This is a genomic window from Mycoplasmatota bacterium (assembly GCA_018394295.1).
Lineage (GTDB): Bacteria > Bacillota_I > Bacilli_A > Haloplasmatales > Haloplasmataceae > JAENYC01.
The window spans coordinates 2,018,497-2,133,839 of sequence record CP074573.1; the positions used below are offsets into that span (position 1 = coordinate 2,018,497).

Consider the following 115,343-nt stretch of genomic DNA (forward strand, 5'->3'; position numbering starts at 1 on the left):
CATTTACCTCTAATATTTTTTCCATGTTATCACCTTCCTATCGTCCTCTTAATCTTGGATCAAACGAATCTCTTAAGCCATTAGCTAATAAATTAATTGCTAACAAGATTAATGATAAAATGATGGTTGGAATCCATAGCATGTATGGTAACATAACACGTTGTGAAATTCCTCTTGTGATTAAATTCCCTAATGAAGGTTGATTTACAGGAAGTCCTAAACCAATAAATGATAAGGTTGCTTCATAGAAAATTGCAGCTGGTATATCAAATGCAGCTAATATTACTAATTGACTAATTACATTAGGTAAAATATGCTTAAAGATTAAACGTCGATTACTCGCTCCCACTGTTTTAGAGGCTAATACAAAATCGTGATCACGATATCTCAAAAACTGCGCTCGAATCATCATGGCGACATTTATCCAACCTGTTAATACCATCGCAATAACCATCGTCCAAAATCCTCGTCCTAAAATAGATGCAAGTAAAATTAATAATACAATACTTGGAATACTTCCATAGATTTCTGCAAAACGCATCATCACATTATCAATTTTAGTTCCACCATAAAAACCAGCAATAGCCCCATACAATGTACCAACAACAATGTCAAAGATTGCGACTAATATCCCAATTGATATTGAATTTCTAACCCCATACCAAACCCGAATCCACTGGTCACGGGCACCATCATCTGTTCCAAATGGAAAATATAAGAACTTTACATTATTTTGTGCATACATGTCATGAGAAATTTTACACATTTCAATTCCCTGCTTATCTATTTCACATGACTTAATTGTATAAGTTCCTTCTTTATATTTCCATGAAGTTGCAGGATTGGTTAAATTTCTTCTCGCAATCGTTACATCTATCTTTCCATTAAACCAACCAATCCATTCAAGTCCCTTAATTCGAGGAGGTAAACTTGTCAAGTAACGTTTTTCTACCATCACACTTGGATTATTGGGATATGGTATTTGTGGTTCAATAATAGTTGAAGTTTTTGAAACTAGGGTGATTCCCCAAGAGAGAATATATAACAATACTAGAGTTGCTAAACAAAATGAGGCAATTTTATTATGAATTAATCGTCGTAAAGAGTCTTTCCAATAACCTAAACTTTTTCCAATGATCTTTTCTGACTCAATCGATTTATTTTTTACAATTTTAAATTTTTTACGATCTAATTTTGGTTGACTTCCAGAAATTGAATTTTCCATTATTATTCACCCCAATTTAATCTTGTTCTAAATTTTAATATAAATTTCTTAATCGATTTTATAATAAATCCTTCTCTATTATTTTTAGCTAAACGGATACGTGGGTCAATAAATCCATATAAGATATCGACAAATAAAATGACAACCACATACATTAAACTATAGAAAAAGTTGATTCCTAAGGTAGCATAGGTTTCTTTACTTTGAGTGAAATTAACTAAATTCATCGCTAAACCAGGAATTGAAAAGAATTGTTCAATGACTAACGTTCCGGTTATTAATCCTATTGACATTGGTCCTAAAATAGTGATTACAGGAATTAAGGCATTTCTAATAGCATGTTTAACAATTACACTTGTTTTTGACAATCCTTTAGCTCTAGCTAATAAAATATAATCCGTACTAAATACTTCTACTAATTCCGTTCTCATATAACGCATTATTGAGGCGATTGGACCAACTGATAAAGCAAGTACTGGCATGATTAATGCTTTGTATTGGTCTGCTAGGGTATAACCTAACTTAGGATCAGCTCGAGTAAAAGTTAACGGCAAAATATGATAATTAATCGCAAATATTTGTTGCAGAAATGCTGCAAAAACAAAAGATGGAATGGATATCCCCAAAACCCCTATTGCCGTCAGGAGATTATCTGTGATTGAATTTCTTTTGATTGCTGATAAAGCACCTAGTATTATACCTATCGATGTACCAATAACTAGTGCTGTTGCTCCAATTTGAGCAGTTAATGGTAATCGAACTTTTATGTAATCTTGATAAATATCTTTATACGTATTCGTCGCAATTGTTCCACCAAAATCCAATTTAGTGACTTTATACATATATCGACCATATTGAACTAATACAGGATCATTTAATCCATACTTTTCTTCTAATCGTTCACGTTGAGCAGGTGATAATTTAGGGTTAGTAAAGGGTGAACCTGGCATTAAATACAAAAAGAAGAAATTGATTGTTAATATAAGGATTAATGAAATAAATATTAATACAACACGATGCCAAATATATTTAATCATATGATTCCTCCTTCATAGTAGAATTTGATATTTATAAAAAAGGGTATCTACAAGACAAACATCTCATAGTTACCCTTATAGTTTAATAAGTTCTATTTAATTATCAATATTAATGATTCGCTACATTAAATTCTAAATACCAAGCGGTTGTTGATCCTCCAATTTTAGCATCTGGACGACTTGCATAACTTGCTTGAGTTGCAGAATCTCTTAGTACAGCTCGATCAATTTGACCTTGTAGATAGAGTTGCACTTCAGTTTCAGGATTAATATTTGGTTTAACTAACCACACAACTTGATTCAAATCTACTTGTTCTACATCCCAATAATGTGTATTTTTTGTAATGATATGTTTGTCATCATTTTTCCATGTTGAAAAGTAAAATGGGCCATTATATAATACAGTTTCTGGATGTTGTGAAGTAGCATATTTAGTCATACCTTGTTCATCAGTTCCTTGAGCATTATAAAATTGCTCATTAACTGGATAGAACGATGGGAATGACATTAACCCTAAGAAATACGTTGAATCATGAGATAAAGTCACATTTAATGTATTATCATCTACCGCTTCAATCCCCATATTATCTAAAGCAGTTTGAATGGTTTCAGTACTATCATTAGGACTTAACTTCATAATTTCACTAGAACCTACCAGACCAATGGTATCAAGCATATATTGATATGGACTAGCCTCACGTGGATCTGCTAACATCCGCCATCCAAATACAAAATCTTGTGCTTTAACATATTGTGGTTGTCCATCTACAGTATAAACATCACCAGTTGAAGTTACCCAAGGCATTCTTCTTAAGTGAAATGTATAAGTTACTGTTCCATCTTCATTTGTAGTTTTATCCCAATTTTCAGCTGCTCCTTCAACAATAGGTGTTGCTCCTTTCGGATTATGAGAAACAGTTAATCCTTCATTAATAGATCCTAATGTAAAAAATGAGACTTGGTCTTGTGCTGTCCAAGATTTTAAATCGGGAATATTTGAAGTTCCTAATAAATTTAATGTTTTATTAAATGTACCATCATCATTTATTTTGTTTGAAACAACCCATTTATAGAAATAGTCAGGACCAACTTTTTGTCCCCATAGATTATCAATTTTTGTATTAGTTAAACTAACTGCCTTTGATTGAAATATTGGCATTACAACAACATCATCATTCACAAGTATTTTTTCTGCTTCTAATAAAGCATTAAATCTTTCTTCTCCGGTAATAACTGCAGTTTTAGCGTCGTTCACTAATTTGTCATAAGTAGGATTATTATATTTAATATTATTTAGTCCTGAATCAGATAGATATAAATCTAAAAATGTTATCGGATCTGAATAATCTGGACCCCAACCTGAGAATATGATATCAAAATCACCAGTTTGTTGTATTTGTAATTTTTCACCAAAAGTAACCACATTTAAATCAATAATAGCACCTGGTAGATTTTTTTCTACTTCAGCTTTTATATGTTCATATAATGGTGTCCATGCTTCAGAACTATGAACAAGCAATCTAAAGGTTACTGTTTTATCCCCTATATCATGTCTTTCTTTCGCAGTTTCCCATAATTCTTTTGCTTTTACCACATCATAATGATTAAAACCAGCTGGTGCCTTCGATCCATCAGGCATGGTATAAACATTACTTTCTAATTCTGGATATTTTTGTGCTGATGCATCTCTAAAATCTACTCCATTATATGAGTAAAAATCAAATGGAACAAAATAGTCAGCTGGAAATGAACCATTTGCTAATAATACATCCGTATAATATCCTTTGTTAATCGCTATCGATAAAGCTTTACGTACATCTACTTCTTGGATCATGACATCATTTAAGCCACTATCTACCGGTCTTTTTCGACATCCAGCGAAAAAACCTACAATAGATAATACAGTAAATAGACCAATTATTTTTTTCATTAATTTAGGTTCCTCCCTTATATTTTTTAGCTTCATCAAGATATTTTAATACTAGTAAAGAGAAATCATTACCTACAATTTATCCTGAGAAATTATAAAATTAATTCAAAATATTAGATAAATTGATATAATGGATTAAAATATATTTATACTATTAATAACTCGAAAATATAAAAAGGAAATTAAGGTGATAAAATGAGTAAAAGAAATTTATTCATATTTCTTTCATTATTTATATTGTTCATTTCATTAGTTTTTACTCTAAAAATTGAAATAACTTTGCAGAAATTTGTCGATAGTTATTTTATTATTTCAGGCTTAACAAGTAGTCTATTACTGTTTAAGTTATTATTAGATTTAGGTGTGTTTGATACATTTAGATATAGTTGGCATAAAACAAAAAAGCAAGTATTTTTTTTCGTACCTAAAGTTTGGTTTAAAGATGATGTAAATGTTGGTCCAATTCATACTTTTGATGATTTTTTAAATTATAAAGAAAAGAAAAAATGGAGAAATTTACCTATCCTATTATTTACTTCACATGTTCATTTATTTATTGCGATGATTTTTTCACTCATAATATACTATTCTCAATAAAAAAAGATAAATTTCATCTATATACTAAATTTTTCCAACTAACATTTTTTTTATATTAAATTTTGTTTTATTATAGAATTAATAAGATTAACAAGAGCAAGTTATTTCTTGCTCTTCAGTATTATTTCAATACTTTTAATATTACTTCATAAGCAATCTCTGTTATTAATGAAAACGTAAATACAGTGAGATTACTTCTTCTCACTCTTTTTGGTTTATGTTAAAATGCTTCTTTAAATACATCTCTAGGGTGGGCAAAGGTGAAAATTGATATAAAGATAAAATCCGCTACTAGTAATTTCTAATAACGGATTTTGAACTATCTTATTTAATTATTATCTGATATTTTATATAACGTTTGACCCTCTTTATTTTTTAATATTGGTAAGCACCCATTTTCTAGTACGCTAAAATCCCAGATATTTTCATCATAATTAAGTGTATTGATATACCAATTCTTATCTAGTAACTCTTTTTCAGTTATAATACTACTAGTTGGAATATCATAATTTTCAATAGTTTTGCCACTATATATAAACCCTTTACTTAAGTCATAATTTCCATAGCTATAAATATTTCCTAAAGTAAAATCAAAGGGACTATATCTATCAGATGGCAAAAATTCATTTTGATTAACATATACATCACCTAATACAAAACTGTTTCTTATTATACCTCTACCAACTATTCCTCCAACCAAATTATTGCCAATAATAGTAGAATTACTATATGCATTTGAAATAAAACATCTTAAACAAACGTTATATCCTACTATTCCTCCAACATAATTATTACCGTTAACTGTCCCCACAGCATACAACTTCGTAATGTTTCCACGATTCTCTCCTGAAATCCCTCCTATATAATCCTGCCCTTCTACTAGTCCAGCAAAAGATGATAGTTCGATTATACCGCTATTTTCTCCAACTAATCCACCAACAGTATCATTACCTTTAACATTTCCTTCTACTTCAATATTAAATAGTCTACCATAATTAACTTTAGTTACTGTACCAACTCTATCTGTATTAGAATTTATATCTACATTAATAAATCTTAAATTACTTATTTGACCAGTTTTACCAACACAATAAAATAACTCTTGGTGTAAATTATTGATTGAATAACCTTTTCCATCTAGAGAACCAATAAATTTATTGTTTATATCACATTTATTATTTGTTTTATAACTATAGTTAGTTAAATCTATATCATTTGTTAAATAATACTTACCATCTAAATTATTATGTATTTTATAAAAATCTCTAGGTGAACTAATTGATTTAGTTGTATGCTGCTCAAAATATACTGTGGCTAAGGGAAAAACTGTAGTAAAACAATATAAGGCTAATATTAATCGCCATTTTTTAGAATTTTTTTTAACTAATATTGACTTATTATATAGTCTTTTTACTGGATCATAAACTGTATCATAAATATTATTTAATTTAGATACATACTTATTATTCATGCTATTTAATACAATAAAAATGACAATAATAATTATAAATTCAATTATTAAACTTAACATAATAGAAATTACAAAAAAATTATTATCATAATATAAAGTAAACAAATATGCTAATGTGATTTGCATAATAAAAATTAAAACAAATATTTTACCCTTACCTTTCATATCTCAATCCCCTTTTTTATAATTTATATGTTTTCTTACATATTTTACCATATTTTGACATTTTATTGCTATAAATTTTCAAAAATTTACTATATAAGAAGAAAAAATGATAACTAGTCAATATAAACTTTACATACACAAAATTGTAATTAAGAATTCCACGCTTCTTTCAGTTCACACCTCACGATGGATACTTTTCGCTTCCTTAGTGGTTGGTTGATGAGAACCCCCACAGTGGACTTTCTCACCTAGTTTTAAAAGAGCAAGTTATATCTTGCTCTTCAGTATTTTTACTAACGTGTTTTATTCTTTTTTTTATTACCTGTGTTTAGATCATATTTTTGTTTAGAATTTCATATATAAAATGAATTGCTTGCGAATCAAACTCAGATGCTCTTAACAATTTTGCCCTATATTCATTACGAACCTCTTCATGTGATAAATCTTTTTCTTCAAATATTTTTAGTGCATTATATAATTCTTCATGTACTTTTCCATACATATTTTTAACTTGAATTAAGACCTTATATTTTTCACTTAATTCACAAAAATATTCATATGCTAATTTCCTCATACTTTCATATGTCTTTATGTAGTATTCATTTCCCCAAGAATCAAATGAAGTATTCTCTAAAGCGTTAGCCCATTGTAAATAAGCTTGTTTTCCATTTTGATAATTGGGTTGTTCACAAAACTCAAGTTGGTTATAATGATTCAAAATTGTTTGAAGAACATTTCGCAAGGATTCTTTTTTGGTTAAATTATTCTCTTTAATAATTGTTGTAACTGATAGAATTGGTATTTCTCTTTTACCTAATTTACCATATTCTAGAGTTACTTCACTACCATCAATTGATAAACCAAATAATAATTCTAATTCATCATCATATCCAGTTATTAATTCCCATTCTGGAATTGCTACATCCCAGACAATAGCAGATTGATTATTATCTATGGCATTTTTTATTTGTTCTAACGCTTCATCTCTTCTTTGTTTTTCTAATTGTTCTTCATGCCATAAGCGTTGTGTGTACTTAATTTCATACCCACAATTTATAGCACCTTTAGGTAATAATTCCCAATCAAACACACTCATTGCACTAGGGCATAGGTTTTTTTCGGTAATAATTCTAAATGCAAATCCACTTCTTCCCGCAACTTCTGCTAAACTAGTTTTATATCCTGAGTGATTTAAACATGTATACAATGCTCTAACAAAAGAATGAGCGTTTGTCTTGTCTTTCCATGAAAGATCAATCTTTTTTTTCATTATTATTCCTCCATTTTTATTGGTATATAAATCTTTTCACTATATGATCTACTGGATTCATTATAACTTTCAAAAGCATAAATACTAGATTGTATAAAATCAGAATCAGGTAGCCACTTCACATAAATATAATTCCATGTTTGATGAATCATCTCTACAAAATTATACTTATCAGTTTTTGGTGATTTGAAAACAGCATACATAGATTTCGGAAACGTCAAGGTGAATAAATCCAATTTTCTTATATCCTTGTATTCAGATTCAACACCAATATAATAATATACTTCTTCATCACTGATTACTTTACAATAACCAATATCTACTCTGTTTTTATTTATTAATCTTGTTAGATTATCATACATTTTTTTACTATGATATTTATTCCAAAATTTAGGTATATCATAATGTCTATCCCTCATATTAGTTTTAAATCTGTACGCTATAATCGTAATTTCATCCATTTTTTTAATAATAGGTTGTTTAAATTCAATTTTCGTTGTAATAAATATTGGATTAAGAAGATGTAAACTACTTTTAGTTTGGCGATATAATCCAGGAGTTACATTGTGTTCAGAATGAAAAACTCTTATGAAATTCTCTATTGAATTGAATCCTGAATTAAATGCTATTTCTTCTAAAGACATATCTGTTTCAAGTAGTAATTTACTAGCTTCAGTTAATCTTCTTTTTCTAATATAATCCATTGGAGTATATCCTGTAACTGCTTTGAAAATCCTTAAAAAGTGATACTCACTGTACCCACATGATTTAGCACATAATTCATTTGTTAGTTTTTCAAATAAGTGTTTTTCTATATAAAACAAGGCCTTTTCTATATGTTCTTTGTAATCCATTTCCATCACCAACTTTACTATAACATACTATCACTCATTTGTAATTGATTATTATTGCTACAAATAACAGCAAAAAATAGCTTTGATTATTTAATAGTTACTTGCTTTTTTAACATTATATATAGTCAATTTTTAAGGGAAGTCATCTTAGACTTCCCTTTTCATTTGATTATGCTCATAATATCACTACTGACAATTTGATATATTTAATGGTATTGGCTGTTTTCCATCTATATCTGTATAACCATAGTCTAGTGCTATTTGTGCTGCAATCTGCTTAGTCCCACTCTTTTCCATTACATTCAAATCAGTTGCTAAGGCAGCTACTGCAAGTCCAATAAATTCTGTTGACTCAGAATTAGATAAATCAAAAAATTCTGCTGACTTCATTACTGACTCTGTTCTTACAAGTCCTGGATAAATAGTAATTACACTAATACCATTTTCTTTAAGTTCATGTGCCATTGTCTCAGTCATTTTATTGGTTGCAGCCTTTGCCATACCATAGGCAACTCCCATATCATTTCTTTCTGCTGACCAGTACGATAGGTTAATGATAAGTCCACTACCTTGACTTATCATTTCAGGTATTGTATAGCATGTAGTCACATAATGTGCCCTCACGCCTGATTTAAACATTTTATCAAAACGACTAAGTGGTGCACTCCAGAATCCTTTTTCATTCCAAAATTCAGTTCCATTATTATAATATTCATAACCGCCCCAAACATTATTAACTAATACATCTATTTTTCCTTGTTCAGAAATAATTCTATCTATAACCATTTTAGTCTGTGTATCATACTCATGATCACATTTAATACCATATCCTGTACCACCTACCTGTTTAATTTCATTCTCTGTAGCTTGTATAGAACCACTAAGTTTTACTGCGCCTTGGAATTCTTTTTCTGTTCTTCCAGTAAAGTATACAATTGCTCCAGCCTTTGCAAGTGAAATAGCAATTCCTTTTCCGATTCCTCGGGTAGCTCCTGTTATCAATACAACTTTTCCACTTAAATCAAACATAGTTATTCTCCCTATCATATTGTAATATTTCAATCCCTCTATTTTAACTTCAGCTAATCTTTTAAATTGACCGTATATAACGGCGTATATGTTAAAATATGATTTTTATCTCGCGTACTTAACATAAGCGATACTTCATTAACTAGAATATCATTATTGTAAGGAATGATTTTCAATAATGATGATACATCATTAAAAACAACCTCTCTTGCAATCGTAATATGTGGTTTAAACTGATTATTTTTCTTGAATAAAAATTTTGCATCAATTAAGCAATTTAGCTTATTCACTAAATCAATTAGTTTGTTTTTATTTTTAAGCACATCAACATATACAATATGTTTATCTTTACGATTAAAAGAGTGAATATCACCAATTTTTATCTTAAATGGAAGAGTTGTTTGACTCAAATCATCTAATAACTCACAAAGTAATTCAACATCGCTTTGATTGAGTTCACCTAAAAATCGTAAAGTAAGATGAAAATTATCATATAAAGTATATCTACCTATTAAAGAAGATGTTTTTATAATTGATTGAACTTCACATAAATAATCCTTAACTTCCTTTTCAAAGTTAATTGCGATAAATAATCTCATTTTATCACCATTTTCATAAATTTATATCCAATTTTATACTTTTTTTCCTTATTTTAGGTATAAAATCAGTGTCTTTTTTTAATAATTATAACATGACTGAATTATTTGTTTTCATAATTTTAACATTTTTTTCAAAAATATCTATTTTTTAACAACGATATAATATATAATATTGACATAGGTATTAAATAATATCTAATGAAAGCGCTTTATATTTTTTAGGAGGGTTGATCAAAATGAACACATTTGAAGCGAAAAACATTCGTAATATTGCGATATTAGGTCATCAAAGTTCTGGAAAAACATCAATATCAGAAGCGATCCTAAACGTAGCAGGAGTGATAGAAAAAAAAGGTATAGTTGAGAAAGGAACAACAGTATCAGATTATACTAAAGAAGAAAAAGGTAGAAATATCTCAATCTCCATGTCAATTTTACCAGTTGAGTATAATAATCATAAATATAATTTTTTAGATACTCCAGGTTATAGCGATTTTATCGGAGAAGTTAATAGTGCATTAAGAGTTGCTAGCGGAGTTGTGATTGTGATTGATGCGACTAAAGGTGTTGAAGTGGGGACTGAAGCAGCATGGAGATATATTCGAAGCAAAAATATTCCTGCTATCATCTTTGTCAATAAAATGGATAAAGAAAATATTAAGTTTGAAAATGTATTAAATGAAATCCGTGAGAAACTAGGAAAACGAGCTGTACCGTTTGCAACACCAATCGGTCGTAGTGAAGATTTTGAAGGATTTGTAAATGTAGTTGATATGAAAGCACGTATTCACGATGGAGAAAAATGTGTTGACGCTGAAATTTGGGAAGAAAAACGTGAAAAAGTTGATGAACTACATGATTTAATCATTGAATCTGTAGCAGAAACTAATGATGACTTAATGGAAAAATACTTCAATGAAGAGCCATTTTCAGATGAAGAAATACATAAAGGACTACGTGAAGGAATATTAGATGGTAAATTAACACCTATTATTGTAGGATCAGCTGCTAAAAACATAGGTTTTAATACTTTACTTGATATGCTTTATGATTACATGCCTACTGCAGATGAAAATAAAGTACCAACTGGTATTAATCCAGAATCAAATGAAAAGATAACAAGAGAAGTAGTTTATGATGCTCCATTCTCAGCAATCGTTTTCAAAACGTTGATGGACCCATTCTTAGGTCAAATCAGTTTATTCCAAGTACGCTCTGGACATATTTCTCGTGATCAAGAAATTGTCATTGCTAACAATGGGAAAAAATTAAAAATGGGACAAATTTACTTCTTACGTGGTAAAGAACAGATTCAAGCAGAAGAAGTTGTAGCTGGTGATATAGGTATCGTAGTAAAAATGCACAATTTATTTACAAGTTGTACAATATGTGATCCTAATTCAATAATTCAATATCGTGAAATACCAAATCCAAGTCCAACCTTCTATCTTGCAATTCATCCAAAAAACAAAAATGATGAAGATAAATTATCAGAATCTTTAAATAAACTAAATAAAGAAGACGTGACATTTGAACTCGTTAGAAATCGTGAAACTCAACAATTTTTAATTGGTGGTCAAGGTCTTATGCATATTGAAGTTGTTATTGAAAAATTAAAAAACAACTTCAATGTTGAAGTAACAACTGATGATCCTAAAGTTGTTTATCGTGAGACAATTAAAGGAAAATCAAGTGCTGAAGGAAAACATAAAAAACAATCTGGTGGTTCTGGACAATTTGGTCATGTTCACATCCGTTTTGAACGCTGTGAAGAAGATTTCATTTTTGAAGAAGACATATTCGGTGGAGCAGTACCGAAAAACTACTTCCCAGCAGTAGAAAAAGGATTAAGAGAAGCTTGTGAGCATGGTATCCTTGCTGGATTTAATGTTATCGGTTTAAAAGCAACTTTATACGATGGGTCTTATCATCCAGTAGACTCTAATGAAATTTCTTTTAAATTAGCAGCACAAATCGCATTTAAAGAGGGTTGTAAAAATGCACAACCAACCATTTTGGAACCAATTATGAAAATTAAAGTAACCGTTAAAGATGAGTTTATTGGTGATATTATGGGAGACTTAAATAAACGTCGTGGTCGTTTACTTGGTATGGAACCAGCTGAATATGAAAGTTGGCAAACAATCCAAGCACACGTCCCTCAGGCAGAAGCTTTAAAATATTCAATTGACTTAAAAGCAATGACACAAGCAAGTGGTATCTTTGCGATGGAATTTGATCATTATGAAGAAGTTCCAAGTCAAATGCAAGAGAAAATTATTAAAGCAGCTAAAGAAGAAAAATAAAATACAAAACACTTAAAATAGGAAACTATTTTAAGTGTTTTTTTATTGAATATGATACCTTGGAATATGTCTAAGTAAATTTCCTAATGAACCATAGAAAAAAGTCAATAATAATATCCCAAAAATAATGAAAAAGATTAGTGCTTTAGCAAAGTTTTTTATATTTCTATTGAAATTACCCAACGCTAAGATAATAATTATTATAAAATTAACAAAAGGAATTGTCAAAATTACAAAAACAATCATCCACTCTAATATTGTAACTTCTTCTTTTCGCATAAAATCACCTCTTATCTATATTATTTAACTAATATATTAAGATATTTACCAAAATGACATATGGTAAAAGTATCCAATTTACCTAAATATAGTGTTTATTTCCTTTTTTAAAAAACTGACACCGGAAATTCTGATCTAAATATATAGAAAATTTTTTATTTACTTTTGTATTTTTGTGATATAATTAAGGTAATAATTACAAGGGGTTGTGATGTATGTTATTTGATAAAATTAATAATTTACCGATCTCTTTTTATATCCTAGAAAACGAACGGATTATTGACTGTAATTTAAATTGTGTCAATTTATTTGGTTATGATCATAAAGAAGAGCTAATTGGATTAAAACCAACCAATTTATCTCCCTACGTTCAAGATGATGGTAAAGAGTCACTTATAAAAGGGTCGGATTATATCAAAAAAGCTTATTCAGAAAAACATGTTAATTTTTCTTGGCGTCACTCCAAGAAAAATGGTGATACATTTTTAGCTTATATTAACTTAATCAGTATGAAAAATATTATTTTTGTACTTATCACAAATTTAGATGAGATAAAAGTATTAGACACAGCAATAAAAGATAGAGATAAAATGTATAAATTACTATTTGAAGAAAATATAAACGCTGTCTATTTAGTTGATGTGAAAACGACACAAATAATTGATGCTAATGAAGCTGCATTACAATTTTATGGTTATGATTTAGAAACCTTTAAAAATAAAAAATTCACTGATATTTCTTTATTTGAAGACGAAGAAATATATAAAAATATTGAATTGGTTTTAACCCATAAAAGACATTTCTTCTATTGTAAACACAAGTTAGCTAATGGCGAAATAAATGATATTGAATGTAATTGTTTTTCAACCACTATAAATGGACAAGATTATATGTTTATTATGGCTCATGACACAACTGAAAAGATGAAACAAAATCAAATAATAAATACCTTTATCACACAATCACCCTATCCAATCGCTGTATTAGATAATACACAAAGAGTGATAAATATCAATGATAAATTTTCTGATTTATTTTTGTATACAAAAGAAGAAGTTTTAGGAGAAAATTTAAACAATTTATTGACCACTATAGAGTATAGAGATGAATATAAAAGCCATATGGATATGGTTTTTAACACAAACTTTGTTCATGTTAAAACATTACGTAAAAGAAAAGATAATTCCTTAATTAATGTGGAAATTGTAGCCTTCCCAATAACCTATAATGATAAAATTATCGGTGCTTATGTTCATTACATCGATATAACCCATAAAATAAAAGCTAATAATCAATTAAATTTATTTAAAAAAATATTAGAAAACAATAACGAAGGAATCATTATTACTGATGCAGATGGTCACATTGAATGGGTTAATCATGCCTTTACAAATATAACTGGATTTACATTAAATGAAATAATGGGGAATACCCCACGTATATTAAAATCTAATTTGCAAAGTAAAGAATTTTATAAAAATATGTGGAAACATATTTTAAATAATAATCATTGGCATGGAGAAATTTGGAATAAAAATAAAAAAGGTGAAATCTATCCCGAATGGTTAAACATAAACGCAATTAAAAATAACCAAATAACAACAAACTATGTTGGTATATTTAAAGATTTAAGTGAAAGAAAAATTATTGATCAAAAAATGCGTATATTGGCTCAAAAAGATGCCTTAACAGGATTATATAATCGTGTATATTTTACCGAAAATTTAAATCGAATTATCCAGAAAGAAAAGAAAGAAACCTCTGCAGTATTATTTATTGATTTAAATCGTTTTAAAGATATAAACGACTCTTTAGGGCATTATGCAGGGGATCAATTTTTAATTGAATTATCTAACAGATTTCAAAAATACTTTAATGGGAATAATTTAATTGCTCGTTATGGCGGAGATGAGTTTGTTATCTTATTAAAAGACTGTAAAGGGAAACAACACATCACAAGACACGCTAAAAAAATATTATCAATCATTAATAAACCATTTATTTTTGAAGGAAATTATATAAATACATCAGCTAGTTTAGGTATCGCAATATATCCGAAAGATGGTACAAATAGTGATGAATTAATCCAAAATGCTGATATTGCGATGTATGAAGCAAAAAATCATCTTGAGAAGAAAATTTTCTATTATTCTCCTAAAATGCGTGAATCAATTGATGAACGATTTAAAATTGCGAATTTATTACGTTCTGCTATTGAAAACAAAGCATATAACTTAATGTATGAACCAGTTTATGATGTTTATACCAATAAAGTCATAGCGGCTGATATGATGATTAAGTGGACAAATAGCCAACTAAATGCTTATTCAAAACAAAAATATATTCAAGTAGCTATTCAAACAGGTCTAATTAATTCAATCTTTTATTCTTTATTTGATGATATAGCTGCCAAATTATCAACATTAACATCCTTTAACCTTCCAATTTCCTTAAATATATCCATTGAACAGCTAGAACAAACACAATTTATTTCTCATATAAAAGAAACATTGAATAAATATAAACTTAATCCATCAAATATTGAATTTGAATTTACCGGTTATCATATGAAAGATTTCTCAAATCGGATTAATAAAAACTTTAATGATTTATTAAAAATGGGGTTCAATTTTACACTCGATAATTTTGGTCAGGATAGTGCTTGTCTTGCACAAATAAAAAAATATCATATTAGAAAAATAAAATTAGACAAAAGTTTAATAAAAAACATTGATAATGATACATTTAATTATGAGCTAATTCAATTATATCGAATCGTATCGAAGGAAATGAATATTTTATTAATCGCTAAAGGAGTTAATTTGGAAAAACAAGTTAATTCAATTAAAAATTTACAAATAGACGGTGGACAAGGGAAATACTATTCAAAACCACTTACATTTAATCAATTAAAAAAGTTATTAAATGAAAAAAGTTAAATCAATATGATTTAACTTTTTATTATATTAAAATAGTTTAAAACTCTTAGTTTTGATTTTTTGATAGTCATTTATCTTAATATCTTCATTAGAAATGACTCGTAGTGGATTATTATAAAATAAATCGTCTGCATACTTTTGGTCAAATTGTTTTTTAATAAAATCATATCCAGCTTCTAAAATTAAAGGACGGTGTTTTAAATCATGCGCATCAGATGCGATAAAATGAACTAAACGATGTTTTAATAATTTTTTCACGATTTTATGATTCGGATGACGATTATTTAGACTATTAACATTGACCTGCATATAATGTCCTTCTTTAACTAACTCATAAATATAATTAGGATTTTTATAGGTAATATCATACCGTTCAGGATGCGCTAAAATGACTTTATATCCATCTACTGAAAGGTTATATAAAGCTTCTTTTAAACTTAACACCCAAAAGTCATTTAAACGGTGTGTTTCAACGAGTATATAAGAAGAATTATTCAATGTTTGAAGTTTTTGATTATTTAATAAATTAGAAGTGTTTTTTGTTAAGAATATTTCACACCCTGGGTAAACCTTAACCTTAATATCATTTGCATGAATTATTTGATTAAGATCCTCTACTTTTTTTTGAATAATCTCTCTAGTATTCTCAAACATATTTACTTTGAAATGTGGGGTTACAATTAATTTTTCAATATGATTTTCATCAGCCATCTTCAAGAATCGAAGCGTTTCTTGTTCTGTTTTAGCACCATCATCAATTTGAGGTAAAATATGATTATGGATATCAATAAATTTCATAAATTATCACCTAGTACAATTGTACTGCTTTGCTTAATTTATGTAAACTAAATTGATGAATAAAATGAATTTATTGTTTTATTTAAAGTTTTTTGAGTTGATATTTTCTGATTTAATAGAAGATCATTTTTTGATATTTCATTGTAAGTTCTACCTCTTAAGATTGTATACGTATCTTCAATAATTTTGATATGAATGAGTTTGTCATTAGCAATAACATTGATTGAGGGTTCATTTCTTCCTAAATTAATTTGCGTCACTATTAATTCAGTTTTACCCTTCCCATGATAAATTAATGTATGAGTGGGTTCAATCTGATTTAATTTCTGACTCATAAAACCTTTATATTGATTTTGATCTCCATAATAATAATGTGGAGTTAATAACATGGTACTATAAATTGGATTTATTTTAAAAGTGAGTTCATTGTTTAAGAAACCATAATAGTCCTTATAACCTTTTGTTTTTAATTTCAAGATTGGATTTAAATGAAAGATGATTTCATAATCATGCTTTTCTTTTGCGAAGATTTCATCAATTAATACTAATTGATTAGAAACAAATAAAATATTTCGTTTTAGAATCACTCCTTCATATAAAGTATGAATACCACAGGCATATGTTAGACAGTCTTCTAATACCACATTAACGATACCACAGTGATTAAGTTGACATTTATCAATAGGGTAATCTTGAAAATCCACACAGATTGTATTATGTGCATAACTTCTATTAATTGCTTGACGGAAAAAATTGTCAGTTTGATAATTATACCGACCACCATCAATAAATAATGGATGTCCTTTATAAACTAAGTAAAAAGCTAAATTATCATGATGTTTATGATGAGTTGAATAAAAAGCATTATAAAAAAATAATTGATGATCTAAATCACTTGTGATTAAAAGATTTGCTTTTGGATAATAGATGTTTCTATAAACTAGATGTTTATCAATTTTCTCTTCTTTAAATAGTGATTTAAAATAGTTACTGTAAGGATGCGAATAAGATAAAAAAAGCGTTTGATTAATAGTAACATACGAACTATCCCCTATTGGAGGAAGAATTCCACCAGGTTGTGTAAAAGAATAAATAAAAAGATATAAATGATCCTGCTTCACTTTTATTTGATTTGAAAAAGTTTCTAATTCGGTAAATTGGTTGATAAAGGTGAGTAAATCATTTAACCGTAAAAACAAACGATAAGCATTTTGGATAGATTCTCCAAGAAAGGAAGATTCATCATCATCGATAAAATAATCAAGTTGAATGGATAAACGCTTGATAGATTGGTCTATAAAAGAATTACATGCATTCTTTATATAATATTGGTTATAAAGAATTGCAGATGTTAATAAAGCAATGTCTTGATCTATACCATCAAGATGTTGCTTTTTATAGATATTATCATCACTAAGCATTTTCATATGAGATGACATCACTTCAATAAATATATCATCTAATATACATAAATCAAGTTTTTTACATATACTCAACAAATTAGATTCAACAAGTAATCTTTCAGCGATTACATGTGGATGATAACTCAGATTACAGTGACTTCTGGGGTAATTTTCTTCATACCATGAATAAAATAAATGAAGTGCCTTTTCAATACTTTGGTCGTCTTTAAATAATTTATAATCAGTTAACAAGTAACTTATCATCGTTAAACTATGTAGTTTATAAAGAAAATATCGATTATGATGATTATACCAAATTGTTTTTTTATACCTACATGATTTCAACTGTGGACTTAAAGCTATTTTATCACTTTTGATATCTATAACTAGCTTCTTCAATTGATTTAAACTAACATTATTCGTTAAACTAACTACATTGATATCTTGCATTATATCACTGCCTTTATTTAAAACATATAAATGTTGTAATAACTAAATTCTTTTTTTGACTTACAAAGTAAATCAAGATAAGAATTAACCATCTTATTTTTATCTACTATAATCGCATCAATATTATATTGAGTAATATTGTCAGCAAAAAGAACAACATCAATTGGTACTTTATCATTTATCGTGTAATACATTAGGAGTAACTCCTCATCTATGAAAACCTGATTATTTTCTTGAAGGTCTTGATTAGTTAATAATAAATTAATATTTTCTGTATTCACAGTAATTTCATTCAGTAAATCACTTGTGACTAAAATGTTTTTAATCTCTTTATTTTGATTTAAATAATCACTAAGGATTAATGCATCATTATCTATACGATAAAAAACATTTTGATTGGTGCTTCTAAGTGATTCTAAAGAATCATAAATCGTATGTGATACTCCAATAAATAAAAGAAGGATGATTGCTTTTTCAATAATACGTGTTTTTTTGATAAACATGTATGTAATTGAAAATGCAAGAGGTATTAAACACATAAGATAAGTAAATTGAATGTGATGTTTGATAACAAAATAAACAGTTACTGGATTAATTAGTATCAGCAAAACGACCATTGGTAGATAAAACAATACTTTTTTAATTTGAATATCTTCTTTAGTCAGTTTAAATAAAGCATATAGACCTAATCCATAAAATAGTAGTAATTGTGGTCTTTGATTACGATATTCTTTTTTAATTTGAAGGATAACTTCTTCATTTATGTTTAAATCAAGTTTTTTAAATAAATAATTGTATAAAAACATTAAGAAAACAACAAAGATAATTGATGAAAACAAAAGTATCTTTTGATGATGATTCTTTTTTTGATAGGTAATCAAAGAGACTGATGCAATCAGTAATAAAAATACTATATAATAGAGGAGTTTAATGTTTGGGTGGTAACTATATATAATAAGGTGAAAAAATAATGGGAATAAGCTAACAAAGATAAGAGTAGCTAATAATTGTGGGGTTTTATAGGCTTTAATAAGTAGAAGAGTAATGATGAATGCAATATTAATTAAAAACTGCATGAAAAGGCTTATTGGAGTCAATGCCATTGCAGTCATATTGATTAAAAAGAATAATAAGAAATTATTTTTATCCAAACGATAAAATAATACCCATTGAAAAGGTACTATCGCATATAAATAAACAGCCTCACCTGAAAATGGATAATAGATGAATTGATAGGCATTTTGTGGTAGAAGAATATCTCTAATGCCAGAATTGACAACTGTAAAAAGCAGTAAGAAGAAAATAAATGCATAACGACAATTTTTGGTAGAATGAAATAGCACACAAAAACATTCATAAATGGTGTACATGATCATAAATAAATGAATAAAGGTAACGACATTTACACAATAAACGGTTGAGTTAATATTTAAAAATGAAGAATACATTAACGTATACGTTTGAAACGCAGATAAATTAATCGCTTGATTGATGTTTTGGTGAATAGTTGATAAATATTCCGATGCTTCTCCTGGAATTATAAACGCTAAGGTTAAAAAGTGATAAATATAAGCTAATATTAAAATGATTATTATATAATCAAATTTGATACTTTTTCGCCTTGTTGATAACATAAGGAAAATAAACATTATCACTATATAGATGGGAAAAAGGATATTTTCAAATAGTGTATAAGGATAATGTCTTAAAACAAAATAAACATTAATAGAATAGAAGATTAATAATGAAAATAAATACCCTATGATTAAATTCATATGCTTAAACTTAATCTTGAATAAGTGTTTAACAACACTTCCTATTCGTTCATAAACAATTAGTTGTAATACAGCTATAATTAATAATTTAAAAAACATAATATCACCTAAATTTATTATGCCTTTAAACTTTATCTTTATGAATATAATATCGCATGACTTGTAGAATAAATTGATACGCTAAAAAATCAAAGTTTTCATGATAAATAACTTTTGTTTCGTATAACTTATATACATAAAATAATGAGATTATCCCTCTTTCATATAATACATCTACATCTTCTTTATTATGAGTAATGTCTTTTAGACATAAGATGATCAAATAAGATTTCTCAGGCAATACATTATCCATAAAGTTAATATAATAATTATTCATAATTTCCCTCCAATTTGTAGAATGTATGTCTATATTTACGCTATATATCGACTATTTTTTTAATTACTTAATATTTTTCTTAGATTCATGCTCTTCTTTGATTAAACCTAATAGTTTACTATCAATTAAAGGTGGATCTATTTGAAGTTTTTCAACTTCAAAATTATAGTATTTTTTAATAATCTCATCATGGATTTTAATGAATTGTTTTTCTTTATCCGTCATTTTATGTTGCTTAGTTAATAATTCAATTATTTTAATCACATTAATTATCGTAATAATTACATCTAATTTATCTGTTATTAACTCTATTAGTCCAGGACTTTGAATTGTCATTTTTATTTTTAAATCCTGATGATACACTTCTTTAAGTAATAAATGATAAAGTCCATAAAGACTTTTACATAAAATATGATCTTGTTGATTGACTTTTAAGACAAAGTGAAAAGCCGTTTCTTTTCGAAAAATAGAATATAAGTTTCTTTCAATCTCGTATTTCATTTTATTAAGACAAATGATTGGATGAGCTAAATGAATAAATTGATGAATATGATGTAATTTCTCTATTCCGAGTTCCTTTATCCAGATGACATTTTTATAAATTTTGTCCATTTCAATATAATATTGTGAAGTTATTTTGCCTATAAATAATTTTTTATTTCTTGAACTAGGAATCAAAACAATATCATCAATTTTTAATTGATTAATAAATAAATTAAGTTCTTTTTCTTTCTTCTTATTTTCCGCTATATAATTACCTTTTTCATCTACATGAATTAATAAAGGATATAAACCCACTCTATTTTCTTCTAAATAAGAAGAATAATACTTACCATTGTTTGTTTTAATTAAGAAATAATTTGTTTCAACATTAATTGTTGGAAATGATTTTAATATCTGATTGACCATAAAAAAACCTCCTATCGTTTATTCATAATAAAAATAAACAAAAAGAAGTCTCTTGGGGAACTATTTTCCAGTTTATTTTAAATTCATATTACCTAATTGCATTTATACGTAATAATAGATAACTTAAAAAATCAAACAATTGAGGAATAAATGTAAATACTTTTACAATTGATTGACATACCTTCATGGTTTTTAATTTAATCGTATTCTTCAAATCGATTTCCTCACTCTCTTTTAAAATTAAATTTTCAAAAAATTTATGATTCAAAAGAAATAATTGATTTGGATAATACATAAGCAACCTCCAATTATATTCGCCTAATTTATCATATTAGATTAAAAAAATAATGTTCATAATTGAAAGCATTTTCAACTATTTCATCATTGATACATATACCATTTTATGATAGAATCAAGTTGTAAGAAATTGTGAATTTTTTCTCAAATAAAAGGATAATTCGATTTATATATTAAAACAGCTAATTAAATTTCTTTAATAGTAAAAATATTTGAATTAGGAAGGGAAATAATATGAAAGTTATTAAAGTATGTATAGGAAGTGCGTGTCATTTAAAAGGTTCATATGATGTAATTGAAGAGCTAAAAAGACTTATTAAAGAGAAAAATCTAGAAGATCAAATTGAATTAAATGCAGCTTTTTGTTTAGGACATTGTGTAGAAGCTGTATCTGTTTTACGATGGGATAATAAAGTTATATCATTTTCTAGGGATAATGTTGCAGAGATTTTCGAACAAGAAATTGAAGCATATCTTAAGGATTAATAAATGAGTGTAATTAATTTTAATCAAACGAATTGTCAAAATTGTTATGCTTGTGTTCGTGTATGTCCTGTAAATGCAATCAAAGTGATAAAAAACCATGCTGAAATCATGGAAACTAAATGTATTGCTTGTGGAAAATGTTTAGACGTTTGTCCCAAAAATGCTAAAAAAGTTCAAAGTGAATTAGAAAAAGTTAAATGTTTTCTGAAAAATAAAGAAGAAGTTGTCGTTTCAATTGCCCCTTCATTTGTAAGTGTTTTTGCTGAAAATAGTACAAAAATAAGTACAGCATTAAAAAAAATAGGTTTTTCTTATGTAGAAGAAACAGTCGTAGGTGCTAAACTTGTAACAGAAGAATATAATCGATATATACAAAATATGAAGGATACTTCTTATATTACAAGTTGTTGTCCAACGATAAATTTATTAATACAAAAATATTATCCAGATCAAATTCCACACTTACTACCTGTCGTATCACCTATGGTAGCACATACTAGGTTATTAAAAGCAAAGTATGGAAATAAGGTAAAAGCTGTTTTTATCGGACCTTGTTTATCAAAAAAATTAGAAGGCATCGATGAAAATACAATTGATGCTGTTTTAATCTTTGAAGAATTAATCGAACTAATTAATGAAAATTATATTGATTTTAATGAATTAGAAGAAAGCCCATTTGATGATTCCATGCCATCCTACAGAAGTTACCCATTAACGGGTGGTGTTTTACAAAATATTAAGCAGAACAAACAACAAACCTTATCTGTAAGTGGATTAACTGACTGTATTCAAACCTTAGAAGCCATTAAACAAGGAAAACATAAAAATATTACCTTTGAAATGAGTGCTTGTGAACATAGCTGTATTAGTGGTTCGGGTATGCCTAAAGATAATGTTGATATCGTTGAAAGAAAATTGAGGGTCCTAAGATATTCATCATTAAATGATAATAAGCCCTCAGGTGAAGATAAAACAATTTATTCAGTTAATTTACAACAATCATTTCCATCATTATATACACCATTAAAAATACCTTCAGAAGAAAAAATAAAAGAGATATTAAAAACACTTGGAAAAACTGAGGTTGATGATGAATTAAATTGTGGAACTTGTGGCTACAAAACTTGTAAAGATAAAGCAATCGCTATTTATAATGGGATGGCTGAATTAAATATGTGTTTACCATTTATGAGATATCGTGCTGAAACACTAACGAATGTTATATTTGATGTAACACCAAATACTGTATTAATGATTAAAAAAGATTTAACTATTCTTGAATTTAATCCAGCGGCAGAAACATTTTTTAACATGCAAAGAAATGATGTTATAGGATTACCTGTTTCTGTTGTTTTAGATGATGATTTATTTAGTTATGTTGCTAAGCATAACTGTAATATCATTGGTAAAAGAATGTCTGTTAACAATAATAAATCAGTTGTTATTCAAAATATTGTTTGGATTGACTCTCATGAAGTGATGTTATGTATTCTTCATGATATTACTGACCAAGTTAAAAAACAAGAATGGATGAAAAGCCTTAAAATAAATGCCATAGATATGGCACAACAAGTAATTAATAAACAAATGATGGTTGCGCAAGAAATTGCAAGTCTTTTAGGTGAAACAACTGCTGAAACAAAAGTCACTTTAACTCATTTAAAGAAACTCATTCAACAAGAAGAGGACGATAAAGATGAATTACTTCGTTGATTTTGCATCCGGTCATTTAAACAAAAATGGTGAAGAATTATGTGGTGATAACGTAGAATTTATACGATCTAATAATCAAATCATTGGTATTTTATCTGATGGATTAGGTAGTGGTGTCAAAGCTAATATATTATCAACCTTAACTAGTAAAATCGCAATAACCATGTTAAAAGAAGGTTTATCTATAGAAGAGGTAGTTGATACACTCATTCATACCTTACCAGTATGTAAAATAAGAGAGTTAGCTTATTCAACTTTTACCATTATAAAAGTTGATAATACCGGGCAAGTATATGTTGCTGAATTTGATAACCCTAAAGTATATTTTTTAAGAAAAGGAAAACTACTCCCTTTACCCAGAAATGAACGTGTTATCAATGGACAGAAAATCTCTGAAAGCACATTTCAACTGCATAAAGGAGACACAATCGTCTTTGTAAGTGATGGTGTCATCCATGCTGGAGTAGGTAAAACTCTAAATTTAGGTTGGGGTTGGGATGAAGTAGCCAATTATTTAGAATTATTTATCGATGAGAATATATCTGCCAAAAATATCACCAACCACATGTTACAGGTTGTAAATGATTTTTATTTAGGAAAACCAGGAGATGATGTCACGGTTGTTACAATAAAAGCGATACAGAAAAAACATGCTGTTTTATTTTCTGGACCCCCAAAAGATTCAAAAGATGATCAACTAGTTGTAGAAGAATTAACGAAGAATGATTGTATAAAAATTGTTTGTGGTGGGACTGCAGCGAATATTGTATCACGAGAATTAGATGAAGAATTAAAAACAAATTTTGAATTTTATGACCCAACAATTCCACCTACTGCATCAATAGAAGGTATTGATCTAGTAACAGAAGGAGTTCTAACTCTTAAAGGTGTCGTAAATAAATTAAAACAAATTAATCATTTAAATGATTTAACCTTTTTAAGAAAAAACGATGGTGCATCTAGATTAACTAAAATACTATATGAGGACTGTACAAACATTACACTTTTAATAGGTAAAGCAATAAATCCTGCTCACCAAAATCCAGATTTCCCTCAAGAATTAAGTATTAAGTTAAGTGTATTAAAAGAACTTGAAGAAGTTTTAATTCGTTTAGGAAAAATCGTAGAAGTCCAATACTACTAAGGAGAGCATACATAATGAGAAAATATGATAGTCAAGTCCAAATGATTCGCTACGAAGTCATTAAAGAAATCGCAAAGCGTGTTATTAATGGTAATTTTGATAAAACAAGATATAAAATTCCTAAAGAAATTATTAGTGGAGATAAACCCATCTCAAGATGCTGTGTATATAAAGAACGTGAAATCATTTCAGAACGAATCAATTTTGCAGCAGATGATATACTTCAAGAAAATAATATAATTGAAATTATTGATATTGCTTGTGATGAATGCCCCGCTGAACGGTATAAAGTAACCGAAGCTTGTAGAGGATGTGTAGCTCATAAATGCATACAGGCTTGTCCTGTGAATGCCATTACCTTACTCAATGGTAAAGCAATAATTAATAATGATAAATGTATTAGTTGTGGTAGATGTCGTAAGGCTTGCCCGTATAATGCGATATCAGACGTTTTAAGACCCTGTATGAAAGCTTGTGCAAGTAAAGCAATTGACATTACCCAAGAAAATAAAGTCAGTGTCAACCGCGATAAATGCACTAGCTGTGGTGCTTGTGTTTACCAATGCCCCTTCGGTGCGGTAACTGATAGAAGTGAAATCATCCCTATACTAAATGCACTTGAAGCATCTAAAAAGGATTTAGGTAAAAATGTTTATGCTGTCATTGCACCATCTATTGCAAGTCAGTATAATATTAAGATTAACAAAATAGTGAATGCAATTAAGAAAATGGGATTCAAAGATGTCATTGAAGCTTCACTAGGTGCTGATATTGTGGCTTATTATGAAGCACAGGAATTTGTTGAATCAGTTGTTAATAATAATCAACCTTGTCTCATGACATCTTGTTGCCCATCCTTTGTATATCATGTTAAAAATAACTATCCTGAATTAGCGCCTTACTTATCTACGATGGTTTCGCCGATGATTGCTATGTCAAGATTGATTAGAAAAACAGATTCAAACGCTGTTATTGTTTTCATAGGTCCTTGTACCTCTAAGAAGGTAGAAAAAAGAGAAGATGACATCAAAGATGCAACTGATTACGTGATGACCTTTGAAGAGTTAGATGCACTAATCGATGCCTATGGAATAACTATTCAAGATTGTGAAGACGATAAACTAGATAATGCTTCCTATTTCGGTCGTTTATTTGCACGTACTGGTGGGGTAAAAGATGCTGTTGAGGAAGTAATTAAAGAATTAGACCTAACTGATATTCCTTTCAATCCTATCGTTTGTAATGGAATTAATGAAATTGATAAAGCACTCAAACTTTTGAAACTAAAAAAGAACAAATTCAATTTTATAGAAGGAATGGCTTGTATTGGAGGATGCATTGGTGGTGCTGTTTGTTTAACACATAAAGAAAATAAATTAGTTGATCAATATGCTAAGCTAGCAATTGAAAAGAAAGTAAGTGATTCTTTAAGGGTTTTAGACTTAGAAAAACTTCAATTACATCGTAATAATCATTAAGTAAAAAACGAGTTAAATTAACTCGTTTTTTTAAGTATTTTTATACAAGATAGATAGAATCAATTACTTAACTAAATAAAATATTTTAATTCTAATGACATAAAAAACGAACGTATTCGTTCATTTTTTATGTTACCCGTCATATAAAAAGTATTTCTAGTTTATTCTATTCAAATACAAATATATTTGATATCAAAAAATAGAATCTATGGTATAAAGTGATATGCTTTTATTGAATTAATGTATGATTTAGGTGTATAAATCAAAACCTAATATGAGGTGATGATCTTGGAATATTTTGATGAATTAAAAAAAGTAGATCAAAATTTTGATAATGTCCTAGGTCTATATTTTAATAATCCAAATCAAAAGTCTTATTTAATTTGCTTAGCGAATCAAAAATATAATGGATTAAATGAAAAAGAAGAAATATCATATTATTTAGACATTATAGTTTCATTAATATCAGATTATAAAAATGGTATTTATAAAAAAATACCAGTTAGGACTATTTTATACCTTATTTCCACTTTGTCCTATTTTGTTTATCCTAGAAGATCTTTTATAGATCAAGTACCTGGTGTTCAAATCGTCAAGAAAATAGGACTTATAAAATTCTTAATTCATTCTGTTAGAAAAGATTTAATTAAGTATGCAATTTGGAAAAGTAATCACGAAAACATCGTGGAAGTATAAAACAATGAACATATGGTTTCTATATAGGAACCATATTTTAATTTATATCAATTCTCTTAAATTGTAAAGAAAAAACTATAAAGTAAAAACCAATAATCCTGGTCCACTTTATAGATCTAATGTTAAAATATTTATTTTTTTAATTGTTTATATTTTTTTAATAACTTCACGATTTTGTAATTTCCACATTTTGTAGCTAATATAATTGCATCATCTTTATCATTGTCAACATAATCAATATTACTATGATATTCTAAGAGTAACTCCACAATTTCAAAATACCCTTTTGCTGATGAGATTAATAAAGGAGTATCATTGTTCTTATCAGCTATATCAACAGATGCCCCATGTTCTAGTAGCAATCGCACTACCTCTACATGACGATTTAAGGTTGCAAACATTAAAGCTGAATTCCCCATATAATTAGTTACATCTAAATCCGCCCCATAATCAATTAGTAATTTAACAACATGGTAATACCCATAACGAGCCGCTTCTATTAAAGCAGTGTTCCCGTAAGCATATTTACTTTTTCTAAACCCATTAATATCTGCACCTAAATCTAATAAGGTTAAAATCATATTATAATCTCCTAATTCTGCAGAAATAGTCAAAATTGGGTCTCCATCAATTTCTATGTTAACCTCACCTGTAGATTTGATGAATTCAATTTTCTTAGTAAATTCCACAATACTATCTAATGTTTGAAAGTTATTTGTATGTTTATATAGAAGCAATTATAATCCCCCATTCTAAGAAAGATGCATTAAAAACAACGATATATTTATATAATACAACAAAAAAGAAGATAAAACAATCTTTTTTTATCTTACTTAAATAAGTATTTTTTAATAAAATAATATTAATAAACCCTTTACAATATTAAAGAATATTATAAAAGATGTAAAATTTTATAAATATCTTCGTTCAACTTCTTATATTGTCTATACTTTTTCGTGTTCCAATAATGATCAAGTAATAAAAAAGTATAATATTGGTATTCAGTTTTGAAAATCTGCTGTTTTATATCAGGAATTATGTATGTTTCAATGAGATGAAAAAAATGATCCTTTTCAAGTTCTTTAAAAAATAATATGGTGAATATATTCTCTTTCTTTTCATCCAAATCATTAACAAAATCTAAATTAATATTTTTACCAATTTTTAATAAACATTTAAGATACATATAATTGGTAAAAGAATATTCCTTTGAAGTATTATCATTTATGATACGTTCAAAATAACTTTTTGCTTGTTCATATTTTTTTAAATAGTAAGTACTATAGCCTAAATGAAAAAACAAACGTGAATAATCTTCACTTAATTCTATTATTTTATATTGATTAATAATACGTTTTGTTCTATTGAATACATCTAGATAATGTTTATCAATCAGTAAAATTTCATTTATCATTAACTCACATCGAATCATCCGGGCGATATTTCCTTTTTGCAAAAATTTATCTACTGCTTGATACAAATAACTGAGTGCTTTAGAATAATTAAATTCATAATAATAACACCAACCATTGAAATAATCAACGAACCCATCCGTTTGATTTAATTGATATTTTTTATTGAACTTAATGATATTGATCTTTTTCCCTTCTAGATAAATTTTAAAATAATTACTTAAATAGATAAAACATAATTGACATTTTTGATGACATACTGGATAAAAGTATGTTAAATTATTAATCATATCTCGGCATTTATTATATTCACGATTAATGAATCTTAATACAAGTTCAAGTATTAATAATTCATACATACGAATGACATTTTGATTTTCTTTTTGAAGTTCATAAGTCTTTTTTATTAATACATTAAGATTATCATATTTCAAATATAAAAAAGCATCATATACATCATCTATTAATTGATTAACACGATGATCAATTTCTGAGTCATAAACATAGCTAAGGTTGAAATACTTTAGTAATAGATCATAAATTGAAATATGAATTGAGTCATTGCCTCTTTCAATTTTACTAATAACACTTTGGTTATAATTAACACTATTGGACAACTTCTGTTGAGAGAGGTTCTTTAATTTTCGATTGACTTTTATAATAAATCCTAATTTATACTTTAAATTAGATTCCATGACAAATTCCTCCCACACGAACTCGTAAGCAGACCTCGCTAAATTGCTTATACATCAAATATTTACGTTTTTTCCACAAAGTATCTTTCACAAGAGAGAATGCCAGTTTCATGTGCTGATAACAATCACTATGTTGAAAAATTTGTTGAAAAAGAAAATTGAAATATTCAACAAATAAATCAATATCAATAAAATCATCATAATTGGAAAATATATCTATAATAATTCTATTTTCCTTTATTTGATAGATTTCTTCTTTAAATAGTTGATTCTTATAATGAATGAATTCATCTCTTTGATTTGTTTTTTTAAAACAATAAAACAAATAGGCATAATAATAGATTAAATAATCATTATTTATTCGGTTATCGATATTGTCCTTATAATACGGAATTGCATCCTTATATTGTTTTAATCCTAAATAAGATGCTCCAATATAAGAATTACATTGAATTCTTAAATTAGGAAGCATTTGAAGTACATATTCATTAAGTGAACAAGCCTCTAAAATGTCTATCGCATCTTGATAATTAGAGTCAAAGAAATAGATAAATCCTAGTAACCTCCTTGTTATGACCTCTTTATAGATGTTTCCACTTAATTGATAACGATTAATCAATTCCATAATATCATGATGGGATAATCGATATCTTCTTAAAATAATATTATTATAAGCGAAAATATAATGTAAGGCATTATCACTAAGTTCTAAGGACTGTTCTATAACACAAGCTTCTCTAAACATATGATCTGCTTCTAAATACTCTCTTTTAAGATGGTAATAATAGCCTTTTAATACTAAAAATATCATAAGAGATTTAGATTCATAGACTGCTTCAATTTCCATTAAATACTCTATGTTTTTATTGAATTTTTTTATATTATAGATAAATAAATGATAACATGCTTCAATGAGCTTTTTTAAATAGTAATCAGTGACATTCAATTTTAGATAAGAATTAACGCGGTCATAGATTACTTGAATTTCTTTAGCTTTTATTTCATCCATTGAATGATACATTACCACTAATGCTTCTTCAAATCGATGGTCTTCAGCATTTAAATAAATGTTAAAACACCTTAAAGCATTATCATAATGTTCTAAGGTTATATTTGAATCACCATTTTCTATTCTACTTACTGTACTTTGATTCACATGTAAAAGTTGTGCTAATTCATTTTGAGCAAGTTTACGATATTTTCTCTCAGCTTTAATAAACGACCCAATTAAAGTCAAATTGTTCATCATTATTGATTTGAACCCCCATTACTTAATTATAGTTTTCAAACCTTTTTTATAAATATTCGATATACCCCCTGTTATTATCCCTTATCTATTTTACAATATTTTCCAGAAAAATTCAACTTTCACTTTGTTTATACTAATCAAATAAAGTTAAAAAACTTTCCTTATAAGTAAGGAAAGTTTAATTTTAGTATAATTTATTCAACAGCTAAAATATCAGTTTCTAACTCATTCATTAAATCTTGAACTTTAACAATTTTATTAATTCGATGAGCAGTATCTCCACAGAAAAATAATCCATTATCAACATCGCCCTTTACTGCTTCAATTAATTTCTGTGAAATACAGTAAGGAATGTTGACTCTATCACAATGATCTAAACTTAAACAACCATAACATTGCTCACTCAAAACATTTTCATGTTTGATTTTTTCAACTAACTGATTTGAAATTGCTCGTCCAGGTAAGCCAACAGGACTTTTAACAAGCTCTATTTGATTTTTTGAGCAGTTTACATACATTTTCTTAAAATTCTCATGTGCATCACATTCCTCTGTCGCAATAAAACGTGTTGCCATTTGGACACCACTTGCGCCTAATTTTAAGAAATGCGCAATATCAGCTCCTGTGTAAATTCCCCCTGCAACAACAACAGGAATCTGTTTATCATATTTTTCTTCATAAAATTTAACTTCATTTAAAACCTCTAATAATACCTGATCTAAATCAACTGAGTTATTTTGTAGTTGATCTAAGGAGAACCCTAAATGGCCACCTGCTTTAGGTCCTTCAATTACAACCATATCTGCAGTTGTTTTTGACTTTCGATCCCAAACTTTTAATATTGTCTTAGCTGATCTTAAGGACGATACAATCGGAGCTATTTTGACTTTACTATTTTTTACAAGTTCTGGTAATTTTGTTGGTAAACCAGCACCAGATATGATTAAATCAATGCCTGATTGAATCGCAGTTTCAACGTACTTTTCATAATTAGTTAATGCTACCATTATATTTAAACCAATAATACCATCTTTAACATCTTTTTTAGCCTTTTTAATATGTTTTCTTAATGCAATTAAATTTGCATTTATAGGATTTTGTTTAAATCCTTCTTCATCATATCCAATTTGTGCAGATGATATCACCCCAATTCCTCCAGCATTCGTAACTGCTGTTGCTAATTTTGAGCGTGAGACGCCAACTCCCATTCCACCTTGAATTATGGGTAATCTAGCGATTAGTTCTCCTATTTTAAGTGGTTTTATATTCATTTTAATTATCTCCTATCTATGTTGTGTAATCTTTGATGTACTACAATATAATTATAACGCAATTATAATAGTTTGTACATCAAAATATTTGATATTCAAAATATTAAGCGGTATCATCTACAATTTATATTCTTTCAAATAATAAAACTATTATTAACAAAATTACTTGTCGAAATATAAACAATTATAATGGTTGGTAATTTGTAACATGCATTAAAAAAACAAAAAGGTAAGATTAAATAAAATCTTACCTTAATATGCACCCCTAATCACCTTCAATTACAAGAGGTAAATTAAATCTAGAAACAAACCTCTGAAGTATTCATTCATAATTTAACTTGATAACCCTAATTATCCATTATTTAATAATGGTTTGATGCTCTTAATGAACTTAGGAGAAACTTCATTATGGTTTAAAACAAATTAATCATACAACTTGATAATTTAAGAATGAGCAGAGCCCTATGGTGAGGAAAATCAAATATTTTGTTACAGGAAACTAATAATCATTAGGGTTGTAACGAAATACTAATACACCATCCTTCTTGAAAATCATAAATAATTAATTGAAGTTAATTATTAGAGTTGCACATCACTATAAAATATGCGAATAAACAATTAAATATTAGTGTTTTTGATAAATTTTTAAGTTTAATAGGTCATCTTTAATAGAGTGTCTGTATATCTCAACAATTCCTAAGATTGAATAAAAGATTAATCCGAAATAAAAATAATCAAAACTTACATCTACTTGTTGATGAGATAAGGCACCAATAATACTAATAGTACTACACAAGACAAAAGTATCTCTTGGTTTAAATAATACTCTAAGCCATCTTAAGACCACAATTAAAAATAAAATAAGTCCTACAATCCCTAAGGTTGCACCAATTTGAATGATAAAATTATGATAATGACCAGACGTTGTTCCTAAATAATGATTAATCATGTACTTACTTGATTTAATACCATCACCAAACCATTTGTTTTCTAAAAATCTGTTCCATCCTAATTCATAAAGTGAAAATCTCCCATTATCATTCACAAATTCTTTGGTTAAATATTTATCTTTAACTAGATTAAAGTAAAGATTAAACCGCTCATTCTTATAGATGATTATACATATTCCAGCAATAATCGTTCCAAAACGTAATAGGAATCTTTTTCTAACTAGTAATAAGATAAATAAGAGAAGTGAGAAAGCAAATCCTAAAATTGCACCCCGAGAAAGAGTCAATAATAATCCGAAAATATTAAGTAAATCTAATAAAAAATAGCCGATATAATAATGTTTTTTATCTAAATACTTATATAAGGCAATAGGAATAAGTAATACAAATATGACAGCGATAAAATTAGAATAACTAAATCCAAGGTCAACTAAATTCTTACTGTGTATGACCTTTTCAAATCCGTAGATATGGTAATTATAAAAGATTTCAGCTGATAATGTAAGCATTATAAAAGTTGCTATTTTTGAGATATCTAATAAGTGATGTTTTTTCACTTTAAAGCGTCCATTCGTGATAATATAATAAATGGCATACCCTTCAATGACAGCCATTAAACCATAGATACCAAAACTTTTAACAGGGGTCCATAGTAGGGATAATAATTGATAAAGAAAATATACAACCAATGGAATGAATAATTTTCCCATGGCAAAATATTTATTTTTGATATTAACTAATAATACATAAAAAAACAAAATGATAACTAAACTATAATCAATTTTAAAAGCACTGTCATTTTGTAAACTCATAATTGAGAATATACAGACAACCACAAAATAGGAAATCGATTTTTGTTTAATCATTAAATACAGAAAAATTAAACAATATACGATAAATGCATATTTATAATCATCTGTCTTATAAAACCAACAGTTTAATGTCACAATCATTAAAAATAACAACTGTAATTCTAGTTTATATTTCTTTAGTAATTTCATCATCTTAACCTCTATATAATTGCTTATTCTATTATATCATTAATTTACAGATAAATTGTTTTTCTAAAGTGATTTTTTATATAAATAAACATACAGAATAGAAAACAGAGTTATTTATACAATAACTCTTTACTTATCAGATTTTCTAATCCATTTGTTGATTATTTTTATTCTAGTAATTGATGAAACAAGTGAATGGATAATCGGATTACTAAATATTATTTTTTGACTTAAGATAAATATATATACACGATAATCTAATCGTTTTTTATAGTAAGGATTTTTCTTAAAAGACTGAAACTCACATTTTAAATTATGCATTAATTCACAGTATACGGATAACCTTAAATCTTTATCTTTAATAAATAAGGCTTTACTCATTTGATAAAAGTAATGTCCTATGGCCATAAATTCTAGTTCAAAATAATATTCCTTTTTTAAAGATTTAAGATGTAAAAAACTTTTATGAATGTCTAATAATCGTCTATCATATGTATTAGAAATTGACTTATCTATGACACGATAATAATAGAGAACTTCATCTACATAGGAGATTTTTGCTTTTGATAATAATAAAGGGACGATAGAAAGGTCTTGGGCTACGGTTACATTTGGAAATGATAAATATTTTAGTAAAAAAGTATGAGTAAACATTTTATTCCAAAAAGCTGGTTTTGACATAATGACTTCCTTATGTGTTTTAGCGTAAAGAGGGAATTGATTTTTTGGAATTGGTGTTACTTCATTGTTCTTTCTTAATAATTTATTATTTTGATTAATTACTTCATAATTACACATTACTATTTCAGACTGATCTTGCTCTAGTTTTAAAAGTAGATTTTTTAGGTAATTCACATCTAAATAATCATCACTATCAATAAAAACAACATACTCACCATGACAACTTTCAAAACCTCTTTTTCGACACACTTGTGCCCCTTGATTACTCTCATTTTGCTCTAATATAAAACGCTTATCCACAATTGAATTTATTATTTCACAACTTTTATCAGTAGATGCATCATCAACAAAAATACATTCAAAATTTGGATAACTTTGGTCGATAATTGATTTAATTAATTGTGATAAATAATCTTCACTATTATAAACAGGACATATTATACTAACTGTTTTCATCATTTACCTCACTTTGAAAAAAGAGGGTCACCCCTCTATCTACCGATTGAATAGTATTTGATATTTGCATCCTTCATATCTGAAACATTAAAACAATTTCTACCATCAAAAACAACAGGATATTTCATATGTTTTACAAAATCATCAGGCTGTAAATTCTTAATTTCTTTCCACTCAGTAAAGATAAAACATAAATCTGCATCTTTTAATGCTTCAAGTGCTGAATTTGTGTAATTTATCTCTTCTGGAAACAATTTTCTGAAGTTTTTAATCCCAACAGGATCATAGGCATTTATTTTCGCACGTTGCTCTAATAATGCTCTTACATTAGGAATAGAAGGTGCTTCACGTAAATCATCTGTTCCTGGTTTAAAAGTTAATCCTAATACAGCAATCGTTAATCCTTCTAAAGATTCATATTCTTCCAAAGCTTTTTTATATAATTTATATTTTTGATTTTCATTAACTTCAATCGCAGCTTTAACTGTCTTTAACTCATATCCATACTGACTTGATAACCAATGAAGGGCTTTGGTATCTTTAGGAAAACAAGAACCACCATAACCGATTCCTGCTCGTAAAAACTCTTTGCCAATTCGATTATCATAACTCATCCCAGTTGCCACATCTTCTACATTAGCACCAACGATTTCGCAAAGGTTAGCGATATCATTCATAAAAGATATTTTTAAAGCAAGGAAATCATTAGATGAGTATTTCACCATTTCTGCACTTTTTCTATTCATTACTAAAATAGGTTGATTAAATGGTGAATAAACAGCTTTTAATACCTTTTCTGCGTTTTCTGATTCAACACCAACCACAATTCGACTGGCTTGCAAAGTATCACGGACTGCAGTGCCTTGAGCTAGAAATTCTGGATTTGAAGCAACCTCAATAGAGACTGAGTGTGTTAAGCGATTTTTTATATATGATTCTACTTTATCATTAGTACCGATTGGTACGGTTGATTTTACGACAATGATTGTATCTTTTTGAACCGATTCAGCAATTTCTTTTGCAACTTGAAATACATAATCTAAATTAGCAGAACCGTCACTTCTCTCTGGTGTACCAACCCCAATAAAAATGACCTCACTATCAGAATAAGCTTCTTTGAAGTTTGTTGTAAATTTTAAACGATTTTCTCTAAGATTTTTTTGAAGGAGTGCTTCTAATCCTTCTTCATAAATTGGTGAAATACCCGCTTGCATTCTTTCAATCTTTGATTCATCTATATCAACACAAGTGACTAAATGTCCTACTTCTGCCAAACATACCCCAGTGACAAGTCCTACATACCCTGTTCCAGCAACCGCTATTTTCATATATTAACACCTCTAAATTTAATTTTTAACAAGCACTTTGTTTTGTACGTCTTCTAAATAAAAATTCTTAAATTTTTTAAAGGATTTAATATGGTTTTGGTATAAAAACCATCTTTTACCTCTTGTATTACTACATATCATATCCATCGATTGGTCTTCTAAGTGAATAACCTTGATATGGTAATCAAATAAAATCTTCTTCTGTTCTCTCTTACATCTTAATGCTAGGAAATCTTCTTCTAAGAATAGAAATGTATCTGGATGCATTGCTTGTCTATTAAAATGTTCTAAGTAACTTCTTGTAAAAAACATACAACTTCCATGTAGTTTTTTAATATAACGTCTTTCAGTAGGCGCTACATTACCTTTTCCATAAAGTTTACCCATTGTAGCTACAGCTAATACATAAAAAATCATATCTAGATGAATTCTATTTAAAAAAGATAAAATATAATACACAAAGAGGTAGATATTTATCCAAATCATCGAATATTTAATCTCTGGTTGTGGATTTTGACTTCCCCCATCTTTTTGTACAATATTTGGGGCTAATAAGTCATATGGTTCTTCAATTTGATTAAGGTGTTCATTTAAATTGTTAACATCAAAAATAATATCATTATTTAGAACACATACCAAGTCAACATCGTATTGTTCTAATAAACACCCTACACCATAATTAGCACCTTTAGCATATCCTAAATTATCTTGTGATTGAATTGTTGTCACTCGATCATCCTCTTGATAAGCTGATAATACATTTTCATAAGCTTTATTATTAGAATGATTATCAACGATAAAAATATGATAATCATTATCATTCATAGTTTTTTTTATCGAATCAACACAAACATAAGTATCTTTATCATTATTATATTGTACGATGACAAATCCTATTCTATCCATCTGACTTCACCCCTCCCTATTTTATTCCTCATTCATTATATAACATTTTTCTACTCTTTTCTACATGAAAGCGATTTTTTTTAATTGGATAAATTTACATTAAAAAAAGACCTAAATAATTAGGTTCTATAATATTTGGTGTGGGTAATAAACTCACACCATTTAATTTGCATAAAAAAATGAGACAGATTTCCAATATCCTGATACAATTAATAACGACGAAATCACTAATGAAAGGATTGGAAATATGTCTCAATACAATTGTATCGTAAAAGTACTAAATTTAAAAGATGAAAATATTTCTTTTAATGAAAACTTTTACTCAGAAGAAATTATTAAGGGTGTTAGATCACAAATCTATTATGGAACTCTCACATATCAGCCTCAATATTGTTATTCATGTGGTTGTGTATTTGATAACCAGTTTGAAAAGCATGGCTTTAAGACATCTACAATAACTTTACCTAAAGTATCTAATATGAATGCTTATTTAAAACTTAGAAAACAACGTTATAAATGTCATCATTGTAATAGTACCTTTACTCTCAAGACATCTATTGTTAATCAGCATTGTTATATATCTAATAATACTAAAGTAGCTGTTGCTCTTGCAGCTTCTAATAAGATTTCTGAGTGTGATTTAGCCAAAGAACATAATGTATCACATTCCACTGTAAATCGTGTTATAAACAGTTTCTATGAAGTGCATAAGCCTAATTATAATTATTTACCTGAACAACTTTGTTTTGATGAATTTAAATCAGTTAAATCATCAGTAGGGGCTATGTCTTTTCTTTTTTGTGATGCTCATAATGGAAGCATAATTGATATCGTTGAAGATAGACGCTTAAATTCATTAATCAAATATTTCCAACGATACACTAAAAAAGCAAGGAGAAGTGTAAAATTAATCGTTATCGACATGTACAAGCCCTACATTCAACTTATAAAGATGCTCTTTCCTAACGCTAAAATAGTTATGGATAAATTCCATATTATTCAATTAATCTCTCGCTCATTAAATAAAACTAGAGTTAGAATTATGAATCAAGATAAAAAGAACTACAATAAGTTTAAACGTTATTGGAAGCTTATATTGAAAGATCGGGCTAAATTAGACATCAAAAATTATAGAAAAGTTTATTGTTTTAAACAAATGATGTGTGAAGAAGATATTGTAAATTATTTACTAGATCAAAGTAATGAACTTAGAGATACATATGAACTATATCAGGACCTTTTACATAGTATTAAAAACAAAAATCCAGAACTCTTTACAACTACTCTTGATCAAATTGAACAAGAATACCCAAACATATCAGCTTATATGAAAACATCAGTTAAATCTATTCGTAAGAATAAATCCTATATTCTAAATCTAATGTCTACTAATTATACAAATGGTGTAATTGAAGGTATAAATAATAAAATAAAAGTTATCAAGCGTATAGCTTTTGGTTATAGAAGCTATCATCATTTTAAACTACGAATTCTCATTTCTCATGGAATGGGAACAATGAAAAGAGGACTAAGTCATTCAGCTTAATCCTCGTAATTGATTTAATGTCAGTTTATTGGATATTCTCTACCCACACTACTTGACAAAGAGCCAATAATTATAGGTCAATTCCAATTAAACGAGCATATTCAATTGTAACATCTTAGTTTATAAATCTATGACATGTTTTTGTCAAGGTGTAGACTATCAATAGTGTTTATTTTTGGTCAAATAAATTACCAAAGCATAAAAAACCATGTTCTATACCTATCAAAACTCCTTATTTTATAAAGTAGATATATTAATTGTATATGAATCTTTAAAATTATCTATTTTTTAATTTCCATTCAATAAATTGTTTAATTCCATGTTCAAATTTAGTTGTTGGGTTATACTGAAGAATTTTTTTAGCTTTAGAAATATCAGAAAAAGTTCTTTGTACATCCCCTGGTTGCATTGGCATTATATTTAACTTTGCTTTTTTGCCTAACGTATTTTCAATTGTTTTAACCATCATTGCCAGTGAAATTGTTTTTGATTCACCTAAATTAAAGATGTCATATTTTTTATCTTCTTTGCTAATCCATTGTATTGTCTTTGTGATACCATCAATAATATCATCAATATAGGTATAATCTCTTTCTGTTGTTCCATCTCCATAGAAAGGAATCATTTTATCTTGAAGAATCAAATTTGTAAATTTATGAATAGCTAAATCAGGGCGTTGTCGTGGTCCATATACTGTAAAAAATCTTAAACAAGCACAACTAATGTCGTATAAATGATAATAAGTATGACATAAGACTTCACCTGATTTTTTAGTTGCTGCGTAAGGTGAGATAGGGTTATCGACAGAATCTAATTCTGAAAAAGGTACTTTTTTATTATTTCCATATAATGAGGAACTAGAAGCAAAAATAAACTTGTTAACATGATGTAATCTACATGCTTCTAATAAATTCAAAGTTCCATTAACATTTACATCAACATAATATTTAGGTTGTTCTATTGAATATCTTACTCCAGCCATAGCCGCTAAATGGATGACCATATCTATTTTATTCTCTGAAAAAACATTATCTACAAGCTTTTGGTCTCTAATATCACCTTCATAGATGATAAATTTCCCCTCTTCTATTTGTAAATTATTCATTGTTTTTTTTATCTCAAGAATATTATTTCTTTTTATAGTAGGATCATAATAATCATTAAAATTATCAATTATAATCACATTATGACCATTTTTTAACAATGATTCAGCTAAATGTGAACCAATAAATCCTGCGCCTCCTGTAACCAAAATAGCTTTCATTTAATCAACTCCTTTGTATTTGTCTTCTTTTACCAATTAAGTAAAATGGGATACCCGTTAAACTAAATAATAGAAGATTAACTCTTGATATAATAGACGCTGCTAAAATATATTCCGTATTGTATCCAAATATAGTTCCATATATAAATAAAGCAACACCTTCTGAAACACCAATTGAATTAATTGATATTGGTAATACACCACATACTCTCATTAAAGCTACTGTAAAAATGATAATTACTATATTAATATCATAATCTATGGCTCTATAAACAATAACTTGCATAAATACTGCCACTAGGTGAAAACCAAAAGAAATCATCAGCCATTTTAATATCAACTTTTTATTATCAATGTTTATTATATTGTTGATAATTTCTAAAATTTTGTTTTGAATATGATTTAAAACACGTGGTTTTTTAAAAATATTAATTTTTATTTTTTTTCGATAAAAAAACAAAAATATAACTAATAATATTGTTATTATAAAGCTACCTAATACAATTAAATTGAAAATTACATTATTCATTCCAGTAAAGATATAATATAGACCAATTATAAAAATAACAGGAAACAATATAGAAAAACCCATACCTCTTTCTAAAATGATTGAAGTAATCGATTTAGCTTTCGAGTGATTTTCATTGTTTAAATAGAATACTTTATAACCATCCCCACCTATACTACTAGGTAGAAAATTATTAAAAAATGAACTTGTATAATATAACTTTAACGTTTCAAAAAACGGTAGGTTAATTCCATAGTACTTTAATGTAGATTGCCATTTTAAAGAACTTAAAAAAACACCAATATTCCATAATAAATAGATTATTAGAAAATATATTAAATTGATTCGTTTTAAAACATCCAACACATTTCTTATATCAACAGATTTAAAAATTATAAACAACAATATTGACATAATTATTAGTTTTATTATCGTTGTCTTATGTTTCATCATTTACACCTATTCTTTTTTATTGTTAGATTTTTGATTATTAATATATTCAATTAATGACTTTGCATAAACACTTGTAAAATCAGATTGTTCTTCAACTTTTTCCCAATGTCCATCTACATATGTAAAGTAGAATTCAGAACGTAATATAGTAATTGGACCAAAATGTAGTGCTTGATACTCTATTAAATAGGTATCCTCATCATTTATAGCGATATCTAATGAAATAAATGGTGTATCTAATTGAGAATAGATTTTCTTGGCAAAGTCTAGTAACCGTTTAGGAGGTTCAGCTAAAAAGTTAAACTTTCCACTTCCACTTGCTCGAAAATCATTTTTACGTACTTTCCTATTTAGAATATAATATTTGTTGTTAAATACAAGGATTTTCCAATCCTCTTCTAAATTAGGAATGAATTGTTGAACTACTAAACGAGAATAATATTTTTCCTCTAGTAAAAACTCTTTTGAATAAGAAATTTTATCAAAGAATTTATAATATATATATTTTTTATAGAACTCAATAAAATATTTCTTTATAGCGATTTTTTTAAATTTTTTCTTCAATTCACGTTCATTATTTACTTTATAAACAGAGAAAGAACCTGAACCTGTTACTTTTTTTAGTACTACAGGATATTTTACTTTGTGTGAATGATTTAATAAATCTTTATAAGTAGATATATATAAAGAATCTAAACTTTTAATTCCTAACATTTTTTTGTGAAGATCTTGAAAAGCCTTATTTTCATGACACATAAATAATTCATACTTTGGTATTAATGTATTGTTAAGATTTAAATTGTATAAAATATCATTTATATATTCTTTATATTCATAATTTTGTGAACTTGTATAGATGATGAAATTATTTTTAACGTTTTCAATTCCTACTTCATTAACTAATTGATCAAAACTCATAATTTCTAAATCCATTTGATTTTCAATAAATATGTCTTTAATCTTATTAATATCAATACTTCTATACTTTTTAATTCCTTGTCTAAGAGCTTTTCTATAATCAGTGAGTAACAGTACTTTCATTTTCTTCCACCTCCATTACCCTATTATAAATACTTTCATAACTTTGAACTACTTTTTCCAAAGAATAAGCATTTTCAATTAATTTTCTACTGTTTAATCCTAGTTTTATTCGTAATTCTTTATCGTTAATTAACTCTGTAAAGTTTTTAACTGTTTGTTCTTTTAAAGAAGGATTTATAATAAAACCATTATCCTGAATTAATTCCTTACTTCCTTCACATTTAGTCATTAATATAGGTAATCCACAAGACATCGCTTCTAAAACAACATTAGGCATACCTTCTTTTGATGATGGTAAAACGAATAAATCAGCATTTTGATAATATTGTAGCAGTTGATCATGGTTTTTATGACCCTCAAAATTTACAAGGTCTACAACATTATATTCTTTACAAAGTTGGATGAGATAATCACAATATGGACCCCCACCTACTACGGTGAGTACAACTTTTTTATTACTTTTCTCTTTAATTTCAGGAAGAAGTGGAATAATATGTTGTAATCCTTTTCTTTCAATTAATCGAGAAACAAATAAAATATTAATTTCTTCATCATTTTCTTTATGTTTAGGTGTGAATTCATGTATATTTACACCATTATGGACTACTGCTATTTGTGATTTTCTATCAAAATCTAAAGCTAATCTTTTTAGTCCTTCACTATTAGCTATTAAAGAATTAGCATTCTTCCAGATTTTCCTTAAAAAAGGATTAGTTAATTTATAGATGTACTTGAATCTTTTTTGAAATCCAGGTACATCTCCTCCACCCATTCTTACTACATATGGAAGATTAAATTTCCGTTTTAAATGTAATCCGATAGGTCCTGCTGGAATTCCAAAAAATACTTGACATATATCGTAATGATTCTTTTTGTGTAGAACTTCAGCTACTTTCATAGCTTTTTTTAAATAAGAAAACATTTCAACAAATGATGAAGAAGTTTTACTCTTCCGTCTAGTATTTAAACGGATAACATTTACACCATTTTCATTCATTTCACCAACTAATTCTTCAAATCCGGTTGTTAATACTGTCACGGTATGACCATTGTTAACTAGACTTTTCGATAGATAAAAACAAGCATTTGCACCTCCGCCACCTATAGGAGGATACTCATGTGAAACGATTAAGATTTTCATTGTCTTTCTTCCTTATCTAATATTTCCTCTACATTATAAATATTTTTATTTTGTCCCTCGAAATAAACTCTTGAAATCATTTCAGCAAGTACTCCAGTCAATATTGATTGAAAACCAGCAATAACAAACAAGATAGAAATCATAAAGAATGGGTTTCCTGTAATATCAAAATGATTATAAAACTTCATATATAATGTTACAACAGCTGATATCAGAGATATCATAAAGGATATAAATCCAATTTTCCCAAAAAAATGAATAGGTTTATGCATATATTTTAATAAATAGTTTACTAGAATTAAATCTAATATCACTTTAAAAGTTCTCGAAATACCATATTTCGATTTACCAAACTCTCTAGCATGATGATTTACAGTAACTTCTTTTATTTTAACTCCTACGAGATTTGCAACAGCTGGGATAAAACGATGTAATTCACCATACAAATTGACTTGTTTTAATACATCTGCTTTATAAGCCTTTAATGTACATCCATAGTCATGTAATTGTACTCCTGTTATTTTAGAGATTAACCTATTTGCGATTTTTGAGGGAATCTTTCTCATAATCATTTTATCTTTTCTATTTTTTCTCCACCCACTTACAATATCATAACCTTCTTTCATATTCTCAACAAGTTTGGGAATATCTTTTGGGTCATTTTGCATATCTGCATCCATAGTTATAATAATTCTTCCATTTGACATGTCTATTCCCGCTGTCATGGCTGGGGTTTGTCCAAAATTCTTTCTGAATTTTACAATTTTTAAATCATCTACTTTTTGGAATAAGTCATTTAATTTTATATAAGTTTGATCTTTACTTCCATCATCAACAAAAATAATTTCATATGTATTATCCATTTTTGATAATACGTCATGTAAAGCATTATATAATCTATTAATATTTTCTTCTTCGTTATAAATTGGAACGATAATTGATATATCATACATGTATTTATTTTGCATCATCATAAACACTCCTTATTCTTTTCTCGTATATTAAAATAAAAGTTAAAAGAATCCCACTAATAATAGTAGTTGCCAACCCCAAAGAAAAGTAAGGTGGTCTATACTGTAACTCTATATTATGATTACCTTCTGGTAAAAATAATCCTATAAAGCCAACATTAACTTTTTCATACGGATATTCTTTTCCGTCTACTTTAACTGACCATCCTTTACTATAAGGAATTGATAAAACTAATAACTTTTCTTTTTCTAGTGATATTCTACCAGAAATATTACTATCATTAAATTTTGTAATTTCAAAAGAATTCTCTTTCAATTTTTTAATATCATCTTCATATTCTTTTTTGTAATTAGAATTATCCTCTATAATAAATTTTGATATTTGATATTTTCCTGGGCTATCTCCTATATCTAAACGTAATGCTGTTATTAATGAAGGATTTTTAAAATTTAAATGAACTGTATAATCATGTGAACCGCTACCAATAATAAAATTCTTTGAATCCTCTTCATTAAAGGAGCTATCATTAGTTTTCCAAAATATCTGACCCACTCTATCGGATTGTGAACTAATAGTTAAGTCAATTGATATTATGGAGTTTTCAGGAAATGTTACAGGTAAAATAATTTGTGGGTCATTTCCTGTTGCTGTGTAACTAAAATCCTTAGGGAAATTATTTGTATGTATATCTATATTTCTATAGAACGCATTTTTTATTTGATCCTCAGTTATAGAAATCGTATCAGATTTATTTTCTAAATTACTTAAATCGAATTTTGTTAAATTGTTTACAGAACCTGAATCCGAATTAATAACTGCTGCTTTTAAAAGCAATTCATCTTTTTCATTATTATTTAATGTGTTGAAATTATCTAATGATATATAATGGTCATAAGTATATCCTAAAGGAAGATAATATTCATTTTCATATATATAAATATCATTAACCTTGTTAATTTGTTTATAACCAAATTTATTAATATCTTTTTTTGAAAGTAAATATTTAACGCCGACTAAAGTATTTAAATTTTCTCTACCATCAAATCCTTTTATATAATGTTGAACGCCTGGAATAAGTAAAGGCACATCCAAATTATCAAGAAATTCAATATAACTAGGTGTATTGAACCCACTATATATTTTCGTTCCAGAATAATCTTGAATTTGAGAATCATTTAAAAATTTAGACCAATATGTTTTATTTACTCTATAAAACGAGGTATCTATACTTTTTATATAAGATAATGCTTGATTAGTGGAATCATAATACATTTCACCATTAGAGATGATTTTAGGACTAACAGTAAATCTTTTATTGGTAGAATAATAAGAAAATAGAGTCAATTCAGTGATAATCAAACCTAATAATAAGAGTTTAATTTCATATTTAAACCTACTACATAAGAAGATAAATAAAGCTGTGTAAATGATTATCAAGATTAAAATTTTATAGTATTCATCTGTTTGTATATTAGATAAAAAAATTAGTAATCCAAAAGAAGTTAAAATGACTAAAGTTTTATTTAGTTTGAATTTCAATTGAAATAAACTATCTAATGTATACATTGATAAGAAAATTAAAGCAGCACTTACCCAAAATGATGATATTTTATAATATCCACCTGAGAAACCATTTAAAAAGTACCTAAAGTAAGGATTTACTAAATACACAAAGATTAATATTAATAATAATAAATGGGGAATATGTTTTTTGAAATCTCTTTTTATATAAATAAATAATTGAGGGATTAATATAATTGAAAATAATCCTATATAATAATTAGGTGCCTCTAAATAATTTAAAATACCTTTAAATCTACTCCCTATTCCTAATATATTTCCTGACAAGAATGAACTAAATCCTACAAATAAACTATTGATATCATTAAGAGAAAATATTTTTGAATGAAGAAATGCATTAGTTTTAGAATAATCACCACTTACTCTAGGACTATTTAATAAATTATAAATAGAGGGGAAAAGAATAAATGCATTTATAGCTAAACTAATCGCATAAAGAAATGCAAAAGATAATGAAAATTTTAAAAATGATTTCAGTTCTATTTTGTTAGTTACATAGAAATATCTTGTAAATCCATAAACACAAAGTATAAGTGAATATAGATAAACGTAATACATTCCTCTTGAACCTATAATTAAAAAGAAAACAAGTGGCATCATAAATTTATTTTTATTATGTAAAAATAATTCAAAAGCATATAGTAATAAAATTAAAACTAAACCATCTATTGAATAATGGTACCATGTACCTCTTATGACTATATGTGCACAAAAAGTGTATAAAATAGATGCAATGATTGAGGGAAATGGTTTAATACCTAATTTTGTTGTATATTTATAAACGAATAATGAAATAAGTAATCTTTTTATTACTTCCATATAGGGTAATATATATATAACTAATTTAGGACCAAATAACATTGGAATTAATGTGAATGGATTGAAGATATAGTTCCCATAGACATCTTTTCCTAAACCACTTGTAAAAGACCAAAATGGAAAATCAAAATTTGAGATTTGTCGGGATATCATAACCATACTTGGCCAAAATTGATTGACTGTATCTGAGCCAATATCATCGTACAAAAATAAATCTTGAAAAGTTAAGAAATTCCAAAACGTTATAACTAATATCAATAGAGATATCCCTAAATTTGTTAATAGACCTAACTTTTTATGCATTATTTTTTCAATTATATCGTTAATTTTCATGTTTCATCCTCTTGAGTAGTAAAGATTTCATTACTACTAATTTTAAAATCTGTATCTTCTTTTGATAAATTTATATTGTAATAGGGATCTTTTTTAATAATACTACTCCACTTTCTTTCCATAAACTTAATTTCACCATGAAATCTTTTAATTTTCTTTGGAGAGTCATCTTTACCTCTTGATTTAGATTCATAATGATACAGTTCAACTTGAGGTAAAAATATATTATAATAACCTTTTTCTAAAAGTTTTAAATTTAAGTCTACATCATTAAAAGCTACTTGAAGTTCTTCTTCTAGACCATGAACTTCAAAGAATTTTTCTTTTGAAATTAGTAAACAAGCCGCTGTTACAGCACTATAATTATACGGCACCTTTAGTCTTGCGTAATATCCTGGGCTTGTCCTATGATGATTTAGAAAAGCATGATTTGCTATTCCTCCAATACCTAAAATAACCCCACCATGTTGAATAGTCTGATCAGGATAAAGTAGTTTAGCACCCACGGCTCCAATATGATTTTGCTTAGCATATCCAGCCATGATTTCAAGCCAATTTGGAGTAATAACTTCTATATCATTATTTAGTAATAATAATAAATTCCCTTTAGCTATTTTTGCTGCTTCATTGTTTAATTTAGAATAATTAAATGGTATATCTAATCTTATTACTCTAAAGTTTTTATACGTTTGTTTATAATGCTCAAATAAATTAAGAGTATCTGTTTCTATACTACCATTATCAACGATAATTATTTCATAATTTTTAAATGTTGATTTTTCATAAATTGATATCAGACATTTTTCTAATAAATCAGCATGATCCTTTGTGGGAATAATAATTGAAATAAAATCATCTTCAATTAATTTATAATCCATCATATAATAAGGTACTTCATTATGTTCTATTACATTTGCTTTTAAATTTCGTCTTAATATGGTATCTTCTAAAGCTTTCTTCCCAGCTACATATGCATAATTTTTACTAGTATTATTCATTGCTGTAGATCCTTCAATCATACGCCAATGATATAAGATTTTAGGGATATGAATAATTTTATCTGTACTAGTCTTTTCTAAAAATCTTAATAATAAATCATAATCCTGAGATCCTTCATATCCAGTTCTAAAACCACCAATTTCATCAACAATTGATTTACGATATACCCCTAAATGACTAATGTAATTAGATGATAAAATCGTATCCGGTGAATAATCTGGTTTAAAATGTGGGTCACTTCTTTTACCGTTAATATCTATTTTATCTTCATCACTATAGATTAAATCAAGACCAGGGTTTACATTTAATGCCTTAACAATTTCATAAAGTGAAAATGGTGGTAATTCATCATCATTATCTAATAATGCTATAAAGTCTCCTGAGGCGAGTGTTAAAGCTGAATTACTTGCTCTTGATATATGACCATTTTTTTCTCTATAAATAACTTTGATTCTAGGATCAAGTTTTGTAAAGAAATTTAAAAATGTTTTAATATATTTATAGGTTGAATGATCATCTGCAATACATAGTTCCCAGTTAAAATAATATTGATTTCTAATAGATTCTATACATTTTTCCAGCCATTTCTTTTCTACATTATAAACTGGCATAATAATAGAAATCTTTGGTTGATATTTAAAAGATTTGATCTCTTTTATACATTTTTCTTTATTATATTTCTCATTATTATTTATCCACTCTTGATAAACTTTGAAAGAATCATAATTCATAATTTCTTGTTTAAATAAAAATCCTTTTGCATGACGAATGGTTTTTATTAAACCGTGTTTTCTTTGATACTTTAATGTATTTGTAAAATTCTTCCATGAGAAGACATATCTAAATTTAGATATGGTACTTTTCCTTTTTTTAAATATCATTCTGGTATTAATTTCAATAATTTTCTCATGCAAGTCGTTATCAGCAAAAAACCTAATAATTACCTTATCTTTTTTTTGTATTTTGTTAATTTGAATAATAAATCCACTATTTAAAGCTGAATCATATTTACCCTCAAAAGAATTAAAGACATCATCTCGTTTGCACTTTTCTAATTGACAACATTTATAACTTGGGCTTAATATTGAAATATTTAATTCATTTTTTTTATGAAAAGACCAACCATATACATATAAATTCTTTCCTTTAATAAAGCAGTTATCTATATGCATATAGATAGTTTTATCATCAATATGAGTCATTATCTCACTTGAATTATGTTTTTTTTGCCCTCTTAAAAAGTTAAAACTATTTTTAAAAAAATAAGTGATTTGCCATGAAAATGAACGATAAACATAACTTAATTCTTGAATTAGTTCAGTAATGTATGCGTTTAAATTCATCGTATTTTTTTTAAAAGTTTCATATTTTTTTTGTATAACCTCATAATTTTTAGATATTGCTGTAACTTGATTATTCTTTTCTAAAATATTGTTGTTTAACTGAATAGTATTTTCTTGTAAATCATTTATAACTTTCTGCTTATGATTCATCTCATATTTTATTTCTTGTAGATTTTCGTTTAATGTATTAACTAGTTTCTCTAACTCTATAACTTGCTTATTTTTTTGATCTAATTCATTTAATTGATTTATTAACATATTTTCTTTATTTTTTATATATTGGGCATTTAATTTAAAAGAATCTACAGTTGATAAATCTATTTCAAAATCGATAAGCTTGTAGGAAATTTTAATTTTCTTTATTTCATATGACTTGCTTTCAAAATTAATTTGCGGGTCTATATCGATAAAAAAATAGGTTTGTTCAATGTTATAAATTGAATTTGTATGATAAGTCAATTTTATTTCTTTATGATTAGCATCATAAAACTCTATCTTGTCTAATTGAACAATACCATTAGTATTAATTGGATCAAATCTTAATCCTTCTATACCTTTATATGAAGTTAAATCAAATTCAATGATATTATTATTTTCTAGATTATAATATTTAATAGAATCCTGTTCAGTAAAACCATTCCCTAAATCAATATAGAGTTGTGCAAAATAATAATTATTCTCTTTTATAATATCATTATGAACTTGAATATTGTGCTCTTTTACATATGATAATTTTTGTAGTCTAAAGACAAATTGATAGATTTCTCCATATTTTTTTGTTTTTAAATACTTTGCTACTTCTAGAGGTAAATCTGAATATGTATTTTTTATTTCAATTTCATTTACACTTGCTTTTGTACCGAACTGTTTTACTTGGACTAAATCAAGTTTCTTAAAAAAATCTAGGATACTACGATAAGTAAAAAAACGTATATGTGTATTATCAAGAAGTCCTATTTCATTGTAATTAAATTTATCATTGAATAAATCTATTAAAATAGAATTATGCGCAACATTTGGCACAGACATTAAAAATGAACCATCATCTTTAAGTAAATCCTTAGAAACTTCTATTACTTTATGCGGATTGTATAGATGCTCTAAAACATCTGCAAATAGGATATAGTCAAATTTAACTCCTTTGAACTTCTCCACCCAATGATATTCTTCTATATCACCAATTACATAATCTACAGCATATCTCGTTGCATCCAATATAGCAGTTTCATCTATCTCTACAATATAAACTTGACAATTCAATTCTTCATTTAAATATTTTGTTAATCTACCATGAGCAGGTCCAAACTCCAAAACTATAGAACTTGGTTTTATTTCCTTAGCAATTAAAGATAAAGAATTTTCTGCATTTAAATTTAACTCAAAATCATATTTATTAGACATCTATATCTAACTCCATTCATGTGGTAAGATAAATACTCCTTCACCAATGTATTCACCTTTAACCCAGAATTCTTTGACTTTACTTATATAATTAATTGGAACTGTACCTGTTTGATCAAAAATTGCTACATCAAAATAATATTGCCCTCCTAGAATCATCATCTGGTCATAGACAAGGGTCATTTCATTTATTCCTTTATTCCATGAAATTTTTACTTTATCCAATAGTGTATTTAAGCCACATATATATTTATTATCAATACCATATATCGCAATCCCGAGCACGGGATTTTTTATGGAAGTATCAAGCACTTCATAAGTTATTTTTACTGATGTTTTTTCATTAATTACAATTGTATCAACAGATTGATTAATTGAATTTAATAATTCAATTTTTTTAATTTCTGCGATATTATTATTGCTATTAACAACAATACTTTGAGGTTCTGACTCCTCTTTTTTATCATCTATCTTTTTTAAGAAACTTTCATAATGTTCACAAACAAGCTGTGCGTTTGCATATTCCATTACTTTACCTTCATGAAGCCAAATTGCCTTCTTACAAAATCTTTTAACAGCATTTAAATCATGTGATACAAATAAAATGGTAACTCCTTTTTCCATTAGTTCTGTAAATTTATCCATACATTTAAGTGAAAATTGTAGATCACCTACAGCTAATGCCTCATCAACAATCAGAATTTCAGGCTCAACGTTAATAGCAGTAGCAAATGCCAACCGAACAAACATACCTGTTGAATATGTTTTTACTGGTTGATGAATAAAATTACCTATATCCGCAAAATTAATTATATCATCAATTTTTTTATTCATTTCTTCACGAGAAAAGCCCATTAAAATCCCATTTAAATAAATATTTTCAATTCCCGTATATTCCATATTAAAGCCCGCGCCTAATTCTAGAAGTGCAGAGACTGTTCCCTGAACTTCAATATCACCGGTTGTAGGCGTAATTATTCCTGTAACAAGCTTTAAAAGTGTAGATTTCCCAGCGCCATTTTTACCGATTATTCCTAAAGTCTCACCTTTTTTTACATTAAATGAAACATCATTTAAAGAATAAAATTCATTATGATATTTTTTATGCCTAAAAATGGATAAAGACTCTTTTAAACGATCTTTTGGACTATTATAAATTTTATACACTTTTGATAATTCTTTAACTTTTATAACATAATTATTCATCATATCACCTACAAAACATCTGCAAAATGTCGTCTTAATTTAGCAAAAAAATAGGCTCCTAGCAATAATGTGATTAAGGTAAAAGCCCAAAAGTATATTAAATCATTTATTCGATTAAAAAACCAAATCTGATTTATAAAGGAGTCCCTAAAACCATCTACAATATAAAATAATGGATTTAATTTTAACAACCATACTTTGGATTCAGGTATAGTTTGTTTATAATTCCATAAAATGGGTGTTAACCATATTAATATTTGTAATAATATTTCAACAAATTGACCTACGTCTTTTAAAAATACAGCTAAAGAAGAGGTAACCCAAGATAAGCCAATTAGTAGAATAATCATAGCAAATGTATAATAGATAACTTGTATACTATAAATTGTAATAGGATATTTATAGAAGATGTACATCAAAAAAATTAATATAAAAAAGAAGATATGGACAAAAAAAGATGATAGAATTTTAACCATAGGTAAAACACTAACTCTAAATTTGACTTTCTTAACTAAATAACTATATTCATATAAACTATTAGTTGCACCTAAAAGTGCATCACTAAAAAAGAACCAAGGGATAAGTGCTGTAATCAGCCATAAAACAAATGGAAAGTTTTCTATTGGTGTTGACTTCAAACCAACTTGAAATACAAACCAGAAAACAATAATAATGACTACGGGTTTAATAAAAGCCCATATTCCACCCAAAATTGAACCAGCGTATTTTGTTTTAAAATCATTATAGGCTAAGCTAAAAATAATTTTCCGATTTCTTAGTAAATGTTTAATAAATAAACTGAATTCGCTAGTAATTTTTGACATCTTTATCACCATATTGTTTTTCATAATATTTTTGATATTCACCACTAATAATATTTTCCCACCAATTTCTATTATTCAAATACCAATTTATGGTTTGACGAATTCCAGTATCAAATGAATATCGTGGTTTCCAACCGAGTTCAGTTACAATTTTTGTAGGATCGATCGCATAACGTTGATCATGTCCAGGTCGGTCTTTTACAAAGGTGATTAAACTTTCTGGTTTATCTAATTCATGTAATATTCTTTTAACAACTTCTAAATTGGTAAGTTCATTATGTCCACCTATATTGTAAACTTCTCCAACTTTTCCATCATGAATGATTAAATCAATCGCTGTACAATGATCATATACATGGAGCCAATCACGTACGTTTTGGCCGTTCCCATAAACAGGTAAATTCTGTTTATTTAAAGCACGACTAATCATAAGTGGAATTAATTTTTCTGGAAAATGATAAGGTCCATAATTATTAGAACAACGACTTATCGTAATCGGCATTCTATAAGTACGATGATATGCCATACATAATAAATCAGCACTTGCTTTACTTGCTGAATAAGGGCTAGAAGTATGGAGAGGAGTTTCCTCTGTAAAAAATAAATCAGGGCGATCAAGTGGTAAATCACCATATACTTCATCTGTTGATATTTGGTGATATCTTTTTACATTATACTTTTTCGATGCATCTAGTAATATTTGTGTTCCCATTACATTAGTTTTAATAAAAGTTCCAGGATCAGTTATCGAACGATCCACATGAGACTCAGCAGCAAAGTTAACAACAACATCAAATAATTCATCAGTAAATAAGTCATAGATAAAATCTCTATCACTAATATCGCCTTTAACAAACTTAAATTGAGGATTATCCATCACATTTTTTAATGTTTCTATATTACCAGCATATGTGAGTAAATCTAAACAAACGATTTTATATTTTGGATATTTTTCTAACATATAATGTACAAAATTTCCACCAATAAAACCTGCGCCACCTGTAACTAATACTTTCATTTCACTTCACCTAATTCTTTCAAATAACGATTGAGGGCATCTTGCCAGGTTGGCAATAAATTAAAGCCTTCATCTATTAACGATCTTTTTGATAATCTTGAATTTTTTGGTCTAGTCGCTTTTGTTGGATAATGTTCTGTTGAAAGTGGATTAACATTTATATCAATATTTGCTTGGTTAAATATTTCACAGGCAAAATCATACCAACTACAAAATCCTTCATTAGTTGCGTGATAAATACCATAATGATTAGTCATCATCATGTCACACAATAATTTAGCCAAATCATAAGTATAGGTAGGAGAACCAATTTGGTCACTAACAACAGATAATTCATTTTTAGTTTTTCCAAGCTTTAACATGGTCTTCACAAAATTGTGACCATTTATTCCAAAAACCCATGATATACGGATGATAAAATGTTTTTCGGTATGTTTCAATACTTCTTTTTCACCTAGATATTTGGTTTCTCCATAATAATTAACTGGATTAGGTTTATCGTTTATCGAAAATGGATTATCCCCTTTACCATCAAAAACATAATCTGTACTGACATAAAATAGCGTAGCGTCTACTTTTTTACATGCCTTGGAAATATATTTTGTACCATTCACATTTACATCATAACATAGTTCTTTATGATCTTCAGCGGCATCAACAGCGGTATAAGCAGCACAGTGAAATACTATATCAAAAGGTTGTTGTGTTATAAAAGAATTTACATCATCTTCTTTGGTAATGTCTAATTCTTCTTTATCAATGCCAACCACGTCATTAAATCCCCGTTTATTTAATTCTTTTAAGACATCATACCCTAATTGACCCTTAACACCTGTCACAAGTATTTTCATTTTGCACTCCTTTGGTATTAATAATTTTATTATTGTAATTTCCTCTAAGAAAATCAATTATTCCTGCTAAAATCAATCTTAATTTCTTTAATTTTTGTTTTTCAAATATAATAACTAAAAAAGTAAAATATAAAATTCCTACTAAGTGGATAAAAATAAATTTAAATCCACGTTTACGATACTTAAAAGCAATGTAAAGACGATTACGTACGAAAAAATACTTCCGAAAAGGAGCATGATGACGTACAATATGTTTTTTAAACAAAAATTTGCGTACAACTGGTGCCCCAATTCGATGTTCTAAAGTTAAATCAGAAGTTTGAATAACTTGATAACCAGCATCTATCACACGATATGAAATATCTAAGTCAACCATGTCTATAAACAATTTGTTATCAAAACCACCAGCATCCTTTAAAGCTTGTACAAGATTTAAAGAGCCTGAGGTAATAACATGAGACACCGGTCTTGTTTCTGTTACATTACTTAATTTATTTTCTCCTAATTCTTTTTCAATAATATTAGGACCGACGATTCCAACTTTTTCATTTTTATTAAAATGGTTTAATAAAACCTCAACATAACCATCTTTTAGGTATGAATCTTGATCCATGGTCAAGATATATTCATAATTATTTATAAATGCGTAATCTAATGCAATATTTAATGCCTTCGCAATTCCAACATTTTCTTCATTTTCGATTATATTTAATTGAACATTTTGATTAATTACATCTAAATTAATTTTTACCCCATTATTAACGATAAGTATATGATCTACTTGTTCATCTAGTTTTTTTAAATTAAAATTTAAGATATCATAGTCTGGATTATATGTTACAATAGCACCAAGTATCATAAGAAATTAATATCTGAATCACTTAGTAAAGGTGCATTTTTATCTTTATCTGATAAAATCATTTCAAAATCTGGCCATTCAATATTTAATTCAGGATCTTTATAATTAATTGAACGATCATGTTCTTTAGAATAAACTTCATCAACCTTATATTGAACTTCCACATCATCAGTTAATGTTAAAAATGCATGTCCAAATCCTTTAGGGATAAGTAATTGCTTAAAATTTTCACTACTTAATTCTACTTGCACATATTGTTTATATGTAGGAGAATTTTTCCTTAAATCAACCACAACATCCAAAATTTTTCCTCTTGTACAACGAACTAGTTTGGTTTGGGCTTTGGGGTTAATTTGAAAATGAATTCCACGTAGTACACCTTTATCTTGACTATAGGAATGATTATCTTGTACAAAGTGATAGTTAAAGCCAGCTTCCATCATCTTCTTTTGATTATAAGATTCGGTAAAATAACCTCTATTATCTTTAAACACTCTTGGTGTTAAAATAAAAACACCGTCTAGTTTTGTTTTTTCTATATTCATTACAGCACATCCTAATAATGTATTTTACCTTCAAGAACTTTTTGAAGGTATTTTCCATATTGATTTTTCTTTAAGCGTTCTAATTGACTTTTTAACTGTTCCTTGGTAATCCATTGATTGATATAGGCAATTTCTTCTGGACAGGATATCTTTAACCCTTGATGTTGTTCGATGAGTTGAACAAACGTTGATGCTTCAAGTAAAGATTCATGCGTTCCTGTGTCTAACCAAGTAAAACCACGTCCTAGAGTTTCAACATGTAATCGATTATGATTTAAATAAAGTTGATTGACATCTGTAATCTCTAATTCACCACGAGCTGATGGTTTAATTGATTTAGCAAAATCAATTACTTTATTATCGTAAAAATATAAACCTGTCACTGCATAATGACTTTTTGGGTTTTGTGGTTTTTCTTCAATTGATATTGCTTTTCCAAATTCATCAAACTCAACAACGCCAAATCTTTCAGGGTCTTCAACATAATACCCAAAGACAGTCGCCGTTCCATTTTCAGCTTGTTTTACCGCTTGATGAAGTTTATTTCGTAAACCATTTCCATAAAAGATATTATCACCTAATACCAACGCAACTGAACTATCACCAATGAACTTCTCACCAATGATAAAGGCTTGTGCAAGTCCATCTGGAGAGGGTTGTTCTTCATAACTTAATTGAATGCCAAAATTATGACCATCGCCTAATAAACCCTTGAAGCGTGGTAAATCCTCAGGTGTTGAAATAATTAATATTTCTTTTATTCCTGCAAGCATTAACACTGACAGTGGATAATAAATCATTGGTTTATCATAAACTGGTAATAATTGTTTACTTGTTACGGTTGTCAGTGGATACAATCTAGTTCCACTACCACCCGCTAAAATAATTCCTTTCATATATAACTCCTTTTATATTTGATATTATAATAATTAATTGTTTCATCTTATGAAAATATCCATGCTGTCATGACATGGATTTTAATGTTCATTTTTTACTTTGATTGCCTCTAAAAGATCTTTATTCAATCTCTTTTGTTCGAGTTGTTGAATCGCGATAATTTGTGATAATTCTTTTATTTTATCCTCATGTTGAGATAATATAGCAGAGTGATTAAACATGAGAAAGTAACTAAATGAAACAATCAAAATAAATAAAAAGATAGAGGGATCTTTAATCCCGATTAGACTTTGGGTCCAACTTGAAACAGCTGGTACAAATGCGAAAATTGAAAGAGCAATTGTCCAGAGAATCCAAAACACCGCATCTTTAATCCGAAATTTTGAGGCTCTTATCATTATCATAATTAAGACGAATGTGATTATTCCAACAACTAAAGTATCAATAGAAATATACATCTAAATCACCTACAATGTTCTTTTCGGTCTAAGCATTTGGACAATAAGAATTGATATTGCCATATATATAATAAATAAAGTGCCTGAAATAAAATTAAAATAACTTAACCCAGCTAATCGCTTCCCCATCACTACTTGTACTTCAGCTACCTTTGCACCACGTCGAATATGATAAACTAAATCATCAGGCTCTGGAGCTGCATTAATTTCTCTGGCGTAATATTCCAGCATTTTACGATTATAGACTTTCATCCCAGATGTTGGATCTGAGATAAAACGTTTTGTAGTGAAATAAATTAACCCTGTTAAGATTTTTGAACCCCACATCCGTAAGCTATGTCCACGTTTTACAGTTAAAAAACGTGAACCGATGACAATGTGATATCCTTCACTTGCTTTTTCAACTAAGGGTTCTATATATTTAGGATAGTGTTGTCCATCACAGTCAAACTGAACCGCATAATCATAGTCATTATATAAGGCATATTTAAAACCAGTTTGAACGACCATCCCAATGCCAGTATTTATTGGTAAGTCTATGAAATTATAATTATTCCGTCGACAAATCTCAGGTGTTCTATCGGTTGAACCATCATTGATTACAACATAGTCATAATTAGGACAAGTCTTTATAACACCATTCACTACTTTTTCAATGTTCTCTTCTTCATTAAAAGCAGGAAGGATTAATAATACTTTTTTCATAATTCCCATCACATCTTTCTAAATTCCCCAACCATTTTACCACAAAGTAAAATAAAATTCTATATAATCATTGAATTAAATAGACAATTATAGACTCAGTACTTAGGCTTTCTGATTGGTGATAATACTTTTGTAGATTACTATTAATTGGATTATTTTTATATACAATAATACACTCTATATGATATTTTTTGACTAAACTAGTAAAAGTATGTGCCATAAATTGATTCTTATTGTTAATCATTAGAATGAGTTCTAATAATTCCTCATTATCATACGCCTTATATTCTACTTGACGCATATCATTGACTGTAAAAACAAATTCATAATTGTTTGTGACCATTGACAATTCATTAATGAAGTCCTCTTCAGCAATGATTCTGTAAGGTTTATCTAATTTATGACCTATATCAACTACATCATTTTTAACTTTATAATAAAAATTACTATTATTAATTGGATGTAACCCATGAAAAATAGAGATAAAAGGAATGATGATCACAAATAGCCAGATTAATAATTTCTTTTTATTTTTAATATTCACAAAATATAATACAATCATAAAATGAATGGGTAAAATAAATAAGATTCGATGAAATGTTCTAAAAGAGGTGATTAATCCTCCCACTAAAGGAAAATTGAAAGGATTCAAGAAAACTAGTAACATGATTAATACATAGGAGTAAAAAAGGAATTGGAAGTTTGGATACTTCTTATGGACATAGATAAGGCCTAAAATGGCTAATATATAGAAGATAACTAAATTATATCCATATAAATAAATGATTTCTAAAGGATTCGGTAGTAAAGCAACTGAATTATAAATATCATTACTTCTAGTTGCTAGTAGGTAAATCCCACCACTAATTGAAGCTACTCCAATTAAAATTAAACATCCATAAAATATATTTTTTATCACTTTTTGATTTTTGTTTATGACTTCATTCCCATAATAATATAAAAACAAACCAATAAGTATAATAACTATAAATAAACTTTCAATACCAATGATAAAAAGCGTACTTTTTAGATAAAAATCTGAAGCGAATATAATAAATTGATAATTAATAATAATAGGGATTAATAAAGTTAGGATTATAAATCCATAAAAACGGTCCGTTTGACGCTTCTGATAAATTATAAAATAGATAATGACTACTAAACTCATGATAAGTTGTAAAAATAACGCAGAAGCGGTTAACCCTGGGGTAATTAAGTTAAATAAACCTAAAAAAAGGATATCTCGCTTATTTTGATAAGATACAATTCTATTCAGTAAATAAAATAGTAAAATAACAAGTCCATTTAAATAAATGGTTTTACCTGTATAACTATTAGTTATAAAATTAAACGCATTATGTGTAAAAAAGACACGATGTAAATTACTATTTAAAAAGATAAAAACAAATAAATAAATTAAGAATGCATAATTAGTTTTCACTTTATCTTTAATAATTTTCTTTAAAAAGGTATATGATGTTATTAATATAATAACTAAATGACAAAAGGTAACCACATTTACTGTAAAGATGGTACTATCCATTCTAAATAGATGAGATAAAGTACCAATAAAGAGTTCATAGGTTACAAAATAATACATATACCCCATTTGACTTGTAATCCCACTCCATGGTTCTATCATATAGATATTTTTTTGTGTTGTAACAGAACGAATGAGTGGTAAATAAAACGAGGAATCTCCTGGAATAATGAAGTCAAATAAGAAGTATATACCAATAAAAATAATAATTGAGGTTAGAAGGAAATAATTAATTTCCTTATGAAAAATAAAATTTTTATATGAAAAGGTATAACTTAATATGATAAATAATCCGAGTAATGGGTAGGTGATATAATAAATCATTTGTACCGGTGCATTTAATATCGTTGGAATGACAGATATTACATGAAATAGACCAAAAGTAATAAACATACCGATGACAAGTTCAAAACCTTTGAGATAAGAAAAATGGTTTGTGATAAGTTTACCTATGGAATAATACACAGATAAGAATAACAAAATTAAACAGATTATTTTTATAATTAGCATACAATCACCTTATCCAAATATCTATTATTATAACACAAAATACGACCTTTAGCGCTATTTTTTGACAATTATCTTCATTTTGAGACAATCATCTTCATCTCCCTGTCGATAGATTTCTACCACTCCAATGAGTGTATAGAAGTATACTCCAAAGAAAAATAAATCAAAACTAACATCAAATAATTGATGCGTTAACACCCCAATAATAGAACATACGATACATAAAATTAAAGAGTTATTTCTTTTATTTAATATCTTAACCCAATGGTAGACAATAACAGTAAATAATATTAGTCCAACAATTCCAAGGGTTGCAGCGATTTGAAGTAAGAAATTATGATAATGTGCATATGGCCTATGTAAATAATGATTAATCATATATTCACTAGATTTTATGCCTTGACCAAATATTGGACCTTGTTTAAATTTTTCCCACCCTAACGCATAAATTTGATGTCTACTACGATCATTAAAGAAATTTCTCCCCTTTAAATATTTCAAAATAATACTGTAAAATTTATTTTTATACAATAAAATAGGTGTTGAAATTAATAATAAAAGACCTCCATATCGTAATACTCTCTTCTTACGTAGAAAAACAATACTAAAAAGAAGGATTGATATGAAAACACCTAAATAAGCACCCCGTGATAAAGTCATCAATAATCCTAGAAAGTTCAGTATATCAATAAGTAAATAGATAAAAAATGCTCTCTTCTTGTTTATATATTTATATAAAGCAATAGGTATTAATAATACATAAATTGATGCGAGTATATTTGACATGGACCATCCTAAACGAAGGAGGTTTTTATTATCTAAAATAGGAGTGATTCCATATCTAATATAGAGTGAGAATATTTCTAAAGATAGGGTAAGCATTAAAAAAGAGGCGATATAAGTTATACAATCAATTTTTTTAATTTTAGTACTTCGGTTGGTAATTATAAAGTAAGCCAGATATCCTTCTATTATCGCAAATAAGCCATTTATTCCATATTTAAGCATAGGCGTCCATAATAAAGATAGACTATTATAAATTAAGTAGATTAAAAGCGGGAAAAATAAATTTCCTATAACGATTCTTTTTTCCCTTATACAATAAAAAAGAGTTAAACAAAAAAGAAATTGAATGAGACAATATTCAACCAGAATAAAACTTGTACTAGATTGTTTTGACATAACTGAAAATAGAACAATTATTAAATAGTAGTTGATTGATTTCTTTTTATAAATGAAATAACAAAAAATAACCCCATAAATTAATAGGAGGATATAAGGATGTATATTTAAAAACCAGATGATAAATGTTAAAAGTGTCAATAAAAACAACTTTATCTCTAATGAATATGTCTTCATATAATGACCTGTTTCTCTATTTAATTCGCTATTATTGTTTGAATAATTACCAAATTTATACAATTAACATCTATACATCCCAACTTTCAAGATTTCGTTATGAAAGTTAAAAAGGAACCTTCACATAGAAAGTTCCTTCATATTATTATTCATTTTTATGCTTCATGATTAGGATATAAGCTGTACTTGATTATTAAAAAATCTATGTTTTATTGATTAATAATAATAACATTATTTACTAATCATTACGTTTTTTATATAATTATAATTGAGGTGGTATATATGAGAATTGCGATATGTGATGATGAAACCATTTGTTTAGAATATTTAAAAGAAGTAATCGAAAGATTTAGTGTTACACAAAATGTTCCTATAAATATTGAAGTATTTCACAATGCCGAGGAAATGCTTTTTGAGACGGGGGATACCACTCCCTATGATTTACTAATATTGGATATTCAAATGGGTAAAATGAATGGGATGGAACTTGCAAAGAGGATTAGAAAAACTGATCCAAATGTATATATTGTTTTTTTAACCGGTGTAGCTGATTATGTATATGATGGTTATGAGGTAGGTGCATTACGCTACTTATTAAAACCATTAAAGGAAAAACAACTATATAATATATTAAGTGATGTTATAAGCAGATTAGAATCCAATGAAAATCAATATTTAATAATAAAAATAAACAGAGAGAACGTAAAGATTAGTTTAGATGATATCATTTTTATCGAAGCCATGGGACATTATGTTATTATTCACACTGAAGATAAGGTCTATGATGTAAAAATGAGTATCAACAATATAGAAAATGAAATACATTTTACTTTTTTTATTAGAGTTCATCGCTCATATATAGTTAATATAAAACATGTCGATAAGATAAATAAAGAAAATTGTGTTTTATCAAATAATGATACAGTTAATGTAAGTAGAGGAAATTATAATAAGTTAAATGAAGCATTTATTAATTATTATCGGGGTATATAAAAATGATTGAAGGTATCTATTTCACACTAATATTTTTAATTTATTGGTATTATTTATCTTATTTCTATAAAGTTAAAAAAGTCCATACAATAATTCCATTATGTATTGGCATTTGTTTAAATATTTTATTCTATTACTTTAATTTAGAGATATTAGCATTATTATTTAATCTTCTGATTTTTGTTAGTTATCTTCTCTTTTATGCGAAAGAAAAAATTTATAAAATAGAAATATTACTCTTTTTTGCTTTCTTCCTTTTAAACGGTTCAATCTACTTAGTTTTAGATGTCTTATTTAATTCTAATACTTCATTAATACTTGCCTATAACTTTTCTTTATTAATTGTGTTTACATTGATCCATGTATATAAAAATAAAGTTTCTCTTTTATTTTATCTTTTATTTTTAATCACAATTATCTTTATAAGTTATATAAGTCAAATTTATTTGATTAAACATATTTATATTAATTTTATTGTTTCTACCTTAGTTTTTTTAATCTCTCAAAATAATCAAAAATATATTAGATTAAACTATGAACAAAGAGAGAATGAATATCAAAATAAAATAATCAGTCAACATGTTGAGGAAGTTGAAAATATCTATGAAATAATGCGGGGTTGGCGCCATGATTATCACAATCATATGCAAACCTTAAAAGCTCATCTATCTTTAAAACGATATGATTTAATGGAAGGGTACTTAAATGAATTAGAAAATGATTTAGATAGTGTCAATATAATTATTCAATCCAATAACACTTATTTAGATGCTATTTTAAATAGTAAATTATCGCTAGCGTTAGTTAAAAATATTGAGATAAATGTTAAAGCTGTCGTTCCAAAAAAACTTTATGTAAGCAATATAGATTTATGTGTACTTATAGGTAATTTACTTGATAATGCGATTGAATCCTGTGAGGAAATGACTAATGAAACAAAATTTATTCGAGTTTTTATTGGTGTTTTTAAAAAACAATTATATATATCAGTTACTAACTCTACTAAAGAATTAATTCGTAAATTAGATTCAGAATATATCACAAATAAAAGAGGAAATCATGGTCATGGATTAAATAGAATTGACAATATTGTAAAAAAATATGATGGTTTCATTAATAGAAAAAACGAACCAGGTGTGTTTGTGACTGAAGTCATGTTGCCACTATGATACAATTCGTGCACGAATTAAGGCGATTCGTGCATTTTTTTATTCGTTTAAAATAATTACTTATATAATATAGGTAATGAGTAAAGGAGTGATACAAATGAAGTATTCATTGTTTAATAATGTGAAGTATGTATTTCATCATGTTTTTTGTAGTAATAAAAAGCTTAAGATAATGATTCCCTTATTGGTTTTAAGTTCTATTTTAGTTCCAATATTTGAAACAATTATCCCTTCTATTGTAGTTGGGTTTATCACCCAAAAATCTGGGTTGACGAATTATTTAATTGTTATCAGTTCAATATTTATTGCTTATAGTGTATTTTTATATTTTAAACAGTTTTTATTTACGATAACTACTTCAGAATATGCAATGATCAGAATTAGAGAATTTTACTTTGGTATTAGTTCCAAATTAATGAAAACTGATTATATAAATGTTGAGCCACAAGAAAAACAAATTATAATTCACAAAGCTATGAGTTCACTTCATTCAAATTGGGTAGGAATAGAATTTATGATGAAAAATGCGCCTACGTTTTTTATAAATATTGTAGGTTTAATTATTTATAGTACTTTTATTTTAACATTAAATTATTTTATTTTAATTGTTTTAATAGTAATGTCAATATTAAATTATTTGTTAAATACCTATGCTCAAAAATATGAGATTAAACATAAAAACGATTATGCTAAACTTGATAAACAAATTAATTACTTATATGAAAACTCTACTTCTATAACAAATGGAAAAGATATTAGAATTTATAAAATGAAAAATTGGTTTTATCATGTGTTTCATGAATTAATAAAAAAACGAGTTAATTGGAGTAGAAAAATAGAATATCGTTATTTTTTACCTTCAATTTCTGACAATATATTACTATTTATTAGAGATATTATCGCCTATAGTATTTTAATTAATTTAGTTTTAAATAATAAAATTAATGTTGCAACATTTACTTTATATATTGGAATCATTGGTGGATTTTCTATTTGGCTGAATAATTCAGTTACAGCATTGTCTAATTTAAAAAGAGCTAATATAGGTGTTAATGATTACCGAAGATTCATGGATATAGAAGAGGTATTTAACCACAATGATGGTCACCCAATTCCAACTAAAAGTTATTTTCCCCTTGATATTGAGTTTAAAAACGTATCATTTCGATATCCTGGATTTAGTGAAGATACACTTAAAAATTTAAATTTTAAAATTACAAAGGGTAGTAAAATAGCCTTTGTTGGGAATAATGGGGCTGGAAAAACAACACTTGTGAAACTAGTAACAGGTTTATATTATCCTACAGAAGGAGAAATTCTTGTTGGTGGAAAATCAATTAAAAACTATAATATCGAGGAATATCATCATATAGTTGGCGTAGTTTTTCAAGAAGTAGAAACTTTAGCTTTTGCTATCGCTAAAAATGTAGCTGCCTCAAAAGAACGCAATATTGATCATGATAAATTATGGAAAAGCTTAGAGTTAGCTGGTTTAAAGAATAAAATTGAATCTTTAAAAAATAAGGAACAAACCTATTTAACTCAATATTTAGATAAAGATGGCATATTACTATCAGGTGGAGAAATGCAAAAATTAATGCTTGCTAGAGCATTATATAAAAATGCACCGATAATGATTTTAGATGAGCCAACTGCAGCATTAGACCCACTTGCTGAAGCTGAGTTATACGAAAAATACAATGATTTGACAAAGGAAAAAACATCATTATTTATTTCTCATCGATTATCAAGCACAAAATTCTGTGATCAAATTTTATATTTAGAAAATGGTGAAATAAAAGAAGATGGAACTCATGAAGAGTTAATGAAAATTAATGGTATGTATGCAAATATGTTCAAAATTCAAAGTCATTACTATAAAGATAATTTGGAGGTGACTGAAAATGAATAAATTTTATACTTCGTTAAAAGATATAAAAAATCTTTTAAAAATTATTACTAGCATATCGAAGTTATTTTTACCATTTACAATTTTAGCGAATTTGGTTAAAGCAAGTTTACCTTTCATTAATATTATTTATGGCTATTTAATATTAGATGGTCTAGTATTAGGTTATAGTAAAGAAAAAATATTTAGATATATTATCCTAATGGTTACATTAAATCTTATTTTAGGATTATTAAGTGCATTATTAGGTCAAATTGTTAAAATAAAAAGTGATTTTATTAATATCACCATTAAATCTAGAATAGCACTCAAATCTTTATCATTAGATTATGAAGAACTAGAAAAGAAGAAAAACATTGAATTATTATTCAAAGCCAAAGAAGGGTCAAACTCTAATGGGGGAATTTCATCATTTTGTTTAACTATTTCCCAGTTCATTAACTGCTTATTTACTTTAATTTATTCAATTGTTTTACTTTCAGGATTATTTGTGATATACCCTGTTTCAAATCCTACGATGCTTGAAAGGATTTATAATTCACCTATTACAACCATTTTATTATTTTTATTACTGTCTGGTTCATTGATAATTAATTTTAAGTTTATGAGAAGAATTAACAACGAATCCTACAAAAACTTTGAGGAAAATGTTGAAAATAATCGTAAATTTTCCTATTTTATGTATTTATCTTATAACTATAAGTTTGGAAAAGATATAAGAGTTTATAAAATGAGTGATATGATTGAAGAAGAAATGATTAACTCTAATGAAAAAGCAGAAATAGGTTTAAGAAAGATTGCGATTTTCGAGGGAAAATATAGTGGGTATACGGTAATAATAAATCAACTAGTTGTATTCTTGACTTATGCTTTTGTTGGTATAAAAGCGATATTAGGGCTTATAACTATAGGAAGTGTTTTAAAATTTGTTAGTTCACTTAATAAATTATATACCTCAGTAAATGAGATAATTAATATATGGGTTCAATTAGATATTCAAAGACAATATTTAAATAATTATACAACTTTTTTAAATTTAGAAAATAAAAAGTATGAGGGAACATTACCTATCGAAAAAAGAGATGATAATAACTACGAATTAGAGTTTAGAAATGTATCTTTTCATTATCCAAATAGTGAGGATATGATTTTAAAAAATATCAATTTAAAATTACATGTAGGAAGAAAAATGGCTATTGTTGGAAGAAATGGTGCTGGTAAAACAACATTTATTAAATTATTATGTCGGTTATATGACCCAACAGAAGGTGAAATTTTATTAAATGGAATCAACATCAAAAAATATGATTATCAGGAATATTTAAGTATATTTAGTGTTGTATTTCAAGACTTCAAATTATTTTCTTTTAGCGTTGGTCAAAATGTAGCAACAAATGTGAATTATGAAGAAAATCTAGTATGGAATGTTTTAGAAAAAGCTGGTGTATCAGAAAGAGTTCATGACATGAAGAAAGGTTTAGAAACAACAATTTATCAAAATGAAGAAGATGGTGTTGAAATTTCTGGTGGAGAAGCACAAAAAATTGCCATCGCTAGAGCACTATATAAAAATGCACCTTTAGTTGTATTAGATGAGCCTACAAGTGCATTAGATCCGATTTCAGAATATGAGATTTACTCTCGCTTTGATCACCTAGTATCAAATAAATCCTCAATCTATATTTCACATCGTATGTCTAGTTGTCGTTTTTGTGATAACATCATTGTATTTGACAAAGGAGAAATTATTCAAATAGGAAATCATGAATCATTAATGAAAAATACAGGTGGACTATATAGTGATTTATGGAATGCTCAATCAAAATATTATCAATAATAGTTATCTAATATTTATATATACATAATAAAAAAAGGAAATATTTCCTTTTTTTATTATTCTCAATAATTTAATGGATAACAACATCTGTGTCTAATGATGCATTCATTACTCAAACTCCTCAAAGATATCATCAAGATCTAAGATTTCCTCATCATTTTCCTCTTTTTTAAATATTGATGAATCCATTCCAATAAGAGCAAAGGCTTTTTCTAAACTTGAATAAGGGATGTATTTTTTGTCATAGTTACTAGTAACATATTCTAGATAACTCGGTGGAACTTCAATCACATTAGTAGGTTTTAATAGTCTCTCATCAGCGTCTAATTTTTTAAATAACGTTCTTGATGTCATCTCATTTCTTTTGTCAAAAAGTCTACTTTTATGGCTTGAGTTAATGAAATCTAAATCATATAATCTAACTACCAAAGCTGCGTAACTTACTTGAAATTCTAATTGCATTCTCACAATATCAAGGACATTTAATTCTTGATGCGTTTTCTTCAATTCATATTTTATAAATTTATTTAATTCTTCTTCAGGCATTAAAAAATAGTTCGCAAAGTAAAAAGCTCTTGCTTCTGATATATCTTCAGAACTGTCTTTTATTTCAACATCAATTTTCACATTGGTGTATTCATTTTCAAAGTCATAAATAGTATGACCTAGTTCATGAGCTATTGTAAATATTTCTCTAGATAATATTTCTGATGAATTAGAAACAATAATTTTCTTCCCTTCAAAGCAAGTAGAAAAACCTAATAGGTTATCTTTACCAAAAGGATATCGAATCAAATGTATGTCTCTTTGCGCAACTAGACTAAAAATATCCTTCACTCCGTAGGTATGTATATTTTTTCTAACTTGTAAAGCTTGCTTCTCAATTTCAGTTTTATCAATCCTCATAGACATCACGATTCCTCATTTGATGATACAATTTTTCATGAGCATGAAAAACTCTTAAAATCTCTTCGATTTTAGCTACCAACCCAATAACATCTTCACCGGTATTCTTCTCTTTGAAAAATGTAACCAGTTCTTTTTTTTCTTCTGCTGCGCTTGTTATATCAGTTACAGATACACCAAAATAATCAGCAATCTTTTTTATAATCACATAAGAAATATCTATCTGACCATTTTCTAAGCGAGCGTATCTTTGTCTAGTAGTATCTAATACATCAGCCATTTTTTCCTGACTTATTTTATGGTTTATACGTAATTCTTTAATTCTACTACCTATTGCATAGATCATATTAAGCCCTCCTATAATGTTATTGTTATATAACATTATATTCATTAAATCAATATTTGTGTTATATTTTTATCACTTAAATTTATCTTTACCTATTTTTAAAATTTAATACTAAACTGAATTTATATAAGTCTGTACATATACGCATAACTTTTCCCACTAATGTTCACCCATAAAAAAATCTATTGATTTATTCAATAGACTTATTAATCAAAATATATTAATTCAATTATCGCAGTATATTACCACTTACTAAAGCGATTTTTCCCGCAATTTGGGCACTCATCAAATTTGGCTAAAAAAAGGTGATTACATGATTGACAATTAACCTTTGATTCAAGTGAATGAACTACCATATCTCTCCCACTCTTAAAATCAAAATATGTCTTCTTTTTAATTTCTACAGAGAGTGGGGGATTTTCATCTAATCTCACTATTCCTTTACCTTTACTTTTTGTTTTTACTAAGTTAGAAACTAATTTATTTGATTCATTCATTATTTTTGTGCAATCTTCTAACTCTTTAAAAGTCACAGTAAATGTTTCAATTACTTTTGATCAAAAATTGAAAGCCCAGAACATTGTTTGTTTTTATATTTTTCATAAATTTCTTGGTATTCCTTTTTTAATAATTCAATTGAATGGTCAGTGATTAACTCCATTCTCAAATCTTGAATTTTATTAAAAAATCCTATCATGATTGTAATATTAGCTACTACATCTTCTATTGTTTTATTATCGCAACACCCTGACTCTATAAAATAATAGTCACCACATATTTCACAAATTTTAACTTTTTTTATTAGTCATAAAGCATTGATAACACAATGGATGCTGATCGCAAGTAGTTGGTTGACCACATATTTCACATTTTCTCATAAATACCATACCCTCCTATTATTCTCTCGAGTCTCCACCTTCTAACATTTTTATAAACTCAATAATATAAATAAATTTTTAAAAAAACATTAAAAATTAATTCCTCTTAAGATATAGCTATCATAAACATATTAAATAGCACAATATTATCCCCTAGTATTACCAAATCATATCATCAGGAAAATCTAAATCTAATTGAACGTCCATTAATGGAATATGATTTTCCAATGCGTATGTAGTAATATCTTTTTTTATACTTTCATATTCTTCATCTTGTTGAATCATTTGATTGATAAAACTCCCCAGTTTTCTTATCCGTTTATTATCATCTATCATCATAAACTCATAATTTAGATTATCGATAAATTGTGTAATGTAAGATTTAAAGTAATATGGTTGTAACTGCATACCTTTTTTAAATTTTTGAAATGCTGTTTTTGATAAGATATCTTGTAAACAAATTGTAATTGCACTTTGTAAATTTATTACTTGAGCAATAGTAGGATTCCATTCTAATACTTTATATCGCTTTTTCATTAACCTAATGAAATCATTTAGTACAAAACAGATATATATGATTTCTGGCCATAGAACATTAAATTTCCAGTACACATTTTCTTTAGGTAAATCTTCTCTACCAGGATATATACCTGGACCATTATCCATAAATTCATGTTCTCTATCTCCCATAATCGCATGTCGAATGTCATAACAAAAACCAAGAATCCTCACTTTCGATAGTTCGTAATCTTCATATTCTCCTTCACTACCGACAATATCATATAAAGTAGTTAGCAGTTTTTCAAAATCATTAAAATCTCCATAAACAGATACACCCAAATGGTGTGGCGTGTCTTTCAAATAAATCATATCATAATTCCTTCCTTAAAATGGTAAATTATTATCTTCATTATAAATGTTAAGATTGTCTATTATATCAAGTTCTTCTGCTTGTTCCCATGTGATTCCAAATGGATCACCATTTTCAGTATAACCAGCTATGAAAGCAAAATATTCATTGCTCTCAATTAAATCATCCATTTCATGTTTAAATTTTTGTTTTCTTTTTCCATTCATCTATTTTCCTCGTCTATTTTAAATTTATTGATAAGTATTTGAATATTACATATTCTCAAAAGTAAAGTCATCTAAATCAAACTTTATCTTTTTCATTATTGTTCACTTTCATTATGATAGATGGATTTTTTATTAATACTCGACCCTACTTAGTTACTCATATTAGTGTAACTTTAAGGTAATTATATCAGAAATGGCATGAATTTTCATCTCATGATTACGAATAAATTCATATGTTTGAAATCTGTTAAATAGTATGGATTGAAGACCTGCTTCGTATAAATGAATAATAATGTATATAGAATATTAAAAAACAAATAAAAAACATAATAATCCATAACAATTATTATGTTTCTATTCAGTACTAAGACTCTAACCTTACCAAGTTTTATAAGCTTCTCGTATTTTATGGTTTAATATACTACTTGTATAGCTTTTATCACTTCTATTCATAATTCTTCTTTTACGTATTTTACTGTTTTTCATAGCTTCTATCATTGCTTTTAACTCTTGAATTTTTTTTTCATCTTCAAGTTGACTTTGTTCATCATTTTTATTTATTTTATCTGACATAAAAGCCTCCAATATATTAGTTATAAGAAATTATAAATCTAATAATTCATTATCTTCAAAATTAATTGTACATTCATCAAATTGAGTTTCTCTTAAATTTAAAAAACACTTGGTTAATTTATCATTATAGGAGTCTATATTTTTATATAGTTTATTTATAAAATCTACGTCATCATCGATAAGATCTTTATCATCTATATTTAGTATGACTCCCTCTTTATATTGATATTGATTCATCATTTTATTAATATGTTTAATTATTTGATCTAACAGTTCTTTTCTAACTTTTATTTTTTCTAATAGCCTTTTTCTAGCTTTGATTTTCCTAAACAATTTCTTTCTATTTTTAATTTTACTTAATAGTTTTTTATTAACTTGATTTTGTTCTAATGAATTCTTTCTGTTTTCAATTCCAACGATAAATATTTTTAAGAACTCTTTTTTGACTTGATGACTATAGTATTTTAAAATTTCATGAATATATTCTTCTTTAATGCTTTTATGTGTGTTTCTAAAATAACTTATTAAGTCATCTATTTGATTTACTACTATCTGTTTATAATAACCAATTACATGATTATTATTGGATATCTCAACCACTGCATGACTTCCCATCACACATTTTGATAGTTCTAATAGGTTTGTAATAAAGTTTCCACTAATTTGTAAATACCCAATATCAAAAGTACAATTTATTATTTTTGAAGAAAGCATCTCATTAAGATAAAAAAGATATTTATTTCCATTAATTTCACAATTATTCATATAAAATAACTCATTCACATCATTTTCATTGATTTTGACATCTCCATTAAAATGACTATCAGTAATAGAAAGCACTTCAAAACCACAATAATTAATTTTAAATGAATTATTTATGATTGTTTTTTCTATGACGAGATCATATAATTTTTCTTTTTTATTATTAATTATATCTTCATAATATGAACACATAAGAAGTTCTATTGAATCAAATTCACATTTTATAATTTTAATAACACTGTCTCTATCTAAAACTGGTGAGAAATTGATTAATTCTATTTTGCAGGTAGATTCACATAATTCAAATTCAAGATCGTTACATAAATAAATGTTACTATCTTCATTATTATTCAAATCTATATTACTACAAATATTAAATTGATAGAAATGACATCCTTTAAAAAATATTTTATTTACTATATAACTTTTACTGGTTTCATTATTTTCTTCTATTATATCAACAAAACAATCTTTAAAATGCATTTCATATTTCCCATATTTTTCTAATAAATTATTAAATTGTTAATGTCAATATAAATTTCACCAATTTTGATTATGATAGATTCACCAATTATGGTAATTTACTCATAATCATTTTTTATTAGGTTCAATACTTTCTATTTTATCTTTAGTTCTGTATGATCTACCGACAATATTTATCACATGAGAATGGTGAAGTAATCGATCTAGAATGGCGTTAGCTAATACACTATCTCCAAATATTTCTCCCCATTTAGAGAGTGGTTTGTTTGTTGTTATAATTGTAGACTTTTTTTCATACCGTCTAGCGATTAATTGAAATAATAAATTAGATGATTCTGTATCAAGAGGTAAAAATCCAACTTCATCAATTACTAATACCCTGTATTTGGTGAAAAATTTTAATCTTGTTTCTAATCTGTTTTCTAAATGTGCTCGTTTAAGTTGTAAAATTATATCGTTACAACTTATAAAATAAGTACTTTTTCTTGATTTAGCTGCTTCAATTCCTATTGACGTAGCTAAATGAGTTTTACCAACCCCTGGAGATCCGATTAGAAGAATATTTTCATTATTCTCAATGAATTTTAAATATTTGAAATTTAATATTTCGTCTTTATTTATAGATGGTTGAAACCCAAAATCAAAATCATCTAATGTTTTAAGAAAGGGGAAATTAGCGACTTTAACACATGACGTTATTGCACGTTCTCGTTTAAAATTCATTTCATACTCTGTAAGTTCATATAACGAATCTACTATATTCTTTTCGCCTTTTGCGATAAGATTCAAATAAGAGTCGATATTGGCTCTAAAAAGGTTTAAATTTAGGGTTTCTAAGTTATTTAATAATTTATTATAATTATTTAACATCGCGTACTCCTCATCTTTCTACTATTATCGTGTTATTTGATCTAATAATGCTAGATTTTCTTTTGCGATTTGATCAATATCTAAATTATCATTTTTAATGGTGATACCAAGTGCAGCTTTATAATGGCTCTCATTATAATTAAATTTCTTGTTGGATATATTATGTATTATGATTAAATCAGTGTTATAATAGATATAGAGTTTATCATCAATGGGTATCAATTTAACTCTTTTGTTTATAAACTTACTGGGTACAGAATATCCATTTCCTTTATAATTTACAAGCAGTGTTTGCGGCACTGATTGTATATCTACGTTTTCTACGTAGGATTCTAACAGAATTTTGTTAGGTAAAGGATTTAGATATTCTTTTTCTTTTTCAAATAAGACACTCGGTGGTATATTGGTGGTTTGATTATTCTCTAGATTGACCTTGTTGTTTATCTTGTTCAATATATTGATCAGTTCCTCTTCATCTTCAAATTCACCATCATAAGGACGTAACCAAGCCAAGAATCGGTTAGCGGACTCATCTTTACCTTTTGTTTCTGGAGTCCTTGCCTTACATAATCTTATCGAAATTCCAAAATCCCGTTCAAATTGTTTTATTTTAGAATGTTTCTTTTTAGTTCCATTTGTGATGCTAACGACAGCTGACATATTATCCGTTAAAATATGTTTAGGGATACCCCTAGATGATTTAATGTATCGATTACACAACGGATGAAGTCTTCTGTCGTTTTTGTTTTTGAATAAACGAATTTATGATACCTTGAGAATCCTAGAGTAGAAGTTAATACATTAAACTCAAATACTTCTCCGTACTTACTTATTAGTTTCATACTTTCTTTCCAATCTACTTGTAGTTGGTCTCCTGGCCTGGTTTCATATCTAACATGTGGAGTGGTGCTTTTAGGTATGGTAATATGATTATTTTGAGTATAGTGTCTAAAGGTTGAATATGCCGGTATATTTTCATATTTATCTCTTAAATATTCATGAACTGCTTTCTTTGTTACGCCAGATTTATTCATCAAATGTGATATTTCTTCTTTATATTGATCAAATCCACTTTCGCGTTTTCTTGTAATCAATTTCTTTCCTCCATCTTCATAATATTTTTTAATAGTATGTCGGTCTAATCCATAGATTCTTGCTAATTCACTATAATTTGGTTTCATATCATACGTTCTCAATATATCTAACATTCCTAGTACATTTATTTCAGTCACTTTTTTTACCTCGCTTCAGTTCAACTGAAACTATTATACTAAAAAAGATAACCTAATTGATTATGTTATTACCAAAATTGGTAACTTTCTCATAATCAAGATTGGTTATCTTTATATTATCATTAATATTAAATAACTCACCATTAATATATGTTTCATTAATAGATATAGAATTTTTATCAGCTTTAAAATCACTAATTTGCTTACAATGATAAATCTTTTTGAAGTTTCTTTCATATAATACCATAACTTCTGTTGAAGTTTTTTCTATATCAACGATTTTTAACATAACTCCTCCTAATATTCTTTATCACACTAATAATTATAATGGATTATTTACTTCATACCTGTCGAAAAAAGTTGAATTTTATAAATAACACAAGAATTAACAATTAAACAAAGACGTTGCTAATTTTTAATAATGTTAGTTTAATTTCATAAATATTTAAAAATCTTAAGAGTAAGTTATTAATTACATTCTTCTTTGTATTCACAAAATACAAAAAGTGTTACGCATTATCATATGTAATGCGTAACACTTTCTTTTTTAGTTTAACTATTCCAAGCAACAACAATTTATACCTTGATAAATTCATAATATCACACTTCTACTTACTCCAAACAACTCTATTAACATAATCTGTATAAGATAACATAATTCTCAACACTTTATCTGAAACATTAGGCATACTATAATCTCCAACCTGTCTTAAAGTGTCTATTTCTTGTGTATCTAAAATATCTAATCCTTGCATTATTCTTTCTTTTTTAAGTCCAACCATCATAACCGACGCTTCTTCCATAGCTTCTGGTCTTTCATGAGCTTGTCGTATATTTAATGCTTTAAATCCTAGAATAGATGATTCTTCACTAATTGTTCCACTATCACTAAGTACTGCTTTAGCTTTGGTTTGTAGTTTTACATAATCATTAAATCCTAATGGTTTCATTGTTTTCACTAATGAATTAAATTTAATTCTTTTTGCATTAATCATATTTCTAGTTCTAGGGTGTGTACTCACTATTATTGGCATATTGTATTTTTCAGCTACAGCGTTTAAGCTATCAACTAAATCCATGAAGTTTTCTTCTGAACTGATATTTTCTTCTCTGTGAGCAGAAACAACAAAATATTTTCCTTCATGTAAATCCAGTCTTTCTAATACATCTGTTTTTTCAATATCATCTTTTCTAGAGTTAATTACTTCAAACATAGGACTTCCAGTCTTTATAATTCTATCAGCAGGTAATCCCTCTCTTAATAAATATTCCCTAGCAATATCACTATAGGTTAAATTAATATCTGATATATGATCTACAATCTTTCTATTAGTCTCTTCAGGTACTCTTTGATCAAAGCATCTATTCCCTGCTTCCATATGAAATATAGGAATATGTCTTTTCTTAGCAGCTATTGCACATAAACAACTATTTGTATCTCCAAGCACTAAAAATGCATCAGGTTTAACTTCTTCCATAATAGGATCTATTTTAATCAAAATATTTCCTATTGTTTCTACTGCTGCTCCTGTAGCAGCATTTAAAAAGAAATCTGGCTTTTTTAAATTGAAATCTTTAAAAAATACTTCATTTAGTTCATAATCATAGTTTTGTCCAGTATGTACGAGAATGTGATCAATTGCTTCGGATTCTTCTAATTTATTTATAACAGCTGATAACCTTATTATTTCAGGTCTTGTACCAACTACTGTCATTACTTTTAGTTTTTTCATTATTTAAACCTCCAAATAATAAGTGTCTGGTTTTTCTGGATCAAATGGCTCATTTGCCCACATAACTGTCACAAGGTCAGTTTCTCCAACATTAACAATAGAATGAGTATATCCTGTAGGAATATCAACGACTTGTAGTTTTTCTCCACTTACTTTATACTCAATGATTCTCGTTTCATCAATTTTTCTGAATCTTATAAGCCCTTCTCCACTTACAACTAAAAATTTTTCATTCTTAGTATGATGCCAATGGTTACCTTTTGTAATTCCTGGTTTTGATACATTTACAGATACTTGCCCTCTTTCTGGGGTTCTAATGAATTCTGTAAATGAACCTCTATGATCAACATTCATCTTAAGATTATAAGCAAAATCATCTTCTGGTAAAAAGCTTAAATAGGTACTATATAACTTCTTAGTAATTTCATCTTTCATCGTTGGAATACTTAAATCTTTTCTGCTTTCTTTAAAACTTCTAATCTTTCTTGCTAACTCACCAAGTTTTATTTGATGATCTACAGGTACTATACAATAATTATCTTCTTTAGTTGGATTTCCATCTAAAGCATTTATAAATTCTTCTAAAACATCATCAATATAACAAAGATGTAAATCTACTTCAGGGTTATTAATTTTAATTTGCATATCTCTAGCTATATTATGACAAAATGTAGCTACAACAGTATTATAATTAGGTCTACTCCATTTACCAAATAAATTAGGTAGTCTATATACATAAACTTTAGCGCCCGTTTCTTTACTATAGTTAAATAGTAAATCTTCACCTGCTTTTTTACTTTTTCCATAAGGATTATCTAATTTTGCTTGGATAGAAGATGTTATGAGTACAGGTGCTTTATTGTTATGTTTCTTAAGTAAATCTAATAGTTCTGAAGTAAAACCGAAGTTTCCTTCCATAAACTCTTTTTCATCTTTTGGTCGATTTACACCTGCAAGATGATACACAAACTCGCATTCATTTGTATATTTATCGAGTAGTGACTTATCAGTATCAATATCAAATTTATAAACATCTAAATAACCTTTATTTTTAAGTTCGGCAATTAAATTTTTACCAACAAAACCATTCGAGCCAGTAACTAATATTTTCATTATTTACCCCAGCTTTCTAACTCTTTTTTAACATAATCAAGTGCTAGTAGTTTTTCTTTTATTTGTTCTACATTAAGTCTCTCTGTATTATCAGAGTTATATTCTTCTTGTGAAGACAACTTTTGACTTCCATCTACGAAATATTTATCGTAGTTAAGATCTCTTTTATCTGCAGGTACTCTGTAGAAACCACCCATATCTTGCGCTACAATATATTCTTCTTTTGTTAGTAATGTTTCATATCTCTTTTCACCATGACGAGTACCGATTATTTTTATTTCATTATCAGCATTAAACAATTCTTTAACAGCTTGTGCTAAATCACCAATAGTAGATGCAGGAGCTTTTTGTACCATAATATCTCCAGCTTCTGCATTTTGAAATGCAAATACTACAAGCTCCACAGCTTCTTCTAAACTCATAAGAAATCTAGTCATATTTGGATCAGTTACTGTCAAAGGTTGTCCATTTTTTATTTGTTCAATAAATAAAGGAATAACCGAGCCTCTAGATGCCATAACATTTCCATAACGAGTTCCACAAATAAGTGTTTCTTCTGGATTTACAGTTTTTGATTTAGCTACAAACACTTTTTCCATCATAGCTTTAGATATCCCCATAGCATTAATAGGATAAGCAGCTTTATCTGTAGATAAACATATAACTTTCTTTACTCCTGTTTGTATAGCAGAATTTAAAACATTATCTGTTCCAAATACATTTGTTTTAACAGCTTCCATAGGAAAAAACTCACATGAAGGCACTTGTTTAAGGGCTGCAGCATGAAATACATAATCAACTCCACGCATTGCATCTTTTATACTGTCACAGTTTCTTACATCTCCAATATAAAATTTTATCTTCTGATTATTATATCTCTTACGCATATCATGCTGTTTTTTTTCATCTCTTGAAAAAATTCGAACTTCTTTAATATCTGTCATAAGAAATCGTTCAAGTACAGCATTACCAAAAGAACCCGTACCACCTGTGATTAATAAAGTTTTGTTTTTAAACATAATAGCTCTCCTTTTAAGGTAATTTAAATTTTAGATCTTAATTTACTTGTTTGTTTCAAAGACTTTTTATATAAAATAAATATTATTATTGTCCCCACTCCATTTCCAAAAGTGTGAAATAATTGATTGTTTGCTGGTATCATAAAACAAAATATTAGAAACTGACCCATCAAAGCATATGCGAATGGATTACTATTAAAGATTGCTTCTTTCCATACTTTTTTCATATAATAACCGATGAAAAACATAAGTAAAGGTATCAACCAAAAAGAAATATCCGAAGCTAACCAAGGAAATACTGTAGACCATATTCGTAATGCATCCCATCCATTAACTGCTTGATTTCGCACTAAGTAACTATTTGAAAACAAACTGTTAACACCAAAATAAGGTAAAATTGTATTCATTATTCCCCTAAATGTTGTATGTCCCCATGTACATTTAAATGGCAGATTTAAGCTATAAGATAAACCAACATACCCATGGGATAAATAGAATAATAATCCTAATAATCCTGAAAGCATTATGCCTGTATTTGTATCATTATTTAATGTAAACACATGACGACTACCAAGAAAATAACTTAATAGTAACACAGCTACAATTGATGCAACGGGAAATAACATTTTATTTTTTAACAAACTCCTTTTTCGAAGATTTTGTGATTCATGAACTTTATATAGTAAAAATGGAATTGTTGATATAAAAAACGCACCAACATTTATCATTGCACCAATTAAAAGTGAATGAATAAAGTAAATAAAAATAGTAATAAAAACCATAAACTTTTCTTTATTCTTCAATTTTTCCCAGTACATGATTGATAAGCCACCAACAAAATATTTGGTGAAGGTAAAAACATTCAATATTATTCCGATAAAAGACTCCAATAAAGAAGTATTCACAACTACTGAATTTCTTCTTAAAAATTTAACATATTCATATGCCTCTCCTGGTTTGGTAATATACGACAATATCTCAGAAAAACTATTATAAAAAGCAAAAATATTATTTAAAGATATTATAATTGTTAATAAACAACATATCATAATAAATGTTCTAATTTGTTTATTTAACGTAAATGGTCTATCTGAAATATTCATTTTCCAATTTGGATAAAATCCTGTCAACAACGCCAAATAGTTTGCAGTAACGTAAATTACAGTTATAAACATATTACTACTTTGTTTATAGTACATCATAATATATATAAATAAAGTTGTAAATAAGTAAATAATTATATATTTTATTGGTTGATTAATTAGTTTTCGCATACTAGTCTTCACCTACCTTGCTAGTTTTTCTTGAAACTCTATGATATCTCTGTAACATAATTATAAAATAAACAAAACTTGCAGTAATTCGAGAAATAGCTAATCCCCATAATTCTAGATATGGAACAAGAAGAGCTGCTAATACAATTTGAGTAATTCCACTAAAATAAGCACCTTTTTTAATACTTGATCCTTCTCCATGTGCATTAAGAAAATTATTAAAATAATCTCCAAATCCATGAAATAAATAACCTAATGATAACGCCAGAACAAAAGAAGGCGTCCCTAAATATCTATCTTTGTATACTATCGGAAAAAACATTAACATAATAATATTTAAACCTAAATAAGCTAACAAACCAATGATTACTGTAATTCCTATTTCTTTTTTATCAAGTTTATTAGTGTTTGCATATTTTTTGAATTGAATAACTCCCATTATAGCAGGTATCTGTAGTATAGGTGAGGAAAAACTTAAAGCTAAAGTATATACAGCATAATGTGCTTTCATAGTAATTGAACCAATAATAACGTTTAAAGCATCAGCTGAAAATACAGCCAATAATGACCCTTTATATATCTCAAACCCATTTCGTTTTTGTTCAGAATATATGTTCTTAGTTTCTTTCTTTATACCGGTTAAAAACCGAATTCTAAGTCTCGCAATAGTTATAAAATCAGTAATTATAAAAACACAAGCGTATATACACAACGAAGTTAAAAAATTCATATGTTTAAAATTAATTATAAACACAAATGAGTAAATAGTTAGCATCAATATTTGCGGTAAAATAGTTTGTAATGAAACATCAAATATTTTATTTGATCCCTTTAGCATATAAATAAATGTCCTTTGTATCATTACCGTATAAATTAGGGGTAAAGCATACAAAAAAGTTGGATCAATATTATGAAAAAAACATGTTATTATTTTATATACCACAAAAATTACCACAGCTACAAAAACTGAAATAAAAAACATCATTGCTATTGTGGCACCGTATAAATCTCTTTCCCTTTCTTTATTCGCATTAGTAAGAAGTCTTGCGGTGGAATAATATATACCTAAATTTGAAAATGAAACAATCATAATTATTGTATTTATTATATATCTATAAGTACCATAATCGTTTTCAGTTAACAAGCTTGTCATTAAAATATTTGTTATAAATGCAAAAAACATAGTACCAAAATTTGCAACTGTAAGTAGTCCATATTGTTGTACTTTTTTATTTTTTAAGATCATTCCATTACCTCTATTCGATATATAATGACTCGTATACTTCCGACAAAGTTTTATATAATCTTTCTTGAGAGAATTTTTCTCTAATTATTCTTTCAGAATGAGATGAGAAGTTATTTTTCAATTTTTTATCATTTTTTATTAATTTAATACATCTAACAATTTCAGCCACATTTTTTGGGGGAATAAGAAAGCCATTTTTACCATCTTCTACTACTTCAACATTTCCCCCAATTCTTGTTGCAACTACTGGTAATCCAACAGCCATTGCTTCAAGTAGAGCATTTGATAGGTTTTCATGTAATGTTGCAAATAAAAATAGATCGCATCCAGATAAAATATTAAGTACATCACTACGTTTCCCAAGTAATACTACTCTTTCCTTTTGAACTAAATTCTCATGTTTTTTTCTTAAAATTTCATGATATTCTCCATCACCAATAAAAACAAATTTTATTTTAGGATCATGTATTTTATCAATAGCTTCTGAGATAAATGAAATACCTTTGTCATATACCATCCTACCTGATATTACAACAAGAAAATCATCCTCAGAAGCATCTATTTCATGTCTAAATATACTACCAGTTTTTTTTACACCAAAGTCTATATCGGGAGCCGCATTATGAATTACGCCAATATATTTTTTTTTGTATTTTTGAACCATCTTTCGTGATGCTGCTTCTTCACAAACAGTATAAAATTTTGTACACATTCTTAGTGTCAATGGTTCAATAATTTTATTGAAAATAAATCTCTTTAAAGGATTTATACCTATTGAATCACCTGAAAATCCTCTAATTGTTATCAAAATATTTTTACACCCAGCTAATCTTGCAGCTACTATGGCATGAAATCCTGAAGATTGTAACCCTGACAAGTGAACTAAATCTGGATTTAGTTCACTAAATTGTCGCTTTAAATCTTTAATTAATCTCAAATTAATTTTTGATTTGGCTAAAAAAGTTTGATTGACAAATTCAAAATCATAAATATTTTTCATCCAAGATTGTGCCATTCTTCTGTTGGCAGTATTCGGGCCACTAACTTGATTAGGCATTATAATATGTAAGGCAATTTTTTTCTTTTTCATAGTTACTCCCTCATTTATCTCAGATTTAGTTTTATTTATTAATTAATAATTTATCTAAAAAAGAATTTGCTTCAGTTATATAATTTCTATAATCAAATCTATTAGTCTCTACTTTCATTTGATTATTACTATTCAATATATTTTGTAGCTCACTGTTTAAATCATTTAATGTAACAAGATATCCATTAATATCGTTACTAATATATTTTTCTATATCACTATTACTATTAGCAATGACTGGTGTACCACAAGTAATACTTTCAACAAACTTCGTTGGAAATCCCGCTTTAGTCACCCTATTATTATCTCTAATTAAAAAAGAGTAATCTGCTTCCTTAACGTATTTAATGACTAAATTATGGTCTACCCTTCCTAAAAAGTTTACAGTATCAAAAAATTCTTTTTCAAAATTTTTTATATCCAATTTATATATGGATAAAAACTGTTCTAAAGTGATGCCAAATACATTTAGTTTCACTGGATAATTTTTTTTCATCGATAAAACTGATTTAACAATAATATCTAGTCGTTCTTTTTCACCACTAGGGGTACCTGCATATATAAATGTAGTTACCCCTTCTTTTTTATTGTATTTAATTTTCCATTTTATATCTAATACATCCGTCAATGGTGGTATACATACAGTGTTAGTAAATCCTTTATAATAATTTTCAAGGAAACTACTAATAACTATCAAACCATCCATCTTTTTATGGACAAATCTCATTCGTAAAGTAGAATCAGTTCCTTTAATAACTTTGTATAGAATGGAACGTTTTTTTGTTCCATACCATTCAGAAACATCAGCAATACATTTTATACCATTCTTTTTACAATAATCTTTAATTCGATATAAGGCAATTGCAGGATAATTATAAGCAATTATCATATTAACATCATCGAAATGATTTAAGCTTGATATCACATCAGATATATCATATAACCCTTTTAACAAAGTTTTTTTATTTTGAATATTATGTAGTTCAATACATTCAAATCCAAAATAATTCTTAAAACATTTCTCTTTGTTTTGGTCAGAGGGTAACTTATTAATAAAAACTACATTATAGCCTAAGTCACGCATAATTTTCGCATTATTTATTACTCTATGTGCTGCAGCATTACCATCCGGTAATCTGAAACCACCTACATATAAGATTGTTCCTTTTGACATACTTCATACCATTCCCTTCGCTTCAAAATGCATAGCTATAATAATGTAGTTAGCTTAAAGCAAGATAAATATATAGTCTATAAATACTATATATTAAACATCTCTAAGGATCTAAAATAAAGACAAAAATACGATTGTAAATGTCCCCTTAATTTATAAAACTTGTAATATTTTATCTTATAACAATTTTTCTACAAATCTATACCAGTTTCATCTTCAAAATAGAATATTCGTCTATAACCACAATTCTCTTAGTTGGTTTCTGCTTCGTTTTTAAGATACCAAAAGAGAATGGAGTGGCTATTTTGAACTATATCATTTATAAATTATCAATATACCATTCTATCGCTGCCACAATCCCTTTTTCAAAACTCCACTCAGGATTATATCCCAGCAGTTCTTTGGCTTTACTAATATCAGCATTACTATGTTTAATATCACCTTTACGATTTGTACTGTAAATTGGCTTAATATCTTTACCTAAGGCTTCACACAGTCTATCATAAATATCAATAAGATATTCTCTGCCACCATAAGCAATATTGTAAGCCTGGCCTGCAGCCTCTTGTGAAGCTACACAAGCTTTTAAATTGGCTTCAATTACATTTTCGATATAAGTGAAATCTCTACTTTGTTTCCCATCTCCATATATGGTTGGTTGTTCATCATTAAGTAATTGTTTAATAAACTTAGGAATCACTGCTGCATAAGCACCGTCTGGATTTTGTCTTTTACCAAATACATTAAAATATCTTAATCCATAAGTCTCTAATCCATATAATCTAGTATATTGTTTACCATATTCTTCATCTACTCTCTTAGTAAGAGCATAAGGAGAGAGCAGATTACCTTCTATTCCTTCTTTTTTAGGTAAGTTTGGTTCATCCCCATAGACAGATGAACTTGAGGCATAAACAAATTTTTTAACATTATTTTGTCTTGCTGCTTCCATCATGTTAAGTGTTCCTTTTATATTAATCTCTTCATATAGTAAGGGCATTTCAATACTTCTTGGAACGCTCCCCCAAGCTGCTTGATTTAGTACATAATCAACACCTTTACAGGCTTCCATACACGTATCAAAATTACGTATATCTCCTTCAATAAGTTTAAAGTTAGTATTTTTCATAAACAAGTCTAAATTTTCCTTTTTACCAGTTGAAAAATTATCCAATCCTCTAACTTTATATCCTAAATCTAAAATTGCTTCTACAAGATTTGATCCAATGAAGCCAGCAGCACCAGTTACTAAAAACTTTGAATTCTTTGGAAATTTTATGTCTTGATAACCCATTGTTATAGCCTCCAATATAAGAAATTATTGCTTTCTGCTTCATTTTTATCAAACATACCTTTTACATCAATAAGTGGATGTCTATTATTAGCATAAAGTTTTTTAATATTCTCTATTTTTAAATCCTTGAACTCTTCGTGGGGTACAGCAAAAATTAAAGCATCCATACCTTGAATTTCATCTAGAGAACATGGATTAATTCTATATTCCCTCCACAAATCTTCTTTATCTGCTACAGGATCTACTACCTTTGTCTCTATTCCATATTCATGTAATTCATTAATTACATCTACAACTTTTGTATTTCTAACATCTGGACAATTTTCTTTAAATGTCACACCAAAAATTCCAACTTTTGAACCTTTGATTTGTTTATCAGCTTTAATAAGCATTTTAACAGTCTGTTCAGCCACGTATTTCCCCATATCATCATTGATTTTTCTACCTGACAGAATAATTTGAGAATGATAACCAATTTCTTCAGCTTTATATGTCAAGTAGTATGGATCAACACCTATGCAGTGACCCCCTACTAATCCAGGGTAAAAATTAAGAAAATTCCACTTTGTTTTTGAAGCTTCAAGAACAGACTTTGTATCAATTCCCATTTTATTAAAGATAATTGAGAGTTCATTCATGAAAGCAATATTAATATCTCTTTGTGAGTTTTCAATCACCTTAGCTGCCTCAGCAACTTTTATACTTTCTGCTTTATGTACTCCTGCTTTAATTATCATCTCATATACTTTAGCTATAATATCTAAAGAATCTTTATCCATTCCAGATACAACTTTAACAATAGTGTCTAATCTATGTACTTTATCACCAGGATTTATTCTCTCTGGAGAGTAACCAACTTTAAAATCAACTCCACATTTTAATCCTGATTCTTCTTCAAGAATTGGAACACAGATATCTTCAGTAACACCTGGGAAAACAGTTGATTCAAAAACTACAATTGATCCTTCAGTCAAGTTTCTACCAACAGTTCTACTTGCTCCTATAACCGGTCTTAAGTCAGGAGTCTTATCCCTATTAATAGGTGTTGGTACAGCAACTACATGAAATTTACAATCTCTTAAATACTTTTCTTCCCATGTGAATAAAGCAGTTGTTTCTTGAATAGCTTCATCACCAACTTCTTTTGTCACATCAATACCTTCCAAATATTGTTTAACCTTTGATTCAGATATATCAAAACCAACAACATCAGCCTTTTTAGCAAATGCAATTGCCAAAGGCATACCCACATATCCTAAACCAACAACTGATATTTTTTCTTTTCTTGATAAAATAGACTCTGACAAAATCATATATAATACTTCCTTTCAATTTTATAAATTCATCGTTTCCATTATTAATTTATTAACTATTTTTACATCATATTTATTTTGTGCTATCTCAAGACTTTTCTTACCCATTACCTTATTTATTTCTGGATTAGAAATAAAATACTCCATTTTATTGGCTAAGCTCTTGAAGTCTCTTATGTCTATCAAATAACCATTCTCACCATCTATCACAGTCTCTCGACAACCTGGAGCATTAGTTGTAATAATAGCTCGTCCCATTGCCATAGCTTCTAGAACTGTTTTAGGGGTTCCTTCATGATAAGAAGGTAATATATACGTACTACACTGAGAAATAAAAGGTCTCACATCTTTCTGTTCTCCATAATACTCAATAATATTATTATCAATATATGGTTTTAACTCCTCTGGCTTAATAGCTGAAGGATTACTATCATAAGGACCTATTAATAAGCATCGAACTTTTTTATGCTTCTTCTTAATTTCTTTACAGGCTTCTAAATACTCCATTATACCTTTATCTTTAATTAATCTTCCTATAAAAAGGAATATAGGTTCTTGCGGGAGTGGTGTAGGTTTAAATTTTTCTAAATTAACTCCTGACCCATTAATAATAACTGTTTTGTTCTTTTTTATTATTCCATAACTAATAAATTTGTTTTTATCGTCATTATTTTGAAAAAATACTTTTTTGCTACATTTAAAAGCAACCCAGTATTGCACCTTTAATATTGATTTAATAATTTTATTCTTAAAACCAGTTCCTCTAAATATAGAACCTAAACCTGCTATCAAAGAATATATTTCTGTAATTCCATTCAACTTAGCTGCTATGCTACCGTATACGACTGTTTTAGCTTGATATAAAAAGACTTTATCCGGTTTCTCTTTTTTAATAAACCTATAAAGTTCTCTAATTGTTTTAATATCTTTTAATGGATTTAATCCATTCCGTTCAACATGTAATTGTCTATATATGACATTGTTATCTTGAAACTTATATTTCCAGTTATTTTCAGGCTCTGAGCCTAAAGCAATAACTGTGTTCCCTTTTTTTATAAAGTCTTTCATCATATCCATACGAAACCAAAACAATGATGACGTATGGCTTGAAATTATAGCTATCTTCATACCATTGCTCCTACTCTCATTAGCAGTCTTTTATAAAATCTCTAAATATTTTGGACTTCATATTATGATTTTCTAAACTACTTACATTTATCAGCCTCTCTACCTCTGGTCCCACCTTCAACAACTCCATCCTTTTTTAATACACTAACTATAGTCCCTAAGAAACATTTAATGTCTATCTTCAACCCAATCATACTAGCGTACTCCCCATCAAGTTTAGCCTTAACTTCAATAGGAAGTTCATCTCTACCATTAATTTGAGCCCATCCAGTAAGTCCAACTGGTACATCATTGGCACCATATTTATCTCTTTCCATTATCAAATCATATTGATTCCATAATGCAGGTCTAGGACCAATTATACTCATATTACCTTTTAAGATATTTATGATCTGAGGTAACTCATCAAGAGATGTTTTCCTTAAGAATTTACCGACTTTTGTGATCCATTGTTCAGGGTTCTCTAATAAATGTGTAGGGGTATCTTTTGGTGTATCAATTCTCATTGTCCTAAACTTCAATATACTGAAATGAGTCTTATGAATACCCACTCTTTTTTGTTTAAATAACACAGGACCTTTAGAATTTAACTTAATCGCTATTATTAATATAAAAAACACTGGAGATAATAAAATTAAACCTAAAAATGAAAGAATTATATCAATCAGTCTTTTAATTATCAAGTAAAACATACTCTATTACCTCCATAATTGTTCATCTGAACTACAATTTAATTAATAATATATTAACCTTCTCTTTTAAATGTAGGTACAAATTGTACCATTTCATCTTGAATATTGACATTTTGTTTTTCAGTTAATGAATTTAATTCAATTAAATTCTTATTAATTTCTTCCATATGAATACCATTTACTTGGCTTACAAATATCTTATCATTACGTGTTCCAAGTAATCCTTCTTCATCCATGAGAAGTTCTTCATATAATTTTTCACCTGGTCTTAAACCAGTGAATTCTATATTAATTTCACTATAAGGCTCATAACCACTAAATCTAATAAGTTTTTCTGCTAGTTCAAGTATTTTAACTGGTTCACCCATATCTAAGACAAATATTTCTCCACCATTGGCATAAGTTCCTGCTTGAAGGACAAGTTGTACAGCTTCAGGTATTGTCATGAAATATCTAATTATTTCTTTATGGGTAACTGTAACTGGTCCACCTTCAGCTATTTGTTTCTTAAATAGTGGAATTACTGAACCATTACTACCTAATACATTCCCAAATCTTACGGCTGCATACTGTGTCTTACTTTCTTTATTAAATGCTTGAATAATCATTTCGGCAAAACGCTTTGTGGCACCCATTATGTTAGTAGGATTAACTGCTTTATCTGATGAAATTAACACAAACTTCTTAACATTATATTGATCTGATATTTTAGCTACATTACAAGTCCCAAAAATATTATTCTTAATTGCTTCTTTTGGACTTATTTCCATTAATGGAACATGCTTATGTGCTGCTGCATGGAAAACAACTGTCGGTTTATATTCACTAAATACTTCCACTAATCTTTTTTCATCACGAACTGATGCGATTAAAACAATTAACTCAGGAAAACCTGTATCATGTGTTTTATGCATTAACAACTCATTTTGTATATCATAAGCATTGTTTTCGTATATATCTAAAATAATTAATTGTTTAGGATGGTATTTCACAATTTGTCTACATAATTCAGACCCAATTGAACCTCCACCACCAGTAACTAATACCACTTCATCTTGTATAAAATCACTGATGCCTTTATCATCAATCTTAATTTCATCTCGTCCTAATAAGTCCTCTATTTGTACATCCCTGATTTTATTAGTATTAAATTTCTTATCAATTACTTCATAAAATGGTGGTAATATCTTCGTTTTTATTTTTAATTCATCACATTTAGTCAAAACATTTTTAATTTCTGATCTATTAGCACTTGGTAGTGCGACAATAATTTCATCTATCTTATAAATAGAAACGATCTCTTTTAAATCATCTGTTGATCCAACAACTTTAATCCCTTGAATAATTTTGCCTTTTTTAGATTTATCATCATCTATTAAACAAACCACTTTATGATTTAATTTCGGATTATTTTTAATTTCCTTAATCATTAAGTGGCCTGCATTTCCAGCACCTATTATTAACGTTCTTGAATAACTCTGATTTAACCTATTATAAGCTGTATAAACTCTTAACGTTCTGTAACTATAACGAATTCCCATTAACCCTAAAAAGACTAATAAATTTGCGACAATAATAATATTCATTCCAAGATCTATTTTCGTAATTAGTCTTACTAAAGAAATAACTGTATATGAAACTAATACAGATAACAAAACATTCACTGCTTCTTCAACACTAGCATATCGCCATAAACTCTTATATAAACGAAAAATCATAAAAGAAAGAATATATACAGGAATAATCCAGTATAAGTTCTCTATTAAATGATTAATACTTTTATTATTTATGTTAAAGTTTGTGATTAACAAAGAAGATGCGATATATGACAAAAATATAATGGTTGTATCTAATATAAAAAGAAAGATTAATCTAGTTTTAATCGTATTCATTTAATACATCTCCTTATGTAATAATATAAACCCCTAAATTCCCTTTAGGGGTTTATAAACAATAAACAAAGAAAGAATAAAACAATTCTATCTTAGTTATTACAAGTCATCTTTACTTCTACCAATATCTATTACACCTATTTAATCATCTATTATTTACCCTAAAAAGATAATCAATCTATTTTCTATTTAAAAACATTTTATCACAAAATACGACTTTTTTATACCTTTTTTTGTGTTTTAACTGTTATTTTATTTCTGAAACGCTTTCATAATAATAAATAACTAAAAATATCTTTTTATGCATGACTAAATTTAATTATATCTTTTAGAAATGATAAAAATATTAAAATAAAGATTAATAATAAATATAACATAAAACCCTGTAGGATATTGTGGAAATTCGCTGAAAAAAAGTAAATGCTATAGGATATGATTATCATTACATATTTCTTAAAGTTTCTTATTTTAAAATAAATCATTAAATAAATATCAGATATTATATACCAAAATACAAACGTTAATAAAGTTGCATAACTAAAGGCATATAATGAATGAAATATATTAAAGAATAAAATATTTAATACAATCGCTATTAGTAATACAATAATTGCGATTGTAAAAAAAACCTTTTGTTTCTTTAAAGACTTAAATAAATTATTAAAAACAATATCAATCTCTCCTCTTAATATAACCCCTGGTAATAATATTAAAAAAATGGTAATACTTCCTTTAAACTGAGGGAGATAGTTTGTAATAATATAATGAACTGGAAAATATAAAGATAGCGCAAGTATTGAAAATAAACTGGTAAGTTTACTTAAATTTTGATAATACATTTTGTAATTGCCTACATCTTTTCTTTTTAAATAGGGATATAGAAGCATTGAAACACTCGTTACAAATACTAATATAATACTTAAAAATTGAACTGCTAAACTATAAACTGAAAAATCTTTAATTGGTAATAATAAATCAATCATAAACCGATCAATATTAAAAATCATAATAATGATAAAATTACCTAACGTTAACGTAATACCAAGTGATAATATTCTTTTAATTTCCTTTCTATTTTGATTTTCCTTATCCCCAAATACAATATCTTTATAAGTAATTATAAATAGCAAAATTAAGAATATATTTATTATGGTCTGTGATAAAATCACATACTGAAATAATTTAATCTTAATAAAATATAAAAATAAAATTGGAATAATTAAAGCAGTCTTTTCTACTAAATAAGCCATACTGTATAAAACAAATCTTTTGGTGATTTGACTGATATAACTAAAATATTTAGCTAAATTAAGTAAAACCATATTGATAGATACAAAACTAAAAATAAAAAATCTATTTTGATTATTAAAAAGAAAATAAATTAAAATAAAAAGAAAAATAGCGACTAATAATTGTTGATAAAACAAATAACGAAAATACATTCTAAATTGTGACTTCTTTAAGTCCTTATAATCAAATCCTCCATATTCTAAATAAATCCCATCATTAAAACCAAAATGAAGGAGACCCACATAAGATAAATAAAGCGTAAACTGTTTATAGTAACCATAATTTTCTATATTTAATAAACAAGGAATTAGTAAACTTAAAACAGCGCCAATTAATAAACTGATGAAATTAGCACTAAAAACATATAGAATCCCTTTATGTTTTTTCAATAAACTAAATAGTTGACATGACCCTTTTAATGTACATAATTCCTTCGTCTTACTTAATACAATCATTTTTCTCACCCAATTTATTTGTATAATGATAATAAAACAAGGTTATAGTAAGCAAGATAAATGCTGCTATTAAAGTATTATAATTTAATAAACTTGTAAATAATGATAATACACTAATACAATAAAATAATATCAAATAGATAAATGATAAAATTGAGTTTTTATATTGACTATAAGCAATACCTGCTAAGATTGAGAATATAAAGATTAGAACCCCTGAGCCTATCATTGAAAAATCAATAATTAGTCCTCTAAATGCTGTATAAACATTTGAAGCGAGTGGTTCTTCTGATATAACCGAAAAATCAGTAAAAATACCAGGTCTTCTTTCATAAATATGAAAGAAAGAAAATATTCCTGCGAATGTAAATCTTCCAAACCCAAGTGGCGTGATATGACTAATATGATATTTAAACCAAATACTAAAAGCAGATATATGACCAAATGCATATACTTTAAAGACTTTCATCACATGTTTGACACCAGAATAATCACTTAATCCATAACGACTCATCTGAACATAAATAAATATCATAATCATAAAAAAGAATAAACTTATAAATAATATAGAATTTTTAAGTGAAATCTTAAATTCATCTTTAGCTAGGGCATTATAAGTTACCATAAAACTTGATAAAAATAATAAAGTAGTATAAATAATCACTGCTTTTTCAGTCGTTATAATTGATATTAATATAGAGGTCATGATGGATATAAAGTAAATGTAAAAATGTTTCCTTTTTTTATTTAGAACGAAATAGCCAAAATAACTCCCATTTAATAACGCTGCAAAATAATTCAAACCTAAAAACATTTGAACAGATATAGGAAACTGAAATCCTTCTTTATAGCGTATGTAAGAAACATACATTGATAGATGCCTTAGATATTTAAAATTAAATAAGGAGAGTAAATCCCCCTTAATACTAACAATCATCATTGGAACGACCAAAAATCCCACGAGTGATAAAAATATGGCGATTGGTTTTAACTGATTAATAATAAAGGGCAATTGGTATATATTATTATTCTCTTTTTTATTTAACTTTAAATCCATTCCTATATAACTCCCCATATAAACAATTACACACATCAATAAAATAAAAGCACTCGCAGCGTAGTAAAGATAAAAATCATGAACAAAAAACATTAAAACAAAAAAGTTTGAAAACCAGACTAAAATAAAAAAATTACTAGGAGTAAAAATACTCCTACTATTTTTAAAACTAATATATAGTAAATAGATAAAACATAAGAAAATAACGTAATTCATGATTTTATCCACAGTAATCATTCACTTTCAAAATTATTCTACTATTATTTTCCATATTTTGTTAATTTCTATTCATAAATTAGTTAAGTATTAAAAGAAAAATCAACCACCTCGGTGGTTGATAATTTAATAACGTTTTGACGCAACAGACATTGCGGTTAATTTACGATTTTCTAAATATTCTTTATTTTGCGCAATATATTCCATAAATAAGATATCTATTACGAATAATTGTGATATTTTTTCTACTAAAGACCCCCCACTAGATAAACTCATTTTCCCCGATGTTAAAAGCACGATATCAGAATATTTAGTAATCGGTGATTTCTGAAAATTCGTGATTGCGATAACTTTTGCTCCTCGTTTCTTAGCTGAAGCAACCGCATCAACAATATCTTTTGTACTACCAGAAATGGTTATGACAATGATTAAATCCTCTTCACTCATAATTTGCGATGCCATTGTTTGAAAATGATTATCCGTTACTACATGAAATTTATGAGCAATTCTAAAAAATTTACTTTGTGCTTCTTGTGCTGTTATTCCAGATGCTCCTAACCCATAAAAATATACACTTCTAGCTTCTTCAATCATTTCAATTGTTTTATCAATTGAGTCGTGATCTAAAAGATTTTTGGAATCTTCTAATACTGTCATCATATTTTGAAATACTCTGTCACATACTGGTTGTTCTTCATTATTAAGATTATTAATTTTTTTCGTTATTGTAAAATCTTGTGCGATCGCTAGTTTAAAATCATGATATCCCTTATATCCTAATTTCTTACAAAAGCGGACAATCGTTGTTTCTCCTACACCAGTTTCATCAGAAAACTCAGTAACCGATAAATGAATTGTTTCCTTAAGATTTTTACTTAAATAATTAATTATTTTTTTTTCACTTTTTGTGTAGGAACCACTTTTTGTGTAGGAACCACTTATAATTTTCCCTTGATACATCGTTACCTCCCCATTGGTTAAAAAAAACATTCATACTTATTCCTTAAATGCTTAATCACATATAATAATTTACATTATATTGGAAATATTTTCAAGTGATTATATTATTTTTTTATCATATAAAACAACTTTTTCTTAAATAACCCTTTAATAGTACTCCTTATATAAATATTCCATAGAATCAAAATAAAACTGATTGATTCTTTTTCTTTTCTCTTTACTGATGGTTGCATGTTCATGATGATTTACTTTTAACCGGTTATCAAAAAAAACCTTCCCCTCTAATTGTCTTACTTGTTCAGAAATAAATAATTCTTCTCCAAACAAGAAACTTCCATATTCTAAATTTCCCCCTTTTTCAAAATAACATTTATTGATAATTAAACAAGAACCATGAGCTGAATAGATTTCTTGATTGGGAAGTAATGAAATTTTCCTTAACTGAAATTTATTTTTAATGTTGTTTAATGCATCAAAACATCTCTCAATAAAGGTAAATTTGAATACATAAGTTAAGAAAAACATCTTTAATTTCGTATACCTATTAATCACTAATGGATTTTGATAACTATTATTTTCCAAAGAATAAATACAAGGGGCAACAACACAATCATATCCATCTGGATAAAAGGTAAATAACTTCTCAAAAAATTCATTATCTTGATATGTAATATCGGTATTACTAATTACAATCCACTCTGGTCTAGAATGTGTTTCTAAATACTTTTTTAAACCATAATTAATCCCATGTATATACCCTAAATTCTTACTTGATTGATAGACATATATATCATCTAAATGCATTTTTAAAAATTGAAATTCATCTTTACTTTCACTATTATCTGTTACAACAACATCTATTTGTTCATAAACTGTTTGTTTTCTTAAATGAGTAATATAATCGATCACTTCTTGAGGATTATGATAATTTACACAACAGATTAAAATTTGTTTCATGATATGCCCCCTATAAATGTTTTTAAAATATATTTAATATCTTGTTTAAACTTATAATGTTTAATATAATCCAAATTTATATTCACTTTATCTTTAAAAATAACTTTATTATATGCTTCTGGATTACTAACACTAGCTAAAATCTCCTCTTCATTTTTATATTTAATCGTTGCTGGTCCTGTAATTCCAGGTCTAATTGATAAAACCAACCAATCATCCCCGCTTAAATCATCATACATTTCTACTACATCAGGTCTAGGACCAACAAAACTCATTTTACCAAATAAAACATTAAATAATTGTGGTAATTCATCAATCTTATATTTTCTAAATAATCGTCCTGAGTAGGTGATTCTTGGGTCAAGTGATGTCGTTACATTAGTTTTAAATCCTCTAATCTTTTTCATCGTTTTAATTTTAATAATTTTAAACTCAACAAAATCTTTTCCAACACGATTTTGGGTAAACAAACCAAAACTTTTAGTTTCAATACTTGCGATTAAAAACGCAAGTAACATAATAGGAAATGTTAAAACAATTCCTATTAACGAAAAGGTCAAATCAAAACTTCTTTTTAGTAATTCTTGTTTTAAAGAAATGGCTCTTACATGCCTAATTGAATAATACATTTATCTAAGTAACAAACGTTTCTTTAGAGCATGTAGTACATAGAAAGTAAAGACATAAAAAGTTTTAATAATTGATAATCTCTCTATCTCTCGATATACTTTCCAATTACTTCTTAACGCCTTGAATTTATTACTTGAAATCGAACCATTCACTTTTCTGTATTTAGCTAAGTTTTGATTTATCCCATAGGCAACATGACCTTCTTTTAAGATTTGTAGCCAAGTTGCATAATCTTGACTATCTCTAACGAGTGGCATTCTAAAATCACCAATCTTCTGTTTATCTAATACAACGGTTAGACAACCAATTATCGTATTTTTTAATAAACCAGCATAATTAATCACTTCTGGTACTTTAATAATCCGTTCATAAGCCTTCCCTTCTACATCCATCATTTGATAAGATGTAAAACTAAATCCAATATTGTTTTCTTTCATAAATTTAATTTGTATTTCTAACTTATGTTTATCCCAAATATCATCACTATCTAAGAACGCTATAAAACGCCCCCTCGCTTTGACTAAAGCAATATTTCGACTAAATGCTGCACCACTATTACTATCCAAGCGAATGTATTTTATTCGCTTATCTTTTTCTTGATATTCTTTGATGATTGTTCCACTAGAATCTGTTGAACAATCATCCACACAGATCATCTCAAAATTTACATACGTTTGATTTAACACACTTTCTATTGTCTCCTTAATAAATAGTTCACTATTATATACTGGCGTTATAATAGAAACTAATGGGGTTACATCATTATCTAATAAGCTGACGACCTCATTTATATCTTCAACGTTTAAATTCGTACTACATGGGATATTTAAAATATGATCGCGATAAAATGATGCTTTTTCAATCTTATAGGTTTCAAATTGTTTGAGATGTTTTTGTTCATGCATTAACCCCCATAAAGGTCTTGTTTGAACATTTCTTTCATGAAGTCTATGTAGCAAGGCATCACGACTTTCTTTATAATCCTTCGTTACTAATACCGAATAAAACCATTCATTACATCTTGAATCTCTATTATAAGAAAGCATTTTTAATCCTTTGATAGAATCAATCTTTGTTTTATAAACTTTATAATTATCTTGTTTAATTTTAATAAATTCTTCTAAATGATCAATTTGTGATACACCTAAAGCAGCATTTAAGTTTAACATCCGGTAATTATAACCTATTTCATTATGAATAAAAGATAGGGGATTTGTTTTAGATTGCACACTCCAAAAACGCATCTTATCTAATAAATCCTTATCCGGTGATACAATCGCTCCTCCCCCACCTGTTGTGATAATTTTATTAGCGTTAAAGCTGTAGACCCCAGCATGACCAATGGTTCCACAAAACTTTCCACGATACCTTCCTTTTGTATAATAAGATCCTAATGCTTCAGCTGCATCTTCAACAACAATTAAATTATATACATCCGCAATATCCATCACTCGTTCCATATCCATTGGATTTCCAAAGACATGTACAACAACAAGTCCTTTTACATGTTTTTTGGTTTTTTTATTGATTAGCTTACCATTAATAAAATCACATTGATAAAAACAAAAATCTTCTAATTTGTCTAAATCCATATTTAATGTCTCATCACAATCCATAAATATTGGATTTGCCTTTACATAAAGCAAGGGGTTAATTGAAGCAATAAATGTCACCGTCGGACAAATGACTTCACAATCTGTGAAATTGTAATACTGATACACTAAATGGAGAGCAGCAGTCCCGCTTTGTACCCCTACTATATCCTTTACTTTTAAATACCTAGCTAATTTCTCTTCAAACTTACTAATAAATGTTCCCCCAGTTGAAATCCAACCTGATTTTATACATTCAGTTAAATTACTCACAATTTCTAAGTCTAAATTAGGTACACTTAAGGGAATCTGTTTCATACAATACCTTCTTTCATTGAAAGATTACGATAAGTTGGAATTAATTTGGAGATAACTTGCGGAATATTTACATTCTGTAACGTTAAAGCATAATTTAACTCTTCTAAGTAGTCCTCGATTTGATCTAAATAAATAAGTTTCTGACGTAAAAAATAGATTTTCTCATGCTTTGTTTCCTGTAAATTTTCATCAGCCATTAATAACTCTTCATATAATTTATCTCCAGGACGTAAACCAGTTATTAATATATTGATATCACGATACGGTTCATAACCACTTAATCGAATTAAATTCTCTGCTAATTCTAATATTTTCATCGGTTTTCCCATATCTAATACAAAAATTTCACCACCACGAGCATAAGCACCTGCTTGTAATACAAGTGATACTGCTTCACTAATTGTCATGAAATAACGAATGACTTCTTTATGTGTGACAGTAACAGGTCCCCCATTTTTAATTTGTTTTTTAAATAGTGGAACAACAGACCCATTACTCCCTAAGACATTACCAAATCGTACAGCAGCATAATGGGTTAAACTAATCCCATTGAAGGCATTAATAATCATCTCAGAGAGTCGTTTAGTAGCCCCCATTATATTGGTAGGATTTACTGCTTTATCCGATGATATCAAAACAAACTTCTTTACCTTATATTCATGAGCTAATTTAGCGATTGTATAAGTTCCATAGACATTATTTTTAATTGCTTCTTTTGGACTTACTTCCATGAGGGGCACATGTTTATGTGCTGCTGCATGGAAGATTACTGAAATTGAATACATACTAAATATTTCTATTAAACGAAATTCATCTTGAACAGATCCGATTAAAACTTCAATATCAGGTTTTACATCCAATTTTTCTATATCTCTTAATAATTCATTTTGTATCTCATAAGCATTATTTTCATATTGATCAAAAATAATTATTTTTTTGGGATGAAATTTAACAATCTGACGGCACAATTCAGACCCAATAGAGCCACCCCCACCACTAACGAAAATAACTTCATCGCTTAAAAAATCAAGTAACCCCAGATTATCAATCATTACTTCATCTCGTCCTAACAAATCTACAATCTCAACTTCTCGTATTTTGTTTACTGAAAAATTAAGACAATCTTCATTAATTAATTGATAAAATGGTGGAAAGACTTTAACTTTAATCGTTAAATCTTCGCAAGATTTTAATATACTTTGAAACTCAAATTGACTTGCACTAGGAATTGAAACGATGATTTCTTCTATTTTATACTTAAATACTAAATACTTTAGTTGTCTTGTCGTCCCAACCACTTTCACCCCATGAATCATTTTTCCTAACTTCTTAATATCATCATCAACTAAACAAATCACGTGATTTAATATAGCTTTATTTCCATTTAATTCTTTAATCAATAAATTAGAAGCACTACCTGCACCAATAACTAAGGTCCTTATTCTATTTTCATCTCTATTTAATAAATGAATAAAACAATTCTTTAGACGATAAATATACCGTACACCAATTAACAATAAAAACAGGATAATATGACTTAAAATAAGTAAATTAGGTTGAAGTGAAAGATTAAAACTGATTCTGATTAAGTTTACTAAAATAAACCCTATGACAACCGCTAAAAACACATTTAATGCTTCTTCAATACTCGCATATTCCCAGACCGATACATATAATTTAAATAAGATAAATATAAGTACATAAAGCGGTAATAACCAGATAAATGATTGTATAACCGTTTCAATTTCATCATGCATTCTAAAATCATGAAGTAATAACGAGGCAAATAAGAAAGCATAATAAACAAAACCGATATCTATCATCATAATTAAACAATTTTTAAAATCAATCTTTTTCATATTAATTACCTCTTTTTTCCAATTTCATCTATATTTTCCATATATTTACTATTTTTATACAGTAGAGCATAAAAAAAATAAGCAATCATATACGTTTGCTTATTTTTTAATTTATATTTTTGCCATAGTAAATAAAAAGATAGTAATATTTATAAGGAATATTAACTATTTAAATACATAAGTTATCGTACTTTTCCACCTATGTTGTGGATTATTACCATTATTTTCCACAAGTTACCCACAAAGTTATCCACATAAATAGTAAATGTACAAAAAAAAGATAAGTTTTTACTCATCTTTTTAATCATTCTTATAAGCCTTAATATAATCAATAAAATCAATTACCTCATCTTTATATCCATTAATGGTTTCTTTTAACGATTGGATAATCCCTCTCACACTAAACGGTAAATGAAAAAGCTCAAATCTCTCTATTAAGTATAGAATTCCTATCAATAAGATTATGAAAAAGATCATATATAATAACCATTTAAATACACGATATTTTTTTCTTCTCTTATTAGATCGATAATTTAAATCTTTTTTCAATTTTTCTCTTTTACTTTTATCATATAATTCCCGTTTTTTACGATATGCCTCTATTTTTTCTAAATTTATTTGATCTTGTTCAAAATAAATTTCATCTAGATCAACTTCCGTTGTTTCATCATAAATCGGAGGCTTCTTTTCAATCACTATTTCTTTAACAGAATAGTCTGTTGCTTCCTCTTTTAAATCCTCAACTTCTATTTCATCTTTTTTATCACTTTCAAGTACTTCTTCTTGATTAATCTTCTCAACACTTTCTATGTTAATATTATTATTTAATTCCTCTTCTTTTACGGATTCATTTTCAATCACTATTTCTTTAACAGAATGATCTGTTACTTTCTCTTTTAAATCCTCAACTTTTATTTCATTTATGTTATCATTCTCAGGTTCTTCTTCTTGATTATAATTTACACTTACTTTATTAATATAATTGATGATTTCATCATCTTTTACTGATTCAGAATCAATACCTTCTTCATCTTTTTTTAAACTATCCCAGTCAAAATGTTTTAATTGATCTGAACTACTATTTACCATTAGTAAGCGTCCAATTCCATTAAAATCATAATCACTTTTCTTTATACTTAACAAATGAAATTCTTCAAGTGGTAATTTGTGCACATAACGAAAAAAACTATGAGCAAAATCAATGATTTTTTTACTTCGTTCAATAACTTTTTTACCTTTCTCAGTTAACGAATAATGACTACCTGAAAAATATTTTTTAATATCTTCAGTTGATAATTTTTTTTCAATCATTTCGATCAAATCTTTATTATCACCATGACCCTCTAATTCATACAATTTAACAACCTCTAGTAAATCTTCTCGTTTTGCTTTTGTAAGATTATATTCATAGTTGCTTGTAGTAACTAACTTATTCTTTACCAATTCTTCTCTTAGAAAGGTTGTATTCAATTTATTATCTTCTTCCCAAGAATTAAACCGTTTATCTTTAATCGCTTTTCCATCTAAATACTTTAAGAAAACAATATCCTTTGGTGTTAATATATGATTATATTGATCCAAATCATCATCATATTGATTGAGAGCAACTGAATTGATTTGTGGTAAAGGAACATTAAACGAAATTAATGTCTTATGAAATAAGTTCAAATCTTCTTCATTAATCACAATGTGTTTATTAACTAAGTATTCCTCAATCTCATGATAAATAGGTAAAAATGACCTTTCTTCTTTAAGTGTCAAAGCTTCAAATGTTTTAATATAAACAGGAGTAAAATAATCTTCAAGTGATAAAAAGATTCTTATATTCAATTTTTCGTTCTCTACAATAAACCTAACATGATAAATAAAATCATACATACTATCACCACCAATATAGGATAAGTTAATTATATTAAATTTTATAAACTGTGTAAACCATTCTGTAATAATTTGTCGAAATAATAATAAAAATACCTATATAATAAAACTTAGTTTTATTATATAGGTATAATGAACTAATTTAATCTAATTAATCAGTTGGATTAATTAAATAACTTCCACGGTTTTTAAGAAGAATCTTAGTACCTTCTACAACAGCAGTTAATGGATTATTAGCTACTTTAACAGGTAGATGAACCATTTCTGCTATATATTCAACGATACCTGGAATTAAGGCACCACCACCGTTAACAATGATTCCATTGTCAACTATGTCAGCTGATAATTCAGGAGGTGTTTGTTCTAATACTGAATAAACAACATTTACAATTTCATCAAAGATAGGAAGTAATAATTTTCTGATTTCTTTAGAAGATAATTTTGTAGCTGAAGGTAATCCAGTTACTAAATCACGACCGGAAATACGTGTGAATTTTTCTTCTTCCTCATCTAATAATGTAGAAATTTCGAATTTTGCCTTTTCAGCTGTTTTTTGACCAATTACTAAATTATGTGTTTTGTGAACATACTTAATAATTTCTTGATCAATATAGTTTCCTGCAACTCGAATTGATTGAGATAATACAACGTCTCCTAGTGATAAGACACCAACATCAGTTGTTCCACCACCAATGTCAATTACCATAGCAGCATTAGCTGTGTAAATATCAATACCTGATCCAATAGCACCTGATTTAATCTCTTCTTCGATAAATACATCAGTGATACCCATTTGGATTGCAAGTTCGCGCATTGCTTCACGTTCAATTTGTGTAACTTCTGATGGGCAACAAATTAAACATTTTGAATTTTTGAAATCTCTTACGTTTTGCACACGTTGGAAAACGTATTTTAATAATGCTTTCGCAGCATCCATGTCTGAGATAACTCCCTCACGTAATGGACGACTTACACGGATTTTCTTGTGGGTCTTACCAATCATTGAGAATGCTTCTTCCCCACCTGCAATGACCTCACCAGTTTCAATATCAAAAGCAACTACTGATGGCTCATTAAAAATAATTCCATGACCTTCGATATAGACTAGAAGATTTGTAGTACCTAAATCTATACCGATTCCTAGTTTCTTGTTAGCCATACTTTTCCTCCTTATTAAATTTCTTTATAGCTATATACCCATAATATATAATAAGTTCATGTCTCTTTTTAGTTATCAGTTGGTTTAACTAAATAATTACCTCTGTTGTTAAGTAATGATTTTGTTCCTTCAACAATAGATATTAATGGATTTTCAGCGATTCGTACTTTTAATGAAAGTGCTTCTTCTAAATACTCCTTCATTCCATCTATTAAGGCACCACCACCATTAATCATGATTGAACTTTCATAAATATCAGATGCTAATTCAGGTGGAGTTTGTTGAAGTACTTTTTTAATTGTGTTAACAACTACTTCAAATCCTCTTAAGAAGATATCACGTATCTCAGATTGTTTAATTTTCATTTTACATGGTAAACCATTATTTAAGTTACGTCCTGCAAAGACATATTCTAATTCCTCTTTTAAGTCTCTTCTTAAAGTACCAAGCTTAATTTTAATCGCTTCAGCAGTTGAGGCCCCAATAATAATACCATACTTAAATTTAACGTATTTTGTTATTTCTTTATCTATATAATTTCCAGCTATTTTACATGATTCTGAGACTACTAAATCACCTAAAGATAAAACACCAACATCAGTTGTTCCACCACCAATATCTACAACCATACATCCTTTAGCTTCATAGATATCTAATCCTGCGCCAATAGCTCCAGCTTTAAGTTCCTCTTCAATAAATGCATCACGCACGCCAATTTTCTTTGCTAGATCAATCAAAGCTAATCGTTCAATATGAGAAACTTCTGATGGACAACATAGTAATAAGGTAGAATTCTTTAAATCCACATTTATGTTTTCTAATTTTTCAAATACTTTCTCTAAGTAAACCTTAGTCGCGACTACATCAGCTATAACACCTCCATCTAAAGGTTTTACAAGTCTGATATGTTTGTGCTCTTTACCTACCATGTCAAAAGCTCTCTTCCCAACTGCAATACATTTATTAGTCTCATTATCAAACGCGACTACAGAAGGTTCATTGTAAACGACACCGCTTCCGTTAATATACACAAGTATATTAGCAGTACCTAAATCGACTCCTATTCGATAACTTTTCTTTGCCATTCTCTTCCACCTCATAATTAAATTTTAGTATACTTGTTTGGTTTAAAGTAATGAAATTTAATACGTTAATTACCTTATCCTATTATTGAAACCATTAAGATTAGTCTTGACCTTTACCTATGCTTATCTATATAATAAACTAAATTTAGGTAAAAATAAATTATTTTTTGCATTTTTTTTACATTTTTTTCCTTTATTCGACAATATCCTACTTATCATTAACTATATTAATACTCATATATTTAATTAAATAATACAGGAATGTGTTTTAATTGAATAAAATGATTTTTATTATTTTTATACAAATCATAACTCTTATCATTTGAAACTAAAACGATTTGTTTTCCAGCTTGTGAATATTGATGCATTAAATCTTGAAACACTTTCACTTTATGTGGCTTGGTAAATTCTTCAAACATGCTATCTTCAGTGATATACTGAAATTTACTATTCGATTCATTTTTTAATAAATTAATATTCCGAATAGCTCTTACCGCATTGATATTGTTTACTCGATAATTTTCAAGTTCATCACTAATAATCGATGGTACGATAATTGATTTATCATTAAAATATTTGTGAAATAAGTCTGGTTCATCTATTATAACACTGGTGTCTAATAGAAAATTAATGTCTTGCTCTTTTAAGAAGATAACACGTTTAATATCGATTAAGGTATATATTTGAACAATATCCTCTTCAAATGCTTTTTCATCTATATTAAATACCTGTATTACTTCTTCTATCACACTAATAAATTCATCTATAGATTCCAAACTATTTAATTTACCAATCATATTTACCATATCATTAAACAATAATTTAACATTACTTGTTGTTAACTCAATTTTTTTAGAAATCTTTGATCCTAAACGGTAAATTTGAACTAATTTCTTTAAATCTTTAAATGGTAATGCATCTCTACTATCATAATTAAAACGACGAATAGAAAAAGCGCTTGATCTAAAACTGTTTACAAGATAATAATTTAAATTTGAGTTTAGCTCTTCCTCTTCTAATACAAATATCCATATAAATAAATTATCTATATATGAATTTAATCTTTTACTATCGAAATATTTATTTAAAATATTATGAAATAAATTCATGTTTTTATTATGACATTTCGCTATATAAGGAAACTGAAAATAACTTGGTCCTAATTGATTCAGTGTGGTATGATATAACTCATTCATTAATAAAATATACGATGAGTTACCACATGATTCTCTAAACAAATGCTCACTAATATGAACAATAGTATTACCATCTTTATATTCAATTCGATCAATTTGATTATTTAAAGACCTTTCAGAATAACAATTTGCGTTTTCTTCTAAAACAAAAATTAATTTCGGTTGATTCAGTTCTGTAATCAAATCATCTAAATCAATGTTAAATGACTTCATAAATACTTGATTAATAAAAACGCAATGACTCGTTTCATAACATTCAACTAAATGGTCTAATATCGTTTTTTTATTAAAAGGATACACACTTTCAACACTATCATTTGAAATACTTTCAGGTGTTAACACATGCCCCTTATGATTTATGGGTTGGGTTAACCCTAACATATCCACTATTTGATTCATATTATATTGTTCTAGCAAATAATCTACATAAAGTGGTTCTTGTGATTTTATTATTAATGCTTCTTCATTTAAATAAAGATCAAATTCAACCTCATAATACTTCTTTTCTAATCCATAATAACGAATATCTAATAAAAATAAGGAATTATGATACATATCTGTAAAGTGATTCATAAATTCATCTTTATTATATCGTTTAACCATATCAGATTTCGTTTTTATTACAAAAGGTGCTTCATAAGAATCACTTAATTCATTTTCATCTATGATGAATTTTTCTGTTATGGCATTATAACAAAGGTTAAATTTATCATCTTTAAACATACTTGGTGTTAGATGATGCATATGAAAACTTAATAATTTTTCAATATCTTTTTTTGAAATTACATTAATTTTGTTCTTAAGTAAATCATATAAATCATCAACTAGGTCTTTGGATATTCCACTATTTTTTTTATCCACATATTTAACGTAGCAAACATAATTAGTAACCTCAATCGCTACCTTAAAATGTTTTAAACAAGTTTCTGCCATAAAATCCCACCTCTTTTGATCAATTTTTATTCAAAAAATCGTCTTTTAAGACGATTTTTTTCAAGTTAGATTAATCACTAGGGGCAACTAAATAATCTCCTCTATTTTTCAATAAATCCTTTGTACCTTTAACAATTGCTGTAAGAGGTTCAGGAGAAATTTTAATATCTAATTGACATAAATCTTCTAAATATTCACTTAATCCATCAATTAAAGCACCGCCACCGTTTAAGATAACGCCACTATCTATAATATCAGCAGCAATTTCAGGTGGAGTTACTTCTAGTACTTTCAAGATTTGATTAGCAATCGAACCTAAACAACGTTTTAATACGTCTCTAACTTCTGATTGTTTGATGACAATACGAGATGGTAATCCACGTTTTAAATCTCTACCTGCTACAGAAATTTCTTTTTCTTCTTTCAGTTCATCTCTTAATGTTGCTAAAGCAATTTTTACTTGTTCTGCGGTTAATAATCCAATTTCAAAATTATGTTTTTTCTTAATATATTTTTTAATCTCTTTATCAAAATAATTTCCTGCAACTTTAATTGACTTTGAAACAACAATATCACCTAGCGCTAATACACCAACATCAGTAGATCCACCACCGATATCAATAATCATAGAGCCTTCAGGTGTATAAATGTCAATTCCCGCTCCAATAGCACCTGCTTTAACTTCTTCTTGCACAAATACATTATCCAAACCAAAATCTGTAATAATATCCTTTAAAGCTTTTCTTTCAATACTTGATAGATCTGAATGACAACAAACTAATACAACTGTTTTTTTAGGGTTAATGTTTTCAAACTGTTTCACATTATGTTCTAATATATAATCAAGCATTTTAATCGTTGAATCTTTATCAGCAATTACACCTTGCTCAATTGGTCGAACCACATTGATTTTGTCATGTGTTTTTCCCAACATCACTTTTGCTTCAGTTCCAACCGCAATGATTTTACCAGTATTTTTATCAAATGCGACAACAGTAGGTTCGTTATAAACAACACCACGACCACTCGAGTAGATTAAAGTATTTGATGTTCCTAAATCAATTCCTATTTTCAAAATACTTTTTTCCATACAACCACCTCTTTCTATAATTAAATTAACTCTTTTTTATTTTGAAAATTAATCTGTTGGATTAATTAAATAACTTCCACGGTTTTTAAGTAGAACTTTAGTTCCTTCTACTACATCTATTAATGGTGTATCGGATATTTTTACTGGTAAATTAACCATTTCTTCAACATATTCTTTAACACCAGGTATTAATGCACCACCACCATTAATAATAATTCCATTGTCAACTATGTCAGCTGATAATTCAGGAGGTGTTTGTTCTAGTACAGAGTATACAACATTCACAATTTCATCAAAAATAGGCAGCAATAATTTACGCATTTCTTTAGATGAAATTTTTGTTGCTGAAGGTAAACCTGTTACTAAATCTCTACCTGATACTCTTGTAAATTTTTCGTCATTATCTAATAGAGTAGCGATTTCAATTTTAGCTCTTTCAGCTGTTTTTTGACCAATAACTAAATTATGCGTCTTATGAACATATTTAATTATTTGTTGATCAATATAATTTCCTGCAATACGAATAGATTGAGATAACACAACATCTCCTAGTGATAAGACACCAACATCAGTTGTTCCACCACCAATGTCAATTACCATAGAAGCGTTAGCTGTGTAAATATCAATACCAGATCCAATGGCACCTGATTTAACCTCTTCTTCAATGAATACATCAGTAATTCCCATTTGGATTGCAAGTTCACGCATTGCTTCACGTTCAATTTGAGTAACTTCTGATGGACAGCATATTAAACATTTTGCACTTTGAAGATTTTTAACATTTTGAATACGCTTGAAAACATATCTTAATAATGCTTTAGCTGCATCCATATCTGAAATAACGCCTTCACGTAATGGACGGCTAACTCTGATTTTTTGATGGGTTTTCCCAATCATAGAACAGGCATCTTCACCACCAGCGATGACTTCACCTGTTTCAATATCGAATGCGACGACAGATGGTTCATTAAAGATAATACCATGTCCTTGTACGTAGACTAATAGGTTAGTTGTACCTAAGTCAATTCCTATGCCAATTTTATTATCTATCATAAACTCTCTCCTCCTATAAAATTATTTATTCAAACATGTTTTTTAATCTAGTGGTTTAACTAAGTAATTACCACGATTTTGAAGTAAGTATTTAGTACCATCAACAATAGCAGTTAATGCGTTTTCTGAGACTCTCACTTTTAGATGTAGTCTGTCTTCAAAAAACTCTTTAATACCCGGAATTAATGCGCCACCACCGTTTACCACAATTTCACCTTCGAAGATGTCTGATGCTAGTTCTGGTGGTGTTTGTTCTAGCACTTTTTTTGCTACGATAGCAACACTATCAAATGCTTTTATCATAAGGTTTCTTACTTCTGATTGTTTAATAATCATACGTTTAGGCAGTCCTGAAACGATGTCTCTTCCTGCATAAATGTATTCTTTTTCATCAACTAAATCTTCTTTTAATGTTCCTAGTGTTTTTTTAATACTTTCTGCTGTTCTTGTACCAATTGCCATACCATATTTTAGTTTAACAAATTTGATAATTGCTTGGTCTATATAATTACCAGCTACACGTATTGATTCAGATACTACTAAATCACCTAGTGCTAATACACCAATATCAGTAGATCCTCCACCAATATCAATAACCATTGTCCCTTTTGGCGCAAAGATATCAAGACCAGCACCAATAGCACCAGCTTTAACTTCTTCTTCAATAAAGACATCCTTAACTCCTAATTTTTCAGACAACTCCAATAATGCAACCCTTTCAATCTGAGATACTTCTGAAGGACAACAAATAAGAAGTGTAGTTTTACCAAATTCGATATTAATATGAGCCATTTGTTCAAAAACAAATTCTAATAATGCTTTTGTTGCATCTAAGTCAGCAACAACGCCACCTTCTAACGGTTTTACTACTCTAATTAATTGATGCTCTCTACCTAACATGTTTTTTGCTTTTTGTCCAACTGCAATACATTCATTGCTTCTTCTATCAAAAGCTACACATGAAGGCTCATTAAAGATTAACCCTTGACCATTCAAATAAACTAATGTATTTGCTGTACCAAGATCAATCCCGATTTTATAACCTCTTTCCTTTTTCGCCATCTTTCCACCTCAAAATTTGTCTTTTATAGTCAAATATTACCATATCGTGTCGAATAAATCAATAAAAGGTTATAAATATGATATATAATCATATTTTTTTAATTAAATAGTCAAATAGTTTATTAATTTATCAATTTATCTATTAGATAAATTAAATGTGTATCTTCCTTAAATCATTCGCAATTATAAACATATGGAGTTAATTTATTATACATCTTTGTGTAACTTACTTAATTAATTACCTTATTTTTTAATTCACTTTCATGAATAATCTAAATATGTTTTATTATTAATTCAATGAATAACCTTTTTAATATTTGGAAAAATATTATTTAAGAAAGAAGGCTATTAGATGCAAGAAACAGAAGCTAAATTTTATGTTCAACCTCTATTAACTTGGTTTTTACTCGTGGTATATCCACCATTTGGAATTTTATTTTTATGGATAATTGGTCATTATGATGTATTAATTAGGATTTCTTTATCCTTATTATTTGGGCTAATCTACTTAGAATTTTTAGGTTTCTATTCTAGCTTTATTAGAGCGTCCATTTATTCACTTATTTTTGCTTATATCCTTTATCGTTACTATAAAATAAAAGAATATGAAGAAAAAATTCATACATTATTTAACGATGCTTTAAATGATTTAGAAGTTAATAATATCATTCAAAACTATTTCAAGAAATTTGCTCCACCGACTAATTGTTTTAATGATTGCTTATACTTCGAACTATATCTTAGAAAGAAGTATACTATTATCTATAAACATTTAACCCTTAGTCATAAAGAAGATACTTTTATTAATATCGTTTATCAAGCGTCTGATTTCATAAATAATGTAGAAACCATAATAAAAAAAGATGTGAATGAAGAAAAAATAGTTACGATAAATAAAATGTTAGAAAAACATAAAGCCATAAATGAACATTACGATCAAGAACTAAATCATTTATCAACCATTTTATCAGAAAAACTAAAACTAACAGGTGATAAATTTATTCTCTACTTTACCTGGGAACTAATTAAACAATCCTCAATTCATTATTATGCAGATTTATTTAAAGAGAAATATGGCGATGAATTTAAAAGTGTTGATTTAAGCATTATGAATGATGTCCTCTTAAAATACGTTTCACTAGATTATTTACATATTGATAAAAACTCAAAAGATTTAACAATGTTTACCTATTTTTTGATGAAATACGGTGCATATAAAGAAAATAATGATTATTATACTTGTTTAAATACCATCTATAATTCTTTAGATGAGGCCTATAAAGACAGAAAATATCATCTGTTTAAAAAACATTTATTTCATACTTCGGATGAGTTAATAAAAGAAATAGAAACCATTGAGGTAATAAACGAAATGAAATCAAAAGATCGATTTATGATTTTTGTTTCTGATTTATTAAAATCACTAGGTTATGATAAGATTAATAAACCAATAAACAACTATATTGATTATATTGTTTCATCAAATGATAGTTCCTTTGGTATACAGGTCGTCTATAGAAGTGAGTTAGATGAAAAATTGAAAAGTGAAGTAATTCAAGATTTGAAATTAGGATTAACTATCAATGAACTAAAAAAAGGAATAATCATCACAAATGGTTCTTTCACACCTGATGCGACTAAACTTGCAGAAATTAATAACATCATGTTATGGGATAAAGATAAACTAAAAGAAAAAGGATTACTCGCGAAACGTTTCTTTAAACATCAATATAGAATTGAACCGACCAATGAAATCAAATTTGATGATTTAACAAGTATCCCATTTAATAAGATTACAATGGACACAATAGATAAAATGTCTGGTTATGAGTTTCAATATTATCTTGCAGAACTTTTAAATAGAAAAGGATATAAAATATTATCTATTATGAAATCACATGATAAAGGTGTTGATATCATTTTAGAAAAAAATAGTTTAAGATTCGGCATTCAAGCAAAAAGAAATAAAAATAATATTAACCAACATGCGATTAAAGAGATTGTCGCAGGAATTCCAACCTACTCTCTACATGGAGGTTATGTTATCACCAATCAATATTTTACTGAAGAAGCAAAGCGATTAGCTAATGCCTGTAATATCACCTTATGGGATAGAAAATATTTAGAAACTGAAATCCAGAAAATATAAAGAAAAAAAAGACTGTCAAATTGACAGTCATTTCTTATCTTCTTCTTCTCTTTTTCCTATTTTTCTTACTAATTGAATAGCCTATGAAAGTGACAACAGCTGATACACCTATTGCCACAAGAGATCCTAAAACAATTGGATTTTCGTATAATTCTTTTGATTCTGGGTCATAAACATAAACTGTTATTTTTTTAATTGCTTCATTACCATGTGCATCAGTAGCACTAACTTCAATCAAATAAGTTCCTACCTTTGTCGCATCTAAATTATTATCGAGAAGCACATAATTAACAAATGAATCTACATTATCTGTAACACTTATCTTATCATCTATATCTAAATTATCATTCAGTTTAAGATAGAGTGATGAACTTGTAACTGTAATAACTGGTGCTAAATTATCATAAACGTGAACAATTACTGTTTTTGAAGTTTCATTACCATTTAAATCACTAACTGAATAAACAACATTATAATAGCCTTCTTTATTAGAATCAAAATCAGTCCCTATTGTAACTTTAATTTGATTAGACATATCACCACAGACATCATCATTAGCTATAATTCCGTTTTTCAAATCATAGGTATTAATGGTTAAGTCATAAGTATCATCTAAATTTATAAAATAAGGGGGATCATTATCTTCAACAATATTAACAGGTACCACTTCTTTTGTAAAATTACCATCATCATCAAACACCATAAAGACCACTTCATATTGACCTATAGTTTGATAATCAACACCACTATCATCATATTGAACAAAATCAGTTAAATCAACTTCTCCATCAGATGCCGCAACAGAATTCATATAAATTATTTCAGCATTTTGTTCATTTGACTTAATGTTGAATTCACTTTTATTGACTGTAATCTCTGGTTTATTTACATCTATTCTTTCATTTTGAACAACTAATGATGTACTTGCTAAAGATTCATTACCAGATTTATCTACTGCATAATAACTGATATTATATATTCCTACTTTAGTTAAATCAACAGCATGATTAAACACCTTAATATCTAATGGACTTGATTTATCATTATCAGATGCCCATACGCCATCTAAATAATCAATCGTTTGGTTTGTATTCTGTTTTACATAAATAGGTTTAACCCCTCTTAACACTGGTTTGGTATGGTCAACGATTTTAATCGGTAGAGTAGCAATATCAAATCGAACCTCTTGGTCATCAATCACAAAAATAACATAATAATAAACTTCATAATCTCCTACCCGATCGAAATCTACATTTAAATAATCAACTAGCAATTTATCAGGAGCAAGCGTGCCTGAATTGGAATACAAACTTAAACCATTCACAAAGTTAATCGAATTTGGGTTAATCCCCGCTTCATACTCTGTTTGAATCTGATCTAAACCTTCAATCAATAAATTATCCAAAGAATCATCTGCAGATACATTTATGCTTATGATAAAAGTAAATAATAATAATCCTATAAATAATCCTAACTTTTTCAATATAGACACCTCCCTATTTAAAAACAAATTGGTATAAATAATAAATAATAATTAAACTAACCACACTAGAGTAAAGAAATAATCTCAAAAACAGACTATTCTTAACGGTATAAAAATCATTTTGTTTATCATATTTATTTTTTTCTTCATTGACTTTTACTCGATTTAGTACTTTAAAGAACGCTTCATCAGGGTTTGAATTAGTTTCAACCTTCGGTACTTTTTTACTATTCTTATTAATTACCTTAAAAAACTCATCTTCTATGCTTTCTGAATCAATTTTATATTCTTTCGTTTCTTTTTTAGGTGTTTCGTTTCTTTCCTTATTAACTATTTTAAAAAAGGCCTCTTCTGCTTCATCTAAATCTTTTTTTACATATTGTTTCACATACGTTTTCTTTTCTTCTGCTTGTTTAATTATATTCATATCTTTGTTATTTCCTTTAAATATGACATCAAAAAAATCTTTTTCAGATATTTCTTGTGATTTTGCTTTAGTATTTATTGTGTATTTGTTAATGACTTCAGTAAAATTATTGATTTTATTATCATTTTTAACTTCTTCTTTTAAAAACTTGTCCCAATCAAAATCAGAAATGATCTCATCATTTTTCTTCTCAACCATCATTTTACACACATCCTTAGCATCTAAATCTTTAAATCGCTTGTTCAATATATAAAACTCTTCTATTTTTAACTGATTTGCATAACGATAATAACTCTTATGAAAATCAGTCAAATACTGATTAGAATTTGAGATTTCTTCCCCTTTAATTGTCTGCTTATAATATAACCCAGTAAAGAATTTTTTTATTTCAGTTTCAGTAAACGAATTTTTTACTTTTTTTAATATATCTGGTTTATTCCCACTATAAGAAATATTTTTTTGATCTAATGGTGCACATAATTCCTTTTTTGTCGCTTTACTTAAGTTAAATAAATAATCACTTGTTGTTATATAACCTAATTGTATTAAACTCTCAATTGTATTATCAATATCAAGATGATATTCATTTTCCCAATATTTTGCTTTCTTAGAATGAATCCCTTTATGATTGATATACATTAAAAACAATATTTCTTTTGGGGATAGCCCATTAGAAGGGTGAAAGTCTATATCTAATAGGTTAATCTTATTTGGGTTAGGGAGTTTTATATTGAAATCCTTAAATGCATTATAAAATAATTTAAGATCATTTTTTGTCATTTTTATGTTTGTATGATTGAAATATTCAATTATTTGGTCATATATATTCTTTAATGCTACTTTATTATTATTAAAAGTTCTGTTGAAAACAGGAACTAAGTAATTTTCATATGTTAAATTAATATTTATTTTGAACAAATCGTATTTTTTTAAAAAAGAAATGTTGTAGAAAAATTCATTCATAACATATCAGCCCTATTATTACATATTACTCTAATTATATTGTAAAATCGTTTAACATGCAAATAAAAAAGGTTGAAAACCAACCTTTTATTCACATTTTATTTTTGTTATATTTGGAATTGAACCAAAATATGGAATATCCAAATACTCTTCAATATCTTTTTCTGTTTTAATTTTACGATTCATTAACTCTTTTATTAAAACAAAGCCAACTGAAACCAATAGTCCTAAGACAAATCCAATAACAATATTTAATTTAAGATTAGGTGACACAGGGTTTTCATTTAAATCTGCCGTATCAATACTTGTCACAATTGCATCAGTATAAGTAGCCTCATAAACATCTATACTTGCATTAGTTACCGCATTAGCGATATCTTGAGCAGTAAGGTAATTTGGATAAGTCACGGTAATCCGTAAGATATCTGTATCATTAACAGATACGACTTCAAAACAATTTTTAATCGTATCCTCACTTAATTCTAAATTATGATTATTCTTCAATTCGAGTTGAACCGTTTGAATAACTGTATTAGATTTTGAGATAATTGAGTATCGTTTAGCTAATTCACTACCATAACGGAAAATATCAGATGAATTACCACTTTGTTCTTCATTGACCTTTTTTGAGACATTAATAAGTGTTTTACTCTCATATTTAGGTGTTATTCCATAATGAGTGTAAAAACCTACTACTAAAGTAAAGACCAATGTAACAAGGATAATAATTACACTGTTTTTTATTAATAGACTTACTAGTTCCTGTAAATCAAGTGTATTTGTTTGTTCATGGTCCAATTTATTCATCCTCCTCTTCAGCACGGTAATAGTAATTATTATAATAATAACGATTAAGCAATCGTTTATGAACTGGTGTTTTAGCTATAATTGAACCAATCACATTTGCACCAGCTTTTTTTAAACTATCAATCACTTGTTTTGCTTGATCTAATTTTGTACTATTATATACGGTTATGTATAAAGTAGCATCACAACAACTAGACACAATTAACCCATCAATAATAATTCCACTAGGTGCTGAATCAACAATAATCACATCATAATAATCTTTTAAAACACTAAGTAAAGACTTAAATGTATTTGAACCTAAAAACTCTGCAGCGTTGTTAATTTTAGTTCCAGAGGTCATAACATGAAGTGGATGGGTCATTGATGGATGTTCAATTTTTTTAATAAAGTCATTTAAATTTATATTACTAATATCACTATTTTGATTAGAATAAGCTAACATACAATCGGTTAACCCTACACTATTATTAACATTTAAAAATCGATGAACCGTCGGTTTCCGTAAATCAGAATCAACTAATAAAACTTTTTCAAACTTACTCGCATACATGACAGCTAAATTACAAGCAGTTGTCGTCTTAGTTTCATCAGCACTTGTCGAGGTCACATTTACTGTTTTTATCTTAGTATCAATACTAGCAAATTCAATATTCGTTCGCACCCTACGATATATTTCACTCAAATATGATTGAGGATTCTTTAATGTGATTATTTTCTCTTCTATCATACTTTTCCTCCAGATATACTTTATCCATAATAATAGTATATAATAAAACAAGAATTTTTACAATGTTTAATCGTTTACCATTCCCAGTGTTAAATCACAAATAAAAAAGGTTGAAACAAGTAAGCAACGTGTAATTATAGGATAAAATGTTGTAAGTTTTTAATAAGAAATTTCTTCGATTTTTTAGTTAGGTGTTTTTTTATATGGCAATATGTGATAAAATTGTAATATTGAAATAAAGGAGAGTGTTGTATATGCCGGGGGCAAATTCCACAATGTTAAAATTAATCACTTTAGATGAACCCAACTCAATACATGCTGAAATGTATCGTTCAATTAGAACTAATCTAGAATATACATCAATTGATAAAATAATTAAAGTATATAATATAACATCTACTGTAGCAAACGAAGCCAAAACAACAACTGCATGTAATATGGCAATTATGTCAGCAAATAAAAATAAACGTGTGTTATTAATAGATCTTGACTTACGTAACCCATCAATCCACAGAGCATTTACTATTAAAAATCAATCAGGTATAACTGATATGTTAATCGATTTTATGAAAAATGGAGAAAATATTGATATCAATCAATATACACAATTAATTAAACATAATAATATCATCAATCAATTATA

98 protein-coding genes (2 of these 98 only partly in view) are annotated in these 115,343 nt (G+C 27.5%); 15 read left to right on the top strand and 83 right to left on the bottom strand.

Translation table 11 applies throughout. The features are described from left to right. From KHQ81_09310 to KHQ81_09325, 4 genes are all read right to left on the bottom strand, one after another. Positions 1 to 25 carry the 5' portion of an ATP-binding cassette domain-containing protein gene (locus KHQ81_09310; protein QVK17085.1) on the bottom strand. Its footprint begins 1,379 nt before the window's first position, so only the first 25 of its 1,404 coding nucleotides appear in the window; the start codon lies at positions 23 to 25; the stop codon falls past the left edge of the window. A gap of 12 nt (positions 26 to 37) precedes the next feature. Continuing rightward, complete coding sequence (locus KHQ81_09315; GenBank protein QVK17086.1) at positions 38 to 1,225, bottom strand: ABC transporter permease; 1,188 nt, start codon at positions 1,223 to 1,225, stop codon at positions 38 to 40. 2 nt (positions 1,226 to 1,227) lie between these two features. Beyond that, positions 1,228 to 2,262, bottom strand: coding sequence for an ABC transporter permease (locus tag KHQ81_09320; GenBank protein QVK17087.1), 1,035 nt, complete (start codon positions 2,260 to 2,262; stop codon positions 1,228 to 1,230). A 109-nt stretch (positions 2,263 to 2,371) separates the two neighbouring features. After that, the gene (locus KHQ81_09325; GenBank protein ID QVK17088.1) at positions 2,372 to 4,192 is read right to left on the bottom strand and encodes a hypothetical protein; all 1,821 of its coding nucleotides are present in this window, start codon (positions 4,190 to 4,192) and stop codon (positions 2,372 to 2,374) included. Positions 4,193 to 4,387: 195 nt separating this feature from the next. Here KHQ81_09325 and KHQ81_09330 point away from each other — a divergent pair, with 195 nt between their 5' ends. Next, positions 4,388 to 4,789 (top strand): DUF3899 domain-containing protein, encoded by a 402-nt coding sequence (locus tag KHQ81_09330; protein ID QVK17089.1) that lies wholly within the window; start codon positions 4,388 to 4,390, stop codon positions 4,787 to 4,789. Between the two features lie 328 nt (positions 4,790 to 5,117). Here KHQ81_09330 and KHQ81_09335 read toward each other — a convergent pair whose 3' ends face one another. The 5 genes from KHQ81_09335 to thpR all read right to left on the bottom strand — a co-directional run bounded on the left by KHQ81_09335 (position 5,118) and on the right by thpR (position 10,177). Beyond that, positions 5,118 to 6,425, bottom strand: a complete 1,308-nt coding sequence (locus KHQ81_09335) for a hypothetical protein (GenBank protein ID QVK17090.1) — start codon at positions 6,423 to 6,425, stop codon at positions 5,118 to 5,120. Between the two features lie 328 nt (positions 6,426 to 6,753). Beyond that, on the bottom strand, positions 6,754 to 7,695 hold the full coding sequence (locus KHQ81_09340; protein ID QVK17091.1) for a hypothetical protein: 942 nt from the start codon (positions 7,693 to 7,695) through the stop codon (positions 6,754 to 6,756). Between the two features lie 2 nt (positions 7,696 to 7,697). Next, a complete protein-coding gene (locus tag KHQ81_09345; GenBank protein ID QVK17092.1) occupies positions 7,698 to 8,549 on the bottom strand; it encodes an AraC family transcriptional regulator in 852 nt (283 codons plus the stop codon). A gap of 186 nt (positions 8,550 to 8,735) precedes the next feature. After that, positions 8,736 to 9,578, bottom strand: a complete 843-nt coding sequence (locus KHQ81_09350) for an SDR family NAD(P)-dependent oxidoreductase (GenBank protein QVK17093.1) — start codon at positions 9,576 to 9,578, stop codon at positions 8,736 to 8,738. Positions 9,579 to 9,631: 53 nt separating this feature from the next. Continuing rightward, positions 9,632 to 10,177, bottom strand: a complete 546-nt coding sequence (gene thpR, locus KHQ81_09355; GenBank protein ID QVK17094.1) for an RNA 2',3'-cyclic phosphodiesterase — start codon at positions 10,175 to 10,177, stop codon at positions 9,632 to 9,634. Between the two features lie 236 nt (positions 10,178 to 10,413). Here thpR and KHQ81_09360 point away from each other — a divergent pair, with 236 nt between their 5' ends. Further along, positions 10,414 to 12,483, top strand: a complete 2,070-nt coding sequence (locus KHQ81_09360) for an elongation factor G (GenBank protein QVK17095.1) — start codon at positions 10,414 to 10,416, stop codon at positions 12,481 to 12,483. Positions 12,484 to 12,525: 42 nt separating this feature from the next. Here the strand turns inward: KHQ81_09360 and KHQ81_09365 are convergent, their stop codons facing one another. Beyond that, on the bottom strand, positions 12,526 to 12,762 hold the full coding sequence (locus KHQ81_09365; GenBank protein QVK17096.1) for a hypothetical protein: 237 nt from the start codon (positions 12,760 to 12,762) through the stop codon (positions 12,526 to 12,528). Between the two features lie 215 nt (positions 12,763 to 12,977). Between KHQ81_09365 and KHQ81_09370 the strand changes: the two genes are divergently transcribed. Then, on the top strand, positions 12,978 to 15,701 hold the full coding sequence (locus tag KHQ81_09370; GenBank protein ID QVK17097.1) for a PAS domain S-box protein: 2,724 nt from the start codon (positions 12,978 to 12,980) through the stop codon (positions 15,699 to 15,701). A gap of 27 nt (positions 15,702 to 15,728) precedes the next feature. On the opposite strand, the gene KHQ81_09375 is transcribed toward KHQ81_09370, so the two are convergent. The 6 genes from KHQ81_09375 to KHQ81_09400 all read right to left on the bottom strand — a co-directional run bounded on the left by KHQ81_09375 (position 15,729) and on the right by KHQ81_09400 (position 21,707). Next, complete coding sequence (locus KHQ81_09375) at positions 15,729 to 16,499, bottom strand: capsular biosynthesis protein CpsB (GenBank protein ID QVK17098.1); 771 nt, start codon at positions 16,497 to 16,499, stop codon at positions 15,729 to 15,731. A gap of 47 nt (positions 16,500 to 16,546) precedes the next feature. After that, positions 16,547 to 18,352 (bottom strand): heparinase II/III family protein, encoded by a 1,806-nt coding sequence (locus tag KHQ81_09380; protein QVK17099.1) that lies wholly within the window; start codon positions 18,350 to 18,352, stop codon positions 16,547 to 16,549. Between the two features lie 17 nt (positions 18,353 to 18,369). Next, a complete protein-coding gene (locus tag KHQ81_09385; protein QVK17100.1) occupies positions 18,370 to 20,226 on the bottom strand; it encodes a hypothetical protein in 1,857 nt (618 codons plus the stop codon). Positions 20,227 to 20,251: 25 nt separating this feature from the next. Beyond that, on the bottom strand, positions 20,252 to 20,503 hold the full coding sequence (locus KHQ81_09390) for a hypothetical protein (protein QVK17101.1): 252 nt from the start codon (positions 20,501 to 20,503) through the stop codon (positions 20,252 to 20,254). A 63-nt stretch (positions 20,504 to 20,566) separates the two neighbouring features. After that, positions 20,567 to 21,412, bottom strand: coding sequence for a hypothetical protein (locus KHQ81_09395; GenBank protein QVK17102.1), 846 nt, complete (start codon positions 21,410 to 21,412; stop codon positions 20,567 to 20,569). Positions 21,413 to 21,500: 88 nt separating this feature from the next. Continuing rightward, positions 21,501 to 21,707: a hypothetical protein gene (locus KHQ81_09400; GenBank protein QVK17103.1), complete on the bottom strand. Its 207-nt coding sequence runs from the start codon at positions 21,705 to 21,707 to the stop codon at positions 21,501 to 21,503. Between the two features lie 236 nt (positions 21,708 to 21,943). Here KHQ81_09400 and KHQ81_09405 point away from each other — a divergent pair, with 236 nt between their 5' ends. The 5 genes from KHQ81_09405 (at position 21,944) to KHQ81_09425 (ending at position 27,226) form a co-directional block, all read left to right on the top strand. After that, complete coding sequence (locus KHQ81_09405; GenBank protein ID QVK17104.1) at positions 21,944 to 22,195, top strand: (2Fe-2S) ferredoxin domain-containing protein; 252 nt, start codon at positions 21,944 to 21,946, stop codon at positions 22,193 to 22,195. Positions 22,196 to 22,198: 3 nt separating this feature from the next. After that, positions 22,199 to 23,908, top strand: a complete 1,710-nt coding sequence (locus tag KHQ81_09410; GenBank protein ID QVK17105.1) for a 4Fe-4S binding protein — start codon at positions 22,199 to 22,201, stop codon at positions 23,906 to 23,908. Next, positions 23,892 to 25,052 carry a serine/threonine-protein phosphatase gene (locus KHQ81_09415; protein QVK17106.1) on the top strand — a complete coding sequence of 387 codons (1,161 nt, stop codon included), beginning with the start codon at positions 23,892 to 23,894 and terminating at the stop codon, positions 25,050 to 25,052. Before KHQ81_09410 ends, KHQ81_09415 begins: the two co-directional genes overlap by 17 nt. A 14-nt stretch (positions 25,053 to 25,066) precedes the next feature. Then, a complete protein-coding gene (locus KHQ81_09420; protein ID QVK17107.1) occupies positions 25,067 to 26,530 on the top strand; it encodes a monomeric [FeFe] hydrogenase in 1,464 nt (487 codons plus the stop codon). A 288-nt stretch (positions 26,531 to 26,818) separates the two neighbouring features. Next, positions 26,819 to 27,226: a hypothetical protein gene (locus tag KHQ81_09425; protein ID QVK17108.1), complete on the top strand. Its 408-nt coding sequence runs from the start codon at positions 26,819 to 26,821 to the stop codon at positions 27,224 to 27,226. Positions 27,227 to 27,357: 131 nt separating this feature from the next. Here the strand turns inward: KHQ81_09425 and KHQ81_09430 are convergent, their stop codons facing one another. From KHQ81_09430 to KHQ81_09465, 8 genes are all read right to left on the bottom strand, one after another. Continuing rightward, positions 27,358 to 27,963 carry an ankyrin repeat domain-containing protein gene (locus KHQ81_09430; protein ID QVK17109.1) on the bottom strand — a complete coding sequence of 202 codons (606 nt, stop codon included), beginning with the start codon at positions 27,961 to 27,963 and terminating at the stop codon, positions 27,358 to 27,360. A 155-nt stretch (positions 27,964 to 28,118) separates the two neighbouring features. After that, positions 28,119 to 29,333: a helix-turn-helix transcriptional regulator gene (locus KHQ81_09435; protein QVK17110.1), complete on the bottom strand. Its 1,215-nt coding sequence runs from the start codon at positions 29,331 to 29,333 to the stop codon at positions 28,119 to 28,121. Continuing rightward, positions 29,323 to 30,582 (bottom strand): helix-turn-helix transcriptional regulator, encoded by a 1,260-nt coding sequence (locus KHQ81_09440; protein ID QVK17111.1) that lies wholly within the window; start codon positions 30,580 to 30,582, stop codon positions 29,323 to 29,325. Before KHQ81_09440 ends, KHQ81_09435 begins: the two co-directional genes overlap by 11 nt. A gap of 194 nt (positions 30,583 to 30,776) precedes the next feature. Then, the gene (locus KHQ81_09445) at positions 30,777 to 31,853 is read right to left on the bottom strand and encodes a nitronate monooxygenase (GenBank protein ID QVK17112.1); all 1,077 of its coding nucleotides are present in this window, start codon (positions 31,851 to 31,853) and stop codon (positions 30,777 to 30,779) included. A gap of 625 nt (positions 31,854 to 32,478) precedes the next feature. Then, positions 32,479 to 33,807: an O-antigen ligase family protein gene (locus tag KHQ81_09450; GenBank protein QVK17113.1), complete on the bottom strand. Its 1,329-nt coding sequence runs from the start codon at positions 33,805 to 33,807 to the stop codon at positions 32,479 to 32,481. Positions 33,808 to 33,933: 126 nt separating this feature from the next. Further along, on the bottom strand, positions 33,934 to 34,941 hold the full coding sequence (locus KHQ81_09455) for a glycosyltransferase (protein ID QVK17114.1): 1,008 nt from the start codon (positions 34,939 to 34,941) through the stop codon (positions 33,934 to 33,936). Positions 34,942 to 34,976: 35 nt separating this feature from the next. Then, the gene (locus KHQ81_09460) at positions 34,977 to 36,269 is read right to left on the bottom strand and encodes a UDP-glucose/GDP-mannose dehydrogenase family protein (GenBank protein ID QVK17115.1); all 1,293 of its coding nucleotides are present in this window, start codon (positions 36,267 to 36,269) and stop codon (positions 34,977 to 34,979) included. A gap of 18 nt (positions 36,270 to 36,287) precedes the next feature. Next, positions 36,288 to 37,175 carry a glycosyltransferase family 2 protein gene (locus KHQ81_09465; GenBank protein ID QVK17116.1) on the bottom strand — a complete coding sequence of 296 codons (888 nt, stop codon included), beginning with the start codon at positions 37,173 to 37,175 and terminating at the stop codon, positions 36,288 to 36,290. A 247-nt stretch (positions 37,176 to 37,422) separates the two neighbouring features. Here KHQ81_09465 and KHQ81_09470 point away from each other — a divergent pair, with 247 nt between their 5' ends. Then, positions 37,423 to 38,721, top strand: coding sequence for an ISL3 family transposase (locus KHQ81_09470; protein ID QVK17117.1), 1,299 nt, complete (start codon positions 37,423 to 37,425; stop codon positions 38,719 to 38,721). Positions 38,722 to 38,998: 277 nt separating this feature from the next. On the opposite strand, the gene KHQ81_09475 is transcribed toward KHQ81_09470, so the two are convergent. The 18 genes from KHQ81_09475 to KHQ81_09560 all read right to left on the bottom strand — a co-directional run bounded on the left by KHQ81_09475 (position 38,999) and on the right by KHQ81_09560 (position 60,775). Continuing rightward, on the bottom strand, positions 38,999 to 39,985 hold the full coding sequence (locus tag KHQ81_09475; GenBank protein ID QVK17118.1) for an SDR family NAD(P)-dependent oxidoreductase: 987 nt from the start codon (positions 39,983 to 39,985) through the stop codon (positions 38,999 to 39,001). Between the two features lie 4 nt (positions 39,986 to 39,989). Then, positions 39,990 to 40,943, bottom strand: a complete 954-nt coding sequence (locus tag KHQ81_09480; protein ID QVK17119.1) for a flippase-like domain-containing protein — start codon at positions 40,941 to 40,943, stop codon at positions 39,990 to 39,992. A 9-nt stretch (positions 40,944 to 40,952) separates the two neighbouring features. Beyond that, positions 40,953 to 41,987, bottom strand: a complete 1,035-nt coding sequence (locus tag KHQ81_09485; protein ID QVK17120.1) for a hypothetical protein — start codon at positions 41,985 to 41,987, stop codon at positions 40,953 to 40,955. Next, the gene (locus KHQ81_09490) at positions 41,965 to 43,128 is read right to left on the bottom strand and encodes a glycosyltransferase family 4 protein (GenBank protein ID QVK17121.1); all 1,164 of its coding nucleotides are present in this window, start codon (positions 43,126 to 43,128) and stop codon (positions 41,965 to 41,967) included. Before KHQ81_09490 ends, KHQ81_09485 begins: the two co-directional genes overlap by 23 nt. Further along, positions 43,125 to 44,096, bottom strand: coding sequence for a glycosyltransferase family 2 protein (locus tag KHQ81_09495; GenBank protein ID QVK19610.1), 972 nt, complete (start codon positions 44,094 to 44,096; stop codon positions 43,125 to 43,127). Before KHQ81_09495 ends, KHQ81_09490 begins: the two co-directional genes overlap by 4 nt. Then, entirely contained in the window at positions 44,086 to 46,833 is a 2,748-nt protein-coding gene (locus KHQ81_09500) for a YfhO family protein (GenBank protein QVK17122.1), read from the bottom strand. The genes KHQ81_09495 and KHQ81_09500 overlap by 11 nt, the downstream gene beginning before the upstream one ends. Next, positions 46,830 to 50,576 (bottom strand): glycosyltransferase, encoded by a 3,747-nt coding sequence (locus KHQ81_09505; GenBank protein ID QVK17123.1) that lies wholly within the window; start codon positions 50,574 to 50,576, stop codon positions 46,830 to 46,832. Before KHQ81_09505 ends, KHQ81_09500 begins: the two co-directional genes overlap by 4 nt. Positions 50,577 to 50,582: 6 nt before the next feature. Beyond that, on the bottom strand, positions 50,583 to 51,782 hold the full coding sequence (locus KHQ81_09510; protein QVK17124.1) for an ABC transporter ATP-binding protein: 1,200 nt from the start codon (positions 51,780 to 51,782) through the stop codon (positions 50,583 to 50,585). A gap of 8 nt (positions 51,783 to 51,790) precedes the next feature. Then, positions 51,791 to 52,606 carry an ABC transporter permease gene (locus KHQ81_09515; GenBank protein ID QVK17125.1) on the bottom strand — a complete coding sequence of 272 codons (816 nt, stop codon included), beginning with the start codon at positions 52,604 to 52,606 and terminating at the stop codon, positions 51,791 to 51,793. Further along, positions 52,590 to 53,624: a dTDP-glucose 4,6-dehydratase gene (gene rfbB / locus KHQ81_09520; GenBank protein QVK17126.1), complete on the bottom strand. Its 1,035-nt coding sequence runs from the start codon at positions 53,622 to 53,624 to the stop codon at positions 52,590 to 52,592. The genes KHQ81_09515 and rfbB overlap by 17 nt, the downstream gene beginning before the upstream one ends. Further along, entirely contained in the window at positions 53,621 to 54,475 is an 855-nt protein-coding gene (rfbD, locus tag KHQ81_09525; GenBank protein ID QVK17127.1) for a dTDP-4-dehydrorhamnose reductase, read from the bottom strand. Before rfbD ends, rfbB begins: the two co-directional genes overlap by 4 nt. Further along, complete coding sequence (locus KHQ81_09530; protein ID QVK17128.1) at positions 54,450 to 55,334, bottom strand: glycosyltransferase; 885 nt, start codon at positions 55,332 to 55,334, stop codon at positions 54,450 to 54,452. Before KHQ81_09530 ends, rfbD begins: the two co-directional genes overlap by 26 nt. Further along, positions 55,331 to 55,879: a dTDP-4-dehydrorhamnose 3,5-epimerase gene (gene rfbC, locus KHQ81_09535; protein QVK17129.1), complete on the bottom strand. Its 549-nt coding sequence runs from the start codon at positions 55,877 to 55,879 to the stop codon at positions 55,331 to 55,333. Before rfbC ends, KHQ81_09530 begins: the two co-directional genes overlap by 4 nt. Before the next feature lie 11 nt (positions 55,880 to 55,890). Beyond that, complete coding sequence (rfbA, locus tag KHQ81_09540; GenBank protein QVK17130.1) at positions 55,891 to 56,775, bottom strand: glucose-1-phosphate thymidylyltransferase RfbA; 885 nt, start codon at positions 56,773 to 56,775, stop codon at positions 55,891 to 55,893. An 81-nt stretch (positions 56,776 to 56,856) separates the two neighbouring features. After that, on the bottom strand, positions 56,857 to 57,234 hold the full coding sequence (locus KHQ81_09545; GenBank protein ID QVK17131.1) for a DUF2304 domain-containing protein: 378 nt from the start codon (positions 57,232 to 57,234) through the stop codon (positions 56,857 to 56,859). A gap of 9 nt (positions 57,235 to 57,243) precedes the next feature. Then, positions 57,244 to 57,939, bottom strand: a complete 696-nt coding sequence (locus KHQ81_09550) for a glycosyltransferase family 2 protein (protein ID QVK17132.1) — start codon at positions 57,937 to 57,939, stop codon at positions 57,244 to 57,246. A 67-nt stretch (positions 57,940 to 58,006) separates the two neighbouring features. Next, positions 58,007 to 59,989 (bottom strand): hypothetical protein, encoded by a 1,983-nt coding sequence (locus KHQ81_09555; GenBank protein ID QVK17133.1) that lies wholly within the window; start codon positions 59,987 to 59,989, stop codon positions 58,007 to 58,009. 54 nt (positions 59,990 to 60,043) lie between these two features. Then, positions 60,044 to 60,775: an O-antigen ligase family protein gene (locus KHQ81_09560; GenBank protein QVK17134.1), complete on the bottom strand. Its 732-nt coding sequence runs from the start codon at positions 60,773 to 60,775 to the stop codon at positions 60,044 to 60,046. A gap of 855 nt (positions 60,776 to 61,630) precedes the next feature. Here KHQ81_09560 and KHQ81_09565 point away from each other — a divergent pair. The 4 genes from KHQ81_09565 (at position 61,631) to KHQ81_09580 (ending at position 67,256) form a co-directional block, all read left to right on the top strand. Continuing rightward, positions 61,631 to 62,341, top strand: a complete 711-nt coding sequence (locus tag KHQ81_09565; protein QVK17135.1) for a response regulator transcription factor — start codon at positions 61,631 to 61,633, stop codon at positions 62,339 to 62,341. 2 nt (positions 62,342 to 62,343) lie between these two features. After that, on the top strand, positions 62,344 to 63,510 hold the full coding sequence (locus KHQ81_09570; protein ID QVK17136.1) for a GHKL domain-containing protein: 1,167 nt from the start codon (positions 62,344 to 62,346) through the stop codon (positions 63,508 to 63,510). 97 nt (positions 63,511 to 63,607) lie between these two features. Continuing rightward, positions 63,608 to 65,422: an ABC transporter ATP-binding protein gene (locus KHQ81_09575; protein QVK17137.1), complete on the top strand. Its 1,815-nt coding sequence runs from the start codon at positions 63,608 to 63,610 to the stop codon at positions 65,420 to 65,422. Next, positions 65,415 to 67,256 carry an ABC transporter ATP-binding protein gene (locus KHQ81_09580; GenBank protein QVK17138.1) on the top strand — a complete coding sequence of 614 codons (1,842 nt, stop codon included), beginning with the start codon at positions 65,415 to 65,417 and terminating at the stop codon, positions 67,254 to 67,256. The genes KHQ81_09575 and KHQ81_09580 overlap by 8 nt, the downstream gene beginning before the upstream one ends. Positions 67,257 to 67,364: 108 nt before the next feature. Here the strand turns inward: KHQ81_09580 and KHQ81_09585 are convergent, their stop codons facing one another. The 37 genes from KHQ81_09585 to KHQ81_09765 all read right to left on the bottom strand — a co-directional run bounded on the left by KHQ81_09585 (position 67,365) and on the right by KHQ81_09765 (position 108,141). Beyond that, positions 67,365 to 68,168: an ImmA/IrrE family metallo-endopeptidase gene (locus KHQ81_09585; protein QVK17139.1), complete on the bottom strand. Its 804-nt coding sequence runs from the start codon at positions 68,166 to 68,168 to the stop codon at positions 67,365 to 67,367. After that, positions 68,152 to 68,508 carry a helix-turn-helix transcriptional regulator gene (locus KHQ81_09590; GenBank protein QVK17140.1) on the bottom strand — a complete coding sequence of 119 codons (357 nt, stop codon included), beginning with the start codon at positions 68,506 to 68,508 and terminating at the stop codon, positions 68,152 to 68,154. Before KHQ81_09590 ends, KHQ81_09585 begins: the two co-directional genes overlap by 17 nt. Positions 68,509 to 68,750: 242 nt before the next feature. Next, positions 68,751 to 69,005 carry a hypothetical protein gene (locus tag KHQ81_09595; protein QVK17141.1) on the bottom strand — a complete coding sequence of 85 codons (255 nt, stop codon included), beginning with the start codon at positions 69,003 to 69,005 and terminating at the stop codon, positions 68,751 to 68,753. A 540-nt stretch (positions 69,006 to 69,545) separates the two neighbouring features. Further along, a complete protein-coding gene (locus KHQ81_09600) occupies positions 69,546 to 70,256 on the bottom strand; it encodes a hypothetical protein (protein QVK17142.1) in 711 nt (236 codons plus the stop codon). Between the two features lie 15 nt (positions 70,257 to 70,271). Continuing rightward, complete coding sequence (locus tag KHQ81_09605; protein QVK17143.1) at positions 70,272 to 70,463, bottom strand: hypothetical protein; 192 nt, start codon at positions 70,461 to 70,463, stop codon at positions 70,272 to 70,274. A gap of 378 nt (positions 70,464 to 70,841) precedes the next feature. Further along, a complete protein-coding gene (locus KHQ81_09610) occupies positions 70,842 to 71,036 on the bottom strand; it encodes a hypothetical protein (protein QVK17144.1) in 195 nt (64 codons plus the stop codon). A gap of 30 nt (positions 71,037 to 71,066) precedes the next feature. Beyond that, positions 71,067 to 72,281 (bottom strand): hypothetical protein, encoded by a 1,215-nt coding sequence (locus tag KHQ81_09615; GenBank protein QVK17145.1) that lies wholly within the window; start codon positions 72,279 to 72,281, stop codon positions 71,067 to 71,069. Positions 72,282 to 72,389: 108 nt separating this feature from the next. Further along, entirely contained in the window at positions 72,390 to 73,151 is a 762-nt protein-coding gene (gene istB, locus KHQ81_09620; protein ID QVK17146.1) for an IS21-like element helper ATPase IstB, read from the bottom strand. A 24-nt stretch (positions 73,152 to 73,175) separates the two neighbouring features. After that, a complete protein-coding gene (locus KHQ81_09625) occupies positions 73,176 to 73,811 on the bottom strand; it encodes a hypothetical protein (GenBank protein ID QVK17147.1) in 636 nt (211 codons plus the stop codon). A gap of 8 nt (positions 73,812 to 73,819) precedes the next feature. Beyond that, the gene (locus KHQ81_09630; protein QVK17148.1) at positions 73,820 to 74,383 is read right to left on the bottom strand and encodes a transposase; all 564 of its coding nucleotides are present in this window, start codon (positions 74,381 to 74,383) and stop codon (positions 73,820 to 73,822) included. 52 nt (positions 74,384 to 74,435) lie between these two features. Then, entirely contained in the window at positions 74,436 to 74,672 is a 237-nt protein-coding gene (locus KHQ81_09635; GenBank protein ID QVK17149.1) for a hypothetical protein, read from the bottom strand. Between the two features lie 319 nt (positions 74,673 to 74,991). Further along, on the bottom strand, positions 74,992 to 76,116 hold the full coding sequence (gene wecB / locus KHQ81_09640; GenBank protein QVK17150.1) for a UDP-N-acetylglucosamine 2-epimerase (non-hydrolyzing): 1,125 nt from the start codon (positions 76,114 to 76,116) through the stop codon (positions 74,992 to 74,994). Between the two features lie 3 nt (positions 76,117 to 76,119). Then, positions 76,120 to 77,229, bottom strand: coding sequence for a capsular polysaccharide biosynthesis protein CapF (locus KHQ81_09645; GenBank protein QVK17151.1), 1,110 nt, complete (start codon positions 77,227 to 77,229; stop codon positions 76,120 to 76,122). After that, positions 77,229 to 78,248, bottom strand: coding sequence for a polysaccharide biosynthesis protein (locus KHQ81_09650; protein ID QVK17152.1), 1,020 nt, complete (start codon positions 78,246 to 78,248; stop codon positions 77,229 to 77,231). Before KHQ81_09650 ends, KHQ81_09645 begins: the two co-directional genes overlap by 1 nt. A gap of 23 nt (positions 78,249 to 78,271) precedes the next feature. After that, a complete protein-coding gene (locus KHQ81_09655) occupies positions 78,272 to 79,522 on the bottom strand; it encodes a hypothetical protein (GenBank protein QVK17153.1) in 1,251 nt (416 codons plus the stop codon). Between the two features lies 1 nt (position 79,523). Beyond that, entirely contained in the window at positions 79,524 to 80,768 is a 1,245-nt protein-coding gene (locus tag KHQ81_09660; GenBank protein ID QVK17154.1) for an oligosaccharide flippase family protein, read from the bottom strand. A gap of 10 nt (positions 80,769 to 80,778) precedes the next feature. Further along, positions 80,779 to 81,858: a glycosyltransferase family 4 protein gene (locus KHQ81_09665; GenBank protein ID QVK17155.1), complete on the bottom strand. Its 1,080-nt coding sequence runs from the start codon at positions 81,856 to 81,858 to the stop codon at positions 80,779 to 80,781. A gap of 31 nt (positions 81,859 to 81,889) precedes the next feature. Then, positions 81,890 to 83,032, bottom strand: a complete 1,143-nt coding sequence (locus KHQ81_09670; GenBank protein ID QVK17156.1) for a glycosyltransferase — start codon at positions 83,030 to 83,032, stop codon at positions 81,890 to 81,892. Between the two features lie 319 nt (positions 83,033 to 83,351). Continuing rightward, a complete protein-coding gene (locus KHQ81_09675; GenBank protein ID QVK17157.1) occupies positions 83,352 to 84,326 on the bottom strand; it encodes an SDR family oxidoreductase in 975 nt (324 codons plus the stop codon). 2 nt (positions 84,327 to 84,328) lie between these two features. Next, entirely contained in the window at positions 84,329 to 85,639 is a 1,311-nt protein-coding gene (locus KHQ81_09680; GenBank protein QVK17158.1) for a nucleotide sugar dehydrogenase, read from the bottom strand. 21 nt (positions 85,640 to 85,660) lie between these two features. Further along, positions 85,661 to 86,767, bottom strand: coding sequence for a glycosyltransferase family 4 protein (locus tag KHQ81_09685; protein ID QVK17159.1), 1,107 nt, complete (start codon positions 86,765 to 86,767; stop codon positions 85,661 to 85,663). A 77-nt stretch (positions 86,768 to 86,844) separates the two neighbouring features. Next, a complete protein-coding gene (locus KHQ81_09690; protein QVK17160.1) occupies positions 86,845 to 87,459 on the bottom strand; it encodes a sugar transferase in 615 nt (204 codons plus the stop codon). A gap of 53 nt (positions 87,460 to 87,512) precedes the next feature. After that, positions 87,513 to 89,351 (bottom strand): polysaccharide biosynthesis protein, encoded by a 1,839-nt coding sequence (locus tag KHQ81_09695; protein ID QVK17161.1) that lies wholly within the window; start codon positions 89,349 to 89,351, stop codon positions 87,513 to 87,515. 299 nt (positions 89,352 to 89,650) lie between these two features. Next, on the bottom strand, positions 89,651 to 91,096 hold the full coding sequence (locus tag KHQ81_09700; GenBank protein QVK17162.1) for an oligosaccharide flippase family protein: 1,446 nt from the start codon (positions 91,094 to 91,096) through the stop codon (positions 89,651 to 89,653). Continuing rightward, complete coding sequence (locus tag KHQ81_09705) at positions 91,080 to 92,369, bottom strand: oligosaccharide repeat unit polymerase (GenBank protein QVK17163.1); 1,290 nt, start codon at positions 92,367 to 92,369, stop codon at positions 91,080 to 91,082. Before KHQ81_09705 ends, KHQ81_09700 begins: the two co-directional genes overlap by 17 nt. A 126-nt stretch (positions 92,370 to 92,495) precedes the next feature. Continuing rightward, positions 92,496 to 93,329 carry a MurR/RpiR family transcriptional regulator gene (locus KHQ81_09710; GenBank protein QVK17164.1) on the bottom strand — a complete coding sequence of 278 codons (834 nt, stop codon included), beginning with the start codon at positions 93,327 to 93,329 and terminating at the stop codon, positions 92,496 to 92,498. Between the two features lie 147 nt (positions 93,330 to 93,476). Then, on the bottom strand, positions 93,477 to 94,286 hold the full coding sequence (locus KHQ81_09715) for a glycosyltransferase family 2 protein (GenBank protein QVK17165.1): 810 nt from the start codon (positions 94,284 to 94,286) through the stop codon (positions 93,477 to 93,479). Then, entirely contained in the window at positions 94,283 to 94,915 is a 633-nt protein-coding gene (locus KHQ81_09720; protein ID QVK17166.1) for a sugar transferase, read from the bottom strand. Before KHQ81_09720 ends, KHQ81_09715 begins: the two co-directional genes overlap by 4 nt. Next, on the bottom strand, positions 94,916 to 95,821 hold the full coding sequence (locus KHQ81_09725; GenBank protein QVK19611.1) for a glycosyltransferase: 906 nt from the start codon (positions 95,819 to 95,821) through the stop codon (positions 94,916 to 94,918). A gap of 1,001 nt (positions 95,822 to 96,822) precedes the next feature. Next, a complete protein-coding gene (locus tag KHQ81_09730) occupies positions 96,823 to 98,685 on the bottom strand; it encodes a polysaccharide biosynthesis protein (protein QVK17167.1) in 1,863 nt (620 codons plus the stop codon). A 300-nt stretch (positions 98,686 to 98,985) separates the two neighbouring features. Continuing rightward, the gene (locus tag KHQ81_09735; GenBank protein QVK17168.1) at positions 98,986 to 100,563 is read right to left on the bottom strand and encodes a hypothetical protein; all 1,578 of its coding nucleotides are present in this window, start codon (positions 100,561 to 100,563) and stop codon (positions 98,986 to 98,988) included. Between the two features lie 151 nt (positions 100,564 to 100,714). Next, on the bottom strand, positions 100,715 to 101,722 hold the full coding sequence (locus tag KHQ81_09740; GenBank protein QVK17169.1) for a rod shape-determining protein: 1,008 nt from the start codon (positions 101,720 to 101,722) through the stop codon (positions 100,715 to 100,717). A 68-nt stretch (positions 101,723 to 101,790) separates the two neighbouring features. After that, positions 101,791 to 102,807: a rod shape-determining protein gene (locus KHQ81_09745; protein QVK17170.1), complete on the bottom strand. Its 1,017-nt coding sequence runs from the start codon at positions 102,805 to 102,807 to the stop codon at positions 101,791 to 101,793. Between the two features lie 242 nt (positions 102,808 to 103,049). Beyond that, positions 103,050 to 104,936 (bottom strand): hypothetical protein, encoded by a 1,887-nt coding sequence (locus KHQ81_09750; protein ID QVK17171.1) that lies wholly within the window; start codon positions 104,934 to 104,936, stop codon positions 103,050 to 103,052. Between the two features lie 70 nt (positions 104,937 to 105,006). Next, a complete protein-coding gene (locus KHQ81_09755) occupies positions 105,007 to 106,026 on the bottom strand; it encodes a rod shape-determining protein (protein ID QVK17172.1) in 1,020 nt (339 codons plus the stop codon). A 48-nt stretch (positions 106,027 to 106,074) separates the two neighbouring features. Then, a complete protein-coding gene (locus tag KHQ81_09760; protein ID QVK17173.1) occupies positions 106,075 to 107,079 on the bottom strand; it encodes a rod shape-determining protein in 1,005 nt (334 codons plus the stop codon). 42 nt (positions 107,080 to 107,121) lie between these two features. After that, positions 107,122 to 108,141 carry a rod shape-determining protein gene (locus KHQ81_09765; protein ID QVK17174.1) on the bottom strand — a complete coding sequence of 340 codons (1,020 nt, stop codon included), beginning with the start codon at positions 108,139 to 108,141 and terminating at the stop codon, positions 107,122 to 107,124. A gap of 352 nt (positions 108,142 to 108,493) precedes the next feature. Between KHQ81_09765 and KHQ81_09770 the strand changes: the two genes are divergently transcribed. Continuing rightward, a complete protein-coding gene (locus tag KHQ81_09770) occupies positions 108,494 to 110,290 on the top strand; it encodes a restriction endonuclease (GenBank protein ID QVK17175.1) in 1,797 nt (598 codons plus the stop codon). A 34-nt stretch (positions 110,291 to 110,324) separates the two neighbouring features. On the opposite strand, the gene KHQ81_09775 is transcribed toward KHQ81_09770, so the two are convergent. The 4 genes from KHQ81_09775 to KHQ81_09790 all read right to left on the bottom strand — a co-directional run bounded on the left by KHQ81_09775 (position 110,325) and on the right by KHQ81_09790 (position 114,700). Further along, positions 110,325 to 111,773, bottom strand: a complete 1,449-nt coding sequence (locus tag KHQ81_09775) for a hypothetical protein (GenBank protein QVK17176.1) — start codon at positions 111,771 to 111,773, stop codon at positions 110,325 to 110,327. Between the two features lie 13 nt (positions 111,774 to 111,786). Next, positions 111,787 to 113,163: a hypothetical protein gene (locus KHQ81_09780; GenBank protein QVK17177.1), complete on the bottom strand. Its 1,377-nt coding sequence runs from the start codon at positions 113,161 to 113,163 to the stop codon at positions 111,787 to 111,789. 87 nt (positions 113,164 to 113,250) lie between these two features. Further along, positions 113,251 to 113,970, bottom strand: coding sequence for a hypothetical protein (locus tag KHQ81_09785; GenBank protein QVK17178.1), 720 nt, complete (start codon positions 113,968 to 113,970; stop codon positions 113,251 to 113,253). Then, entirely contained in the window at positions 113,963 to 114,700 is a 738-nt protein-coding gene (locus KHQ81_09790) for a CpsD/CapB family tyrosine-protein kinase (GenBank protein ID QVK17179.1), read from the bottom strand. Before KHQ81_09790 ends, KHQ81_09785 begins: the two co-directional genes overlap by 8 nt. A gap of 275 nt (positions 114,701 to 114,975) precedes the next feature. Here KHQ81_09790 and KHQ81_09795 point away from each other — a divergent pair, with 275 nt between their 5' ends. After that, positions 114,976 to 115,343, top strand: partial view of a CpsD/CapB family tyrosine-protein kinase gene (locus tag KHQ81_09795; GenBank protein ID QVK17180.1) — the beginning only. It continues 373 nt past the right edge of the window; only the first 368 of its 741 coding nucleotides appear in the window; the start codon lies at positions 114,976 to 114,978; the stop codon falls past the right edge of the window.

What these genes read in the sequence shown, in the direction of transcription:
- KHQ81_09325 (QVK17088.1), bottom strand. Translation starts at nt 4,192, where the DNA reads ATGAAAAAAATAATTGGTCTATTTACTGTATTATCTATTGTAGGTTTT.
- KHQ81_09725 (QVK19611.1), bottom strand. Translation starts at nt 95,821, where the DNA reads ATGCATGAACAAAAACATCTCAAACAATTTGAAACCTATAAGATTGAA.
- KHQ81_09320 (QVK17087.1), bottom strand. Translation starts at nt 2,262, where the DNA reads ATGATTAAATATATTTGGCATCGTGTTGTATTAATATTTATTTCATTA.
- KHQ81_09780 (QVK17177.1), bottom strand. Translation starts at nt 113,163, where the DNA reads ATGAATGAATTTTTCTACAACATTTCTTTTTTAAAAAAATACGATTTG.
- KHQ81_09410 (QVK17105.1), top strand. Translation starts at nt 22,199, where the DNA reads ATGAGTGTAATTAATTTTAATCAAACGAATTGTCAAAATTGTTATGCT.
- KHQ81_09545 (QVK17131.1), bottom strand. Translation starts at nt 57,234, where the DNA reads ATGTATATTTCTATTGATACTTTAGTTGTTGGAATAATCACATTCGTC.
- KHQ81_09495 (QVK19610.1), bottom strand. Translation starts at nt 44,096, where the DNA reads ATGCAAAATAAATACATGTATGATATATCAATTATCGTTCCAATTTAT.
- KHQ81_09770 (QVK17175.1), top strand. Translation starts at nt 108,494, where the DNA reads ATGCAAGAAACAGAAGCTAAATTTTATGTTCAACCTCTATTAACTTGG.
- KHQ81_09635 (QVK17149.1), bottom strand. Translation starts at nt 74,672, where the DNA reads ATGTTAAAAATCGTTGATATAGAAAAAACTTCAACAGAAGTTATGGTA.
- KHQ81_09445 (QVK17112.1), bottom strand. Translation starts at nt 31,853, where the DNA reads ATGAATATAAAACCACTTAAAATAGGAGAACTAATCGCTAGATTACCC.
- KHQ81_09785 (QVK17178.1), bottom strand. Translation starts at nt 113,970, where the DNA reads ATGAATAAATTGGACCATGAACAAACAAATACACTTGATTTACAGGAA.
- KHQ81_09465 (QVK17116.1), bottom strand. Translation starts at nt 37,175, where the DNA reads ATGGATAGAATAGGATTTGTCATCGTACAATATAATAATGATAAAGAT.
- KHQ81_09450 (QVK17113.1), bottom strand. Translation starts at nt 33,807, where the DNA reads ATGATGAAATTACTAAAGAAATATAAACTAGAATTACAGTTGTTATTT.
- KHQ81_09710 (QVK17164.1), bottom strand. Translation starts at nt 93,329, where the DNA reads ATGTATCAAGGGAAAATTATAAGTGGTTCCTACACAAAAAGTGGTTCC.
- rfbA (QVK17130.1), bottom strand. Translation starts at nt 56,775, where the DNA reads ATGAAAGGAATTATTTTAGCGGGTGGTAGTGGAACTAGATTGTATCCA.
- KHQ81_09625 (QVK17147.1), bottom strand. Translation starts at nt 73,811, where the DNA reads ATGTCAGCTGTCGTTAGCATCACAAATGGAACTAAAAAGAAACATTCT.
- KHQ81_09365 (QVK17096.1), bottom strand. Translation starts at nt 12,762, where the DNA reads ATGCGAAAAGAAGAAGTTACAATATTAGAGTGGATGATTGTTTTTGTA.
- KHQ81_09715 (QVK17165.1), bottom strand. Translation starts at nt 94,286, where the DNA reads ATGAAACAAATTTTAATCTGTTGTGTAAATTATCATAATCCTCAAGAA.
- KHQ81_09455 (QVK17114.1), bottom strand. Translation starts at nt 34,941, where the DNA reads ATGAAAACAGTTAGTATAATATGTCCTGTTTATAATAGTGAAGATTAT.
- KHQ81_09350 (QVK17093.1), bottom strand. Translation starts at nt 9,578, where the DNA reads ATGTTTGATTTAAGTGGAAAAGTTGTATTGATAACAGGAGCTACCCGA.
- KHQ81_09745 (QVK17170.1), bottom strand. Translation starts at nt 102,807, where the DNA reads ATGGCAAAGAAAAGTTATCGAATAGGAGTCGATTTAGGTACTGCTAAT.
- KHQ81_09435 (QVK17110.1), bottom strand. Translation starts at nt 29,333, where the DNA reads ATGGAATCTAATTTAAAGTATAAATTAGGATTTATTATAAAAGTCAAT.
- KHQ81_09380 (QVK17099.1), bottom strand. Translation starts at nt 18,352, where the DNA reads ATGCAAGATATCAATGTAGTTAGTTTAACGAATAATGTTAGTTTAAAT.
- KHQ81_09765 (QVK17174.1), bottom strand. Translation starts at nt 108,141, where the DNA reads ATGGCGAAAAAGGAAAGAGGTTATAAAATCGGGATTGATCTTGGTACA.
- KHQ81_09615 (QVK17145.1), bottom strand. Translation starts at nt 72,281, where the DNA reads ATGCATTTTAAAGATTGTTTTGTTGATATAATAGAAGAAAATAATGAA.
- KHQ81_09360 (QVK17095.1), top strand. Translation starts at nt 10,414, where the DNA reads ATGAACACATTTGAAGCGAAAAACATTCGTAATATTGCGATATTAGGT.
- KHQ81_09670 (QVK17156.1), bottom strand. Translation starts at nt 83,032, where the DNA reads ATGTCAAAAGGAACAATCTTATATGTAGGTGGTTTCAGATTACCGGAT.
- KHQ81_09530 (QVK17128.1), bottom strand. Translation starts at nt 55,334, where the DNA reads ATGATACTTGGTGCTATTGTAACATATAATCCAGACTATGATATCTTA.
- thpR (QVK17094.1), bottom strand. Translation starts at nt 10,177, where the DNA reads ATGAGATTATTTATCGCAATTAACTTTGAAAAGGAAGTTAAGGATTAT.
- KHQ81_09705 (QVK17163.1), bottom strand. Translation starts at nt 92,369, where the DNA reads ATGAATTACGTTATTTTCTTATGTTTTATCTATTTACTATATATTAGT.
- KHQ81_09490 (QVK17121.1), bottom strand. Translation starts at nt 43,128, where the DNA reads ATGAAAATCTTAATCGTTTCACATGAGTATCCTCCTATAGGTGGCGGA.
- KHQ81_09700 (QVK17162.1), bottom strand. Translation starts at nt 91,096, where the DNA reads ATGATTGTATTAAGTAAGACGAAGGAATTATGTACATTAAAAGGGTCA.
- KHQ81_09440 (QVK17111.1), bottom strand. Translation starts at nt 30,582, where the DNA reads ATGATGAACAATTTGACTTTAATTGGGTCGTTTATTAAAGCTGAGAGA.
- KHQ81_09685 (QVK17159.1), bottom strand. Translation starts at nt 86,767, where the DNA reads ATGAAGATAGCTATAATTTCAAGCCATACGTCATCATTGTTTTGGTTT.
- KHQ81_09720 (QVK17166.1), bottom strand. Translation starts at nt 94,915, where the DNA reads ATGTATTATTCAATTAGGCATGTAAGAGCCATTTCTTTAAAACAAGAA.
- KHQ81_09575 (QVK17137.1), top strand. Translation starts at nt 63,608, where the DNA reads ATGAAGTATTCATTGTTTAATAATGTGAAGTATGTATTTCATCATGTT.
- KHQ81_09500 (QVK17122.1), bottom strand. Translation starts at nt 46,833, where the DNA reads ATGAAAATTAACGATATAATTGAAAAAATAATGCATAAAAAGTTAGGT.
- rfbC (QVK17129.1), bottom strand. Translation starts at nt 55,879, where the DNA reads ATGAATATAGAAAAAACAAAACTAGACGGTGTTTTTATTTTAACACCA.
- KHQ81_09660 (QVK17154.1), bottom strand. Translation starts at nt 80,768, where the DNA reads ATGATCTTAAAAAATAAAAAAGTACAACAATATGGACTACTTACAGTT.
- KHQ81_09645 (QVK17151.1), bottom strand. Translation starts at nt 77,229, where the DNA reads ATGAAAATATTAGTTACTGGCTCGAATGGTTTTGTTGGTAAAAATTTA.
- KHQ81_09385 (QVK17100.1), bottom strand. Translation starts at nt 20,226, where the DNA reads ATGTTTTTTAAATTATTAATTATAGCTGTATTACAACTAATTGTTTAT.
- KHQ81_09790 (QVK17179.1), bottom strand. Translation starts at nt 114,700, where the DNA reads ATGATAGAAGAGAAAATAATCACATTAAAGAATCCTCAATCATATTTG.
- KHQ81_09565 (QVK17135.1), top strand. Translation starts at nt 61,631, where the DNA reads ATGAGAATTGCGATATGTGATGATGAAACCATTTGTTTAGAATATTTA.
- KHQ81_09470 (QVK17117.1), top strand. Translation starts at nt 37,423, where the DNA reads ATGTCTCAATACAATTGTATCGTAAAAGTACTAAATTTAAAAGATGAA.
- KHQ81_09610 (QVK17144.1), bottom strand. Translation starts at nt 71,036, where the DNA reads ATGTCAGATAAAATAAATAAAAATGATGAACAAAGTCAACTTGAAGAT.
- KHQ81_09585 (QVK17139.1), bottom strand. Translation starts at nt 68,168, where the DNA reads ATGTCTATGAGGATTGATAAAACTGAAATTGAGAAGCAAGCTTTACAA.
- KHQ81_09330 (QVK17089.1), top strand. Translation starts at nt 4,388, where the DNA reads ATGAGTAAAAGAAATTTATTCATATTTCTTTCATTATTTATATTGTTC.
- KHQ81_09595 (QVK17141.1), bottom strand. Translation starts at nt 69,005, where the DNA reads ATGAATGAATCAAATAAATTAGTTTCTAACTTAGTAAAAACAAAAAGT.
- KHQ81_09475 (QVK17118.1), bottom strand. Translation starts at nt 39,985, where the DNA reads ATGAAAGCTATTTTGGTTACAGGAGGCGCAGGATTTATTGGTTCACAT.
- KHQ81_09755 (QVK17172.1), bottom strand. Translation starts at nt 106,026, where the DNA reads ATGGAAAAAAGTATTTTGAAAATAGGAATTGATTTAGGAACATCAAAT.
- KHQ81_09760 (QVK17173.1), bottom strand. Translation starts at nt 107,079, where the DNA reads ATGATAGATAATAAAATTGGCATAGGAATTGACTTAGGTACAACTAAC.
- KHQ81_09680 (QVK17158.1), bottom strand. Translation starts at nt 85,639, where the DNA reads ATGATTTTGTCAGAGTCTATTTTATCAAGAAAAGAAAAAATATCAGTT.
- KHQ81_09570 (QVK17136.1), top strand. Translation starts at nt 62,344, where the DNA reads ATGATTGAAGGTATCTATTTCACACTAATATTTTTAATTTATTGGTAT.
- KHQ81_09340 (QVK17091.1), bottom strand. Translation starts at nt 7,695, where the DNA reads ATGAAAAAAAAGATTGATCTTTCATGGAAAGACAAGACAAACGCTCAT.
- KHQ81_09315 (QVK17086.1), bottom strand. Translation starts at nt 1,225, where the DNA reads ATGGAAAATTCAATTTCTGGAAGTCAACCAAAATTAGATCGTAAAAAA.
- KHQ81_09590 (QVK17140.1), bottom strand. Translation starts at nt 68,508, where the DNA reads ATGATCTATGCAATAGGTAGTAGAATTAAAGAATTACGTATAAACCAT.
- rfbD (QVK17127.1), bottom strand. Translation starts at nt 54,475, where the DNA reads ATGAAAATACTTGTGACAGGTGTTAAGGGTCAATTAGGGTATGATGTC.
- KHQ81_09345 (QVK17092.1), bottom strand. Translation starts at nt 8,549, where the DNA reads ATGGATTACAAAGAACATATAGAAAAGGCCTTGTTTTATATAGAAAAA.
- KHQ81_09600 (QVK17142.1), bottom strand. Translation starts at nt 70,256, where the DNA reads ATGATTTATTTGAAAGACACGCCACACCATTTGGGTGTATCTGTTTAT.
- KHQ81_09390 (QVK17101.1), bottom strand. Translation starts at nt 20,503, where the DNA reads ATGAATAATTATTATATTAACTTTATGGATAATGTATTGCCTGAGAAA.
- KHQ81_09415 (QVK17106.1), top strand. Translation starts at nt 23,892, where the DNA reads ATGAATTACTTCGTTGATTTTGCATCCGGTCATTTAAACAAAAATGGT.
- KHQ81_09675 (QVK17157.1), bottom strand. Translation starts at nt 84,326, where the DNA reads ATGGGTTATCAAGACATAAAATTTCCAAAGAATTCAAAGTTTTTAGTA.
- KHQ81_09560 (QVK17134.1), bottom strand. Translation starts at nt 60,775, where the DNA reads ATGTCAAATATACTCGCATCAATTTATGTATTATTAATACCTATTGCT.
- KHQ81_09405 (QVK17104.1), top strand. Translation starts at nt 21,944, where the DNA reads ATGAAAGTTATTAAAGTATGTATAGGAAGTGCGTGTCATTTAAAAGGT.
- KHQ81_09485 (QVK17120.1), bottom strand. Translation starts at nt 41,987, where the DNA reads ATGAAAGTACTGTTACTCACTGATTATAGAAAAGCTCTTAGACAAGGA.
- KHQ81_09460 (QVK17115.1), bottom strand. Translation starts at nt 36,269, where the DNA reads ATGAAAATAGCGGTTGCTGGAACAGGGTATGTAGGACTTGTCACTGGG.
- rfbB (QVK17126.1), bottom strand. Translation starts at nt 53,624, where the DNA reads ATGAAAGTATTAGTTACAGGTGGCGCAGGTTTTATTGGTGGAAATTTT.
- KHQ81_09690 (QVK17160.1), bottom strand. Translation starts at nt 87,459, where the DNA reads ATGTTTTACTTGATAATTAAAAGACTGATTGATATAATTCTTTCATTT.
- KHQ81_09750 (QVK17171.1), bottom strand. Translation starts at nt 104,936, where the DNA reads ATGGCAGAAACTTGTTTAAAACATTTTAAGGTAGCGATTGAGGTTACT.
- KHQ81_09655 (QVK17153.1), bottom strand. Translation starts at nt 79,522, where the DNA reads ATGCGAAAACTAATTAATCAACCAATAAAATATATAATTATTTACTTA.
- KHQ81_09505 (QVK17123.1), bottom strand. Translation starts at nt 50,576, where the DNA reads ATGTCTAATAAATATGATTTTGAGTTAAATTTAAATGCAGAAAATTCT.
- KHQ81_09515 (QVK17125.1), bottom strand. Translation starts at nt 52,606, where the DNA reads ATGTCAAAAATTACTAGCGAATTCAGTTTATTTATTAAACATTTACTA.
- KHQ81_09335 (QVK17090.1), bottom strand. Translation starts at nt 6,425, where the DNA reads ATGAAAGGTAAGGGTAAAATATTTGTTTTAATTTTTATTATGCAAATC.
- wecB (QVK17150.1), bottom strand. Translation starts at nt 76,116, where the DNA reads ATGAAAAAACTAAAAGTAATGACAGTAGTTGGTACAAGACCTGAAATA.
- KHQ81_09650 (QVK17152.1), bottom strand. Translation starts at nt 78,248, where the DNA reads ATGTTTAAAAACAAAACTTTATTAATCACAGGTGGTACGGGTTCTTTT.
- KHQ81_09730 (QVK17167.1), bottom strand. Translation starts at nt 98,685, where the DNA reads ATGAAAAAGATTGATTTTAAAAATTGTTTAATTATGATGATAGATATC.
- KHQ81_09395 (QVK17102.1), bottom strand. Translation starts at nt 21,412, where the DNA reads ATGGTCAATCAGATATTAAAATCATTTCCAACAATTAATGTTGAAACA.
- KHQ81_09375 (QVK17098.1), bottom strand. Translation starts at nt 16,499, where the DNA reads ATGAAATTTATTGATATCCATAATCATATTTTACCTCAAATTGATGAT.
- KHQ81_09740 (QVK17169.1), bottom strand. Translation starts at nt 101,722, where the DNA reads ATGGCTAACAAGAAACTAGGAATCGGTATAGATTTAGGTACTACAAAT.
- KHQ81_09735 (QVK17168.1), bottom strand. Translation starts at nt 100,563, where the DNA reads ATGTATGATTTTATTTATCATGTTAGGTTTATTGTAGAGAACGAAAAA.
- KHQ81_09550 (QVK17132.1), bottom strand. Translation starts at nt 57,939, where the DNA reads ATGAAAAAAGTATTATTAATCCTTCCTGCTTTTAATGAAGAAGAGAAC.
- KHQ81_09695 (QVK17161.1), bottom strand. Translation starts at nt 89,351, where the DNA reads ATGAATACGATTAAAACTAGATTAATCTTTCTTTTTATATTAGATACA.
- istB (QVK17146.1), bottom strand. Translation starts at nt 73,151, where the DNA reads ATGTTAAATAATTATAATAAATTATTAAATAACTTAGAAACCCTAAAT.
- KHQ81_09510 (QVK17124.1), bottom strand. Translation starts at nt 51,782, where the DNA reads ATGAATAATTATGTTATAAAAGTTAAAGAATTATCAAAAGTGTATAAA.
- KHQ81_09605 (QVK17143.1), bottom strand. Translation starts at nt 70,463, where the DNA reads ATGAATGGAAAAAGAAAACAAAAATTTAAACATGAAATGGATGATTTA.
- KHQ81_09370 (QVK17097.1), top strand. Translation starts at nt 12,978, where the DNA reads ATGTTATTTGATAAAATTAATAATTTACCGATCTCTTTTTATATCCTA.
- KHQ81_09555 (QVK17133.1), bottom strand. Translation starts at nt 59,989, where the DNA reads ATGCTAATTATAAAAATAATCTGTTTAATTTTGTTATTCTTATCTGTG.
- KHQ81_09580 (QVK17138.1), top strand. Translation starts at nt 65,415, where the DNA reads ATGAATAAATTTTATACTTCGTTAAAAGATATAAAAAATCTTTTAAAA.
- KHQ81_09665 (QVK17155.1), bottom strand. Translation starts at nt 81,858, where the DNA reads ATGAAAAAGAAAAAAATTGCCTTACATATTATAATGCCTAATCAAGTT.
- KHQ81_09400 (QVK17103.1), bottom strand. Translation starts at nt 21,707, where the DNA reads ATGTATTATCCAAATCAATTATTTCTTTTGAATCATAAATTTTTTGAA.
- KHQ81_09420 (QVK17107.1), top strand. Translation starts at nt 25,067, where the DNA reads ATGAGAAAATATGATAGTCAAGTCCAAATGATTCGCTACGAAGTCATT.
- KHQ81_09480 (QVK17119.1), bottom strand. Translation starts at nt 40,943, where the DNA reads ATGAAACATAAGACAACGATAATAAAACTAATAATTATGTCAATATTG.